The sequence below is a fragment of the Streptomyces sp. NBC_00259 genome (assembly GCF_036181745.1).
GTDB classification, from domain to species: Bacteria; Actinomycetota; Actinomycetes; order Streptomycetales; family Streptomycetaceae; genus Streptomyces; species Streptomyces pratisoli.
On record NZ_CP108080.1, the window covers coordinates 5,837,949 to 5,953,291 of the forward strand.

Below are 115,343 nucleotides of genomic sequence, written 5' to 3' on the forward strand. Positions count from 1 at the left end.
CGGGTCCCCGACGCGATCGGCCATGTCTCGGAAGCACACCGCGCCCACCACCCGGATGCCGATCTCGCCATCCTGCGCAGGGCGTACGTCCTGGCCGAGTGCTCGCACCGCGGACAGTTCCGCAAGAGCGGTGAGCCGTACATCACCCATCCGCTCGCCGTGACGCTGATCCTCGCCGAACTCGGCGCGGAGACCACGACCTTGACCGCCGCCCTGCTCCACGACACCGTCGAGGACACCGAGGTGACGCTCGATCAGGTGCGGGCGGAGTTCGGCGAGGAAGTCTGCTACCTCGTCGACGGCGTCACCAAACTGGAGAAGGTCGACTACGGCGCGGCCGCAGAGCCCGAGACCTTCCGCAAGATGCTCGTCGCCACCGGCAACGACGTCCGGGTCATGTCGATCAAACTCGCCGACCGGCTGCACAACATGCGCACGCTCGGCGTGATGCGCCCCGAGAAGCAGGTCCGGATCGCCAAGGTCACCCGCGACGTGCTGATCCCGCTCGCCGAGCGGCTCGGCGTCCAGGCGCTCAAGACCGAGCTGGAGGACCTGGTCTTCGCGATCCTCCACCCCGAGGAGTACGAGCGCACCCGTGCGCTCATCGCGGACAACGCCGACGCCGTGGACGCACTCGCCGCCGTCGCCGACAGGGTCAGAGCGGTGCTGCGGGAGGCGGGGATCCAGGCCGAAGTCCTCATCCGGCCACGGCACTTCGTCTCCGTCCACCGCGTCCGGATCAAGCGGGGCGAGCTGTCCGGAACGGACTTCGGGCGTCTCCTCGTCCTCGTCGGCGAGGACGCCGACTGCTACGCCGTACTCGGTGAACTGCACACCTGCTTCACCCCGTTGATCTCCGAGTTCAAGGACTTCATCGCCGCCCCCAAGTTCAACCTGTACCAGTCACTGCACACGGCGGTGGCCGGCGCCGACGGGGCCGTGGCCGAGATCCTGATCCGTACGCACCAGATGCACAACGTCGCCGAAGCCGGCGTCATCGCCCTCGGTAATCCCTACACGGCGGTGGACGCACCGGACGGATCCGGCGCGGCCCCGGTCCCGGAAGCGGCGGACGGCGAGCGTCACCGTGACGGCGAACGGGCCGACCCGACCCGGCCCGGCTGGCTCTCCCGGCTGCTCGAATGGCAGGAGTCCGCCCCCGACCCCGACACCTTCTGGACGTCGCTGCGCGCCGATCTCGCCGCGGACCGTGAGATCACCGTCTTCCGCGCCGACGGCACCGCGCTCGGACTCCCGGCGGGAGCGAGCTGTGTGGACGCCGCCTACGCCCAGTACGGGGACGAGGCGCACGCCTGCATCGGCGCGCGGGTCAACGGTCGGCTCGCCGCGCTCGGCACCCGGCTCGGCGACGGCGACACGGTGCAACTGCTGCTCGCCCAGGACGCCGCCTCGGGGCCGTCGCCCGAGTGGCTCGACCACGCCCGTACCCCCGCCGCGCGGATCGCGATCACCAGCTGGCTCGCCGAGCATCCCGAAGGGGTCAAGCCGCCGGCCGCCGCGCCGCGCGCACCCGTCGCCTCGACCGCGGGCCGCCGCGCCGCGGCGAACGCGGTGGCCGAGCTGCCCGGCCTCCCCGGGGCGACCGCCCGCCTCGCCGGCTGTTGCACCCCCGTGCCGCCGGACGCGATCACCGGATTCGCCGTGCGCGGGGGAGTCGTCACCGTGCACCGCGAGGAGTGCCCCGCCGTGTCCCGCATGCGCGCCATGGGACGGGAGCCGGTCGAGGTGCGCTGGGGCCGGGCGGCCGCCTGCCGGGTCACCCTGGTCGCCGAGTCGTTCGGCAGGACCCGTCTCCTCGCCGATCTCACCGAGACCATCGCGACGGCCGGCGCGGCGATCGTCTCCGCCACCGTGGAACCACCGAGCGAGCAGCGCGTACGGCACACGTACACGCTGCAGCTCCCGGACGCCGCCGGACTTCCCGCGCTGATGCGGGCGATGCGCGATGTGGCAGGGGTGTACGACGTGAGCCGGGCCCAGCACCCGGCCGGCACCATCTGATCCGCGACCCGGACACGGCCTCCGCGGCCGCGCCTGGCCCGACCGTCTCGACCGAGCGCGGCATCCCGGACCGCCCGACCGATCCGGCCCCTGCGCCTGATCCGGCCCCTGCGTCCCGGCCCGGTCGCTCCGACCCGGGCCCCGCGTCCGGCTTTGCCCGATCCCCTCTGACGCCGTTCGGGTGTGCGCGGAGCGAGCCGTCACGCTCTGCGATCGTCGCGCTGATAGCGGTGATGCATGCTGCTCACCTCTCGACGCCTCCGGGCCGCACTGCTCGTCGCCGCCTCGGCCACCCTCGTCGCGGCCGTACTCCCCGCTCCCGAACCGCTCGGCATCGGAGACCCGCTCTTCCCTCACCTCGGCAATCCCGGGTACGACGTCCTCACGTACGACATCGCGTTCACCTATCGCGGCCCGAACACCAAGCCGCTGGACGCCGTCACGAAGATCGACGCGCGGGCGACCGAACGCCTGGAACGGATCAACCTCGACTTCACCGACGGCACCGTACGGACGGTCGAGGTGAACGGCAGCAGTGCCGAGTTCGCCGCCGCCGGCGAGGACCTGGTGATCACCCCCCGGCAAGCCGTCGACACGGGTGAGCCGCTGACCATCACCGTCACCCACACCAGCGACCCGAACGGCGAAGCCGGCGGCTGGGTGCGCACCACCGACGGTCTGGCGATGGCCAACCAGGCCGACGCCGCCCACCGTGTCTTCCCCTGCAACGACCACCCGGCCGACAAGGCCCTCTTCACCTTCCGGATCACGGCTCCGGCGGGACTGACGGCGGTGGCCAACGGTCTTCCGGTGGCGACCGCCCGTACCGGCGGGACCACGACCTGGCTGTACCGCACCCGGCACCCCATGGCGACCGAGCTCGCCCAGGTCAGCATCGGCAAGTCGACCGTCGTCCACCGTGAGGGGCCGCACGGGCTGCCGCTGCGTGACGTCGTGCCGACCGCCGACCGTGCGCTGCTCGAACCCTGGCTGAAGAAGACCCCGGCGCAGATGGCCTGGATGGAGAGCAAGGTCGGGCCCTATCCGTTCGAGACCTACGGACTGCTGGTGGCGCAGGCCGACACCGGTTTCGAGCTGGAGACCCAGACCCTCTCGCTGTTCGAGAAGTCGGTCTTCACCCGCGGCGAGTTCCCGCAGTGGTACGTCGACTCGGTCATGGTGCACGAGCTGGCCCACCAGTGGTTCGGGAACAGCGTCTCGCCCCGCGGCTGGGCGGATCTCTGGCTGAACGAGGGACACGCCACCTGGTACGGGTCGCTGTACGCGGAGGAGCACGCGAAGCGGTCCCTGGAGAAGCACATGCGCGAGGCCTACGCACAGTCGGACGGCTGGCGGGCGGCGGGAGGACCCCCGGCAGCCCCGAAGCCCGCCGCCCCCGGCCAGCAGCTCGGCCTGTTCCGGCCCATCGTCTACGACGGCAGCGCCCTCGTCCTGTACGCACTGCGACAGGAGATCGGGAAGGACAAGTTCGAGGCCCTGGAGCGGGCCTGGGTCGCCGAACACCGGGACGGCACGGCGACGACGGCGGACTTCACCGCCCTGGCCTCACGCATCTCGGGCCGCGATCTCTCCGCGTTCCTCAAGGCGTGGCTGTACGGCGAGAAGACGCCGAAGATGCCCGGACACCCGCAGTGGCGCAGTGAAGCTCCGGCGTCGAAGCGGACCCAGGCGCCAGGCGTGAAGCAGCCGCGGAAGCGGTAAAACCAGGGTGACGGCCATGGCGGCGCCGTGCGACCATCGACACGTCGGCGACGCCGCCGGGCCCTGCCCTCCGAGCATCGCCCTCCGGACGCGGGCACCGGGAATCTTCCAGGACCGTGACGCGTTGTAACCAGCGTATGGTGCGTTCCGTACCAGCTTTCCATCGACGTAAGGATCCAATGACCTCCTCTTCATCCCCTTCCCAGGACGCGCAGAGCTTCGCGGACACCACCCGCACCGAGAGCCTTCGGGCCGATGCCCTGATGGAAGAGGACGTCGCCTGGAGCCACGAGATCGACGGAGAGCGGGACGGCGATCAGTTCGACCGCTCCGAGCGCGCCGCCCTGCGGCGTGTGGCGGGCCTCTCCACCGAGCTCGAGGACGTCACCGAGGTCGAGTACCGGCAGCTGCGTCTGGAGCGCGTGGTGCTGGTCGGCGTATGGACCTCCGGGACCGTCCGGGACGCGGAGAATTCCCTCGCTGAACTGGCGGCGCTCGCCGAGACCGCTGGTGCGCTCGTGCTCGACGGTGTCATCCAGCGCCGTGACAAGCCGGATCCGGCCACCTACATCGGCTCGGGCAAGGCCAACGAGCTGCGCGACATCGTGCTCGAGACCGGAGCCGACACCGTCGTGTGCGACGGAGAGCTCAGCCCGGGCCAGCTGATCCACCTCGAGGACGTCGTCAAGGTCAAGGTGGTCGACCGCACCGCCCTGATCCTCGACATCTTCGCGCAGCACGCCAAGTCCCGAGAGGGCAAGGCGCAGGTGGCGCTGGCACAGATGCAGTACATGTTGCCCCGGCTGCGGGGCTGGGGTCAGTCGCTGTCCCGGCAGATGGGTGGCGGCGGCAGTGGTGGCATGGCCACCCGAGGCCCCGGTGAGACCAAGATCGAGACGGACCGGCGCCGGATCCGCGAGAAGATGGCGAAGATGCGCCGGGAGATCGCGGAGATGAAGACCGGCCGCGAGATCAAGCGACAGGAACGCAAGCGGCACAAGGTCCCGTCGGTCGCGATCGCGGGATACACCAACGCGGGCAAGTCCTCGCTGCTCAACCGCCTCACCGGCGCCGGCGTCCTGGTGGAGAACGCGCTGTTCGCCACGCTGGACCCGACCGTGCGCCGGGCCGAGACAACGAGCGGCAGGCTGTACACGCTGGCGGACACCGTCGGATTCGTCCGGCATCTGCCGCACCACCTGGTCGAGGCGTTCCGCTCCACCATGGAGGAGGTCGGCGAATCCGATCTCATCCTGCATGTGGTCGACGGCTCGCATCCGGCTCCGGAGGAGCAGCTCGCCGCCGTGCGTGAGGTGATCCGTGATGTCGGTGCCGTGGACGTGCCCGAGATCGTCGTGATCAACAAGGCGGACGCCGCCGATCCACTGGTGCTGCAGCGCCTGCTGCGCATCGAGCGGCACGCGATCGCCGTGTCGGCCCGTACGGGCGCGGGCATGGACGAACTGCTCGCGCTCATCGACGCCGAACTCCCGCGGCCGCAGGTCGAGATCGAGGCCCTGCTGCCCTACACGCAGGGAGCGCTCGTCTCGCGGGTGCACGCCGACGGTGAGGTGCTCTCCGAGGAGCACACCTCCGAGGGCACGCTGCTCAAGGCACGCGTCCACGAGGAGCTGGCGGCAGCGCTCGGGCCGTATGTCCCCGTGACGCACTGAGCACTCTGAGCCCGCACGTATGACGGACGAAGGCCCGCCCCCTCCTTGAGGGGGCGGGCCTTCGCACAGGTCCGAGGGCTACCGGCTCGCGAACTTCTCGCCCATCGACGTGTAGATCTCCTTCGCACCGTCGCCGAGGCGGGGTCCGGCCAGCCAGCCCGAAGTCACCGGGCCGATGGAGGTGTTGGAGACCAGCGCCGGCTTTCCGTTCGACTGCGTGATGAACCAGCCGCCGCCGGAGGAGCCGCCCGTCATGGTGCAGCCGATGCGCCACATCGTCGGCGTCCCGGGGCTGATGGACAGCCGGCCGGGACGGTCCACGCACTTGTGCATGATCAGGCCGTCGAAGGGCGGCGCCGCCGGGTAACCCCAGGCGCCCATGGCGGAGATGTCCTTCGCCGCGGGAGCGTCGAAGTCGACATCGAGCGCGACTCCGACCGTCTCCTCGAGGGACTTGCCGCCCCGCTCCGGCTTCACATGCATCACGGCGTAGTCGTACGGGGCTCCGCCGCCGCCCGTCGGACCGCCCTCGGAGATCCACTCACCGGACGTCGAGACCCAGTCCGCCCAGTAGACGCCGTACGGGGCGATCTCCTGCGGCTGTGCCTTCTCCAGCTGCGCCGGGGACTTGCCGAGGTCGTTGTACGCCGGGACGAAGGCGATGTTGCGGTACCAGCCGCCGCCCTGACCCGCGTGCACACAATGGCCCGCGGTCCACACGAGGTTGGACCTGCCCGGGTTCTTCGGGTCCTTCACGATGGTGGCCGAGCAGACCATCGTGCCTTCGGGCGCGTCGAAGAACACCTTGCCGACCGGCGCCGCGTTCTTGTGGTACGGCCTGTCCTCGGGCTGGGCCCGCACGGGCCGCGGTTCCGGGTCGGTGACGCCCTGGTCGCCCGAGAAGTCACCGGCGGCCATCGTCTTCTGCGGAGACTTGGCCTCCATCATCCGCTCCGGCTTCCACAGGCCTTCGATCACCGGGTTGACGAAGTCCTTGGCCTCACGGAGCCAGGTGTCCTTGTCCCAGTTCTTCCACTCGCCGTTCTTCCACTTGTCCGGGTCGACACCGTGCTCCTTGAGCTTGTCGGCCAGGTCCGCGGGTATGCCGGCGTTGCCGTTGTCCCCGGCGGCGGCGGACGCGGAGGGCTTGCCGGCGGCGTCGTCCTCGCCCGGACCGCATGCGGTGGCCGAGAGTGCGAGGGCCGCGACGAGGCCGGTGGCGGCCAGCAGCGGACGTACGGATCGCATAGAAACGATTCCCCCTGAAGTGCGTTTGCCATGAACGTGTCACGTGTGCGGGCACGCGAAAGGGCGGTCATCCGGAGGACCGCCCGTGCCGGGCCCCACTTTAGAGCCGCCCGGTCCGACCGAGTCGGCGCCCTGCCCCCACCTGCACGGAGTCTCCACGCGCACCGGCGCTGGACGGCGCGGACGCGACGCCGCGGGCAAGACGCCACAGCTGGATGTGGCGATGGACGGGGCAGCGGGACACGGCAGACCGACGCCGCTGGGGCCTCCGGATCGCTCCGAAGGCCCCAGCGACGGGTGGCGGTTGTCGCGGTTACCGGCCTGCGTACTTCTTGCTGACCGCGTCGTAGATGCTCTTGGCCTCGTCGCCGAGGCGCGGTCCGGCCAGCCAGCCCGCCGTCACCGGACCGATGGAGGTGTTGGAGACCAGCGCCGGCTTGCCGTCCTTGCCCGCCGCGACCCAGCCGCCGCCGGAGGAACCGCCGGTCATGGTGCAGCCGATGCGGTACATCGTGGGCTCGTTCGCCCTGAGCGACAGCCGGCCGGGCTTGTCCTGGCACTGGAACATCCGCTCACCGTCGAACGGCGGCGCCGCCGGGAAGCCGGTCGCCGTCATGCCGCCGATCTTCGGCACGGCCGGCGCGTTGAAGTCCACCGGGAGGGCCGAACCGACCGTCTCCTCCAGGGACTTGCCGTTGCCGCCCTTCTCCGGGGTCACATGGAGCACCGCGAAGTCCCACGGCGCGCCCTGGCCGCCGGTAGCGGCGCCCTGGGAGATCCACTGCTCCGACGTCTGCGCCCAGTCACCCCACCACACGCCGTAAGGAGCTATCTCCTCCTTGGCGTCGCCCTTGGTGGAGGGCTTGGCCTTGTCGTTGTACGACGGGACGAAGGCGATGTTGCGGTACCAGCCGCCCTCCTTGCCCGCGTGCACACAATGGCCCGCGGTCCACACCATGTTGGACTTACCGGGGTTCGCGGGGTCCTTCACGACGGTCGCGGAACACACCATCGAACCCTTGGGGCCGTCGAAGAACACCTTCCCGGCCTCGGGGGCGTTGTCGTGGTACGGCGCGCTCACGCCCTGGGCGTCGACCGGCCGCGGAGTCGGGTCGGTGACACCCTTGTCCCCGGAGATGTCCTCCTCCTCGACCGGCTTGTTGGGCTGCTCGGCGTCCCGCATCCGGTCCGGGTCCCAGAGGTCCTCGATGATCGGGTTGACGTAGTCCTGGGCCTCACGCAGCCACTTGTCCTTGTCCCAGTTCTTCCACTCGCCGTTCCGCCACTTGTCCACGTCGATCCCGTGCTCCTTGAGCCGGTCCTTGAGATCGTCCGGAATCGTGATCTTTCCGTCGGTGGACTGCCCGGTGGCCGACGCGGTGGGCTTGTTGCCCGCGTTGTCCTCGCTCGGACCGCAGGCCGTAGCGGTCAGCGTGAGCGCCGCGGCGACAGCGGCCGCCGCGAACACCGGAGAGCTCTTGCGACGGGCGCTCCTCCCACTGCGCGCAGCGAAGGTCGGGCGATTGAGTCGCATGTGGTGATCCCCCTGGGACTTCATGAGTGACGTGTACGAACGGACCGCTTCCGCGCACCCCGGCGACGCTGCCGGTGCGCAATTGCGGCCCCTCACTATGCCGGTGACGTTGGGGACGGTGTGCGGCAGGGCGGTGGTTCCTCGCCGCAAGGATCTTCCGGAATGACCGTGATCCCCCGCTTCCGGCGTCGTTGGTACGTACGGGGGACGCAGGATCAGCGTTCACCCACGTGGTGCGGCGGTCGACCGCTGTACCGACGCGCGACACAACTGTGACAGCCGGAGGACAAAGAGCCGTGCCCGTGATCGAACCTGCCCCGCTGGCACAGCCCGTCGCCCATGAAGGGATCCTGCGGCGCCAGTCCCTGCGCGAATCGGCGGCCCGGACCTATGCCCGCTCGCTGCCCATCGTTCCCGTACGGGCCAGGGGACTGACGATCGAGGGGGCCGACGGCCGCAGGTACCTCGACTGTCTCTCGGGTGCCGGGACGCTGGCCCTGGGCCACAACCACCCCGTCGTCCTGGAAGCGATCAAGAAGGTCCTCGCCTCGGGTGCTCCGCTGCACGTTCTCGACCTCGCCACTCCGGTCAAGGACGCCTTCACCACCGAACTGTTCGCCACACTGCCGCGCCCGCTCGCCGACAGCGCCCGCATCCAGTTCTGCGGACCGGCCGGTACGGATGCCGTCGAGGCCGCTCTCAAACTCGTCCGCACCGCGACGGGCCGTACCGGACTGCTCGCCTTCACGGGCGCCTACCACGGCATGACGGCGGGAGCCCTCGGCGCCTCCGGTGGCGCCACCGACGTCCGCGTGACACGGCTGCCGTATCCGCAGAACTACCGCTGCCCCTTCGGGATCGGCGGGGAGCGGGGCGCGGAACTCGCCGCCCGCTGGACCGAGAACCTCCTGGACGACCCCAAGGGAGGCGTCCCGGCCCCGGCCGGCATGATCCTCGAACCGGTGCAGGGCGAGGGCGGAGTCATCCCAGCACCCGACGCCTGGCTGCGCCGGATGCGTGAGATCACCGCCGCACGCTCCATCCCGCTCATCGCCGACGAGGTGCAGACCGGCGTGGGCCGCACCGGCGCCTTCTGGGCGGTCGAGCACAGTGGGATCGTCCCCGATGTGATGGTCCTGTCCAAGGCCATCGGCGGCTCCCTTCCTCTTGCCGTGATCGTCTACCGCTCCGACCTGGACACCTGGCAGCCCGGCGCCCACGCCGGTACGTTCCGCGGCAACCAGCTCGCCATGGCGGCCGGCGCGGCCACACTGGCCTTCGTCCGTGAGAACCGCCTCGCCGAACGGGCGGCCACCCTCGGCGCCCGCATGCTCGGCCGGCTCCAGGGCCTCGCCGCGACCCACCGGTGCATCGGGGACGTACGCGGGCGCGGACTGATGATCGGCGTCGAACTCGTCGACCCCGACAGCGACGACCCGAACGCCGCCGCCCCACCGGCCGACCCCTCCCTCGCCGCCGCAGTGCAGCAGGAATGCCTGCGCCGCGGGTTGATCGTCGAACTCGGTGGTCGCCACGCGGGTGTCGTCCGCCTGCTGCCTCCCCTCACGCTCACCGACGAACAGGCCAACGCGGTGCTCGACCGCTTCGCCGACGCCCTGGAAGCGGCCGAGAACTCACCGCGGCGCCGCCACGAAACCGGACCGTCCAGCTGACCCCGGACGACATCACAAGGAAGTCCCCCGTGAACCGCATTCCCGCTCCCGACGCACCCGAGCCCGACGGCAGCCCCACCGCCGACCAGTACACAGGGCAGAACGGGACGGCCGTCCCCCGCACGGTCGAGCCGGCGACGGTACCGCGACAACTGTCGGGGTCCCCGAGTGCAACGGCAGTCGCCCCCCACCCCGCTCCCTCCCTGGCAACAGCCACCGTCCGCGCCGCGGCCCCGGCCGCCGAGGCAGCCGGCCCGGTGGACCACCACGACCTGCTGGACCATCCGGACCCGCTCGTTGCCGCCGACGCAGCCGCCGTCGAGAGCCTGTTGCGCTGCTGGGTGCGGGAGGTCGACCTCGCCAGGCCGGCGGGGAACACCCTGCGTATCCCGCTCGACGCCAGCGGCACCGCCCTGCTCGTCCCCGTCCGTTACTGGTCCATCACAGGCTGGCACCGCTTCGGGGCGCCGGTGCTCGAAGGCGCCCCGGCCGACGCACCACCGGCCGACGCCGTCACCGTCGCGGCCCTCGTCAGCCGAGAGCCGGGCGGGGCCGGCGGCGGGTCCGCAGCGGCCGACGGCCACGACGCCGGCGACACACACGCCGTCGCGCAGGCAGACGGTCAGGCGCACCGGGGCCGGTCGGAAGGAGTCGATCTGACCGGGCGGGTCGCCGACTCGGTCCGCCGCACGGCCGACTTCATCGACGACCGCCGCCGACGTCCTGCCCCGCAACCCGGCACGGACCTGTTCCTGACCGCCGAGCAGTCACTGATCCTCGGTCATCCGCTCCACCCCACTCCCAAGAGCCGCGAAGGGCTCTCCGACGCCGAAGCCCGGCTGTACTCACCCGAGTTGTACGGCTCCTTCCCGCTCCACTGGATGGCCGTCGACCGGACCGTCCTGGCCTGCGAGTCGGCCTGGACGGAAGAGGGGCGCCTCGTCCCGGCCGAGCAGCTCACCCGCCGACTGTCCGGTGATCTCCAACTGCCCGCGAACACCGTGCTGTTGCCGCTGCACCCCTGGCAGGCCCGCGAACTGGGGCACCGCCCCGCGGTCGCCGCCCTGCTCGACGCCGGTCTCCTCCACGATCTCGGCCCCGGCGGCGAACCGTGGCACCCCACCTCATCCGTCCGCACCGTGCACCAGCCCGGTGCTCCCGCCATGCTCAAGCTCTCCCTCGGCGTACGCATCACCAACTCACGTCGTGAGAACCTCCGCAAGGAACTCCACCGCGGCGTGGAGGTCCACCGCCTCCTCCGAACCGGCCTGGCCGAGCAGTGGAGGGCGGCCCACCCCCGCTTCGACATCGTCCGCGACCCCGCATGGCTCGCCGTCGACACCGCCGACGGGGCAGCGCTGCCGGGACTGGACGTCATGATCCGCCACAACCCGTTCGGCGCCGGGGACGACGCCGTCTGCATCGCGGGCCTCACCGCCCCCCGTCCATGGCCCGGCCGTTCCCACACGCACTCACGCCTCGCCGCGATCGTGAACCACCTGGCCACCAGCACCGGCCGGCCCACCGGCGCCGTCGCCGCCGAGTGGTTCCTGCGCTACCTCGACCAGGTCGTACGCCCCGTGCTCTGGCTGGACGCCACAGCCGGAGTTGCCCTGGAGGCCCACCAGCAGAACACCCTGGTGATCCTCGACCCCGCAGGCTGGCCGGTCGGCGGCCGCTACCGCGACAACCAGGGCTACTACTTCCGTGAGTCGCACCGTTCCGCGCTCGAACGCCGGCTCCCCGGGATCGGCAGCGCCAGCGACACCTTCGTCCCGGACGCCGTCACGGACGAGCGCTTCGCCTACTACCTCGGCATCAACAACGTCCTCGGTCTCATCGGCGCCTTCGGAGCCCAGCGCCTCGCCGACGAGCGCCTACTCCTCGCCGCCTTCCGCCGCTTCCTCGCCTCGGTCAGTGCCCTGGGTTCACCCCTGCCGGCACAACTGCTGGAGAAGCCGACCCTGCGCTGCAAGGCCAATCTCCTCACCCGACTCCATGGCCTCGACGAACTGGTCGGCCCGGTGGACACCCAGTCCGTCTACGTCACCATCGCCAACCCCCTCCATTCCTGAAGCACACCACCACTCCGGCCCGGCACCCCGAGACCAACCGTCCGAACTGCTGAGAGGAGAGCGCCACCCATGCCTCCCGCCGACCCGAGCGCCGACAGCGGAACTCCCTCCGCCCCCTCCGCCGACGGGAGCGTGGAGGACACCCTGGAACTGCGGCTGCCCGATGAACTCGTCGCGCTCTTCGGACAGGACCAGCCACTCGAGAGCCCCACCCCGACGGCCATCGAGCCCCATGTCTCACCACCGGGCGGAGGCCTCGTGGCCAACGGTCCTGACCATGGGGCCTTCACCGGCGAGGATCTCCTCGACACTCTCGCCGACTGGGGTGCGGTCGCCACCCCCATCGGCTCCTTCCAGCTCGTACCCGTCCGTATCGAGCGGGACTTGTCGCTGATCAGCCGCTGGATGAACGATCCGGCCGTCGCGGCCTTCTGGGAACTCGCCGGGCCCGAGTCGGTCACCGAGGCCCACCTCGGATCCCAGCTCACCGGCGACGGGCGCAGCATCCCCTGTCTCGGCCTCCTCGACGGAGTGGCGATGAGCTACTTCGAGATCTATCGCGCCGACCTCGACCCGCTCGCCCGCCACTACCCGGCCCGCCCACACGACACCGGCATCCACCTCCTCATCGGAGGCGTCGCCGACCGCGGCCGCGGCGTCGGCACCACGCTGCTCAGAGCCGCGGCCGATCACGTGCTCGACCACCGTCCCCACTGCGCACGCGTCATCGCGGAACCCGACCTGCGCAACACCCCCTCCGTATCCGCCTTCCTGAGCGCCGGCTTCCGCTTCTCCGCGGAGGTCGACCTCCCCGACAAGCGGGCCGCGCTCATGGTCCGCGACCGAACCCTGAGCAAAGTGCTGTGAACGACCCGCTGCTCTAGATACACCGCTCGCCCCGCATCGGTTCCACTCGACCGCATCGGTCCCATTCGAGGAGTCCCCGTGCCGAAGCCCCCAGCCTCTTCCGACTCCGAGGAGCCGCCCGCTCTGCTCGCGCCCCCGGAACTGAACCCGGGCACCTGGCAACGGGCCGCCCACCGTCTCCTCGCCAAGATGATCAGCGAGTTCGCCTACGAGGAGATCATCGAGCCCCTGCCCCAGGGCGGCGACGACCGCTACGCCCTCCGCCTCGACGACGGCGAAACCCTCTCCTTCCGTGCCCGGCGCGGCGCGTACGGAAGCTGGCAGGTCGTCCCCGACTCCGTAGAATGCGACGGAGCCCCCCTCACCGACCCCCTGCGGTTCCTCGTCGGAGCCCGGCGGCTCCTCTCCCTCGACGGCGCCACGCTCGGTCACCTGGTACGCGAACTGAACACCACACTCGCGGCCGACTGCAGGCTGGACCACACCGCCCTCCCCGCCGCTCGGCTCGCCGAACTCGACTACGCCGCGCTGGAAGGCCACCAGACGGGCCACCCCTGGCTCGTCCTCAACAAGGGCCGTCTCGGCTTCTCCGCCCGTGACGCCGCCCGCTGGACCCCCGAGGCGCGCACGCCGGCCCGGCTGCCCTGGATCGCGGTCAGCACCCGCCTCGCCGCCTATCGCGGAGTCCCCGGACTCGCGACCCCCGACCGCCTCTACGTCACGGAGCTCGACCCCGCCGTACGCGACGCCTTCAGCGCCGCACTCCGCTCCCGCGGCGCCGACCCCGCCGGCTACCTCTTCCTGCCCGTGCACCCATGGCAATGGGACCAGGTGCTCCTGCCCCTCTACGCCCCCTCCATCGCCCGCGGCGAGATCATCCCGCTCACCACGGACGGCGACCTCCGGCTGCCCCAGCAGTCCATCCGCACCTTCCTCAACACCAGCCGCCCCGACCGGCACACCGTCAAGCTCCCCCTCTCCGTCCTCAACACCCTCGTCTGGCGCGGGCTGCCCACCGAGCGCACCCTCGCCGCGCCGGCCGTCACCGCCTGGGTCCACGGGCTGCGCGACGCGGACCCTTTCCTGCGGGACGAATGCGAGGTGATCCTGCTCGGCGAGGTCGCCTCCGTCACGGTCGAGCACCCGCACTACGACCGGCTCCCCGAGGTCCCGTACCAGTACAAGGAACTCCTGGGAGCGATCTGGCGCGAACCCCTGCGGCTGCCGCCGGGGGAGCGGGCCCGTACCCTCGCCTCGCTCACGCACACCGACCCCGAGGGGCGCGCCTTCACCGCCGAGCTGGTCGAGCGATCCGGGCTGTCCGCCACCGTATGGCTGCGGCACCTCTTCGCCGCACTGCTGCCGCCCCTGATGCACTTCCTCTACCGCTACGGCACGGTGTTCTCCCCTCACGGGGAGAACGCCATCGTCGTCTTCGACGACCACGACGTGCCCGTGCGGCTCGCGATCAAGGACTTCGTAGACGATGTGAACGTCAGTGCCCAGCCCCTGCCGGAGCACGACACCATGCCCGAGGACGTACGCGAGGTCCTCCTCACCGAGGAGCCCGCCTTCCTCACGCAGTTCATCCACTCCGGACTCTTCGTCGGCGTCTTCCGCTATCTCGCCCCGCTCTGCGAGGACCAACTAGAGGTGACGGAGGACGAGTTCTGGTCCCTCGTACGGGCGGAGATCCTGCGGTACCACGCGCGCTTCCCGGAGCAGAAGGACCGGTACGAGCTGTTCGATCTCCTCACTGCGCGCATCGAGCGCCTCTGCCTGAACCGGAACAGGCTCCACCTCGACGGCTACCGGGACCGCTCCGAGCGCCCGCACGCCGCCGTCCACGGCACGGTCCGCAACCCGCTGAGCACGGGCTGAAGGTCTTGGCCGTCCGGAATGTGATCGCGCTGTCAGTGGCGCCCCTTAGGGTGGACGGTCTATGACGAAGCCATCCCTCCCCGAGCTCCTCCACGCCGCGGTCGACGCCGTCGGCGGGGTCGAGCGGCCCGGCCAGGTCACCATGGCCGAGTCCGTCGCCGCGGCCATCGACGACGGGTCCCATCTGCTCATCCAGGCCGGCACCGGTACCGGAAAGTCCCTCGGCTATCTGGTGCCCGCTCTGGCCCACGGGGAGCGCGTGGTGGTCGCCACGGCGACGCTCGCGCTGCAGCGGCAGCTCGTCGAGCGCGACCTTCCACGCACGGTGGACGCACTGCATCCGCTGCTGCGCCGCCGGCCGGAGTTCGCCATGCTCAAGGGCCGGTCGAACTATCTGTGCCTGCACCGCCTCCATGAGGGCGTTCCGCAGGAAGAAGAGGAAGGGCTCTTCGACCCCTTCGAGGCGGCCGCGCCCACCAGCAAGCTGGGCCAGGACCTGCTCCGGATGCGGGACTGGGCGGACGAGACGGAGACGGGCGACCGCGACGACCTCACCCCTGGCGTCTCCGACCGTGCGTGGTCCCAGGTCTCGGTGTCCTCGCGGGAATGTCTGGGCGCCAGTAAGTGCGCCTATGGAGCGGAGTGCTTCGCCGAGATGGCACGGGAGCGCGCCAAGCTCTCCGAGGTCGTGGTCACGAACCATGCCCTGCTCGCCATCGACGCCATCGAAGGCGCTCCCGTGCTGCCGCAGCACGAGGTGCTGATCGTGGACGAGGCCCATGAGCTGGTCTCCCGGGTCACCGGGGTCGCCACGGGCGAGCTCACCCCCGGCCAGGTCAACCGCGCGGTGCGGCGTGCCGCGAAGCTGGTCAACGAGAAGGCGGCCGACCAGCTCCAGACCGCGGCCGAGGGCTTCGAGCGGCTGATGGAGCTGGCGCTCCCCGGCCGTCTGGAAGAGATCCCGGAGGACCTCGGCTATGCGCTGATGGCGCTGCGCGACGCCGCCCGTACGGTCATCTCGGCGCTCGGCTCCACCCGCGACAAGTCCGTCCAGGACGAGGACGCCGTCCGCAAGCAGGCCCTCGCCTCGGTCGAGTCCGTCCATGACGTCGCCGAGCGCATCACCAACGGATCCGAGTACGACGTCGTCTGGTACGAGCGCCACGACCGCTTCGGGGCATCCCTGCGGGTCGCTCCGCTCTCCGTGTCCGGCCTGCTCCGCGAGAAGCTCTTCGCCGACCGCTCGGTGGTCCTCACCTCCGCGACGCTCAAGCTCGGAGGCGACTTCAACGGTGTCGGCGCGTCGCTCGGGCTGGCCCCGGAGGGCACGGTGGGGGACGAGCTGCCCGTATGGAAGGGCCTCGACGTCGGCTCGCCCTTCGACTACCCGAAGCAGGGCATCCTGTACGTGGCGAAGCATCTGGCCCGCCCGGCTCGGGACGGCGATCGTGATGACATGCTCGACGAACTCACCGAGCTGATCCAGGCGGCGGGCGGCCGCACGCTCGGCCTGTTCTCCTCCATGCGGGCTGCTCAGCTCGCGGCCGAGGAGCTTCGCACCCGCATCCCGGAGTTCCCCATCCTGCTCCAGGGCGAAGAGACCCTCGGCGAGCTGATCAAGAACTTCTCGGCGGACCCCCGGACCTGTCTGTTCGGCACCCTCTCGCTGTGGCAGGGCGTCGACGTTCCAGGCTCCAGCTGCCAGCTGGTGGTGATGGACAAGATTCCCTTCCCGCGACCTGACGACCCGCTGATGAGCGCCCGCCAGAAGGCGGTCGAGGAGGCAGGGGGCAACGGCTTCATGGCAGTCGCGGCGACGCATGCGGCACTGCTGATGGCGCAGGGTGCCGGCCGTCTCGTACGGGCGACGGGGGACCGGGGCGTGGTCGCCGTACTCGATCAGCGGCTGGCCACGGCCCGCTACGGAAGCTATCTGAAGGCCTCACTGCCCGACTTCTGGTACACCACGGACCGTAACCAGGTGCGCCGCTCTCTGGCCGCGATCGATGCCGTGGCGAAGAAGGACGAGACGTAGGGCAAAGGCGCAGGGCAGAGGGCAAAAAGGGTCCCCGGGACCGGCGCAGTGGGTCCCGGGGCCCGGTCAGAGCCGACGGTGTGTGCTCACACCCGCCGAAGCACTGCCACCACCTTGCCGAGGATCGTTGCCTCGTCACCGGGGATCGGCTGATAGGCAGCGTTGTGCGGGAGCAGCCAAACGTGGCCGTCCTCGCGCTTGAAGCGCTTGACCGTGGCCTCTCCGTCCAGCATCGCCGCGACGATGTCACCATTCTCCGCAACCGGCTGACGGCGGACCGTGACCCAGTCGCCGTCGCAGATGGCGGCCTCGATCATCGAGTCGCCGACGACCTTGAGCACGAACAGCTCGCCGTCGCCGACGAGCTGCCGGGGGAGGGGGAAGACGTCCTCGACCGACTCCTCGGCGAGGATGGGGCCACCGGCGGCGATACGGCCGACCAGGGGCACATACGACGCCGCGGGCTTGCCCGTCGTGTCCGTCGCCTGTGTGGCGGGCTGGTCCGAGCCGCGCACCTCATACGCCCGCGGGCGATGCGGGTCGCGGCGGAGGAAGCCCTTGCGCTCCAGCGCCATGAGCTGATGGGCGACCGACGAGGTGCTGGAGAGACCCACCGCCTGGCCGATCTCCCGCATCGACGGCGGGTATCCCCGCCGCTGCACGGAATCGCGGATGACTTCGATGACCCTTCGCTGCCGGTCCGTGAGACCGGAGCTGTCGGCGCGGATCCCTGGAGGTCGGCCGGGCAGCGAACGCCCAGGTCGCGAGGGCTCGGCGCCCTCCGGGGTCGTGACTGCGTCATTCATGGCATGCACCGGCTCGAATCGGTTCTGGGAGCGGTCCTGGGCAGTGATGGTGGCACTGTCTGCGGTGGTGGTCACGTCGGCCCCTCTCGAGATGGTCTCCCTAGCTGGACAACGGTAGTTGCTTTCGAAAGGTTGCGCCAAACACACGTTCGAGTGAAAAAGCGCAGATCCGCTGACATCGATTGGTCACTGGGTGTATAGGCGGGCTGTGATCGCACCGGCGATCGAGGCCACCACGGTAGCCCTCACGGCCGGAGCGTGGAGCCGTGGGATGTAAGCCCAGTGTGTCATCCGCGGCCCGTGAATCGGGCGAGCGCGGCTCAGGAATCCGGCGAGCGTGGCCCCGGAACCGGGCGCGCCGCGCGCCTCCCGTAGGCTCATGGCCGGCCCTGCGGGCCCCGGCCGGTCGTGCGGGGTACGCGCCCGCCGCGCGACACGCGCTGGTGCGGGGATTGGCGGCAAAACCCCAGATCTAGTGGTTGGATTGTCCTGGCCGCCTAGAAGTTGTGGTCCCCGGTCCATCAAGACCGTGGCGATCGCCTATGCTTGTGGCTGCTTCGAGGGGGGCTGAACCGCCCCTGCGAGGCTATTCAGTCGTGCTGTGAAGGAGGGTTGGGAACCATGCACTGCCCCTTCTGCAGGCACCCTGACAGTCGTGTCGTCGACAGCCGGACCACCGACGACGGCACGTCGATCCGCCGTCGCCGCCAGTGCCCCGACTGCTCCCGTCGATTCACGACGGTCGAGACCGCGTCGCTGATGGTGATCAAGCGCAGTGGGGTGACGGAACCCTTCAGTCGCACCAAGGTCATCTCCGGCGTGCGGAAGGCGTGCCAGGGGCGGCCCGTCACGGAGGACGCTCTCGCTCAGCTCGGCCAGCGGGTCGAGGAAGCGGTGCGCGCCACCGGCAGCGCCGAGCTGACCACCCACGACGTGGGGCTGGCCATACTCGGCCCCTTGCAGGAGCTCGACCTCGTCGCGTACCTGCGTTTCGCGTCCGTGTACCGAGCGTTCGACTCGCTCGAAGACTTCGAGGCCGCCATCGCGGAGCTCCGCGTGCGGCGGCCACCCGCAGAGGACGGCGGGCCCGGTGTGACCAGCGAGGTCCCCGAGCCCGTCAAAGCCGTCGACTGATCGACCGGCCCGCGCGAGCGGGCCGGGGGATCGACTTCGGAGCGGCAGGAGACCTGTCACGGGTGCTGCGCGACGCGGCGCGGCTTCCGGGCAACAGACAAAACGTGCCACGGGAAGATCTGGGCACTTCAGGGCGTTTTCGCCCGTATATGGGAGGCGGCATGACAGAGACGACGAGCGGCCCGGCACGAGGGTCCCGAGCCAAGGGATCCAAGGCTGCAGCGGCCCGGCAGGGTCTGCGCATCGAGCGCGTCCACACCACCCCCGGCGTGCATCCGTACGACGAGGTGATCTGGGAGCGCCGTGACGTCGTCATGACCAACTGGCGCGACGGCTCGGTCAACTTCGAGCAGCGTGGCGTCGAGTTCCCCGACTTCTGGTCGGTGAACGCGGTCAACATCGTCACCAGCAAGTACTTCCGCGGGGCGGTCGGCACCCCGCAGCGCGAGACCGGTCTCAAGCAGCTCATCGACCGGATCGTGAAGACGTACCGCAAGGCCGGTGAGGACTACAACTACTTCGCCTCGCCCGCGGACGCGGAGATCTTCGAGCACGAGCTGGCGTACGCCCTCCTGCACCAGATCTTCAGCTTCAACTCTCCGGTGTGGTTCAACGTCGGCACGCCCCAGCCGCAGCAGGTCTCCGCCTGCTTCATCCTGTCCGTCGACGACTCCATGGAGTCGATCCTCGACTGGTACAAGGAAGAGGGCATGATCTTCAAGGGCGGCTCCGGCGCCGGCCTGAACCTCTCCCGTATCCGCTCCTCCAAGGAGCTGCTGTCCTCCGGCGGCAACGCGTCGGGCCCGGTCTCCTTCATGCGCGGCGCCGACGCCTCCGCGGGAACGATCAAGTCCGGTGGTGCCACCCGTCGCGCCGCCAAGATGGTCATCCTCGACGTCGACCACCCCGACATCGAGGACTTCATCGAGACCAAGGTCAAGGAAGAGGAGAAGATCCGCGCCCTTCGCGACGCGGGCTTCGACATGGACCTGGGCGGCGACGACATCACGTCCGTCCAGTACCAGAACGCCAACAACTCGGTCCGTGTGAACGACGAGTTCATGAAGGCCGTGGAGTCCGGCGGCAAGTTCGGGCTGCGCGCCCGGATGACCGGTGACGTCATCGAAGAGGTCGAGGCCAAGTCCCTCTTCCGCAAGATGGCCGAGGCCGCCTGGGCCTGCGCCGACCCGGGCATCCAGTACGACGACACGATCAACCAGTGGCACACCTGCCCCGAGTCCGGCCGGATCAACGGCTCGAACCCGTGCAGCGAGTACATGCACCTGGACAACACGTCGTGCAACCTGGCCTCGCTGAACCTGATGAAGTTCCTCAAGGACGACGGCAAGGGCAACCAGTCCTTCGAGTCCGAGCGCTTCGCCAAGGTCGTCGAGCTGGTCATCACCGCGATGGACATCTCCATCTGCTTCGCCGACTTCCCGACGCAGAAGATCGGCGAGAACACCCGCGCCTTCCGTCAGCTCGGCATCGGCTACGCCAACCTCGGCGCCCTGCTGATGGCGACCGGCCACGCGTACGACTCCGACGGCGGCCGTGCCCTGGCCGGCTCCATCACCTCGCTGATGACCGGCACGTCGTACCGCCGCTCCGCCGAGCTCGCCGCGGTCGTCGGCCCGTACGACGGCTACGCCCGCAACGCCGCGCCGCACAAGCGCGTCATGAAGCAGCACGCCGACGCCAACACCGCGGCCGTCCGCGTCGACGACCTGGACACCCCGATCTGGGCCGCGGCGACCGAGGCCTGGCAGGACGTGATCCGCCTCGGCGAGAAGAACGGTTTCCGCAACTCCCAGGCCTCCGTCATCGCCCCGACCGGCACCATCGGACTCGCGATGTCCTGCGACACCACCGGCCTGGAGCCCGACCTCGCGCTGGTCAAGTTCAAGAAGCTGGTCGGCGGCGGCTCGATGCAGATCGTCAACGGCACCGTGCCCCAGGCGCTGCGCCGCCTCGGCTACCAGCAGGAGCAGATCGAGGCGATCGTCGCCCACATCTCCGAGCACGGCAACGTGATCGACGCCCCGGGCCTGAAGAGCGAGCACTACGAGGTCTTCGACTGCGCCATGGGCGAGCGCTCCATCTCCGCGATGGGCCACGTCCGGATGATGGCGGCCATCCAGCCGTGGATCTCCGGCGCGCTCTCCAAGACCGTCAACCTCCCCGAGACGGCCACCGTCGAGGACGTCGAAGAGGTCTACTTCGAGGCGTGGAAGATGGGCGTCAAGGCGCTCGCGATCTACCGCGACAACTGCAAGGTCGGCCAGCCCCTCTCCGCCAAGAAGAAGGAGGAGGAGAAGGCCGAGATCACCGAGAAGGCCGAGGAGACCATCCGTACCGCGGTCGAGAAGGTCGTCGAGTACCGCCCGGTCCGCAAGCGCCTTCCGAAGGGTCGTCCCGGCATCACCACCTCCTTCACGGTCGGCGGCGCCGAGGGCTACATGACCGCCAACTCCTACCCGGACGACGGTCTGGGCGAGGTCTTCCTGAAGATGTCCAAGCAGGGCTCGACCCTCGCGGGCATGATGGACGCCTTCTCGATCGCCGTCTCGGTCGGTCTGCAGTACGGCGTGCCGCTGGAGACCTACGTCTCGAAGTTCACGAACATGCGCTTCGAGCCGGCCGGTATGACGGACGACCCGGACGTGCGGATGGCGCAGTCGATCGTCGACTACATCTTCCGCCGCCTGGCGCTGGACTTCCTGCCTTTCGAGACCCGCTCGGCGCTCGGTATCCACTCCGCGGAGGAGCGCCAGCGTCACCTGGAGACGGGTTCGTACGAGCAGTCCGTCGACGATGTCGACATGGACGTCGAGGGCCTGGCCCAGTCCGCCCCGCGCCATCAGGAGACCCTGAAGGCGGTCGCCCCGCAGCAGGCCGAGGTCCCGGCCCCGAAGCAGGCGCACACCTCCGCCGAGCTCGTCGAGATGCAGCTCGGCATCAGCGCGGACGCGCCGCTCTGCTTCTCCTGCGGGACGAAGATGCAGCGCGCGGGCTCCTGCTACATCTGCGAGGGCTGCGGCTCGACGAGCGGTTGCAGCTGATCGCATCCGGCGTGGCTGAATCCGCCGCGTGATCGTAGGAAGGGAGGGCATCGGCCGATGGGCCGGCGCCCTCCCTTCCGCGTTGGTGGGCAGTCTCCAGGTCCGGCACGGGGGCCCGGTGCTCAGTGCCTCGGGCGCCTGTTCAGGGGGATTCGAGGCCCATCAGGTCGGCGAACTCCGCAGGACCGGCGTCGAAACCGCGGACGATCGTGCGCAGTTGCCATTCGCCCGCGTCGTCCCGGGTGAACTCGCCGATCGTCGCGGCACTGGCGTCCGGGAGGCGCGAGAGGTCGTCGTTCGCCAGCTCGACGGGGCCTTCGAGTATCCGGACGCCGGTGTTCTTGATGTCGGAGAAGGACTTCTCGCCGGTCCGCTGCTGAATGACGACGCCGACGACGACCCTCGTGCATTCCGCGGCCAGGCGGTCGAGCTCCAGGGTCATCACCTCGTCGGCGCCGAACCCCTGGCCGGTCCGGCTGTCCCTGTTGAGGGTGATGGTCCCGTCGGGCGACCGGCTGCCGAAGTGCACCAGATACGCGGGCTTCCCGTGCGGGGCGTCCGCCGTGTACGTCGCGGCGACGATGTCGAGATCATGGGCGGGTGTTCCGATGGGGCTTGGGTCCCACTTCAGCGTCACCTGGACCTTCCGGAGCCCCTTGCTGAGACTGCTCACCCGACTTCCCCTCCTTGTGAACGGCCTTGTGGGCAGCTGCGGACGTCAACTCCCCGTGCCATGTGCGAACTGCCATGGTGTCACGTGGCAGTTGCGGCCCGGGGTGGGCTGTGGACGGACGGCTCGAACCGCACGGTTGTGTGCTCGAACCCCCACGGTGGGGTGACGGGCGGTATCCCCTTCTGCCGGAGAGTGACCAGGGCCACGTCCTGGGCCGTACGATGGCGCGGTGCTGGTCAAGTGGATTCGCTGCACCGTCGTGGACCGTCGAGGGTTCGAGCGCGGGCAGCGGAAATGGGCGGGGCTGCTGGGTGAGCCGGGATTCCGGGGACAGGGCGGCGGGTGGAGCAGAGGGCGGCCCGATGTCGCGCATGTGTTCGCGTTCTGGGAGACCCGCGCGTTCTACGACTCGTTCATGGCGCGCTCGTACGACCGCCTGGCGACCGCGCAGTCCGGCACGTACAAGGACGCCCAGGCGAAACTCTTCGACCATCGCTTCGACGTGAAGACCGGCTTCGAACCGCGCTTCACCGACGCCGATGTCGTACGGGTCGCGCACTGCAGGGTGCACGAGCACCGGGTGGAGCACTTCTCCCTGATGCAGGAGAAGGTGTGGAACCCGGCGATGGCGGGTTCGCCCGGCATGGTGCGGGGGCTCTTCGGCGAGGCACAGGGGAACGAGTTCCTGGTGCTGTCGATGTGGCAGTCCGCCGCCGAGCACGGAAAGTACCGAGTGGAGCGGGTGGAACGGCTGTCGCTTCGCGCACAGACGGACGCGGACGTCGCCGCCCTCGCCGGGGACGTGGTGGAGCTGGAAGCCTCCTGGACCGTGTGACCGGCCCGGCGGACCCGGACACGCCGCGCGTAGCCCCCGGGGCGCTCCTCGGCCGGCCCCGGCCCGATCTAGGGTTTGTCCTATGGCACGACCACGGCGCATCGTCCTTGTCCGGCACGGAGAGTCCGAAGGGAACGCCGACGACTCCGTGTACGAGCGCGAGCCCGATCATGCGCTGAGACTCACCGAGCGCGGCCGGCGTCAGGCCGGGGAAACCGGCGGGCGGCTGCGTGAGCTGTTCGGCGATGAGCAGGTGAGTGTCTATGTGTCGCCTTATCGACGCACGCACGAGACCCTCCGGGCCTTCCGCCTCGATCCCCGGCTCGTCAGGATCAGAGAGGAGCCCCGGCTGCGCGAGCAGGACTGGGGGAACTGGCAGGAGAGGGACGACGTTCGTCTGCAGAAGACCTATCGCGATGCCTACGGTCACTTCTTCTACCGCTTCGCACAGGGCGAGTCGGGAGCCGACGTGTACGACCGGGTGGGCGCGTTCCTGGAGAGTCTCTACCGGAGCTTCGAGGCCCCCGACCATCCGCCCAACGTTCTGCTCGTCACCCACGGACTGACCATGCGCCTGTTCTGCATGCGCTGGTTCCACTGGTCGGTGGCCGAATTCGAGTCCCTGTCGAATCCGGACAACGGCGAGACGCGGGTGCTGCAGCTGGGCAAGGACGGGCGGTACACGCTGGACAGGCCCTTCGAGCGCTGGTGCACACCTGAGCCTTATGGGATCACCGGATAGAGTGGCCCGTGCGATGACCGCTGATTCCTCTCTCGACCGGCGCTTCGACCGCGCCCTGGCCAGCCTGCGTGGGCTGTCCGTGGGAGACGCTCTGGGCTCCCAGTTCTTCGTACCTTCGAACTATCCGCTGCTGAAGCGGCGCGAGCTGCCGCCAGGACCCTGGCAGTGGACCGACGACACCGAGATGGCCTCTTCGGTGGTGGCCGTGCTGGCCGCTCACGGCCGGGTCGACCAGGATGTGCTGGCCGGTTCCTTCGCCGATCACCATGACTTCGACCGGGGCTACGGGCCCGCGGTGAACCGGATGCTGCGGCTGATCCGTGAAGGCGGTGACTGGCGCGAGCTCGCCTCTTCGTTGTTCAACGGACAGGGCTCGTGGGGCAACGGCGCGGCGATGCGCATCGCCCCGCTCGGGGCCTGGTACGCCGACGACCCCGAGCAGGCCACGCACCAGGCGGAGATCTCCTCGTACGTCACCCACCAGCACCGTGAGGCCGTGGTGGGCACCATGGCCGTCGCGGCGGCCGCGGCGCTCGTGGCCTCCCCGGACGGGCCGCCCTCGCCCACCGAGCTGCTGGACGGCGTGGTCGCGCTCGTACCGCGCAGTGCGGTGGGGGCCGGGCTCCGACGGGCGCGCGACATGCTCGACTACGGCGACGCCGGCACGGTGGCCGCGGTGCTCGGCAGCGGGCGCCGTACGAGCGCGCACGACACCGTGCCGTTCGCGCTCTGGTCCGCTGCGCGGGCCCTCGGCGACTTCGAGCGGACGTTCTGGACGACCGCGCAGGTCGGCGGGGACGTCGACACGACCTGCGCGATCGCCGGTGGAGTGGTCGCGGCGGCCGAGGCCGGGGCTCCTCCCGCGCACTGGCTGGAGCGGACCGAGGACCTGCCCGGCTGGTTGCCGGCCCGGGTCGGCTGAGGCACGGCCGAGTCCGTCCCGACGGGACAGGGCGGGACGAAGCGGGACGGGACGAGGCGGGACGTGACGGGCCGAGGGACAGAAGGCCGGACTGTCACGGTCCTGCCACAACCCCACTCCGACTGTGCCGGCCGGTGTGTACGGGGTTAGCCTTTCGGCCACGCCGCAGCGTTGATCATGAAGGGCGCGGCCGAGGAGACGCCGGGACGTGCGCGTGGCCATGTGGTAACGCGACGGGACCCGGCCGGGAGGGGGTCCCGTGTCAGACGTACCGTCCGCACCGCAACCGCAGGACACCGGGCCGCCCCCGGAGGAGCAGTCCGGTGCCGAACCGCACGCCCAGGACCGGGCCGCCGGTCCGCATCCGTCCTCGGGCCCGGTTCTGGACGAGGTCCAGGGCCAGGGCGAGAGCCTGAGTCAGGACGACAGCCTGAGTCAGGCCAAGGACCAGGGCCAGGACGAGCAGAAGGGCCTGAGCCAGGACGAAAGTCCCGGCCAGGCCGGCGTTCCCGGTCAGGAGCAGCGCCCGAGCGAGGCCGTGGCGGGGACACCGCGCCAGGGCCGGACCGACGGTGGAGCGCGGTCGCACGACGCACCCGGCCATGGGGCGTGGGGTGCGCCTCATTCGGTGCCCGGTCAGGGCCAGCGGGCCGGGCACGGCCCCGGGCGGGCGCGAGCACAGCACCCGCAGTACGCGCAGATTCCGCAGCACTCGCAACCGTGGAAGCCGACTCCACCACCCGAGCCCTGGCTCGCCTCCATCCGGCCGACCCGACGGCACCCCGTCGGTGTCGGCACCCTCTGGTGCGCTCTCGCCACCGCGCTGCTCAGCGCCCTGCTGCTCGGCGACGGCCTCGGCGTGAATCTGCTGATCGTGGCCGTGCCCGCCGCGCTCGCCGCCTTCTTCGCCGCTCGCACGGCCGGCCGGCGGCTCCGTCCCTGGACCGCGGTCTGGGCGGTGGGCGTTCTCGCGCTGCTCGTCGTTCCGGCCGTCCGTGACGCGGGCTGGCCCACGTTCCTCGCCGTCGTCTCGGCGCTGGCTCTCGGCTCGCTCGCCCTCCACGGCGGGCGTACCTGGCCGGGTGCCGTCCTCGGTTCGGTCGGCGTGCTCGATTCACTGGTCACCGGCCTGGTCTGGGGCTGGCTCGGAGTACGTGAGCGCGCCGCGGGTTCACGCGGCCGGTGGGGGCCCGCGGTCCGCGCGACCGTGGTGGCAGCGGTCCTGCTATTCGTGTTCGGCGCGCTGTTCGCGGGCGCCGACGCGGCCTTCGCCGATCTGCTGGGCGACCTGATGCCCGATGTCTCCGGCACCGACGCGCCCTGGCGTACCCTCCTGTTCCTCGTCGGGCTCGCGGGGACACTCGCCGCCGCCCACACCGCCGCGGCTCCGCTGCGCTGGGACCGACTGGCCATGCGCCCCGGCACGGCACGGGGGCGTGTGGAGTGGGCGCTTCCCCTGATCGTCCTCGATCTGCTCTTCGCCGCCTTCATCGCCGTCCAGCTCGCCGTCCTCTTCGGCGGTTACGACAAGGTGCTGAGCGAGACGGGACTGACCTACGCCGAGTACGCACGGCAGGGGTTCTGGCAGCTCCTCTGGGCCACGCTGCTCACGCTCCTCGTCATCGGCCTCGCCCTGCGCTGGGCCCCGCGCGAAGGCGCGAACGACCGCACCCTCGTCCGTGCGGTGCTCGGCACGCTCTGCGTGCTCACGCTGGTCGTGGTGGCCTCCGCCCTGCGCAGGTTGGACCTGTACGTCGACGCGTACGGTCTGACCCGGCTGCGGATATCCGTGGCCGCGATGGAACTGTGGCTCGGGGTGGTGCTCGTCCTGATCATCGCGGCGGGGCTCTTCGGGAGCCGCTGGCTGCCGCGTACCGTCGTGGGCAGCGCCGCGGCCGCCGTCCTCGCCTTCGGTCTCGTATCGCCCGACGCCCTGGTGGCCGAGCGCAACGTTCAGCGCTACGAGCGAACGGACAAGATCGACATCAGCTATCTCCAGGATCTGTCGGCGGACGCCGTTCCCGCCCTCGACGCACTGCCCGAGCCGCTGCGCTCCTGTGCGCTGAAGGAGATCGACCGCGATCTCCGGGAGACGGAGCAGCCCTGGTACGCGACCAGTTGGGGCGAGACACGGGCCAGGGACCTTCTGGAGAAGCGGCCTGTCGTGATCCGCGAGTCGTCGTGCGCGGAGGGCGACAGGTACGGCGAGTTCGGCGACGGCCGTGAGGAGTACGACGGGGACGCCGAGTTCGACGACTACGGCGACTTCGATCCGGGCACCGGCATGGACTGAGCGTGCCTCGAGGTGCGGTCCGTACCCCCGTGAACGGACCGCACCTCGCTCACTCCCCGACTCCGGAACTCCCGGACTTTCGGCGGCTGTCGCTAGGCGACCGGCCCGCCGGCTCCCGCGTTGCCGCTGAGCGCGTCCAGGTCGCTCTTGCGGACCCGGATCACCAGCACCGCCGTGGCCAGTGCCAGGAGCACCATGGCCACCGCGGCGACGAACGAGCTCGATATGCCCTCGGTGAGCACTTCATGGCCCCAGGGGGCCGGCAGTTCCTGCGTCCTGGCGAACTCCGCCTGCTGCTCCGGCGTCGCCTGTGCCATGAACGACGGAATCTGCTTCTCCGCTTCGTCGCGGCTCGCCGTGCCGAACACGGTGACCAGGATGGACAGCCCGAGCGAACCACCGACCTGCTGTGTCGCGTTGAGCAGCCCGGAGGCCGCGCCCGCCTCGTGCTGCGCGACGCCCGAGACGGCGGTCAGCGTCAGCGTCACGAAGTTGAGGCCCATGCCGAAGCCGAAGAGCACCATCGGACCGAGGACCCCGCTCGGATACGAGCCGTCCGGGCCGATGAGAGTCAGCCAGAAGAGACCCACTCCGGTGATGGCGGAACCGGTGACCATGAAGGGCTTGGGGCCGAGCACGGGAAGCAGCCGCTGCGAGAGGCCCGCGCCGGTGATGATCGCGACCGTGACCGGGAGGAAGGCCAGACCGGCCTGGATCGGGCTGTAGCCGAGCACGTTCTGCACGAACAGCACGATGAAGAAGAACATGCCGAACATCGCCGCGGCCAGACTCAGCATGATCAGGTACGTACCCGACCGGTTCCGGTCGGCGAACATCCTCAGCGGTGTGATCGGCTCCCGCGCTCGTGACTCGACGACCGCGAAGGCGCCGAGCAGGACGACCGCCGCACCGAACGACCCCAGGGTGAGCGCGTCCCGCCAGCCCTCCTCGGAGGCCCGGATGAATCCGTAGACCAGCGAGGCCATGCCGGCGGTGGAGGTCAGCGCCCCCGCCACGTCGAAGCGTCCGGGGTGCCGCTCCGACTCGTTGATGTACAGCGGCGCGAGGAAGGCGATCAGGATGCCGATCGGGACGTTGACGAAGAGGACCCAGCGCCAGTCGAGCCACTCCGTGAGCATGCCGCCGGTCAGCAGTCCGATGGCGCCTCCTCCGGCCGAGACGGCGGCGAAGACGCCGAACGCCCGGTTCCGCTCGGGCCCTTCGGGGAAGGTCGTCGTGATCAGTGCCAGTGACGTAGGTGACGCGATCGCGCCGCCGACGCCCTGGAGCGCGCGGGCCGCCAGCAGCTGCCACGGCTCCTGGGCGAGTCCGCCGAGCAGCGAGGCGAGGGTGAAGACGAGGATGCCGGTCATGAACACGCGCCGGCGGCCGAGTATGTCGCCGGCCCGGCCGCCGAGGAGCAGCAACCCGCCGAACGTCAGTGTGTAGGCGCTGAGCACCCAGGAGAGATCGGTGGTCGAGAAACTGAGCGCGTCCTGGATATGCGGAAGCGCGATGTTCACAATCGTCGCGTCGAGTACCACCATGAGTTGGCAGGCGGCGATTACGGTGAGGGCGATTCCGGGTCGCCCCTCCCGGCGGGCGGAGCCCGGCTTGCGCAGTGCTTCGAGCTGAGAGGTGGTCACTATGGTCCCCCCACACATGAGTTAGTGAACGGGTCCGTTCACTGCGTTGTTCACGGTAGTGAGTCCCCAACAGTGAACGCAAGCGTTCACTGCACTGCCGCATTACCGCACTGCGATGGAGAGTTGTTGATGGTTACTTCGCGATCTGCGGCCGCCGCTCGGCCGCAGTCGGTGTCGTTGCGCCGCCGTGGGCCCGTCCTTGAGCGGGCGATCCTCGACGCCGCGCTCGAGCAGCTGAGTACGGTCGGCTGGGGCGGCCTCACCATGGAGGGCGTAGCCGCCGGTGCCCAGACCGGCAAGGCCGCCGTCTACCGTCGCTGGCCCTCCAAAGAGGACCTGGTCGAGGACGCCCTGCGGGCGGGGCTTCCCTCGCTCGAGGACGCACCCGATCACGGGAGCGTCCGGGAGGACCTCTATCAGCTCTGCCGGCGGATGCGGACGGCGATGTACTCGAAGCCCGGGTTCGCGCTGCGCGCAGTCCTTCACGAATGCGACGCGTCCACGGCCGAGCGCTTCCACGCGCTGATCGTCAGCGGTGTGATCGAGCCCTCGGTCCGTCTCTTCCGGCAGGTTGTGGACCGCGGTGTCGAAAGGGGTGACGTGCGTCCCGACGCCCTGGACGACATGGTCTTCGACGTCATCCCCGCGATGATGATGTACCGCTCCAAGGTGTGTGGGAGCGAATGGGGAGATGCGGACATCGCCGAGATGATCGATCGGGTCATGGTCCCTCTGCTGTGCCCGCGCAAGGGCTGACGGAGGGAAGGCGCCGGAGACGGGATCCCGGGGTTTTGCGGCCGGGCGCGGCGGCGTAACCTGTCTGGCGCCATGCCGTACGAACCACCCACCCACACCGTTGAGCGCTCGCTCCGGGCCACCACCGGTGCCAGGATCATCGCCGGAGTCGATGAGGTCGGGCGAGGGGCGTGGGCCGGGCCGGTCACGGTGTGCGCCGCCGTCACCGGGCTGCGCAGACCGCCCCAGGGACTCACCGACTCCAAACTGATCAGCCCCAAGCGCCGTACGGAACTGGCGGCCGAGCTGGAGAAGTGGGTCACCTCGCACGCCCTCGGGCACGCCTCTCCGGAGGAGATCGACGAGCTGGGAATGACCGCGGCTCTACGGCTGGCCGCCGTGCGCGCCCTGGACGCCCTGCCGGTACGCCCCGACGCGGTGATCCTCGACGGCAAGCACGACTACCTTGGCACGCCATGGCGGGTGCGGACGGTCATCAAAGGTGACCAGTCGTGTGTCGCGGTCGCGGCCGCGTCCGTCATCGCCAAGGTGCGCAGGGACACGATGATGGCCGAGCTGGGGCTGGAGTCGGGGGCGTACGAACGGTTCGCGTTCGCCGACAACGCCGGCTACCCCTCGCCCGTGCACAAGGCGGCACTGGAGGAGCTCGGACCCACGCCGTACCACCGCCTCTCCTGGGCCTATCTCGACGCGATGCCCCGGTGGCGGCATCTCAAGAAGATCCGGATCTCCGTGGAGGCGGCCGCCCTGGAAAGCGGAGGACAACTCGGCTTCGACTTCTGAACCGGGCGGCGCCTGACCGCTGTGCGAATGGACCGAAGGGTCCGGTCGCACTTATGTGCCCACCCGCCGATGCCGCTCGCACCGGCGTTTGATAGATATCCACCCATGCCTCTCATCCCCGAGGAGCCTCAGATTCACGAGAGTGCCCAGGGTCCCCGCGCCACTCCGGCCGCAGGCCGCACCGCGCCGACCCCTCGTCCCGTACCCGGTCCGCGCAGCGCGGCCGCTCCCCGTCCCGGTCGCCCAGGCCCCGGGCCGGCGAGGTCCATGCAGTCCGCGCAGCGCATACACACCTCCGCCGCGTCGACCCAGTCGCCACGGCCGGAGAGTCCTTCCATGCCGCAGATCCAGATCATCCCCGCGTCCGCCGAGGGCGCGCTCGACGCCGCCGGTGAGGCCGTCGACCTGCTGCTCGACACCGGACGTGCTCCGGGCGACATCCTCGTGCTGACCACGGGGGAGCAGCATCCCTGGGCGGCGCATGAACTGTCCTTCGGTGAGAGCGCCTACTGGGCCCAGCACGACGCCGGTGACGACGTCTTCTACGCGGACGTCGCCTCGGCGCAGCGTGCGTCGGCCCGTCCCGTGGTCGTCGTGGCCGTCAACGGCGGCAGCGACGACGGCACCGCAGGGATGCTGCCCGTCGCCAGGGGCCGCGCCGGCGCGCTGCTCATCGTGTGCGGCGACCCGCAGCGGATCAACGCGGCACTCGGCGCGGGCGTCTGAGCCGACAGGCACAGCGCGCCGACCCGGCTGGGGCCGGCCCGGCACCGGGCACGTCCGGTGCTACGCCTGCCCTGCCGCGAGGCGCCGTCCCCGGCGCGTGGTGTGGCAGCAGCCGTGCCGTTGCCGCGCCACCTTGCACGGAGGCCGGTGCGGCGTACCCGCAGTCCCAGAGCTGCCGACCGGTGTCGCGCGCATGCGCCGCAGCTCCGTCAGGGGCTGCCCCAGGGGTGGTCTCAGCGTGCCGCCGTACGGCGGAGCGCTTCGGCTGCGCCGCTCGCGGTACGCAACGGCACCGGACCGGGACCGGCCACGATGTCCGCGAAACCACTCGGCGGGGACTCGGAGTTGGGCCGGCGTCCGCCGCGCCCTTCACCCAGCACCTGCCAACCGCCGCTCGTCAGCGTGATGTACGCACCACAGCGCAGGCCGTGCAACGTGCACGCGTCCCGTAGCCCCCACATCCAGGCACCGTCCTCCTCCGTCCATCGCTCGTCGCCGTCACGGCAGTAGAGGAGCACGGCCGTACGCACCGGAGCCCGGCGGCGCAGGTCGTGCGGGATGACCCGACGCAGCTGTGCGAGCAGTGCGTTACGCAGCTCCCAGCCGTCCGCCAGGACGGAGCGACGGGCGAACGAGGCGCTGGCGATGAGCCGTTCCTCATGGTCGAGCACGGCGACGACGGCGGTCGACGGTATCGGCTGATGACGGATGTGCAGGCCGCTCACTACCTCGCGTGGGTTGCGCAGGAGAGGGATCCCGGCTTCCGCCCACTCGGCGGGCTCCAGCATCCTGGCCAGACGGCTGGCGGAATCGGCGGATCCACCGAGTGTGGTGGCTGCGGACGAAGCGAATCCGAAGGTCACGGTCCTCCCTTCGCATTCGCGCCCACAGTGCGGGCAGAGTCGGGTGAGGGCGCACCGCGGCACAGCACTTCCGGTCCGCGATGGCACCGTGCGGGGGCGGTGCCTCCAATTCTTGCGGGCCCAGGGGCAAGCGGCAACGAGCAATTGAGACCGCTGACTGGAATGGGCAGAAATGGTGGTCATATCCCTGCCCATCGGGACTCCTTGTCACGCGTCATTCACGCTTGAACCGCCAGGACCAGCGGAAACACCCCCTCCGCTCCGGCCCGGCGCAGCAGCCGTGCCGCGACCGCGATGGTCCAGCCGCTGTCCGAAAGATCATCGATGAGCAGTACGGGACCCTGTGCCGCGGCCACTGCCCGGGCCAGAGCGGGCGGAACGACCAGGGCTTCGTGCAGCCCCCGCACCCGCTGGGCGCTGTTCGTCCGCGAGATGTGTGCGTCCTCCGCCCCGGGCACGTACTCGACGGTGCCGAGGAACGGCATCCGGCCGACCTCGGCGATCCGGGACCCGAGGGACCCGACGAGTGTGGGCTTGGCGCGCGAGGCGACGGTGACCACCCCGGCGGGGCGGGCGGGCGCGTCGGCGGCTCCCGACGACCAGCCACCCGGCCCCTTGGCCCAGTCGGCCAGCACACTCACGACGGCATGGGCCACGTCGTCCGGAACCGGCCCGTCGGGGGCATGAGGGGCGAGCATGGGGCGCAGCCGGTTGGCCCCATCCGATGTCGGAGAGCCGCCCCAGCGCCCGGCCCGCGAAGGCCTGTTCGCCGGCCGGGATGCGTCCCTTGAGGTCGACGCCGACGGCCGGGAGCCCGGTCGGCCACATCTTTCGCGGTTCGACCGGAAGTTATGTCCCCAGTCCGAGATGTAATGGGCCTCGTCCACCACGAGAAGCCCCGTGGCGGCGGCGAGCTTCGGCAGCACCTGGTCCCGGAAATCGGGATTGTTGAGCCGCTCGGGGGCTACAGAACCGGGAGGGCATTCAAGTTCCAGGTGGTACTGGAACCCTGACCTGCGTAGACGCGTGGATCGAGGATGGTCGTGGCCGAGCGCTCTGCCCTCGCCTTCCTCGATCACGCGTGACAAGGCGCACCCTTCGTGAGCCCCTTGTCGCGCTGGGTGGATTCGCCGATTGTCAGTGCCATCGGGTTGCATGGGGGCATGGACAACCTGGAGCTCCGTGCTGAAGCCGATGCCATCCTTGCCGAGCTCGTCGGCGCCCCTGGGGGTTCGGCGCGGCTGCGGGAGGATCAGTGGCAGGCGGTGGCGGCTCTGGTGGAGGCGCGTCGTCGTGCGCTGGTGGTGCAGCGGACCGGGTGGGGGAAGTCGGCTGTGTATTTCGTGGCCACTGCTCTGCTGCGTCGGCGTGGGGCCGGCCCGACGGTGATCATTTCGCCGCTGTTGGCATTGATGCGTAACCAGGTGGAGGCGGCGGCGCGGGCGGGTATTCAGGCGCGCACCATTAACTCTGCCAATCCGGAGGAGTGGGAGACGATCTACGGGGAGGTGGAGCGCGGCGAGACCGACGTTCTCCTCGTGAGCCCGGAACGTCTCAATTCCGTGGACTTTCGTGATCAGGTGCTGCCGAAGCTCGCGGCGACGACTGGTCTGCTGGTGGTCGATGAGGCGCACTGTATTTCCGACTGGGGACACGACTTCCGGCCTGACTACCGTCGGTTGCGCACGATGCTGGCGGAGTTGCCTGCGGGAGTGCCAGTGCTGGCCACGACGGCGACCGCGAACGCGCGGGTGACCGCGGACGTGGCGGAGCAACTGGGCACGGGGAGCGGGGACGCCCTTGTTTTGCGGGGCCCGCTGGACCGGGAGAGCCTTCGGCTGGGGGTGCTGGAGTTGCCGAATGCGGCGCATCGGCTGGCGTGGTTGGGGGAGCGGCTGGGGGATCTGCGGGGGTCGGGGATCATCTACACGCTGACGGTGGCGGCGGCGGAGGAGGTCGCGGCGTTTTTGCGGCAGCGCGGATATCCGGTGGCTTCCTATACGGGGAAGACGGAGAACGCGGATCGGTTGCAGGCGGAGGAGGATCTGCTGGCGAACCGGGTAAAGGCCCTCGTGGCGACCTCTGCGCTCGGGATGGGTTTCGACAAGCCGGACCTCGGGTTTGTGGTGCACCTGGGGTCGCCCTCGTCTCCGATTGCCTATTACCAGCAGGTGGGGCGCGCGGGGCGTGGTGTGGATCATGCGGATGTGCTGCTGCTGCCGGGTAAGGAGGACGAGGCGATCTGGGCGTATTTCGCTTCGGTGGGTTTCCCGCCCGAGGAGCAGGTGCGGCGCACGCTGTCGGTGCTGGAGGAGGCGGGCCGTCCGTTGTCGCTGCCGGCTTTGGAGCCGTTGGTGGATCTTCGGCGCTCGCGTCTGGAGACGATGCTGAAGGTTTTGGATGTGGACGGGGCGGTCCAGCGTGTGAAGGGCGGCTGGACTGCTACTGGGCAGCCGTGGGCGTACGACGCGGAGCGGTATGCGTGGGTCGCGAAGCAGCGGGAGGCGGAACAGCAGGCCATGCGGGACTACGTGGCAACCACGGGTTGCCGGATGGAGTTCTTGCAGCGGCAGCTCGATGACGAGAAGGCGGTCCCTTGCGGTCGCTGCGACACCTGCGCCGGCCCCTGGCTCGATCCCGCTGTCTCTTCCGAGGCCCTTGCGGCGGCGACGGGCGAGCTGGACCGGCCGGGGGTCGAGGTCGAGCCCCGCAAGATGTGGCCGACCGGCCTTGCCGCGGTCGGCATGGACCTCAAGGGCCGAATCCCCGCGGGGCAGCAGGCGGTTACCGGACGTGCGCTGGGGAGGCTGTCGGACATTGGCTGGGGCAACCGTCTGCGGCCGATCCTTTCGGCGCAGGCGGCAGATGGGCAGGTCCCGGACGACGTGCTGAACGCCGTCGTGACGGTGTTGGCGGACTGGGCCCGCTCGCCGGGAGGCTGGGCCAGCGGCTCTCCTGACGCGCTGGCGCGGCCCGTGGGGATCGTGGCCATGCCGTCCCGCACCCGCCCCCATCTGGTCACCTCGCTGGCCGAGGGCGTGGCCAGGGTCGGCCGGCTCCCGCTGCTGGGCAGCCTGGCCTACACCTCGCACGCCGACGATTACGCCGCGCACCGCAGTAACTCCGCCCAGCGGCTGCGCGCCTTGGCCGACTCGTTCACCGTGCCCGACGAGCTCGCCGCCGCCTTGGCCGACACCTCCGGTCCGGTCCTGCTCGTCGACGACTACACCGACTCCGGTTGGACCCTCGCGGTGGGTGCACGCCTGCTGCGCCAGGCCGACGCCGCCCAGGTGCTACCGCTCGTCCTCGCGCTGGCCGGGTAGGGAGCCTCGTTGACCGAACGTGTCGTACGTGGCTCTCGGACTGTTCAAACAGGGGCGTTCGAGGTTCTCAACCGACCGTTGTAGGGCGCATATTGACGCCATCCCACCGGTCAAAGGCGGGGTAGCACACCCACGACGGCATCCGGACTCACTATGCCGACTGCGTATCCCACCGTGGCAACGACCGCGACCAGGTCCGACAACGCCCCATCGTGCCGGCCATACCTTCCAAGAGCGGTCTGGGGGCCTGTCCCGGCCTACAGGGTAGGGGCGGGCCCGGGCTCCCGGACAGCCTCGTTGAGAGTGACCTCCATCGTTCATGGACTCGCTGTCGAATTAGTACGGCGGCCAATCCAGGATCTCGCCCGATGGAGGCTCGACATCGAGCACACCCTTCCGTTGGTTCAAACAGACCCTGGGCTGGACCCGCCCGAAGATCCGCACTCCCGAGGCCGCCGACCGCTGGACGTGGCTGATCCTCGCGGTCTTCACCCAACTCCGGCTCGCCCGCCCGCTCGTGGCTGACCTGCGCCGGCCGTGGGAGAAACCGACCCCGGCCGGCAAGCTCACCCCCGCCCGGGTCCGCCGCGACTCATGCAGGCCGACGGGTCGAACGGCTTCTTCATGGACACGCACCTCGACAACCCCGACCACGCGGCGCAGCAATCACGGCGCCGCAGAGGAGTCCAATGACCGACCTCGCGTCACTGACCCGGCTCTGTCCGCCTCCCAGCCCGACCATGACCATCCGCTGGGACTTGGTCGAAGCCGAGCTGGGCATGGCACTGCCACGGGACTACAAGGAACTCGCCGAACGCTACGGACCGGGGAGGTTCTACGACTACCTCAGCGTCTTCCATCCGCACGGCGTGACCGAGTTCGTCCACCTCACCGGCCCCGTTCCCAGCCGTGTCCGGGCACACCTGCGCAAGGACTACGACGAGGGCACCTTCCCCGTCCCCTGCGACCCCGACCAGCTCTTCGCCATCGGCTCCACTGACAACGGCGAGTACATCTTCTGGATCACCACCCCAGCCGACGACCCCGACGGATGGCGCATCGCCGTCAACGAGGCCCGCGGACCCCGCTGGTTCACCTACGACGGGAACCTGACCGCATTCCTCGTCTCCGTCCTCAGCGGGCAGACCCAGGTCCCCCAGTTCCCAGACGACCTCCTCGACGAGCCTCGCGACTTCATCCCCTCGCACCCCACTCTGTGGAAGCCCGAACCGATCACCTCACAGGGGCCGGTCGACACCGCAGCGATCCGCACATGGGCCCGGGCGCATGGCTACGACGTACCATCGCGCGGACGGATTCCCCTGGAAGTCAGGGAAGCCTGGGATGAAGCCAACCGATCCTGAACGAAGCCAGCCGGACCTGGATCGAGCGTGGTGGACGTCTCCCGTCCTGGCCCCTCCGATCCCGCGACAGGAAGAGGTTCTCTTCGAGATCCAGCGGGCGGCCGACGGTGTTCATGCTTGGCTGCACCCCCGGCGGATCTGCGGGAGCAGCCCACCGCCATCGGCTCTACTCCGCCCGGCGGCGGCATCGGTTTGTGAGGCGTCGTCGGGCCGGTCAAGCTCGCACGTAGCGCTCGAATGCGGGCTGCGGGGCGACACCCGACAGACTGCGGTGGCTGTTTTCGTGGTGGTCGGGGCGGTGCCCGTGTGGCGTTGTCCCCAGCTGTCGTGGTTCCGAAGTTCCTTCCGCCCGTGAGCATGCAACCCGATGGCACGGACAAAGCGCGAACGAGGCGGCCGACCTGTGGATAACGTTATCCACAGGGGTCGCGGAGTCGTGGCGGTCGCGGGACCGTCGTGCCATGAACAAGCACCACGAACCCACTGGGCCGGCCGACGACGACCAGCAGCAGATCACCCTGCGCGGACCTGCCGAACTGGCCGATGCCCTGCCGTACATGCTGGGCTTCCATCCGACCGACTCGATCGTGCTCGTCGCGCTCCACGGCGACCGCGGCCGCTTCGGCGGCCGTCTGAGGCTGGGTATTCCCGACTCACCGCACGAGTGGCTGCCCGTCGCTCAGCACCTCGCCGAATGTCTCATCGAAGGGAGCGAGCGCCGCGGTACCCGGCCCGACGGCATCGTCGTCTTCCTCTGCCGGGACCCGGCGGATGGGGAGACGGGCCGGGCGGTGATGGAGCGGTTGCGGCCCCTCGCGCAGTGGCTGCGGACGTCCTGCGGCGCCTTGGACGTTCCCGTCCAAGAGGCGCTCTGCATCTCCGGCGGCCGATTCTGGAGCTACTCGTGCCCGGACTCCCGTTGCTGTCCGGCGGAGGGGACGGCCATGGCGATGCCGGGCACATCGGTGATGGCCGCCGCCGCGGCCTATGCAGGCATCCAGGTCCGGGGATCGCTCCGGGAGATGGAGGCGCGCCTGGAGCCCCTGCGGACCCCGGCCGCGGCCGATCAGGAGCGGGCCCTCGACTCCGCCGGCGCCAGCCTCGTGCCGAGAATCCTGCACGGTGGGAGCAAGGAGGAGGTCGGGGCGGAGACACTGCGGCTCGCTCGCAGGCTGATGAAACGTCTGGGAGACAGGGCGACGTTGGGGGTCGGCCCGTCGACGGCGGACGCTGGCGACGACAAGCTCATCTCCCACGACGAGGCGGCCGCCGTGATCCTCGGCCTCCAGGACCGGGAGACCCGGGATCTGGCCGCGGCCTGGATGGAAGGGCCGCAGGCGCACCGCGCGCTGAGGCTGTGGCGGGCGCTGGCCCGCCGCTGCGTCGGTCCCTACGGGGAGCACGCGGCGGCCCCGCTCTCGCTGGCAGGCTGGGTGTCCTGGTCGACCGGGGACGAACCAGGTGCGCGGGTCGCGCTCAGCCTCGCCCTGCGCGTCGACCCCGAGTACGTCTTCGCGCGACTGCTCCACCAGGCGTGCAACGAAGGGCTGGACCCCGAGGACCTGCGCCGCTGTCTGCGCACGCAGAACGTGGACGGCGCCGCGGACGCCGGCGGACCCCGGGCGGCCACGCCGGAGGCGCCGGCACAGACGCCTGCGGGGTCCGGGGCTTCCGGAGCGGCGGGGCCACCGGAATGCACGGCGACCCGCGCCGGGAGTCGGCGGCCCCGGTCACGCCCCCGGACAGCGCGTCCGGCCGACGGCAGGAAGAGCCCTGCGTCGGATCCCGGTGTCCCGCGGGCACGGAGCAGGGCGCGCTCCACCAGGCGATCCGGCGAGCGCGATGCGGGCTCCCGGTGATGACCGGCGTGACCCCGCAGTATGCGGGGCCGTTCACCTGGGTGGCGATGTCCTACGCCCCGTGCCGCCGCCCCCGACGCGGCTGCCCGGAGCCCACAGAAGGCACAGCAGACCCCACATGGCTCTCAGCGACCCACCTCAGGCCTCGGTACCGGGCCCGCATCTCGGCACGGCCTGGCTCACCGCCCCGTCAACGGTTCCGCCGGCCCGTGCGGCGCCCGCCGGCAGCGCACGGTCGAGCCCGGGCCGAAGCACCCACCCCGGTGCTGCTTCGACCGGCGGCCCGGGACGGCCGGCGGGAGACCCGCCACCGCTGCACCACACCCTCATGTGCGTCGCGCTGCCGAGCCTGGCGGTGTCCGCGGAGCACGGCCAGCTCACCGGAGCAGGTCTGGAAGGGGTCTATCGCGCGGGCCGGAGGCTGCTGTCGCGCAGCCGGCTGCGGATCGCCGGACGTGAACCGGTCGTGGTCCAGGGACGACTCGTCTCCGCGGACCGGGCAACGTTCTTCGGCGTGGCACGCACCCATGGCGACGCAGGGCCCGATCCCGAGATCGGTGTGGAGCGATCGCGGGATGCCGACGGCAGCGAACGCATCGTCCTGCGCAGCTGGTCCGCCCGGACCGTCAGGCTCCCGGTCGAGCTCGCACTCGGCACCGATCTCGCGGAGCTGGCCGCGGTGGCGACGGGCCGTGCCGGGCCCGAGCTGCCCGCCAGCGTCCATGACGGAGGACTGCGCTGGACCGCGAACGGCTGTCGCGTCGCCGTCACCGCGTACCCGCCTCCCAGGGACGCGCTCGCCTCGGCGGGACTGTTGCGATGGGAGCTCGAGCTGGCACCCGGTGGGACGCACACCATCGAAGTCCGCGTCCGCTCGGAGGCGATGGTGCGGCGTCCCCGGTGCCACGGAGCCGGTCCACCGGCGGACGCGGAGGTGGAGGGCGACGATCCGCGTGTCCGGAGCCTGCTCCGGACATGCCTGGCCGACCTGGAGGCGCTGCTCCTGCGCGACCAGGACCATCCCCTTGACGTGTATCCCGCGGCGGGTGTGCCGTGGCGCTGCGGTCTCGCGCCCGCCGAAGCCCTCTGGGCGGTGCGCATGGCGCTCCCGGTCGGCACGCGTCTGGCCACGGGCACGCTGCGCACGCTCGCCAGGACCCAGCTCGGTGGAACGGGCCGGGACGCCGGCCGGATCCCCGGACCGCTCCGGGACGCGGGCCCGCATCTCCCGCCCAACTGCACCGGAGTCGAAGCGACGCTCGCGTTTCCAGCCGTTCTCGCCGAAGCATGGCGCTGGGGGCTCCCCGAGCAGGAGCTGCACGAGCTGCTGCCCGCGGCCGAGCGTTGCCTGCGCTGGCTGCGTACAGCCGCGGGTGAGGACGGGCTGCTGTCCGAGCCGGGCTCCGCCGGGGCGCAGCGTGCCGAGACACAGGCCCATGCGCACCGGGCCGCCGTGCTGGGCGCCGATCTGCTGGAGGCGTCCGGACGGCCGGGGGCGGGCTGGTGGCGGGAGCGGGCCGGTGCCATGCGCCGTGCGTTCCGGGAGGGGTTCTGGATCGACGACCGCACGGGTGGCAGGCCCGCGGCCGCGCGCGCCCGCGACGGCCGGCCGGTGCCTCATCTCGGCGGCGGCGCGGCGCACCTCCTGGACACGGGGCTCACCAGCGGCGGCCGTCCCGCACCCGGGCTGCTCGACAAGGTGCAGACGGAACAGCTGGCACGACTCCTCGGCGCCCCCGACCTCGACACCGGATGGGGACTGCGCAGCCTCGGCGCCAAGGAGCCCGGCCACAATCCGTACGGGCACCGGTCCGGGGCGGTGCGGGTGCACGAGACGGCCGTGGCGGTCGCCGGCCTGGCAGCGGCCGGATACGAGAAGGAAGCGAGTTCCCTGCTCCGCGGGGTGCTCGATGCCGCGCAGGCCTTCGGCCATCGGCTCCCGGACATGTACGCGGGGGAGCAGCGCACGACAGGCGCCGTGCCGCTTCCGCACCCTGCCGCGTGCCGCCCGGCGGCCGTGTCCGCCGCAGCCGGCATCCACCTCCTCGGCGCGCTCGCGGGTATCGGGCCGGACGCCCCGGCGGGCACGGTCGCTCTGCGTCCGCTGCGCTCTGCGCCCCTCGGGGCCGTGCGGTTGTCCGGGCTCCGGGTCGCCGGGGAGCCGTTCGCGGTGCGCGTCAGCAGGCTCGGACTCGGGATGGTCGAGGAAGCTGCCGACGGACTCCAGTTGGGCGTGTGACCGGATGGGGCCGGCGCATGAAGAAGTCGTCATTCCCGATCACGAAGGGAGTGTTTATCGTCAGGGAGACGACTATGATCGCGGCATGCCCTACGACCCGTCGGCCTTTCCGCCCTTTGCTGTCACCGTCGACCTGGTCGTGCTCACCGTGCGGCGCCATGCGCTGTGTGCCCTGGTCGTCCGTCGCGGAGAGCCGCCGTACCAGGGGCGCTGGGCACTGCCCGGGGGGTTCGTCAGGGCCGACGAGGACCTTGCGGGCGCGGCGGCGCGCGAGCTCGTCGAGGAGACGGGGCTGTGCGTGCACGACCCCGGTTCGCCCGCGCCCGACAACGGGGCCCATCTGGAACAGCTCGCCACCTACGGCGACCCGAAGCGGGACCCACGCATGCGGGTGGTGAGCGTCGCGCATCTCGCTCTCTCCCCGGATCTGCCGGCGCCGCGCGCCGGCGGTGACGCGAACAGCGCGCGCTGGGCACCCGTCGAGAGCTTGCTGAACCAGGAGAACGGCGCCCGGGACGACGAGCAGGCCGCGCCGCTCGCCTTCGACCATGCCCGGATCCTGGCCGACGGCGTGGAGCGGGCCCGCTCCAAGATCGAGTACTCGTCGCTGGCCACGGCGTTCTGCCCGCCGGAGTTCACCGTCGGCGAGTTGCGGCGGGTGTACGAGGCGGTGTGGGGCGTCGCGCTGGATCCCCGGAACTTCCATCGCAAGGTGACCGGCACGCCGGGCTTCCTCGTACCGTCGGGAGGCACCACGACTCGCCAGGGCGGGCGCCCTGCACAGTTGTTCAGGGCCGGGGGCGCGACCCTCCTGAATCCGCCCATGCTGCGCCCCGAGGTCTAGGGGGTGTCCGGCGGGTCTTACTGGGCTCGCGACGCCCTGCGACTCCGTCTCCCCTAGGCCCCCTCCGTCCCGCGCTCGTCAGCGCGTTCCGACGATCTGACACCCACCCCGCCTCCGACGCTGCGTCCAAAGTCTGAAATGTCGCGTTATCGTGCTGCGGTATCCGCACTTGCCGCGTACCGCCCTGCCGCCGAGCGGTCACACCTCCGCGAGGGAAGCGATGCTCCAGGCCATCGGACTCACCAGCACGCCCCGCCGACACCTCCCGCCCATGGTGGACGATCTGACCTTCGAGGCACGGCCCGGCGACGTCACCGCGCTGCTCGGGGCTCCGGGTTCGGGCAAGACGACGGCCCTGCGTCTGATGCTCGAACTCGAGACGGGGCGTGGCGTCACGTACTTCCGCGGCCGCCCGCTGCACACCATCGCGGGTCCCGCCCGGGAAGTGGGTGCGCTGCTGGGTGTGGTTCCCGGCCATCCTGCCCGCACGGCACGCGGTCAGCTCCGGATGCTCTGTGCCGCCGCCGGAGTGCCCGTCTCACGCGCCGACGACATGCTCGACGTCGTGGGCATCGCCGCTCTGCGCGACACGCGTCTCGGCACGCTCTCGCTCGGCATGGACCGCAGACTGGGCCTCGCCGCCGCCCTGTTGGGGGACCCTCACACCCTGCTGCTCGACGACCCCGCCCGCGGCCTCTCACCGCGTGAGAACAGCTGGCTGTTCGGACTGCTGCGTGCTCATGCCGCGCATGGCGGGACCGTTCTCTACACGACCGCGGACCCCAAGGAGGCCGCCCGGACCGCCGATCGCGTCGTCACCATCGACGGGGGCCGGCTCGTCGCCGACCAGGACGTGGCCGAGTTCGCCCGCACCCGGCTGCGGCCACGTGTCGCGGTCCGCACCCCGCACGCTGCGCGGCTCGCCACGGTGGTCGGCCGCGAGGCCCGGGCCGCACGCCGCTCCGTCGAAGTCGTCACCGAGGGCGGCGGCCGGCTCTCCGTGTACGGCAGCAGCTGCGCCGAGATCGGCGAGACCGCCTTCCGGCACGGCATCCTCGTCCACCAACTCGCCCAGGAGATCGGCGACGCAGGCCCCGCCGCCACTCCGCACGCCACAGCGACCACGCGCACGCCGACCACGCGCACGCCGACCCCCCGCACACCAACCACGCCCGTACCGGGCGTTCCCGCCACCGCGTCCGCACCACCCGCCCCCGCCGATACCGGCCTGCGCGGCCCAGGGGAGCCTTCCCGTGCGACGCGAGGGGCACCGGGGCCAAGCCTCCCCTCCCGCCCCCGGCGTGCGCCCCTGCAGCCGCTTCAGCCGCTGAGGTACGAACTGCGGCGCCTGCTCGGTGTCCGGACGACCCATGTGATCGTGGCGGCGGTGCTCGTCGTCTCCGCCACGCTCTCCGCGCTCCTCGCGCAGACCGGCCGCACGCCGCTGCCGAACCTTCTGGCCGCATGGCCAGGACCGCTGCCGCTGCCGCCCGCCGCGCTGGCCGCGGGTCTGCTGGGTGCGCTCTCCTTCGGAGAGGAGTTCCGCTATCCGGCGCTGGCGGCCGCCGGTGGAACGGTCCCCCGCCGCCTCGGTCTGCTGCTCGCCAAGCTCATGGTGTCGGCCGTCACCGCGCTGCTGATCGGCTGCGCCGTCGTCGTGCTCGACGCGCAGGTGCTGTGGCTTCTCTACGGTGCCGAGCCCTTGCCTCTGCCGGAGAACTGGGTCTCGTTGTCGACGAGTTGGACGGGCCTTCTGATCGGTTGCGCCTGGTCCGGGCTGCTCGCCGCGGGGATCTTCCGGCGCACCGACGCGGGAGTGGCGGCCGTGCTGGCCGTACCGATGGTCGTGGTTCCGCTGGTACAGAAGGCGTTCGCGGATGCGTCCGGGCGTTCGGTCGCCGGACTCCCGATCCGTCTGCGTGAGCTGATGTGGGTGCAGTGGCCCTACGAGGTGGACCGCTGGCTGCTGGCGGGGCTGCGCATGCTCGTCCAACCCGTGGGCACGGCCCTGGCATTGTCGTTCTCGGTTCTGCTCTGCACGTATCTGTTCATCGGCCTTCGCGGCAGGGCGCGTTGGTGACCACTTCGGTTCGCAGTGCGATGAGCTGCCCGTAACTCCCAGGGGAATGACCGTTTCTTCCCTATAAGGCGTCAATTGAGAGGCGGGCGCCGATCACCCTTTCGTGTGCTTTTCACCAAAGACCTCAAGGGTGGCAGGGGGCGCGCCGACAAAGGATGCGTGAGTACCCTTGCGCACACCATGATGACCGCCGCCCGCCCCGCCGAGTCCGGCCTCGCCGGCCCGGGCGATCTCGACCGCTACCCCTACCCGGAGGTGCCCGGCGTCGACCGCGTCGGACCCCCGGCCTGGGACGCCACGGAAACCGAGTTGGGCCGGGCCGGACGCCGTACGGCGGGCAGCCGGGGGCGCGGGCTGCACGGTCAACTCGTCCAGCAGCTGGGCCAGATGATCGTCTCCGGCGACCTCGGGGCCGACCGTCCGCTCGTACCGGAGGAGATCGGCCAGCGCTTCGAGGTCTCCCGCACCGTGGTCCGGGAGTCGCTGCGCGTCCTCGAGGCCAAGGGTCTGGTCAGTGCCCGCCCGAACGTCGGCACCCGGGTCCGCCCGGTCAGCGACTGGAACCTGCTCGACGCCGACATCATCGAATGGCGCGCCTTCGGCCCGCAGCGTGACGACCAGCGCCGTGAGCTGAGCGAGCTCCGCTGGACGATCGAGCCGCTCGCGGCCCGGCTCGCCGCGGGCCACGGCCGGGAGGATGTGCAGCAGCGGCTCGGCGACATGGTCGAGATCATGAGCCACTCGCTCACGCAGGGTGACGGAATCACCTTCACGCGCGCCGACGCCGAGTTCCACTCCCTCCTCATCCAGGTCGCGGGCAACCGCATGCTGGAGCACCTGTCCGGCATCGTCGCCGCCGCTCTCCAGGTCTCCGGAGGGCCGGTCGCCGGCTGTGACCGCCCTTACGAGGCGTCCCTGGCGCACCACGCCAGGATCGTCGACGCCCTCGCCGCCGGCGACGCGCACGGCGCCGAGTCGGCCATGCGCCAACTGCTCACCGTCCACCCGGAGGTGGAGCGCGTCGTGCCCGCCCCGCGCGAGCACTGAACCGCGGCCGCGGCCGGGGCGTTCCGAGGCGTACCCATCGTGTGTCGCCGGACCCTCGGGTCCGGCGACACGATTGTGGAGGCGAATATGGAGCGAACTCCCCATTTGGTCGTTTAGTCGCAAATGAGGTGTGACTCGGGCCACGCGGATTGGGCGTAACACTCCTCGAAACAGTGCGATGACCTAAGAGGTGACAGCCGAGGAGGGAATACAGACGTCGTTCACGACGCTGTTCAGCTCTGAGGTCCAGCCCGCGCCGTCGGTACATCCCCAACCGGCGGTCGTCGGCTCCGGCCCGATCATGGGCGGGGCCGGAAGCCGTTTTCCATCGTTCCGAGAGGTTGTTCGTGTCGGCCAGCACATCCCGTACGCTCCCGCCGGAGATCGCCGAGTCCGAGTCTGTGATGGCGCTCATCGAGCGGGGAAAGGCTGATGGGCAGATCGCCGGCGATGACGTGCGTCGGGCCTTCGAGGCTGACCAGATTCCGCCAACCCAGTGGAAGAATGTTCTGCGCAGCCTCAACCAGATCCTCGAGGAAGAGGGTGTGACGCTGATGGTCAGTGCCGCGGAGTCGCCCAAGCGCACCCGCAAGAGCGTCGCAGCGAAGAGCCCGGCGAAGCGCACCGCCACCAAGACCGTCGCGGCCAAGACGGCCACGGCCAAGACCGTCGCGGCCACCGCCGCACCGGCGGCCACGGCCGACGAGACCGTCGGTGACACGGTCGACGAGACCGCTACGCCCGCGAAGAAGGCCGCGGCGAAGAAGACCGCGGCGAAGAAGACGACGGCGGCCAAGAAGACCGCCGCCAAGAAGACGACGGCCGCGAAGAAGACGACCGCCGCCAAGAAGGACACCGACGAGCTGGCCGAGGGCGAGGAAGCACTCGAGGAGGCGCAGCCCGGCAAGGCGGGCGCCGACGAGCCCGAGGGCACCGAGAGCGCCGGCTTCGTCCTCTCCGACGAGGACGAGGACGACGCCCCCGCGCAGCAGGTCGCGGCGGCCGGTGCCACCGCCGACCCGGTGAAGGACTACCTCAAGCAGATCGGCAAGGTCCCCCTGCTCAACGCCGAGCAGGAGGTCGAGCTGGCCAAGCGCATCGAGGCGGGCCTGTTCGCCGAGGACAAGCTGGCGAACTCCGACAAGCTCGCCCCGAAGCTCAAGCGCGAGCTGGAGATCATCGCCGAGGACGGGCGCCGCGCCAAGAACCACCTGCTGGAGGCCAACCTCCGGCTGGTCGTCTCGCTCGCCAAGCGCTACACCGGTCGCGGCATGCTCTTCCTGGACCTGATCCAGGAGGGCAACCTCGGTCTGATCCGCGCCGTCGAGAAGTTCGACTACACCAAGGGCTACAAGTTCTCCACGTACGCCACCTGGTGGATCCGTCAGGCGATCACCCGCGCCATGGCCGACCAGGCCCGCACCATCCGTATCCCGGTGCACATGGTCGAGGTCATCAACAAGCTCGCGCGTGTGCAGCGCCAGATGCTCCAGGACCTGGGCCGCGAGCCCACCCCGGAGGAGCTGGCCAAGGAGCTCGACATGACCCCGGAGAAGGTCATCGAGGTCCAGAAGTACGGTCGTGAGCCGATCTCCCTGCACACCCCGCTGGGTGAGGACGGAGACAGCGAGTTCGGTGACCTGATCGAGGACTCCGAAGCGGTCGTCCCGGCCGACGCGGTCAGCTTCACGCTCCTCCAGGAGCAGCTGCACTCGGTGCTCGACACCCTGTCGGAGCGCGAGGCGGGTGTCGTCTCCATGCGCTTCGGTCTCACCGACGGTCAGCCGAAGACTCTCGATGAGATCGGCAAGGTCTACGGCGTGACGCGTGAGCGCATCCGTCAGATCGAGTCCAAGACGATGTCGAAGCTGCGCCACCCGTCGCGGTCCCAGGTGCTGCGCGACTACCTGGACTAGGAAGAACGAGGGCGGCATCGCCCGTACGAGGGCCCGGCTCCCGCGAGGGAACCGGGCCCTCGGCCTTTTCGGCGAGGGGCGGCGACCGCGTCGCGGCCAGGACCGGTTGCTCACCGATGTCGCGCGGGTGCGGACCGTGGCGGTCTGATCGACCCTGAGTGGACGCAGATCACCGGAGAGTCAGGAGACCGCCCATGCGACGCCCCATCACCCGAGCCCTGACGGGCGCCTTGGCCCTGGCCTCCGCGGCCGCCTTGGCGCCGCTCGCCTCCCCGGCTCCGGCGGCTGCCGACAGCGTGATCATCGGAGGTGCTCCGGTGCGGTCCGCCGACACGCCTTGGGTCGTCGCCCTGTCAAGCCGTGACCGGTTCGGGGGTATCCGGGCCGGTCAGTTCTGCGGCGGTGTCGTGGTGGCGCCGACGAAGGTGCTCACGGCGGCCCACTGTCTCGGCAGGGAGGTGCTCGGGACGGCCGTGAGCGAGGTGCGGGATCTGCGGGTGATCGCCGGGCGCGAGGATCTGCGGGCGCCGGGCGGCCAGGAGGTCCCGGTACAGCATGTGCTCATCGCGCCCGCGTACGACCCGCGGACGAGCTCGTCGGACCTGGCCGTGCTCACCCTGGCGAGCGCGCTGCCCGTCGGCCACGTCATCAAGACGGCGGCTCGTGGTGATGCCGCGAACACGCCGGGTACCGCCGCGGCGGTCTACGGCTGGGGTGACACGACAGGGGCCGGTACGTACGCCTCCGCGCTACGCGCCGCGCCCGTACAGGTACAGCCGGACACGGTGTGCGCGCGGGCGTATCCCGGCACCGCACTGGGAGGCCGCTACACGCCCGCCACGATGCTGTGCGCCGGGGACGCGAAGGGCGGGCACGATGCCTGCCAGGGGGACAGCGGTGGCCCGTTGGTGGCGCAGGGGCGGCTGATCGGGATCGTGTCCTGGGGCAGCGGATGTGGCCGCGCGGACAGTCCTGGGGTCTACACCCGGGTCTCCGAGGTGCTGCCCACGGTGGCCGACAAGCTGTGAGGCCAGGAGCAGTTGGTCACATATCGAACGCTTACGGTGACCGGGCTCAAGGGGGAAATGACGGGTTCCCGGATATGCCCGACGATGCATGGCCCACGTGCGGTGGCGCACCGTAAAGCGCTGTGCGGCTCAGAGTTACGAGAATGGGCGGCCACCTCTGCGAGGAGGTGGCCGCCCATTGGCCGGTCCCGGACCGGCCCTTTGGCTCGTCGGTGGGAGGGGCGGGGTCAGCGCTCGTCTTCTCCGGCGCCGGCCGGTACGGCCGTCAGTCGGTCCGTCTCGTCCTGTATCTCAGCGGCGATCTTCTTGAGTTCCGGCTCGAACTTGCGCCCGTGGTGGGCACAGAAGAGCAGCTCACCGCCGCTTGTCAGGACGACTCGCAGGTACGCCTGGGCACCGCAGCGGTCGCAGCGGTCAGCGGCCGTCAGGGGGCTCGCGGGGGTCAGAACAGTAGTCACGTCGCCTCTTCTCTAGCTCGACGAGCTGTCGTACCAGGGTCAACATCCAACCAGGCCGAAAACGTTCCCGCTCGTGCCTTTTCCTTGAAACTTCTTCTCAAGGTGGCTGTCTGCTGCCGGTTGGCGGCGAATGTGCCGTATTGCTTCGCACTACGGTTTCGCTTGCTTGTCTCGGTCGTTCAGTCCTCCCGGCGGGGTTGCCGGTTGTTCATGAGGACGTGCCCGGAGCCTAAATGGTTCATGCCCGGAAGGGAACGTGATGTGCGCGTCACTCCATCGAGGGATCGAACGTGTATGCGACTCTGCACTAGCATGTTGAATCATGAGGGTGGCGTTACATCGGCTCTACCAGGCCTCGGTACCCTCTGACCGGCGACCGATGCCGGGCCCTTACCCCCACAGGGCCAGATTCAAATTCAGCGAGGAGCGAACCGCGTGACCGCCGAAACGTCCGTGCCGTCGAGTGCGCTGCTGACCGCAGACCGTGACGGTTCCAACTACACCGCGCGGCATCTGCTCGTCCTCGAGGGGCTCGAGGCGGTTCGCAAGCGACCGGGTATGTACATCGGATCCACCGACAGCCGTGGCCTCATGCACTGCCTGTGGGAGATCATCGACAACTCGGTGGACGAGGCCCTCGGGGGGTACTGCGACCACATCGAGGTGATCCTCCACGAGGACGGCTCGGTGGAGGTCCGGGACAACGGCCGGGGCATTCCCGTCGACGTGGAGCCCAAGACCGGTCTGTCCGGCGTCGAGGTCGTCATGACCAAGCTGCACGCCGGCGGAAAGTTCGGCGGCGGCTCGTACGCGGCCTCCGGCGGTCTGCACGGCGTGGGCGCCTCCGTCGTCAACGCCCTCTCCGCCCGCCTCGACGTCGAGGTGGACCGCGGCAGTGCGACGCACTCGATCAGCTTCCGCCGCGGTGTGCCCGGCATGTTCACCGAGTCGGGCCCCGACGCGCCCTTCGATCCGGCCAACGGGCTGATCAAGGGCAAGCGGGTGCCCAAGACCCGTACCGGCACGCGCGTCCGCTACTGGGCGGATCGGCAGATCTTCCTCAAGGACGCCAAGCTCTCCCTGGACACGCTCCACCAGCGTGCCCGTCAGACCGCCTTCCTCGTGCCGGGTCTCACCATCGTCGTCCGTGACGAGCGCGACCTGGAGGGCGAGGGCAAGTCGCAGGAGATCTTCCGTTTCGACGGCGGCATCAGCGAGTTCTGCGAGTACCTCGCCCAGGACAAGGGCGTATGTGACGTTCTGCGGCTGACCGGTAACGGTACGTTCAAGGAGACCGTGCCGGTCCTCGACGACCGCGGCCACATGACACCCACTGAGGTCACCCGGGACCTCACCGTCGACATCGCCCTGCGCTGGGGCACCGGTTACGACACCGCGGTCAAGTCGTTCGTCAACATCATCGCCACCCCCAAGGGCGGCACCCACGTCACCGGCTTCGAGCGCTCCGTCACCAAGACGGTCAACGAGGTGCTGCGCTCCGCGAAGCTGCTGCGCGTCGCCGAGGACGACATCGTCAAGGACGACGCACTCGAAGGCATGACCGCCGTCGTGACCGTGCGGCTCGCCGAGCCGCAGTTCGAGGGCCAGACCAAGGAGGTCCTCGGCACCTCCGCGGCCAACCGCATCGTCGCCAATGTCGTGGCCAAGGAGCTCAAGGCGTTCCTGACCTCCACCAAGCGCGATGCGAAGGCGCAGGCCCGCGCGGTCCTGGAGAAGGCCGTCGCCGCCGCGCGTACGCGTATCGCGGCACGCCAGCACAAGGAGGCGCAGCGCCGGAAGACGGCCCTGGAGTCGTCCTCGCTGCCGGCCAAGCTCGCCGACTGCCGCAGCGACGACGTCGAGCGGAGCGAACTCTTCATCGTCGAGGGCGACTCGGCGCTCGGTACGGCCAAGCTCGCCCGGAACTCCGAGTTCCAGGCCCTGCTCCCGATCCGCGGCAAGATCCTCAACGTCCAGAAGTCGTCCGTCTCCGACATGCTCAAGAACACCGAGTGCGGAGCGATCATCCAGGTCATAGGGGCGGGCTCCGGCCGGACCTTCGACATCGACGCAGCCCGGTACGGCAAGATCGTCCTGCTGGTCGACGCCGACGTCGACGGCGCGCACATCCGCTGTCTGCTGCTCACGCTCTTCCAGCGGTACATGCGGCCGATGGTCGAGGCGGGCCGGGTCTTCGCCGCCGTGCCGCCGCTGCACCGGATCGAGCTGATCCAGCCCAAGCGGGGCCAGGACAAGTACGTGTACACCTACTCGGACAACGAACTGCGCTCCACGCTGCTGGAGTTCCAGCGCAAGGGCATCCGCTTCAAGGACTCCATCCAGCGCTACAAGGGCCTCGGCGAGATGGACGCCGACCAGCTCGCGGAGACCACGATGGATCCGCGTCACCGCACGCTGCGCCGGATCAACATCGGCGATCTGGAGTCGGCGGAGCACGTCTTCGACCTGCTGATGGGCAACGAGGTCGCGCCGCGCAAGGAGTTCATCACCAGCTCCGCGGCCACGCTGGACCGCTCACGCATCGACGCCTGACAGCACGTTCAGGGGCGGAGTGACAACGTCCGTCACCTGATGGGGTGAAGAGAAGGAGAGAAGAGTCCGGGATCTCCCCGTTCTGTCCATCCTTGGGCACGCGGCCGAAATGGTTCGCTGACAAGGAGAAGAGCAGAGCGTGGAGAAGCAGCAAGGCCGGGGCGCCGAGGCGGTGCGCATCGACGACCCGTGGTACGACGCGCTGGCCTCCGGCTGGGGTGAACTGGACGGAGCGGGCGGGCCGGCCGTGCCCCAAGCCACCGGAGCCGGGGAGCACCGCCATCGGGCGAGCGACATCTACCTGGAAGTGCACCGCAGTGCGGCCTTCCAGGAGGTGCGCAGCCGCTATCGGCGGTTCGTCGTCCCGGCCACTCTCGCCTTCTTCGCCTGGTACGTGGCGTACGTCGTCGCGGCCACCGCCGCACCGGGGCTGATGGCGAGGCCGGTCGCCGGGGCGGTGAACGTGGCCCTGGTGGCAGGGCTCGGGCAGTTCCTCAGCACCTTCCTGCTGACCTGGGCGTACGCCCGGCACGCCCGGCTGCGCCGGGACCGTGCGGCACTGGATCTGCGGTGGACGGTCTTCGACCGGACACGGGACACGGAACCGGCACGGGGTACGGGCTCGGCCTACGACGCGGAGCCGGCCCACGGCGCGGAGCCGGCCCACGGCGCGGAGCCGGCTCACGGTGCCATGACGGAACGTGACGCAGGGCCGGCACGTGGGACCGAGGCGACGTGGGAGAGCGAGCGTTGACCGGCGACCACCAGACCCTGGCGCTGCTGCTGTTCAGCGCCTTCATCGTGGTGACCCTGGCGATCACCACCTGGGTGAGCCGCAACCGTCGTGGCTCGGCTGAGGAGTTCTACGCGGGCGGGCGGTTGTTCTCGCCCATGGAGAACGGGTTCGCCATCGCCGGCGACTACATGTCGGCCGCCTCCTTCCTCGGGATCTCCGGACTCATCGCGCTCTACGGCTACGACGGAATGCTCTACTCCGTGGGCTTCCTCGTCGCCTGGCTGGTCGTTCTGCTGCTCGTCGCCGAACTCGTGCGCAACTGCGGGCGGTTCACGCTCGCCGATGTCGTCGCCGCCCGGATGAGCGAGCGACCGGTCCGTATCGCGGCGGGAACTTCCTCGGTCACCGTCTCCGTTCTCTATCTGCTGGCGCAGATGGTGGGGGCGGGAAGTCTGGTGGCTCTGCTCCTCGGCGGGACGAGCGAGGCCGCACGCTCATGGACCGTCATCGGTGTCGGCGCCCTGATGGTCGTCTATGTGTCGTTGGGAGGGATGCGGGCCACCACGTGGATCCAGATCGTGAAGGCCGTGCTGCTGATGGCGGGCGCGATCGTGCTCACCGTGCTCGTACTGACGCGCTTCCACGGCGACTTCAACCAGCTGCTCAACACCGCCGCCGAACAGAGCGGTCACGGCAAGGACTTCCTCTCGCCGGGACTGCGGTACGGCGGAGACTGGACCGCGCGCCTGGACTTCATCAGCCTCGGGCTCGCACTCGTGCTCGGCACCGCCGGACTGCCGCACATCCTGTCCCGCTTCTACACCGTCCCGACCGCGCGGGCCGCCCGCCGCTCGGTCGTCTGGTCCATCGCTCTCATCGGCAGCTTCTACCTGATGACGATCGTGCTCGGTTTCGGCGCGGCGGCCATCCTCGGCACGGACGACGTGCGCGCGTCGAACGCCGCGGGGAACACGGCGGTTCCGCTGCTCGCCCTCGATCTCGGCGGAGGCGCGGGCTCCACCGGCGGCACGGTGCTGTTCGCCGTCGTCGCCGCGGTCGCCTTCGCGACGATCCTCGCGGTCGTCGCGGGGATCACGCTCGCGTCCTCGGCGTCGGTCGCGCACGATCTGTACGCGTCCCTGAAGCGCCGCCACGCGAAGCAGCACAGCGAGGTCGCGGTGGCGAGGTTCGCCGCGGCCGGCATCGGCGCGGCCGCGATCGCGCTCGGCCTGCTCGCCCGCGACCTGAATGTGGCCTTCCTGGTGGGTCTCGCCTTCGCGGTCGCCGCCTCGGCCAATCTGCCGGTGCTGCTCTACTCGCTGTTCTGGCGGAACTTCACCACCCGCGGCGCGGTGTGGTCGGTGTACGGCGGACTGATCCCGGCGGTACTGCTGGTGCTGCTCTCACCCGTGGTCTCCGGCACCCCGGAGGCGCTGTTCCCGGGGCTGGACTTCCATCTCTTCCCCCTGCAGAACCCCGGACTGGTCTCCATCCCCCTGGGCTTCCTGGCCGGCTGGATCGGCACCATCACCTCGGCGGACGAGCCGGACGAGGCGAAGCACGCCGAGACGGAGGTACGGGCGCTCACGGGGGCGGGCGCGGTGTGACCGGACCAGAGCCCCGGCCGAGAACGGGCTCCGAGGTCAGGACTGGTTCCGAGGTCATGACTGGTTCCGGCCGCTCGCCGTCCAGGCGTAGCGGTGCTCGGGGCGGCCCGTTTCGCCGTAGCGCAGGGAGAGCCGGACACGGCCCGAGCGTTCCAGGAGCTTGAGATAGCGCTGGGCCGTCTGGCGGCTGACGCCGGCGCTTTCGGCGATCTCCTGGGCCGAGAGAGGGTCATCGGCGGCCAGGAGCACTTTGCGGACGAGCCCTGCGGTGGTGGGGGAGTGGCCCTTGGGGAGGTCCGGGGAGGCCGTGGCGGAGAGGGCGCCGAAGATGCGGTCCACCTCCGCCTGTTCGGCCTCCCCGCCGCCCTCCAGGGTGCGGCGCAGGGCCGCATACGCCTCCAGCTTGGTGCGCAGGCCGGCGAAGGTGAACGGCTTCACCAGATACTGGAGGGCGCCGTGCCGCATGGCCGCCTGGACGGTGGCCACATCACGGGCCGCCGTCACCATGATCACGTCCGTCTGCAGTCCGAGGCGGCGCAGTTCCCGGACGACCGCGAGCCCGTTCTCGTCCGGGAGGTAGTGGTCCAGCAGGATCAGGTCCACGGGCACCTCGGCGATACGGGCGAGCGCCTCGGCGGCCGAGTGGGCAAGGGCCGCGACCCGGAAGCCGGGCACCTTGGCCACGTACGCCGCGTTGATCTTTGCGACCCGGACGTCGTCGTCCACGACCAGGACGTTGATCGGCGCATCGGGCACCGCGGTCATCGTGTCTCTCCCACCGTCGCGAGTCCCGGCTCCAGCCCCGGTTCCGCCAGGGCTTCGGGCAGTACGACGGTGAACTCCGCGCCGCCGCCCAGGTCCGGGCCCGCCCCGGTGACCCGGGCGCTGCCGCCCTGCCGTTCCGCGAAGCGCCGGACCAGGGCCAGCCCGAGCCCTCTCTTGCCGTGAGCCGGCAGTTCCTTGGTGGACCAGCCCTCGGTGAAGATCAGATCGCGCTGCTCCGCAGGCACCCCCGGCCCGCTGTCGGAGACCCGCAGGACGACCGTGCGGCCCTCGCCGAGCAGCTCGATCTCGATGCGCGGGTCCTCGGACCCGGCCGCCGCGTCCAGCGCGTTGTCGACGAGATTGCCGACGACGGTCACCAGCCCGCGCGGGTCCACCAGACGGTCGGGCAGCATCGTCGCGGGCGCGATCCGCAGCGAGACGCCCCGCTCGGCCGCCACCGTCGCCTTGCCGACCAGCAGCGAGGCCAGCAGGGGATCGTGGACCTTCTCGGTGACCTGCTCCGCGGTGGCGCGGTGCACGCCCACGACCTCGGTCACGAACTCCACGGCCTCCTCGTGCATCTCCAGCTCCAGCAGCCCGAGCAGCGTGTGCATACGGTTCGCGTGCTCATGGTCCTGGGCGCGGAGCGCGTCGATCAGACCGCGGGTGGAGTCCAGCTCACGGCCGAGCTGCTCCAGTTCGGTGCGGTCGCGGAGCGTGGCGACCGCGCCTCCGTCGTCCGTCGGCATCCGGTTGGCGATGAGCACCCGATGGCCCCTCACGGTCACCAGGTCCTCGCCGGTGACCCGGCCGGCCAGCACATCCGTCGTGCGGCCCTCACCGAGGACCTCGTCCAGCGGCCGGCCGGTGTCCTCGGGGCCGAGACCGAGGAGACGCTGTGCCTCGTCGTTCATGAGCCGGATACGGCCCGACCGGTCGAGGGCGACCACGCCCTCGCGGATGCCGTGCAGCATCGCCTCCCGCTCGGCGAGCAGCGCCGAGATGTCGGAGAAGGCGAGGTCGTGGGTCTGCCGCTGGAGCCGTCGGGAGATCATGTACGCGGCGAGGGCGCCGACGGCCAGTGCGCCGCCCGCGTAGGCGAGCAGCCCCGGGATCGCGGCGAGCAGCCGGTCGCGGACGCTGTCGTACTCGATGCCGACCGAGACGGCGCCGATGATCCGGCCTTCGTCGTCACGGAGCGGGACCTTGCCGCGGGCGGAGCGGCCGAGCGTACCGCTGTCGATCTCCATCACATGTCCGCCCGCGAGCGGCCGGCTGGGGTCGGTCGAGACGACCTCGCCGATCTCTTCCGGGTCGGTGTGCGACCAGCGCACCCCGCGTGCGTCCATGATCACGACGTACTCGGCGCCGGTGCTGTGCCGGATGCGCTCCGCCTCGCGCTGGACCGGGCCGCGTACGGACGGTTGCGAGGTGAGGAGCCCCTCGGCGACCTTCGGTGACGCCGTGGTCTCGGCGATGGCGAGCGCACGGCGCATCGCCTCGTCGTCCAGCTGGGCGCTGAGCGGCGCCAGGAAGAGACCGGTGGCGAGGACGGTGACACCGGTGGCGATGGCCAGCTGCATCAGCAGGACCTGCGCGAAGACCCGCCGCGGCCAGCCGAACCGCCACCGTCTCGGGGGTGCGCCTGGGGGGCCGGTCGGTGCGGGGCTCATACAGATGCACGGTAAAGGGCCCGGACACCCTTCGGAAAATCCCTCGCTGCTCCCGAGACGCAGGTCACGCACCACCGGGTTTGCGCGATGGGCAAACCGCTTGCCGCTGAGCATGACGAGGGACGCAAGCCGTTTGCATGACTTGCGCTAGTCTTGCGTTCATGACGCGACGACTTGCTCAGGTGGCGAACAAGGTGGGAGTCAGCGAGGCCACGGTCAGCCGGGTCCTCAACGGCAAGCCGGGTGTCTCGGACGCCACCCGCCAGGCCGTGCTGACCGCGCTGGACGTCCTCGGCTACGAGCGGCCCACCCAGCTGCGCGGCGAGCGCGCCCGGCTCGTCGGGCTGGTGCTGCCGGAGCTGCAGAACCCCATCTTCCCCGCGTTCGCCGAGGTCATCGGTGGTGCGCTGGCTCAGCAGGGGCTCACCCCGGTGCTCTGCACCCAGACCAAGGGCGGCGTCTCCGAGGAGGACTACGTCGACCTGCTGCTGCAGCAGCAGGTGTCCGGGGTGGTCTTCGCCGGCGGGCTGTTCGCCCAGGCGGACGCCCCGCACGACCACTACCGCAGGCTCGCCGACCGGAAGATCCCGGTCGTCCTCGTCAACGCGTCCATCGACAACCTCCACTTCCCCTGCATCGCCTGTGACGACGCCGTCGCCGTCGAGCAGGCCTGGCGCCACCTGTCGTCGCTCGGGCACGAGCGGATCGGTCTCGTCCTCGGCCCGCCCGACCATATGCCGTCCCGGCGCAAGCGTGCCGCCGCGCAGGCGGCCGCACGGGCCGCCGGGCGGGAGCTGCCCGAGGAGTTCCTGGAGTGCTCGATGTTCTCCCTGGAGGGCGGTCAGGCCGCGGCCACGCGCCTCATCGACCGTGGGGTCACCGGCATCATCTGCGCGAGCGACCCGCTGGCGCTGGGCGCCGTGCGGGCCACCCGCCGGCGCGGACTCACCGTCCCCGGTGACGTGTCGGTCGTCGGCTACGACGACTCCGCCTTCATGAGCTGCACCGAGCCGCCGCTGACCACCGTCCGCCAGCCCATCGAGGCCATGGGCCGTGCCGCCGTCGAGCTGCTCTGCGCCCAGATCCAGGGCGGCGTCGTACCCCCCGACGAGCTGCTTTTCGAGCCGGAACTGGTGGTACGCGGCTCCACGGCACAGGTGCCTCGCTGATCTGCGTATCCCTGTCGATGTTTTACAAAGCCTGCGCGACATATTGCGGCCATCTGTTGTCGGTGGTTGAGTGAGCGACGCCTCCAGCAGTGCGTCTGCTGAAGGCCTTCCACGCTCATGCCCGAAGGGGACCACCGATGAGAAGTGCCCGGTTCCGTCGTTCGCGTAGCACGTGTCGTACCCGCCGCACCTCCGCGGCCGCCCTCCTGACCGCCCTCGCGCTGACCGCGTCGCTCGCCGCCTGCGGCACGAGCAGCAGCGACAACGGCGGCGGGGACTCGGAGGGAGGCGGCTCCTCCGATCCGTCGGCGCCCCTGGACCCCAAGGCCAAGGTGACGCTGACCATCGACTGCATGCCGCCGCCCGCCAAGGCCGCCGAACTCAAGGAGTGGAACGAGGACGTCAGGACGTTCAACAAGACGTACCCGAACGTCAGGATCGAGGGGAAGTCGACGCCCGGGCAGTGCCTGGAGCCGCCCCGCTTCACCGCGATGCTCAAGGCCAAGTCACAGCCGGACGTGTTCTACACCTACTTCACGGACCTGGAGCAGGTGCTCGACAACGACGGCGCCGCCGACATCTCCGCGTATGTCACCGACAGGACGGTCCCGGCGCTGGGGGACATCGACCCGGACGTCATGAGCTCGCTCACCAAGGAGGGCAAGCTCTACGGCCTCCCGACCAGCAACTACACCATGGGTCTGCTGATCAACCGGAGCCTCTTCGAGCAGGCCGGCCTCGATCCGGACAACCCGCCCCGCACCTGGGCCGAGGTCCGCACCGCCGCCAAGGCCATCGCCGGCCTCGGCAAGGGCGTCGCCGGTTTCGGCGAGTACAGCGCCGGGAACACCGGCGGCTGGCACTTCACCGCCACCACCTACGGCCTCGGCGGTGACATCGTCGACACGAGCGGCGCGAAGGCCGCGTTCAACAACGAGCTGGGCAGGCAGATCGCCCAGAACCTCCACGCGATGCGCTGGGACGACGACAGCATGGGCCAGACCCAGCTGCTCAAGTGGGGTGACCTGCAGAAGCAGATCGCCTCCGACAAGCTCGGCATGTTCCTGGCCGCGCCCGACGACATCACGTACATGGTCCAGCAACTCGGCGCGAAGTACGAGAACTTCGGCATGGGCCCGATCCCCGGTGAGAAGAGCACGCTCTTCGGCGGCAACAACTACATGATCAAGAAGGGGAGTTCTCCGGACAAGATCAAGGCCGCGATCGCCTGGCTGAACTTCAAGAACCTCACCGTCGGCAAGGGCCAGTTCGCGTGGTCACGCACCAAGGCCGACGGCCTGCCCGTCGGACTCCCGCAGCCGAACTTCTGGCTGAACGACAGCAAGACCAAGGACGACGCCCAGCGTGCCCAGCACGCCACCATGCCGGTCGCCAACTTCAAGGCGTTCATGGACAACCCGGTCAAGGGCAAGGCCGAACCGCCCAAGGCCCAGGAGATCTACAAGGTCCTCGACAACGTGATGTCCGGCATCCTGACCAACAAGGACGCCGACATCGACAAGCTGCTCTCCACCGCCGAGCAGCAGGTGAACCAGATCCTGGCGAACCAGTAGCCCATGTCGGCCCCCACCCTCTCCACGAGCGAGCAGCCGGAGGCGCGCATCCGCCGTGCCTCCGGCTCCCGCCCGCGTGCGACGTCCCGTGAGGCGTTCCTGCGAGCCCTGCGCCACCACCTCTCCGCGCACTCCTTCCTGATCGGCGCCGTCCTCTGCTTCTCCTTCTTCTCCTGGTACCCGATGGTCAGGGAGTTCCTGCTGGCCTTCCAGAAGACCGAGGACGGACGCACCACCTGGGCCGGCTGGGACAATCTCCGGACGGTCTTCGCCGACCCCGCCTTCTGGCAGGCGTGGCGGGGCACTCTCCTCTTCACCGGCCTCGCCCTCGTCCTCGGCTTCGCCGTCCCGTTCGTCGTCGCGCTCGTCATCAACGAGTTCCGGCACGCCCAGGCGTATCTGCGGCTGCTGGTCTATCTGCCGGTGATGCTGCCGCCGGTCGCGTCCGTCCTGCTCTTCAAGTACCTCTACGACCCCGGGTACGGCCTGTTCAACAGCATCCTCGACACCCTCCACCTGCCGCAGCAGCAGTGGCTCCAGGACCCGGACACCGCGATGCTCTCCGTCGTCATCGCCGCCACCTGGATGAACATGGGCGGTGCGACGCTCATCTACCTGGCCGCCCTCCAGGCCGTCCCGGGCGAGCTCTACGAAGCGGCCGAACTGGACGGTGCGGGACTGCTGCGCAAGATCTGGCACGTCACCGTCCCGCAGACGCGGCTCATCCTCTCGCTGATGCTGCTGATGCAGATCATCGCGACCATGCAGGTCTTCACGGAGCCGTTCCTGCTGACGAACGGCGCGGGCCCCGAGGGGTCCACGACGACCGTCGTCTATCTCATCTACCAGTACGCCTTCAACTTCAACGACTACGGGGCCGCGGCGGCGCTCGGCCTGGTGCTGCTCGTCCTGCTCGCCGGCTTCTCGGCGGCCTACGTACGGCTGAGCCGCACCGCCGACGACGCATGAACGGGGGAGCGCGACGCACATGACCACCCGGACGCTCATCTCACCCGCACAACTGGGCCGGCCGCACGCGCGGTACGTCTACTGGACCGTCCTCGCGCTGGTCCTCGTCCTCTTCACGGTCGTCTTCCTCGGGCCGCTGTACTGGATGGTCACCGGCGGGCTGAAGTCCACCCAGGAGGTGGTGCAGTCGCCGCCGACCCTGGTCCCCGGCTCGCTGCACCCGGAGACGTACAGCAGGGCATGGGAGGTGATGGACCTGGCCAGGCTGCTGTTCAACACGCTGTACTACGCCTTCGGGGCACTCGCGTTCCAGCTCGTGCTCGATGTCGCGGCCGCGTACTCGCTCTCCAGGCTCCGGCCCGTGTTCGGCAGGGCGATCCTCGGGATGATGCTCGCCACCCTGATGATCCCGGCGACCGTCCTCGTCGTCCCGCAGTACCTGACCGTGCTGGACGTGCCGATCGTGGAGCGGAACCTGCTGAACTCCCCCTGGGCGATCTGGCTTCCGTCCGTGACCAACGCCTTCAACATCTTCCTGCTCAAACGGTTCTTCGACTCGATCCCGCGAGAGCTGCTCGACGCCGCTTCCATCGACGGGGCATCGCGGGTGCGCACCCTGTGGTCCGTGGTGCTGCCCATCTCCCGGCCCGTCCTCGGCGTCGTCTCCATCTTCGCGGTCGTCGGCGTCTGGAAGGACTTCCTCTGGCCGATGCTCACCCTCCCCGACCCGACGAAGCAGACCCTCAACGTCGGGATCTACTCCCTCGCCAGCGGAGTACCGGAGAACGTCCTCATCGCGGCCCTCACCATCGCGTCCGTGCCCACGCTGCTGATCTTCCTGGTCTTCCAGCGGAACATCATGAGCGGACTGACGGCAGGCGGACTCAAGGGCTGACGCCCCTCGCACCCCGAAAGGATCAACGTGTCCGCATCGGAACCGGACTGGTGGCGCTCCGCCGCCATCTACCAGGTGTACGTACGCAGCTTCGCCGACGGAGACGGGGACGGCACGGGTGACCTCTCCGGAGTCCGGACCAGACTGCCCTACCTCGCCGAACTGGGCGTCGACGCGCTCTGGTTCACCCCCTGGTACGTGTCCCCGCTCGCGGACGGCGGGTACGACGTCGCCGACTACCGCGCCATCGACCCGGCCTTCGGCACCCTCAGTGAGGCCGAGAAGCTCATCGCCGAAGCCCGGCAGCTGGGCATCCGCACGATCGTCGACATCGTCCCCAACCACGTCTCGGACCAGCACGTGTGGTTCCGGGCGGCCCTGGCGGCCCGTCCAGGCGGTCCCGAGCGCGCGCTGTTCCACTTCCGCCGCGGGCGGGGCACGGACGGCGAACGTCCGCCCAACGACTGGGAGTCGGAGTTCGGCGGCCCGGCCTGGACCCGGGTGCCCGACGGCGAGTGGTACCTGCATCTCTTCGCTCCCGAGCAGCCCGACCTGAACTGGGCGCATCCGGCGGTGCGGCGTGAGCACGAGGAGATCCTGCGCTTCTGGTTCGAGCGCGGCGTCGCGGGCGTACGGATCGACTCGGCGGCGCTGCTCGCCAAGGACGCGTACATGCCCGACTTCGCCCCGGGCCGCGACCCGCACCCCTACGTCGACCGGGACGAGCTGCACGACATCTACCGCTCGTGGCGCGCGGTGGCCGACGAGTACGACGGCATCTTCGTCGGGGAGGTCTGGCTGCCGGACTCCGAGCGCTTTGCCCGCTATCTGCGGCCCGACGAGCTGCACACCGCGTTCAACCTGAGCTTCCTGGCCTGCCCCTGGGACGCGGAGCGGCTGCGCCGCACCATCGACGAGACCCTCGCCGAGCACGCGCCCGTCGGAGCCCCGGCCACCTGGGTGCTGTGCAACCACGACGTGACGCGCACGGTCACGCGCTACGGACGCGAGGACACCGGCTTCGACTTCGCGACCAAGGCCTTCGGCACCCCGACGGACCTCGGCCTCGGCACCCGGCGGGCGCGCGCCGCCGCGCTGCTGTCGCTGGCGCTGCCCGGGTCCGTCTACGTGTACCAGGGCGAGGAGCTCGGCCTCCCGGAGGCGGAGATCCCGAGGGACCGCATCCAGGACCCGATGCACTTCCGCTCCGGCGGCACGGACCCCGGCCGCGACGGCTGCCGGGTGCCGCTGCCGTGGACCGGCGCGCCCCCGGCCGCCGAGCCGTGGCTGCCGCCGCCGGCGGACTGGGACGCGTACGCCGCCGACCGCCAGGCCGCGGACCCGGACTCGATGCTCACGTTCTACCGGCGCGCCCTGCGGCTGCGCCGCACCGAACCGGGCTTCGGCGACGGCCCGTTGACATGGCTGCCCCACCCGTCCGGAGTGCTGGCCTTCGCCCGGCAGGACGGGCTGGTGTGCGTGGTGAACCTGGGCGCGGACCAGGTCGCCCTGCCGGCGCACGACTCCGTTCTGCTGACGAGCGGTCCGTTGGAGGGGGGAGGGCTTCCCCGGGACACCGCCGCGTGGCTACGGGCCTGAGACGGCGCCGGGCGGCGCGGGGCCGATGCCCGGGGCCGGGGGCCGCTACGGGTGCTGCGGCGGGCCGGCGGGAGGGCGGTCGCTACGGCGGTCGGCCCGTCGCCCGTCGGCGTGACGGCCTGACGGCCCTGGCCCGTGCGTCCTGCCCGTCCGTCGGTCCGGTAGCCGTCGCCTGACGGGCCGGTAGCCCGTCGGCCTGACGGCTCATCGGTGCGGCCGGGCCCCGGCGTCCCGCCCGCTCAGGGCAGGGGCCTCGGGGGCCGTGGTCCGGTGTACTGGCCGCTGGGACGCATGCGCAGGGGACGCTCCTCGTACTCCTCCAGTGCGTGGGCGATCCAGCCCGCCGTGCGTGCCACGGCGAAGACGGTCTCGCCCGCCTCGGCGGGCATGCCGGACGACACCGACAGGACCGCGAGCGCCAGGTCCACATTGGCGTGCAGTTCCATCTGGCGGGCGGTCGTCGCCTCGACCTCGCGGGCGGCGGCCAGCGCGGGACGGGCCGCGGGGAGCGTGGCGAGCACGTCGAACAGGGCCTCGGCGCGCGGGTCCTGGGCCGGGTAGAGCCGGTGGCCGAGGCCCGGCACCCGGCGGCCCGCGCGCAGATGATCGGCGACGACGGGGGCCGCGCTCCCGCGCTCCAGGACCTCGGCGAGCATCCGGTGGGCCAGCCCGCTGGCGGCACCGTGCAGCGGGCCGTCGAGCGCGCCGAGCCCCGCCGACACGACGGCGTACGGATGGGCGCGGGCCGAGGCCGCGACCCGCACCGCGAGGGTCGAGGCGGCGAGGTCGTGGTCGATCAGCAGCGAGAGGGCCATGTCGAGGGCGTGCAGCGCTGTCTCGTCGGGCCGTTCTGCGGTGAGCCGTGCCCACAGGCGCCAGGCGAGGCGGCCCTCGCCGCGATGCTCCCGGCCGGCCACGGGCAACGCGTCGACGAGGGTGGGGATCAGCGAGCGGGCGCAGCCGAGCACCGCTTCCCGGCCGAGGTCGAAACGCAGCGGATCCGCGGCCGCCGCGGCGATCGCGGCAACGCGGAGCCGGTCGGTCGAGCCGCTGTGCCCGGGCAGCGCCGCCACCGCACTCCGGGCGGCGGCGAGCGGCTCGGGCGGTGCGGTGAACCGGACGCCCGCCCGCAGGGTGCCGGTCCAGAGCCAGTCGGCGATCTCCTCGTAGTGGTACCGACGGGCCAGCTCGGTCGCGTCCACCCCGCGGTAGTAGTACCGGTCCTTGTCGATCAGCGTGATGCCGGTACGGATGCGCTGGGTGACATCGCCGCCCGCGGCGGGCTCACGGCGCCCCCTGCGGACGAGCGCGTCGACCTCCTTGGCGTCGAACGTGCTGCCGCGCCCGCCGGGGTCGCGGCGACTGGTGAGCTGCCCGCGGCTGACGTACGCGTACACCGTCTCGGGCTTCACACCGAGCCGTTCGGCCGCCTCGCGGGTGGTGAGCCGCTCCCGGTCCGCCGGTTGATCCGTCATGAGGACACCGTACATGTATTGATTCAATCAATATTGACAGTGATCTAGTCAAGCATGGACAGTCGAATCAATCCGAGGGAGGACCACACCATGCACAGCACCAACGGGGCCGCCGCACCTCTCGACGTACCGCGCGGACTCGCGGGCGTCGTCGTCACCGACACCGCGCTCGGGGACGTACGGGGACGCGAGGGCTTCTACCACTACCGCCAGTACTCGGCCGTGGAACTCGCGGAGAGCAGCGGATTCGAGGACGTCTGGCACCTGATGTTCCACGGCCGGCTGCCGGACCCGGAAGCGCGCGCCGACTTCCTGGCGCGGACCGTGTCACTGCGCCGGCTGCCCGATGACGTACGCGCGGCCCTGCCGGCGATCGCCCGCGCCGGCGGGCCCTCCGGCCCGCTCGCCGGACTGCGCACCGCGCTCTCGCTCCTGGGGGCGTCCGCCGGTCTGCGGCCCGTATATGACCTCGATGCCGAGCACCGGCGCACGGACGCGCTCGCGGCCTGTGCCGCCGTGCCGACGCTGCTCACCGCGCTGTACCGGCTCGGCCAGGGCCTGGAGCCCGTCGAACCGCGCGAGGACCTGTCGTACGCCGCCAACTACCTTTACATGCTGACCGGTTCGCAGCCGGACCCCGCCCGTGCGAGGGCGGTCGAGCAATACCTCGTCTCGACCGTCGACCACGGTTTCAACGCCTCCACCTTCACCGCCCGGGTGATCGCCTCCACCGGCGCCGATGTCGCGGCCTGCCTGGTAGGCGCGATCGGCGCGCTGTCCGGACCGCTGCACGGCGGAGCCCCGAGCCGGGCCCTGGACACGCTCGATGCGATCGGCACGCCGGACCGTATCGACCCGTGGATCAGGCAACGGGTCCTCGCGGGCGAACGCATCATGGGCTTCGGCCACCCCGTCTACCGCACCGAGGACCCGCGCTCACGCATGCTGCGTTCCCTCGCCGAGAGCTTCGGCGGCCCGCTCGTGGACCTCGCGGTCGAGGTGGAGACGCGCGTCGAGGCGATCCTCGCGGAGCTCAAGCCGGGCCGGGAGCTGCACACCAACGTGGAGTTCTACGCCGGCGTCGTCATGGAGCTGTGCGGGCTGCCGCGCGAGATGTTCACCCCGACGTTCTGCGCGGCCCGGGTCGTCGGCTGGAGCGCCAACATCCTGGAGCAGGCCGAAGACTCCAAGATCATCCGACCGGCCGCCCGGTACGTGGGACCGCCCCCGCCGCAGCCGCTCCCGATGGCCTCCTGACCCGCCCTATCCTGGAGGTCCGACGCCTACCCCCAGCACCGCAGGAGCCGTCTTGAGCAGTCCGCAGATCCCCGTCATCGTCCTCGCGGGCTTTCTGGGATCCGGCAAGACGACCTTGCTCAACCATCTGCTGCGCGCGAGCCGCGGGACCAGGATCGGCGCGATCGTCAATGACTTCGGGTCCATCGAGATCGACGCCATGACCGTGGCCGGCCAGCTCGGCGACTCCACGGTGTCCCTCGGCAACGGCTGTCTGTGCTGTGCCGTCGACGCGAGCGAGCTGGACGTCTTCCTGGACAAGCTCACCCGGCCCGCCGCCCGCCTCGATGTGATCGTCATCGAGGCGAGCGGTCTCGCCGAGCCGCAGGAACTCGTCCGGATGCTCCTGGCCAGCGAGAACGAGCGGATCGTGTACGGCGGGCTCGTCGAGGTCGTCGACGCGGCCGAGTTCGACGCGACACGGGAACGGCACCCCGAGATCGAGCGGCACCTCGGCATCGCCGATCTGATCGTGCTCAACAAGACGGACCGCGTCGGCGATCCGGCGCGGGAGCGGCTCAGGGAGCGGATCACGGGCCTCGCCGACGGCGCCGCCGTGATCCCGGCGGCGTACGGGCGTATCGATCCCGAGGTGCTCTTCGAATGCCGTCCGCGCGGCGAGCGCGTGGGCCAGCTGTCCTTCGAGGACCTCCACGAGGAGGACGGCGAGGACTGCGAGGCCGGCGAGGACTGCGGAAGCGGTGACGACTGCGGGGGCGGTCACCACGATCATCTGCACGCCGCCTACGAGACCGTCTCGTTCACGGCCGCCGAGCCCCTCCACCCGCGCAGGCTGCTCGACTTCCTCGACTCACGGCCCGAAGGGCTCTACCGGATCAAGGGGTTCGCCGACTTCGGGGACGCCGACCCCGTCCATCGCTATGCGGTGCACGCCGTCGGCCGGTTCCTGCGCTTCTACCCGGAACCGTGGCCGGCGGACAGCACCGAGCGGCAGTCCCAACTCGTGCTGATCGGCTCGGGCACCGACTCCGGAGCCCTGCTGAAGCAACTGGACGCCGCAAGGGTCACCGGCCCGCAGGACGCCCCGGAAGAGCACAGCATGTGGGGCATCCTGCGGTTCGTACCCGAGCGGCCGGACGCCCCGACGGAGCAGCCCTGGGAGTGAACCCGGGCCGCCCCGCGGCGTCACGGCACTCGCCGTCCCTACGACGCCGGGCCCGCCAGCGCCGCGACCGGCTTCGTCAGCGGCGCGCCGGAACCGTCCCGTCGGGGATCGATCTCCGGCAGCTCGGTCGGTGAGCCGTTCTTCTGCGCCGCACGCGCCGGAGCCGCACCGGCCCAGGCCAGCACCAGCACGTCCTCGCCCTTGAGGAACCGCTGGCAGCGCACGCCGCCGGTCGCCCGGCCCTTGCGCGGGTACTGGTCGAACGGCGTCAGCTTCGCCGTCGTCACCGAGTCGTCGAGGGCACCGGTCGAGCCCGCGGCCGTGAAGACCACCGCGTCCGCCGCCGGGTCCACCGCCGAGAACGCGACCACCTCGACGCCCTCCGCGAGCTTGATGCCCGCCATGCCGCCGGCCGCCCGGCCCTGCGGCCTGACCTGGGAGGCCTGGAAGCGCAGCAGCTGGGCGTCGGAGGAGATGAAGACCAGGTCCTCCTCGCCCGTGCGCAGCTCGGCGCCGCCGACGATCCTGTCGCCCTCGCGGAGCGCGATGACCTCCAGCTCCTCCTTGTTGGCCGGATAGTCCGGCACGACCCGCTTGACCACGCCCTGGAGCGTGCCGAGCGCGAGCCCGGGGGAGGCCTCGTCGAGCGTGGTGAGACAGACGACCGTCTCCTCGCCCTCCAGCGACAGGAACTCGGAGACCTGCGCCCCGCCCGACAGACTCGGCGCGTGGGCACTCTCCGGAAGCTGCGGAAGGTCGATCACCGCCAGCCGCAGCAGCCGGCCGGCCGAGGTGACCACACCCACGTCGCCACGCGCCGTCGCCGGCACGGCGGACACGATCACATCGTGCTTGGCGCGCCGGTCGCCGTCGTCCGGCAGCGGCTCACCGGTGACCGTACGGGCCAGCAGCCCCGTGGAGGACAGCAGCACCCGGCACGGGTCGTCCGCCACCTGCAGGGACGCGGCGGGTGCCGGGGTGCCCGCGGACTCCAGCAGGACCGTGCGCCGCTCGGTGCCGAACTTCTTGGCCACCGCGGCCAGTTCGGCGGAGACGAGCTTGCGCAGCTCCGTGTCGGACTCCAGGATCCGGGTCAGCTCCGCGATCTCGGCGGTCAGCCTGTCCCGCTCGCTCTCCAGCTCGATCCGGTCGAACTTGGTGAGCCGGCGCAGCGGGGTGTCCAGGATGTACTGCGTCTGGACCTCGCTGAGCGAGAAGTGCGCGATGAGGCGCTCCTTGGCCTGCGCCGAATTCTCGCTGGAGCGGATGAGGCGGATGACCTCGTCGATGTCGAGCAGCGCGACGAGCAGGCCCTCGACCAGATGCAGCCGGTCGCGCTTCTTCCCGCGCCGGAACTCGCTGCGGCGCCGCACGACCTCGAAGCGGTGGTCGAGATAGACCTCCAGCAGCTCCTTGAGGCCCAGCGTCAGGGGCTGGCCGTCGACCAGCGCCACGTTGTTGATGCCGAAGGACTCCTCCATCGGCGTCAGCTTGTAGAGCTGCTCCAGCACGGCCTCGGGGATGAAGCCGTTCTTGATCTCGATGACCAGGCGCAGACCGTGCGCACGGTCGGTGAGGTCCTTGACGTCGGCGATGCCCTGGAGCTTCTTCTGGCCGACCAGGTCCTTGATCTTCGCGATCACCTTCTCCGGGCCGACGGTGAAGGGCAGTTCGGTGACGACGAGGCCCTTGCGGCGGGCCGTCACGTCCTCCACCGTCACCGTCGCGCGGATCTTGAACGTGCCGCGGCCGGTCTCGTAGGCGTCCTTGATCCCGGCGAGGCCGACGATCCGGCCGCCGGTCGGCAGATCGGGACCGGGAACGAAGCGCATCAGCGTCTCGAGATCGGCACCCGGGTGCTTGATCAGATGGCGGGCTGCGGCGACGACCTCGCCCAGGTTGTGCGGCGGCATGTTGGTCGCCATGCCGACGGCGATCCCCGAGGCGCCGTTGACGAGCAGATTCGGGAAGGCCGCGGGCAGCGCGACGGGCTCCCGCTCCTGACCGTCGTAGTTCGGCGAGAAGTCGACCGTGTCCTCGTCGATGGACTCGGTCATCAGGCTCGTCGCGTCGGCCATCCGGCACTCGGTGTAACGCATCGCGGCCGGAGGGTCGTCATTGCCGAGCGAACCGAAGTTGCCATGGCCGTCGACCAGCGGCAGCCGCATGGAGAAGGGCTGGGCCATGCGCACCAGCGCGTCGTAGATCGACGCGTCGCCGTGCGGGTGGAGCTTGCCCATGACCTCGCCGACGACCCGGGCGCACTTCACATAGCCGCGGTCGGGGCGCAGCCCCATCTCGTTCATCTGGTACACGATCCGGCGGTGCACCGGCTTCATGCCGTCCCGGGCGTCCGGCAGGGCCCGGGAGTAGATCACCGAGTACGCGTACTCGAGGAAGGAGCCCTGCATTTCGTCCACGACGTCGATGTCGAGGATCTTCTCCTCGAAGTCGTCGGGCGGCGGCGTCTTCGTGCTGCGGCGGGCCATCGCTGCTGCGGCTCCTTCACCAACATGAACCATGAACGGGATCTGACGCCGACCATTGTGGACCGTCCCACTGACAAGACCGACCGCGACCCGGAACAGCGGGTGGAACCGCCGGGAACCTCGCCGGGTCCCCGCACGCTTTGCATACAGTGGCAGGACATCCTGCAACGCGATCGAAGGGACTACATGCCCATGGGTCACACGGCCACAGCCCAGGCCGGCTCCGGCGGCCTGACAGCGACCGAGCACCGGCTGGCCAACGGCCTCCGTGTGGTGCTGTCCGAGGACCACCTGACCCCGGTCGCCGCGGTCTGCCTCTGGTACGACGTCGGCTCACGCCACGAGGTCAAGGGCCGTACCGGCCTGGCTCACCTTTTCGAGCACCTCATGTTCCAGGGCTCCGCGCAGGTACCGGGCAACGGCCATTTCGAGCTGGTGCAGGGCGCGGGCGGCTCGCTCAACGGCACCACCAGTTTCGAGCGCACCAACTACTTCGAGACCATGCCCGCGCACCAGCTGGAGCTCGCGCTCTGGCTGGAGGCCGACCGCATGGGCTCGCTGCTGACCGCGCTGGACGACGAGTCCATGGAGAACCAGCGGGACGTCGTCAAGAACGAGCGCCGCCAGCGCTACGACAACGTTCCCTACGGCACGGCCTTCGAGAAGCTGACCGCCCTCGCCTACCCGGAGGGCCACCCCTACCACCACACCCCGATCGGCTCGATGTCCGATCTGGACGCGGCGACCCTGGAGGACGCGCGGAACTTCTTCCGCACGTACTACGCGCCGAACAACGCGGTGCTGTCGGTCGTCGGCGACATCGACCCGCAGCAGACCCTCGCCTGGATCGAGAAGTATTTCGGATCCATCCCCATGCACGACGGCAAGCAGCCCCCGCGCGACGGGTCCCTGCCCGACGTCATCGGGGAGCAGCTGCGCGAGGTCGTGGAGGAGGAGGTCCCGGCCCGCGCGCTGATGGCCGCCTACCGGCTGCCGCACGACGGAAGCCGCGAATGCGACGCGGCCGACCTGGCGCTGACCGTCCTCGGCGGCGGCGAGTCGTCCCGGCTGCACAACCGTCTGGTGCGCCACGACCGTACGGCCGTCGCCGCGGGCTTCGGATTGCTGCGCCTCGCCGGCGCGCCCTCGCTCGGCTGGCTGGACGTGAAGACGTCCGCGGGTGTCGAGGTGCCGGACATCGAGGCCGCCGTCGACGACGAGCTGGCCCGGTTCGCCGCCGAGGGTCCCACGGCCGAGGAGATGGAGCGGGCGCAGGCTCAGCTGGAGCGCGAATGGCTGGACCGGCTCGGCACGGTCGCGGGCCGCGCCGACGAACTGTGCCGGTACGCCGTGCTGTTCGGCGACCCCCAGCTGGCGCTCAGCGCCGTCGGGCGGGTGCTCGACATCACCGCCGAGGAGGTGCAGGCGGTCGCCAAGGCCCGGCTGCGCCCGGACAACAGGGCGGTGCTGGTCTACGAGCCCGTCGCGGCCGAGGACGCCGAGGACGCCGAGGACAACGACGACGCAGAGGGGGCGGACCAGTGACCGACGCTGCCGTGACCATGGACTTCCATCCGCAGCCGCAGGCCGGCGAGGCCAAGCCGTGGGCCTTCCCCGCCCCCGAGCGCGGCACGCTCGACAACGGGCTGACCGTGCTGCGCTGCCACCGCCCCGGCCAGCAGGTCGTGGCCGTCGAGATCTTCCTCGACGCCCCGCTGGACGCCGAGCCCGAGGGCCTGGACGGCGTCGCCACGATCATGGCGCGGGCGCTGTCCGAGGGCACCGACAAGCACACGGCGGAGGAGTTCGCGGCCGAGCTGGAGCGCTGCGGCGCCACGCTCGACGCGCACGCCGACCACCCGGGCGTCCGGATCTCCCTGGAGGTGCCGGTCTCCCGGCTCACGAAGGCCCTCGGTCTGCTCGCCGAGGCGCTGCGCGCCCCGCTGTTCGCCGACAGCGAGGTCGAGCGGCTCGTACGGAACCGGCTGGACGAGATCCCGCACGAGACGGCCAATCCGGCCCGCCGCGCCGCCAAGGAACTCTCCAGGCAGCTGTTCCCCGCCTCCTCCCGGATGTCCCGGCCCCGCCAGGGCTCGGAGGAGACCGTGGAGCGCATCGACTCCGCGGCCGTACGGGCCTTCTACGAGGCGCACGTCCGGCCCGCCACGGCCACCGCCGTGATCGTCGGCGACCTCGCGGGTGTCGATGTGGACGCCGTGCTGGCCGACACGCTCGGCGGCTGGACCGGTGACACGGCCGAGAGCCGTCCGATGCCGCCGATCACCGCCGACGACAGGGGCCGGGTCGTCATCGTCGACCGCCCCGGCGCGGTCCAGACGCAACTGCTGATCGGCCGGATCGGCCCCGACCGGCACGACCGGGTCTGGGCGGCCCAGGTCCTCGGCACGTACTGCCTCGGCGGCACGCTCACCTCCCGTCTGGACCGCGTCCTGCGCGAGGAGAAGGGCTACACGTACGGTGTGCGGGCCTTCGGGCAGGTGCTGCGCTCCGCCGCGCCCTCGTCCCCGGGCGGGGCCACCGGTGCGTCGATGCTCGCGATCAGCGGCTCGGTCGACACCCCGAACACCGGCCCCGCGCTCGACGACCTCTGGAAGGTGCTGCGCACCCTCGCCGCGGAGGGTCTGACCGACGCGGAGCGCGATGTGGCCGTGCAGAACCTGGTGGGTGTGGCCCCGCTGAAGTACGAGACGGCGGCGTCCGTGGCGGGCACGCTGGCCGACCAGGTCGAGCAGGACCTCCCGGACGACTTCCAGGCCCAGATGTACGCGCGGCTGGCCGAGACCGGCACGGTCGAGGCGACCGCCGCGGCCGTCAACGCCTTCCCGGTGGACCGGCTCGTCACCGTCCTCGTCGGGGACGCCGCGCTGATCGAGGAGCCCGTCCGGGCCCTCGGCATCGGTGAAGTGACCGTTGTCACTGGCTGATTGACCGTTCCGGACGCCGACCGGACATCCACCGGGCCTCGCCCGGCGTCCGGCCGGACATCCCCCGGACGCCGGGTTGGACCGCAGAAGGCCCCGTTGGCCCCGCCAACGGGGCCTTCTCGTATGTCCGTTTTGTTGGGGAGGAGATGTGTCTGCCCTGTGGCGTGCACTACAAATACCGGTGTCTGTTTGGTGATTGCGCGAAGATCGGCTTAGCGTCTTCTGCGCTGTCCGCAAGTTGCACTCGCCGCACCCGCGGCATCGGACAGCCATCGCCGAGTCCCCGTCGGGCGTGAGCCTGGGGAGCCGGGGACCCACATGTCCCCCTGGGGTGAATCGGACGCCTTCGCACCCGTGCGGAGGGGCCCGTAGGAGACCTTCCTGCTCCGAACCCGTCAGCTAACCCGGTAGGCGAGAAGGAAGGAAAGGATCAGCCACTACATGGCGTTCACCCGTGCCACCGGGAAGCATCGTGGTCCGAGCCGTCTGTCGCGCAGGAGCGCGGGCGTCGCCTCCGTCGCCGCCATCGCGACCACCGGCGTCATCGGCACCCTCGCCTCCCCGGCGCTCGCCGCCGAGGCGGACATCCGCCCCGTGGAGGACACCGGCCTGACCCAGGCCATCGTCGCCAGTGACTCGCTCGCCGACCAGATCGGCGCCCAGGCCGACGCCCAGCAGCAGGAGGCCGCCCTGGCCGCCGAGCAGGCGCGGGCCGAGGCCGAGGCCAAGCGCAAGGCGGAGGTCCGCGTCAAGGAGGCCCGCGAGGCCCGTGAGCGCGCCGCCCGCGAGGCCGAGCGCAAGCGCCTGCTGACCTACACGCTCCCGGTCGCCGGCTCCTACGTCAGCACCAGCTACCACGCCGGCGGCGGACAGTGGTCCTCCGGCAGCCACACCGGGATCGACTTCCACGCCGCCTCCGGCACCAAGGTCGTCGCCGTCGGCATGGGCACGGTCGTCGAGGCCGGCTGGGGTGGCGCGTACGGCAACAACGTCGTCATCCGGATGCACGACGGCACGTACACCCAGTACGGTCACCTCTCCTCGATCAGCGTCTCGGTCGGCCAGAGCGTCACCCCGGGTCAGCAGATCGGCCGCTCCGGGTCGACCGGCAACTCGTCCGGCCCGCACCTCCACTTCGAGGCCAGGACCGGCGCCGACTACGGCTCGGACATCGACCCGATCGCCTATCTGCGTGCGCACGGCGTCGCGGTCTGACCTTCCGCTTCCGTCAAGGCCCCGGTTCGGTTCCTCCGAGCCGGGGCCTTCGGCGTATTCCGGCCAAAAGATATCCGCGGATTCCTCCGGGCCTTCGGAAAATCACGCCACCTGGAATAGAGTCACGGAACAGGCGTCGCTCGACTGGGTTTCGCGGCGATTAAAGCGGAGGTTCGGTATGCGCATTCCCGCCCGCTCGGTGTGCACGGCGATCCGCGACGACATCGTCTCCGGTGCCTTCGAGCGCGGCAGCCGGCTCACCGAGGAGCAGTTGGCGCGCCGCTACGGCGTCTCGCGCGTCCCGGTCCGCGAGGCACTGCGCACCCTGGAGTCGGAGGGCTTCGTCGTCACCCGCAGGCACGCCGGCGCGTGTGTCGCCGAGCCCACCGAGCAGGAGGCCGCCGATCTGCTGGAGATCAGGCTGCTGCTGGAGCCGCTCGGCGCCGCGCGGGCCGCCCAGCGGCGTTCGGAGGCCCATCTCAAGGTGCTGCGTGGCCTGGTCAGGCTCGGCCAGGACCGGGCGCGGCGGGGGCAGGGCGATGATCTCCGCTCGCTCGGCGCATGGTTCCACGAGACGCTCGCGCAGGCCTGCGGAAGCCCGGGGCTCACCGCCCTGCTCACGCAGCTCCGCCACAAGATCGCCTGGATGTACGCGGTCGAGCTGCCCGCCCGGCCCGTGGAGGCCTGGGCCGAGCACGGCGCGATCGTCGACGCGGTGGCGCGCGGTGACGCGGAGCGGGCGCGGGCCCTCACCGCCCTGCACGCCGAACGGACGACCGGTGCGCACCGGCTGCGGATTCCCGCCGGTGTGAGGTCCTCGCAACATTCCGTAAACACGGCGGGCGGCCGCCTTTAACGATGACGCCGTATACAAAGAGCGAGAGCAATTCCAGGGGCTGGTTTCGTGCTGCCCCCGAAAAGGCGCGCGTAAGGCGCGCGTATAAACGGCGGAGCCGCGGCACCCGGAATTTCAGGTGCCGCGGCTCCGCCGTGAATTCAGTGGGCTCAGACGGTCTCGGGAAGCTCCTCGAGACCCTCGGCGACGAGCTTCGCCAGACGGTCGAGGGCGACGTCCGCACCCTCGGCGTCCGACGCGAGCACGATCTCCTCGCCACCCTGGGCGCCCAGGCCGAGCACCGCGAGCATGGAGGCGGCGTTGACCGGGGTACCGTCGGCCTTGGCGATCGTCACGGGAACGCCGGAGGCCGTGGCGGCACGAACGAAGATGGACGCGGGGCGGGCGTGCAGGCCCTCGGCCCAGCCGACATTGACGCGGCGCTCAGCCATGGTGGTGCCCTTCAAGTCTTAGCGGTTGTCTAGACCAGTCTCTCATGTGTCGCGGAGTGCACTCCTACCGGCCTCCGGCCCGGGCGCGGGCGTCGATCGGCCCTCTCAGCCTGCCCCCGCCGACCGGGCTCCGCTACCGGTGTCCGAGCCGTACTCTTGCCCCATGCAGACCCCGTCGGACCACGCGTACCCCGACCACTGGGAAGCCGACGTGGTGCTGCGTGACGGTGGCACCGCGCGCATCAGGCCCATCACCACCGAGGACGCCGAGCGGCTCGTCAGCTTCTACGAGCAGGTGTCGGACGAGTCCAAGTACTACCGCTTCTTCGCGCCGTACCCGCGGCTCTCCGCCAAGGACGTGCACCGGTTCACGCACCACGACTACGTGGACCGGGTGGGGCTGGCGGTGACGATCGGCGGGGAGTTCATCGCGACCGTCCGCTACGACCGCATCAACGCCGACGGAAGGCCGGCGTCCGCGCCCGCCGACGAGGCCGAGGTCGCGTTTCTCGTACAGGACGCGCACCAGGGGCGGGGTGTCGCCTCCACCCTGCTGGAGCACATCGCGGCGGTCGCGCGGGAGAGAGGCATCAGGCGGTTCGCGGCGGAGGTGCTGCCCGCCAACAACAAGATGATCAAGGTCTTCAGGGACGCCGGCTACACCCAGAAGCGCAGCTTCGAGGACGGCTCCGTCCATCTCACGCTCGACCTCGAACCGACCGCCGAGTCGCTGGCGGTCCAGCGCGCCCGGGAGCAGCGGGCCGAGGCGCGCTCGGTCCAGCGGCTGCTCGCGCCCCGGTCCGTGGCCGTCATCGGCGCCGGGCGCGCGCCCGGCGGAGTCGGGCGCACGGTGCTGCGCAACCTCCTCGACGCCGGGTACACCGGGCGGACGTACGCGGTGAACCGCGCCCTCGTCCTGGACATGCACGAGCTGGACGGGGTGCCCGCTTACCGCTCGGTCGCGGAGATCGTGGCGGAGACGGGCGAGCCGGTCGACCTCGCGATCGTCGCCGTACCGGCGGAGCGGGTGCCGGACGTCGTCGCGGACTGCGGCGAGCACGGGGTCCAAGGGCTGGTCGTGCTGGCCGCCGGCTACGCGGAGAGCGGCGGGGAGGGGCGGGAGCGGCAGCGTGAACTGGTGCGGCAGGCGCGTTCGTACGGGATGCGGATCATCGGGCCGAACGCGTTCGGGATCATCAACACCGCGGACGGGGTCCGGCTGAACGCGTCCCTCGCGCCACAGGCGCCGGCGCCCGGGCGCATCGGGCTCTTCACCCAGTCCGGCGCCATCGGCATAGCGCTGCTGAGCGGCCTGCACCGACGGGGCGCCGGGCTGTCGTCCTTCATCTCCTCGGGCAACCGGGCGGACGTCTCCGGCAACGACTTCCTGCAGTACTGGTACGACGACCCGGACACCGACGTCGTCCTGCTCTACCTCGAATCCATCGGCAACCCGCGGAAGTTCACCCGGCTCGCGCGGCGTACGGCGGCGGTCAAGCCCGTGGTGGTGGTGCGGGGCGCCCGGCACAGCGGGAGCGCACCGCCCGGGCACGCGGTGCCGACGACGCGCGTGCCGTACGCGACCGTCTCGGAGCTGCTGCGGCAGGCCGGCGTGATCCGGGTCGACACGGTCACCGAACTCGTCGACGCGGGACTGCTGCTGGCGGGCCAGCCGCTGCCGGCCGGGCCACGCGTGGCGATCCTGGGCAACTCCGAGTCGCTCGGGCTGCTGACGTACGACGCCTGCCTCACGGAGGGACTGCGGCCGCAGCGGCCGCGCGACCTGACGACGGCGGCGACGCCGCAGGACTTCTGCGACGCGCTCGCGGGGGCGCTGCGGGACGACGCGTGCGACGCGGTGATCGTCAACGCGATCCCCTGGGTCGGCGAGAACGGTGTCACCGAGTCCGGCGACGGCGAGGTCCTCGCCGCGGCCCTCCGCGCGGCCACGGCGTCCGCCCCGGCCAAGCCCGTGCTCGTCGTGCACGTCGAACTCGGGGGCCTCGCCGACGCCCTCGCCGCGGCGACGAGCTCGGCCCCGCAGGCTACCGGGCAGGACCGGGCCGGCCGGCCCGCGGCCGGTGCCCGGCGGGACGTTCCCCCCACCGGGCCGGGTACGGCGGGCCCGCTCGTGGCGGGCGCGGGGCAGGACCCGCCCGCCACCCCGGCGGAGATCCCCGCCACCGCCGGGCGGATCCCCGCCTACCCCGCCGCCGAGCGGGCCGTACGGGCGCTGGCGGAGGCCGTGCGGTACGCGCAGTGGCGGCGGGCGGCAGCGGAGCCGGGCAAGGTGCCCCAGTACGAGGACATCGACGAGAGCGGGGCCGCCGCGTTCATCGAGGGGCTGCTCGACACGGCACCCGGGGAGCGGGGCGTCACCCTGCGCGAGGACGACGCGCGGCGGCTGCTCCAGCGGTACGGCATTCCCGTACGTCCCACCCTCCCGGCCCCGGACGCCGACGCAGCCGTCCTCGCCGCGGCCCGCCTCGGCTACCCGGTCGCCCTCAAGACCACCGCCCCGCACCTGCGTCACCGCCCCGATCTCGGCGGTGTGCGACTCGACCTCGCCGACGAGCACCAAGTGCGCCAGGCCTACACCGAGTTGACGGACACGCTCGGCAAGCCGGCGGAGCTGCAGCCCGTCGTGCAGGCGATGGTCCCGCGCGGCGTGGACACCGTCGTGCGCGCCGCCATCGATCCGGCCGTCGGTGCCGTGCTGTCCTTCGGGCTCGCCGGCCCCGCCACGGAGCTGCTCGGCGACACGGCCCACCGTCTCGTCCCGGCCACCGACCGTGACGCCGCCGAGCTCCTCCGGTCCGTCCGGACCGCACCGCTCCTCTTCGGCTGGCGGGGCTCCGCGCCCGTCGACACGGCCGCCCTGGAAGAACTCCTCCTGCGCGTCTCCCGGCTGGTCGACGACCACCCGGAGGTCGTCGCGATCAGCCTCGAACCGGTCGTCGTCGCCCAGCACGGCCTCTGCGTGCTCGGGGCCGCCGTACGGCTCGCCCCGCCGCCGCCCCGCACCGACCTGGGGCCGCGCACCCTCCCCAGTTACTGAAGCGGCCGTCACCGAGCGCACTCCGGGGTCCCGCGGCCCCGTAGGATGGAGCCCATGGCGAAGACCGGTACGACGACCCAGGGGCTGCGCGCGGCGATCGAGCGCAGCGGCTACTACCCGGCTCTCGTGGCCGAAGCGGTGGAGGCCGCTGTCGGCGGTGAGCCGATCGCGTCGTACCTGGTGCACCAGGAGACCACGTTCGACGCCAACGAGGTCCGCCGCCATGTCACCGTCCTCGTCCTGACCGGCGCGCGTTTCATCGTCAGCCACACCGACGAGCAGACCGCGGACAGCAGCTCCCCGACGCCGTACGCGACCACCTCCACCGAGTCGGTGAAGCTCCCCAGGATCTCGTCCGTCGTCGTCAGCCGCGTCGTCGCCAACCCCGAGTCGTACACCCCGGGCACACTGCCCCGCGAGGTCGTCCTCACCATCGGCTGGGGCGCGGTCTCCCGTATCGACCTGGAGCCCGCCGCCTGCGGCGACCCCAACTGCGACGCCGACCACGGCTACACCGGAAGCTCCACCGCGGACGACCTCAGCCTGCGGGTCAGCGAGGCGGGGGACGGACCGGAGACGGTCCGGCAGACGCTCGCCTTCGCCCAGGCGCTCTCCGAGGCCACGGCCGCCACGGCGGCCACGCGCTGATGGTCCAGCCCGACTGGCCCGAGGACCTCGTCCCGCTCGCCCTCGACACCGCGCCCGTCCCCGCGTACGGCTCGGCCTCGCTCGCCGATCTGCTGCCGACGATCGCCTCCGGACAGGGCGTCCCGGGGCTGCACCCCACCATCGCGGAGCTCGGCCCCGCCGACCGGGTCTGCGTCTTCCTGATCGACGGCCTCGGCTGGGAGCAGCTCAGGGCCCATCCCGAGGACGCCCCGTACCTCACCTCGCTCCTCGCCGGTTCGCTCGGCGGCACCGGCCGTCCTCTGACCGTCGGCTTCCCCGCCACCACCGCCACCTCACTGGCCTCCTTCGGCACCGGTCTGCCGCCCGGCGCGCACGGCCTGCCCGGATACACCGCGCGCAACCCGGAGACCGGTGAGCTGATGAACCAGCTGCGCTGGAAGCCGTGGACCTCGCCGCGCGTCTGGCAGCCGTACCCGACCGTGTTCCAGCTCGCCGACGAGGCCGGAGTGCACACCGCCCAGGTGTCCTCCCCGGCCTTCCAGGACACCCCGCTCACCAAGATCGCGCTGAGTGGCGGAACGTTTCACGGCCGGCTCACCGGCGAGGAGCGGATGGACTTCGCCGCGCAGCAGCTCGCCGCCGGGGACCGGTCCCTCGTCTACACCTACTACAGCGAGCTCGACGGCAAGGGGCACCGCTTCGGCGTCGACTCCGACGCCTGGCGCGGCCAGCTGATGTACGTCGACCGCCTCGTCCAGCGGCTCGCGGAGCAGCTGCCGCCGCGCAGCGCGCTGTACGTCACCGCCGACCACGGCATGATCGACATCCCGTTCGACGAGGAGTCGCGGATCGACTTCGACGAGGACTGGGAGCTGCGGGCCGGTGTCGCCCTGCTCGGCGGCGAGGGCCGCGCCCGCCACGTCTACGCGGTCCCGGGAGCCGAGGCCGATGTGCTGGCCGTCTGGCGCGAGGTGCTCGGCGACCGGTTCTGGGTGGCGAGCCGGGACGAGGCGATCGCGGCGGGCTGGTTCGGCCCGGGGACCGACGAGCGGGTCTACCGGCGCATCGGCGACGTCGTCGCCGCGGCCCACGACGACGTCGTGATCACCGCGTCCGTGAACGAGCCGAACGAGTCCGCGATGGTCGGCATGCACGGCTCGATGACCCCCGTCGAACAGCTCGTCCCGCTCCTCGAAGTGCGCTCCTGACCTTCGCCCGAACCGTCCCCGATCGCAGCGACAACTGAAAGGCAGTCACGTCCTCATGCCCGAGCTGGTGTTCTTCTCCGGAACGATGGACTGCGGAAAGAGCACCCTGGCGCTCCAGATCGGCCACAACCGTTCGGCCCGAGGGCTCCAGGGCGTGATCTTCACACGCGACGACCGGGCCGGTGAGGGGAAGCTGTCCTCGCGGCTGGGCCTGGTCACCGAGGCGGTCGAGGCCACCGAGGGAATGGACCTGTACGCCTACCTCGTGGATCAGCTGTCCAAGGGCGGCAGGGCCGACTACGTGATCGTGGACGAGGCGCAGTTCCTCGCCCCCGTACAGATCGATCAGCTCGCCCGGATCGTGGACGACCTGGGCCTGGACGTGTTCTCCTTCGGGATCACAACGGACTTCCGTACCAAGCTGTTCCCGGGGTCGCAGCGGCTGATGGAGCTCGCCGACCGGATCGAACAGCTCCAGGTGGAGGCCCTGTGCTGGTGCGGCGCCCGCGCCACGCACAACGCACGCACCGTCGACGGGCACATGGTCGTCGAGGGCGAACAGGTCGTCGTCGGCGACGTCAACCGCCCGGCCGAGAAGGTCGGTTACGAAGTCCTGTGCCGCCGCCACCACCGCCGCCGCATGACGAGCAGCGTGGCCCAAGCGGGAGTGCTCTCGCCCGACGTGCTGCCCGTCACCCCTGCCTGACCGTGTTCTTGCGGGCCGACTCCGCTCCCCACGACGGGGACGAGCCGCGGGCTTTCCCGGTGGCGTCGCGGAGCCGGGTCACAGTTGGACGGGCAGGTGGCGGGGGCCGCGGAGCATGGCGTTCTGGCGGTAGGGGGGCGGGTCCTGGATCAGGCGTGCCGTGCTCAGGTGGGGGAGCAGGGCGCCGAGTGCGGCCTCGGCCTCGATACGGGCGAGTGGCGCGCCGTAGCACAGGTGGATACCGCTGCCGAAGCCGAAGTGCTGGTTGTCCGGGCGGGTGGGGTCGAATCGGTCGGGTTCGCGGAACCGCTTGGGGTCGCGGCTGCCCGAGGCCAGCGCCAGGATGACGGACGTGCCTGCGGCGATCGTGGTGCCGGCCACGTCGATGTCGGCGAGGGGGATCCTCTCGCGCATGTGGACCGGGGGTTCGTAGCGCAGCAGTTCCTCCACCGCCTGCGGCAGCAGGCCGGGTTCGCGGCGCAGCTGGTCCAACTGCTCGGGCTGACGGAGCAGGGTGAGGACGCCGTTGGTGATCAGGTTGACCGTGGTCTCGTGCCCGGCGATGAACAACAGCATGGTGGTTTCGGCCAGTTCCTCGCCGGTGAGCCGCAGGGCGGGGTCCGGTTCGTTGATGAAGTCGGAGAGCATGTCGCCGGTGGGACTTCCGCGGCGCTGTTCGGCGAGGTTGATCAGGTACAGGCCCATCTCCTGCCGGGCCTGGCGAGCCGCCCGGTCCTGTTCGGCGGTGTCTCCTTCGGGCCCGATGTCCGCGGACGCGACGAGTACCTCGGTCCACGCCTGGAACAGCTGCTCGTCCTCTTGCGGGACGCCGAGCAGACGGCAGATCACGGTGACGGGCAGCGGGTAGGCGAAATCGTCGACGACGTCGATCTGCCGGCCCGGCTGGAAGCTCTCCGCCAGGTGCTTGGTGATCTCGACGATCTCGCCGCGCATGGCGTTGACCCGGCCCGGGCTGTGCGGCGGGCCGAACGGCCGCATGGCCGAGTTGCGCAGCCTGTGGTGCTCGGGGTCGTCGAGCCGCAGGAAGGGCAGATGGGCCGGCTCCTCGGAAGGGGGCGAGGCGGTGCCGGAGCGCGGATCGGCACTCATCCGGGGGTCGTGGAGCAGAGCCGCGATCTCGTGGTACGTGCCGATCAGACAGCTGCCGTCCGCCTGCCGCACCACGGGACCGGCCTCGCGCAGTTCCGCGTACAGCGGGAAGGGGTCCGGGCGGTTCGCGTAGTCGGTGATCCGTGCCAGCAAGGTGTCGGAGTCCATGGTGGCTCCTCGTGGTCGGGCGGGTCGGGGGTCAGCCGTCGGGCTGCACCAGCCTCAGCCGTAGGGCTGCACCAGCGTCAGCCGGCGATCGGGCAGATGGCCGGTGAGCGCCACGGTGGGGCCGTGGGAGAGCCCCTTCGGATCCGGCACGTCGGACGGGATCGGGATGTCGGCCGCGATCGCACGGTCCGCCGCGCCGGGCGGGGGCGGGAACGGAGCGGCCGTCTCGATCAGATGCTTGTAGTAGTCGAGCGACTTGGCCATGTCGACGGTGACCGCTGCCGTGACCCGCCCCTGGTATCCGTAGACCATCGCCAGCCGGCGTGCCTCCAGGGATCCCTGGGCGATGACCACCTGGTCGGAGAAGGTGGGCACGCCCACCGACTTGAGGTTGAGCCCGAACTGGGTCGACCAGAACGTGGGGAGGGCGAGATGCGGGCGCCGCAGCGGCCCCGGACTGACCATGTTGTGGGCCGCCACCTCGGCCTGCGCGACGGCGTTGCCCCAGTGCTCCAGGGAGAGCAGCTGGTACCCGAACAGCGGGTGCGGGAACCGGGAGACGTCACCGGCCACGAACACGTCGTCGGTGACGATCCCGTACATGTCGAAGGCCCGGCACCCGGCGTCGCACGTGATCCCGCGGGGGCCGGCCGCCAGCCCGGACTCCGCCAGCCACTCGACGTTGCGGACCGCCCCGAGCGCCACGACGCACACGTCCGCGTCGACCCGGCTGCCGTCGGACAGGTCCGCACCGGTGAACCGGCCGCTCCCGTCCCCGCGCAGTGCGGTGACCGTCACCCCGCAGCGCAGATCCACGCCGTGGTTGCGCTGCATGACGGCCGCCAGCTTCGACAGCGTCCCGCCGAGGGCGCCCACCAGGGGTGCGGGGCCGCGTTCGGCGACCGTGACGTCCAGTCCTCGTTCCCGGCAGGCCGAGGCGATCTCCGAGCCGGTGAAGCCGGCGCCGATCACCAGCACCCGTTTCGGACCGGCGGCCAGCCGCTCGGCCAGCCCCCCGGCCTCGTCGCGGGTGCGCAGGGTGAACACCCCGTCCAGGGCGGCCTCCTCCTGGTTGGGCCAGGACCGTGCCCGGGTCCCGGTGGTGATCAGCAGCCGGTCGTACGGCAGCGACTCGCCGTCGGCCAGCATCACCCGCTTCTCGAGCGGGTCCACGCCGGTGGCGCGTACTCCCAGCCGCCAGTCGGCGTCCGGGTCCCGGCGCATCGGAAGCGCCGTGGTGTCCGCCGGCGCCTTGCCGAGCAGCACCTGCTTGGACAGCGGCGGCCGGTCGTAGGGCGGGTAGGGCTCGTCGCCCACCACGGTCAGCGACCCCCTGAAGCCCTTCTCGCGCAGCGTCTCCGCGGCCCTCAGCCCGGCCAGGGACGCGCCGACGACGACGATGCGTCCGTCCAGCAGATCACCGGCCACCGGCGCTCACCGCCTCGCCGACGAGGATGGCCTGGACGGGGCACGCCGCCGCGGCCTGGCGCACGTGATCGGCCTCGCCGTCCGGGACCGCCGGCGCGTACAGCAGCCCCTCTTCACCGTGCAGCTCGAACACGTCCGGCGCGAGGAAGACGCACTGCGCATAGCCCTGGCAGCGCGTGAGGTCCACAACGATCTGCATGGCCGTTCACTCCCTGGGTCGTAGCGGCGTCCCTTCCCTTTCTACGCCGGTGCCGCAGCGGGCGCTCGTTACCCCGTGTCGCACCGGGCGCCCGACCCGCTGCGGGTCGGGCCGTGGGCGCTGTCCATGTCCGATCGGCCAATGCCGGGGGGCATGTGTGCTCGCCCACGCCGTAGCCACCGCCGACGACCTCGTCGGACTCTTCCCACCTGGCTCCTGCCAGGCGGAAGACGGTGAACTCACGATCGGCGGATGCCGTGTCACCGAGCTGGCCGACCGCTTCGGCACCCCGGCGGTCGTGGTGGACGAGAACGCCCTGCGCCGTCAGGCCCGGGCGTACACGCAGGCCCTCGCCCGCTATTGGCCGAACAGCCAAGCGGTCTTCGCCTCGAAGTCCTTCCCCTGCACCGCTGTCGTCCGCGTCATGGTCGAGGAGGGACTCGGAGTGGACGTGGCCGGCGGCGGCGAACTGGTCACCGCGCTGGCCGCCGGAGCCGACCCCGCGAAGATCGTGGTCCATGGGAACGCCAAGACCGACGAGGAACTGGCGATGGCCGTGAAGGCCGGGGCCGGCACGATCGTCGTGGACAACTTCGACGACATCGACCGACTGGAACGGATCGTCACCACGGGGCACCAGCGCGTCCTGCTGCGGGTGATCCCGGAGGTCGACGCCGACACGCACGAGGCGATGGTCACGGGCCGGCGCGACTCCAAGTTCGGCCTCGCCATCCCGCAGGCCGTCGAGGCCGTGGCGCGGCTGAGGACGAGCAGCAGGCTGCGGCTGGAGGGACTCCATGTCCACGTGGGCTCCCAACTCCTCGCCACCGAGCCGTTCCGGCGGTCGGTGGAGGCGGTGGGCGGCATCGCGGAACTCGGAGAGCACGCCGTGTACGACCTCGGGGGCGGCCTCGGCGTCCGCTACACCTACGAGGACCGCCCGCCGACGATCGACGCGTACGTACGTACCCTCACCGACGCGGCCCGCGAGCACCTTCCCGCCGGGGCCCGGCTGATCCTGGAGCCCGGCCGGTCGCTGGTGGCCGGGGCGGCAGCGACCCTGTACCGCGTGGTCACGGTCAAGCCCGGTCCGCGCACCCTCGTGGCCGTCGACGGCGGCATGGCGGACAACCTCGAACCCATGCTGTACGGCCAGCGGTTCGAGGCGACGCTCGCGTCCCGGATCGGCGGCTGGGAGCCCTGCGACCTCGTGGGCCGCCACTGCGAGAGCGGCGACACCCTCATCCGCGACGTGCCCCTGCGCGACCCGCGCGTCGGTGACGTCGTGGCCGTCCCGGTGACGGGTGCCTACTGCTACTCGCTCTCGAACAACTACAACGGCGCCCGCCGCCCTCCGGTGGTCTTCTGCCGCGACGGCGAGGCCCGCGCGGTGGTCCGCAGGGAGTCCTACGAGGACCTGCTGCGCCGCGACGTACCGCCGGCCGGGAACGGCGGATCCGCCCGCTGACGGCCGGTCCGCCGGGGCGCGGCGCACGGCCCGCCGGGTCCACCACCCGCAGCAAGAGCCGTCGCCCCGGGCGACCCGGTCCCGGGGCGACGGCAGAGCGGCTCTGGATGATCCGGGATGATCCTCAACTCATGCTTTATGCGCGGTAGTTGAGACTTTCGTTCGAGTGGGGAAAAAGTCTGCACCTTTGCTGCCGAAGGTCTTGGCGCGGCAGCGCAACGCCTCTACTTTTGCGGCAGAACAGGCCCCATCGGCACGGCCGTACGTCCCGCTCACCCATGGCATCAGGCGCGACGGCGCGCGCCCTGCCTGGCTTCCCCACAGTCAGGAGATAGGGGACAACCCATGTCCGCATCCCGTAGCCCCCGCATGCGCGCGCACCGCCTCAGGGCCCTCTGGCCGGCCCTGGTGCTCCTGGCGGCCGCAGTCGTGACCGTCCTGCCGCAGAGCACCGCACAGGCCCACGAGCCCGTCGGCCCCGCCGACTTCCAGCAGATACAGATGGCCCGCGGCGAGGCGTCCATGGGCGAGCCCATGTCGCTCGCGGTGCTGCCCGACAACTCGGTGCTGCACACCTCGCGTGACGGCAGACTGCGCCGCACCGACCCCTCGGGCACCACCACGGTGATCGGCACGCTGCCCGTGTACTCCCACGACGAGGAGGGCTTGCAGGGCGTAGGCGTCGACCCGGGCTTCGCCACGAACCGGGCGGTCTACCTCTACTACGCCCCGCCGCTCTCCACCCCGGCGGGCGACGCGCCCTCCGACGGCACCAACTGGTCGGCCTGGCAGGGCGAGAGCCGGCTCTCCCGGTTCACTCTCAACGCCGACTGGACGCTCAACACCGCCGGCGAGAAGATCGTGCTGAGGGTCCCGGCCGACCGCGGCATCTGCTGCCACGTGGGCGGGGACATCGACTTCGACGCGGCGGGCAACCTGTACCTCTCCACCGGCGACGACTCCAACCCGTTCCAGTCCGACGGGTTCGCGCCCCTGGACGAACGCACGGGCCGCAACCCGGCCTTCGACGCGCAGCGCACCTCGGCGAACACCAATGACCTGCGCGGCAAGATCCTGCGGATCAAGGTGAACGCGGACGGCACGTACTCCACACCCTCGGGCAACCTCTTCGCGCCCGGCACCGCCGGTACGAAGCCCGAGATCTACGCGATGGGCTTCCGCAATCCGTTCCGGATGAGCGTGGACAAGGGCAACGGCACCGTCTACGTCGGCGACTACGGCCCCGACGCCGGCGGCGCCTCGGCCACCCGCGGCCCCGGCGGCCAGGTCGAGTTCAACCGGATCACCGCTCCCGGCAACTACGGCTGGCCCTACTGCACCGGCACCAACACGACGGCCGAGACGTACACCGAGTACACCTTCCCGTCCGGCCCGGCGGGCGCGAAGTACAACTGCGCCGGCGGGCCCGCGAACAACTCGCCCCGCAACACCGGCCTGACCACACTGCCCGCCGCCAAGGCCTCGTGGATCCGCTACGGCGGTGAGGCGGGCAGTCCGCCGGAGTTCGGGTCGGGTTCGGAGTCCCCGATGGGCGGCCCGGTCTACCGGTACGACGCCGCCAGCACCTCGGACGTCAAGTTCCCGGAGGACCTCGACGGCCACTTCTTCGCCGGAGAGTTCGGCCGCCGCTGGATCAAGACGATCGACGTCAACGCGAACGGCACGCCCGGCACCATCGGAGCCTTCCCCTGGTCCGGCACCCAGGTGATGGACATGGCCTTCGGGCCCAACGGCGCGCTCTACGTGCTCGACTACGGCACGGGCTACTTCAGCGGCGACGCCAACTCGGCGCTCTACCGCATCGAGTACGTCGGCGGCGGCAACCGCTCGCCCGTCGCCAAGGCCGCGGCCGACCGGACCTCCGGCCAGGCCCCCCTCACCGTGGCGTTCTCGTCGACGGGTTCCAGCGACCCCGAAGGCGGGGCCCTCAGCTACTCCTGGAACTTCGGCGACGGCTCCACCTCGACCTCCGCCGCCCCCAGCCACACCTACACCGCCAACGGCCAGTACACCGCGGTCCTCACCGTCCGCGACCCCGACGGAGACACCGGCACCGCGAGCCTGCCGATCACGGTCGGCAACACCGCCCCCACGGTCACCGTGAAGCTGCCCGTCGACGGGACGCTCTTCTCCTTCGGCGACAGCGTGCCGTACGAGATCACCGTCACCGACCCCGAGGACGGAACGATCGACTGCGCGAAGGTCAAGATGACCTACGTACTGGGGCACGACAACCACGGCCACGCCGTCACTTCGAAGAACGGCTGCACCGGCTCCATCACCGTGCCGGTCGACGGCGAGCACGACGACGCGGCGAACATCTTCGGGGTGTGGGACGCCGAGTACACCGACGCGGGCGCGGGCGGCCGGCCCCCGCTCACCACGCACGCGCAGAGCATCACCCAGCCCCGCCACCGCCAGGCGGAGCACTTCTCCACCTCCACCGGAGTCACCGTCATGAACAAACCGGCGGCCCAGGGCGGCAAGACCGTCGGTGACATCCACAACGGCGACTGGATCGCCTTCACTCCCTACGCTCTGGGCGACGCGAGGAGACTCAGCGCACGGGTCTCCTCCGCGGGCTCCGGCGGCACCCTGGAGGTACGGGCGGGTTCCGCCACCGGCACACTGCTGGGCTCGGTCGCCGTTCCGGTGACGGGAGGCTGGGACACGTTCACCACGGTCAACGCCACGCTGAGCGGCGCGCCGGCCGGCACGACCACGCTGTACCTGGTCTTCAAGGGCGCCGGCTCGGGGGCCCTGTACGACGTGGACAGCTTCGACCTCGGGCAGCCGGGCCGGATCACCGGTCTCGCCGGGAAGTGCGCGGACGTCCGTGGGGCGGCCACGGCGGACGGCACTCCTGTGCAGCTCTACGGCTGCAACGGCACCGACGCGCAGAAGTGGAGCCGGGTCGGCCAGACCTTCCAGGCCCTGGGCAAGTGCATGGACGTGGCCGGCGGTGCCACGGCGAACGGGACGCCGGTCCAGTTGTACGGCTGCAACGGGACGGGCGCCCAGCGGTGGGACACCCACACCAACGGGACGCTGCGCAACCCGCAGTCGGGCCGCTGCCTCGATGTGCCGGGCGGCAACTCCGCCGACGGTACGCAACTGGCCCTCTACGACTGCGTCCCCACCTCCCCCAACGAGCAGTGGGTGATGTCATGAGAATCCCCGGACGGTCCGTACGGACCGCGCTCGCGGTCGCCGCGGCCGCGCTGACGGCCCTCGCCCCGCCCGCGGCGACCGAGGCGGATGCCGCCGACACCGCCTACGACGTGCTGGTCTTCACCAGGACGGCCGGCTTCCGGCACGACTCCATCCCCGCCGGCGTCCAGGCCGTCAAGGACCTGGGCGCGGGCAACGACTTCACCGTCAACGCCACCGAGGACCCGGCCGCCTTCACCGCCTCGAACCTCGCGGGCTACGAGGCGGTCGTGTTCCTCAACACCACCGGTGACGTGCTCAACGACAACCAGCAGGGCGCGTTCGAGTCGTACGTCCGGGGCGGTGGCGGCTTCGTGGGTGTGCACGCCGCGGCCGACACCGAGTACTCCTGGCCGTTCTACGGGCAGCTCATGGGCGCCTGGTTCGACTCCCACCCGGCGATCCAGCAGGCCACCGCCAGGGTCGAGGACCGGGCACACCCGGCCACCTCACACCTCGGCCAGAGCTGGGCGCGCACCGACGAGTGGTACAACTACCGCACCAATCCCCGCTCCACGGCCCATGTCCTCGCCACGCTCGACGAGACCTCGTACAACGGCGGCACCATGGGCGCGGACCATCCGCACACCTGGTGCAAGACGTACGAGGGCGGCCGGTCCTTCTACACCGGCGGCGGACACACCCAGGAGTCGTACGCCGACGGCGCGTTCCGCGCCCAGCTGCTCGGCGGGATCCGGTACGCCGCCGGGCAGGCCGCCGCCGACTGCCGCCCCGAGAGCGGCTACACCACGCTCTTCAACGGCTCCACGACCGGCTGGTCGCAGGCCGGGCCCGGCTCCTTCACCAACTCCGACGCCACGCTCACCACGACCGGCGGGCTCGGCCTCCTCTGGTACAGCGCCCAGGAGTACACCTCGTACTCGCTGAAGCTGGACTGGATGATGCCCGGGGACGACAACTCCGGCGTCTTCATCGGCTTCCCGCCCAGCTCCGACCCCTGGTCGGCGGTGGACAACGGCTACGAGATCCAGATCGACGCGACCGACACGGCCGACAGGACCACCGGCGCGGTCTACGGATTCGCGTCGGCGGACATCGCCGCCAGGGACGGGGCGCTGAACCCGCCGGGCGAGTGGAACACCTACGAACTGCTCGTGGAGGGCGAGCACCTCCAGGTGTTCCTGAACGGGGTGAAGATCAACGACTTCACCAACACCGATCCGGCGCGCTCCCTCCAGCAGGGCCACATCGGTCTGCAGAACCACGGCACCGGTGACGACGTCCGCTTCCGCAACGTGCGGATCAAAGGCCTGAGCGGCAGGATCACCGGCCTGGCGGGCAAGTGCGTGGACGTCCGTGCCGCGGCCACCGCCGACGGGACCCCCGTCCAGCTCTACACGTGCAACGGGACCGACGCCCAGAAGTGGAGCCGGGTGGGCCAGACCATCCGCGCGTTCGGCAAGTGCCTGGACATCGCGGGCGGCGCCACCGCCAACCGGTCTCCGGTGCAGCTCCACACCTGCAACGGCAGCGGTGCACAGAAGTGGGAGGTCCACACCAACAGCACGCTGCGCAATCCGCAGTCCGGCCGCTGCCTGGACGTGCCGGGCGGTAACTCCGCCGACGGTACGCAACTCGCCCTCTACGACTGCGTGCCCACCTCCCCGAACGAGCAGTGGAAGCTGCCCTTCTGAACGGCGCCGCGGCACACCCATCACCCTCGGTCACGCCGGCCGCACTCCGGGACGCGCTCCGGGAGTGCGGCCGGCCCGCCCCAGGTGGCCGACCGTGCACGCCGGAGCACAATAGGAAATGTCTCCGGCAGCCTCCGCGGAACTCGCACGCGTGACCGCGGGCCGAGGAAAGGCGCCGACGGAAGGTGCACGGCATGGGCCGCATGCGCAGGATCGCAGTGGTCGGGGGCGGCGGGGGAGCGGTGTGTCTGCTCGACGCACTGTCCCGGACGTCCGCGCCGCCGGCCGCCGTCACCGTCTTCGAGCCGTCCGACCGCCTGTGGCGCGGCCGCCCCTACCAGCGGGACGCCGACTGCATTCTGGTGAACCTCCCCTCGCGCGCCATGTCGGTCCGCTCCGGGGACCGCGATCACTTCGACCGCTGGCTCTCCCGTGGCCACCGGTGGCAGCCCGAAGCAACGGAGGACGCCGATCCCTTCAACGCCGCGGCCTTCCCCCCTCGAACACTCTTCGGCGACTACCTGGAGTCGGTGGCGCACGACGGCGTGGACCGGCTCAGGGACCGTGGCTGGAGCGTCCACGTCGTACGCGAACGGGTGGTCCACGCCGCCCCGTCGGCCGCAGGCGCCACGCTGACCACGGAGCGCGGCACGGAGCACCGGGCCGACCGCGTCGTCCTCTGTCTGGGAGCGGGCACGCCGTACGACGGATTCCGTCTGGACGGACCGGAACCCGGATTCGTCCCCGACCCGTACCCGGTGTCCAAGGCCCTGGCCGGCATCGACCCGCAGGCCACCGTCGCCGTCCTCGGCACGGGGCTGACCGCCGTGGACGTGAGTCTCGCCCTGCGGGCCGGCGGACATGAAGGACCGGTCTTCCTGCTCTCCCGCAACGGGGTGCTGCCCGCGGTGCGCCAGCGGCCGGTCGCCCACACCATGCGGCACTTCACTCCCGACCGCTTCCACACCCTGAGCCGTCGCGGGCAGGTCGGCCTCACCCAGGTCGTTCAGGTACTGCACGACGAACTCGCCGCCGCAGGACAGCACCCGGCCGAGCTCGAGACCGAGTTCGCCCTGCTGCGCGAGGACCCCACCCGCCGGCTACGACGTCAACTGGACCTGTACGACGCGCAGACCCTCGGACTGCGCATCCTGCAACACACCCTGCCCGTCGCCGTCGACGTCTGGCCGCTGATGCCGGACCGGGACCGCGCCGGACTCCTGCGCGACCACTACCGCGCCCTCCATTCCCTGTGCTGCCCGATGCCGCCCTCCAGCGCCGCCCGGCTGCTGGCCATGAGCGAAGCGGGCCAACTGCGCATCATGGACGGGCTGCAGGAGGTCGGCCGTACACGCCAGGGATTCGGCGTCGCCACGCAGGACCGACGGCTCCACGCCGACGTGGTGGTCAACGCCACCTCCGTCGCTCCGCACCGGGTGCCCACGGCCGCGGCGCCCCTCGTGCAGTCCTTGGTCACGGCGTCCGCGGCCTCGGTGCATCCGCACGGCGGCCTTCACGTGGCACGCGAGACCAGCCAGTTCGTCGTCGACGGCAGGACACAGGAGTGCTTCTACGCGCTCGGCGACGTGACCTTCGGGTCCTTGTTCATCACCGCCGCGATGCCCGTCATCGTGAAGCTGGCCCAGGAGATCACCCGCGAGCTGGTCAAGCCGTGACCGCCGTCCTGACGCCGGGCGCGCTGACTGCCGTCCTGACGCCGGGCGCGCTGCGTCCCGTCTGGCTGAGGGTCACGCGCTCCGACGGCCGCACGGGCTCCCGTCAGCCGGGTGACGCGGTGCGCACGATCGTGAAGACCGCGCCCTCCGGGTCCGCGACCGTCGCCAGCCGTCCGCTGGTGCCCTCGCGCGGCGCGCGGAGCACATGGCCGCCGAGGTCCACCACCCGGGCCGTGCTCTCGTCGGTGTCCTCGACCTCGAAGTACGTCATCCAGTGCGAGCCCTTGTCACGGGGCAGCGCATGCCCCACACCGTGGATCGAGGCCACCGGCCGGGCCTCCAGATGCAGGGTCAGATAGTCGAAGTCGGCGGAGACCACCGGCTCCAGGTCGTAGCCGAACACCGACTGGTAGAACTTGGCGACCGCCGAAGTCTCCCTGGTCACCAGCTCGTTCCAGACCGGCGTGCCATGGGTGCCGAAAAGGGCGGTGCCGGTGTGGGCGGCGGCCTGCCAGACGCCGAAGACCGCGCCCTCCGGGTCGGATGCGATGACGAGGCGTCCCGCGTCGGCCGCGTCGAGCGGCCCGACGCCGATCGTGCCGCCGCACATCCTGATCTGCTCGGCGCTCTCGTCGACGTCCTCCGAAGCCATGTACGTCGTCCAGGCGATCGGCAGATGGCGGTCCGGCGGAAGCTGCCCGATGCCCGCCACCTCCTTGCCGTCGATCAGCGCGCGGACGTACGGACCGAGCTGCTGCGGACCGGGGACGAACTCCCAGCCGAACAGTGACCCGTAGAAATCCTGAGTCGCGTCAAGTCCGTGCACCATGAGGCTCACCCAGCAGGGTGTGCCGGGTCTGCGCCGAGTCGCCTCGGTCGTCATCGTCACTCTCTCCTCGGACCATCGTCGTCGTGGCCGTGCGGGGGACCGGACGGGGCCGCGGTACGGACCCCGTACGAGAAGCCGTACGGGGAAGCCGTACGGGACGGTCGTACACCCCGTGCCGATGCTTGCACCACCGGGCACGCGGCGCGCCACGGCCGCGCCGCCCTCTCCCCGGGATCCCACGGGGAGGATGCCCGTTCTGGCATGCCCCACCCTTCCTCGTCCGCCGCTGTCACGGGCCGGCCGCGTCTGCGCGAAGATGGCGTGATGAACCCCATCCTCACCGCAACCGAACTCGCGAGCGAGTCGGCTGGTCCACGGCCTCCGGTGCTGCTCGACGTCCGCTGGCAGCTGAGCACGGCCAAGGCGGCCGGTGCCCCTCCCTTCGACGGACGGGCCGCGTACGAGGCCGGGCACATCCCCGGCGCCGTGTACGTCGACCTCGACTCCGAGCTGGCGGGCCCGCCCGGGGCGGGTGGCCGGCATCCGCTGCCGGACGCGGCGGCCTTCGGCGCGGCGATGCGCCGCGCGGGCGTGTCGAACGGCGTGCCGGTCGTCGTCTACGACGGCGGCCAGGGCTGGGCCGCGGCGCGGGCGTGGTGGCTGCTGCGGTGGACCGGGCACGCCGACGTACGGGTCCTGGACGGCGGCCTCGAGGCGTGGGACGGCCCCCTGACGACGGAGGACTCCGCTCCGGAGCCCGGTGACTTCACACCGGTGCCGGGTGCCCTCCCGCTGCTCGACGCGGACGGTGCGGCGGCGCTGGCCCGTTCCGGGCTGCTGCTGGACGCACGGGCCGCCGAGCGCTACCGGGGCGACGTCGAGCCGATCGACCGCGTCGGCGGGCACATCCCCGGCGCGGTCTCGGCCCCGACGACCGAGAACGTCATGGCCGGCGCCGCCACCTTCCTGTCGGCGGAGGACCTGGCGGACCGCTTCAAGCGTCTCGGCGCCATGGACGCCCCCGAGGTCGGCGTCTACTGCGGCTCGGGCGTCTCCGGCGCCCACGAGGTCCTCGCCCTCGCCGTTGCCGGCATCCCCGCCGCTCTGTACGCGGGCTCGTGGTCGGAATGGTCCTCCGACCCGGCCCGCCCGGTGGCCACGGGTCCTGACCCGCAATAGCCGGATCGCCGGCCGGGCTCCCGAGGAGCCCGGCCGGCGACCGACGAGGAGGTCGGGGCGGAGCCCCGTACTCCCTACTCCTGCTTCTTCCGCCGCGTACCGAACACGATCTCGTCCCAGCTCGGCACCGCGGCCCGCCGCCCCGGGCGGACGCCGTCCGCCTCGGCCTGCCGGTCCGTGGTGCCGGTGAGGCGGTCGCGGTGGCCGGTGACCGAGCGGGGCATCAGGACGTCCGCGTACGCCGAGCCGGCACCCGCCGATGCCGCAGGGGCGGGCGGCTCCTCGGTCCCGGGCTCCTGGACGGGCTCGCCGGCGGGCGCCTCCGTGGCGGGCCGGTCGGGAACGACCAGGTCCCCGCGGAAGCTCGGCACCGCCTCCAGCAGGCTGGTCAGCGAGTCCCGCTCGCTCTCCTCCGGCTCCGGTGCCGGGGCGGCCGGCAGGGGCGCCGGACGGTCCAGTGCACGATCGAGCGCGCGGTCCAGCGGCCGGTCACGGGGCAGCCGGGCGATGCGCGGCACGAACGGGAAGCTCGGCTCCTGCGAGACGGCGATCGCGTCGTCGGTCTCACCGATCAGCGCCCGCGCCTCGTCGTCGACGGCCTGGACGAGCCGCCGCGGCGGGTCGTACGTCCAGCTCGCCGAGTGCGGCTCGCCCGCGACCCGGTAGACCAGCAGCACTTCCCAGGTGCCGTCGTCACGGCGCCAGGAGTCCCACTGCACGGTGTCCTTCTCGGCGCCGCGCAGCAGCAGGCGCTCCTGCACCGCCTCGCCGAGCTGCGGGCCGGTGTTCTCGCCGGGACGCCGTACGGGTGTCTTGCGCGCACGCTCCGCCATGAACGCGCGCTCCGCGAGCACCGGGCCCTCGAAGCGGCGCACCCGCTCGACGGGAATGCCGGCGAGCTGGGCGACCTCTTCCGCGGAGGCACCCGCGCGTATACGCGCCTGGATGTCGCGGGGGCGGAGATGGCTCTCCACCTCGATCTCGATCTGGCCGAGGCGGGCGCGGTCGTTGCGGACGGCGGCGCGCAGCCGCTCATCAATCGGAAGCGTGTACTCCGTGCTGTCCGCAGCCTTCAGCACCAGTCGTGTGCCGTCGTTGGAGACGGCCACGACACGCAGTTCGGGCATGGGGACCTCCCGGGTGGTGCCTGCCGACGTCACGTGCGTCGCTGCTTCCGCTAGTCGAGTGTGGCCTGCCCGGGTGCAGCCTGCCACAACCTTGCCGAGTTACCCGGCGTGTCGGGCATGGGCCCTGGATCGCCGTTATGGCACGGTTACCTATTTCGCAACGCAGTGTGACGGACTTCGTCACGCTGTGCAGCAGGCGACCATGCGATGCCGCGGCGTCGCCGGTTCGAGTGCCGCATTCGGCCCCCTTCCCTGAGGCCGTGCACCCGTGAGAGAGACCGGACCCAGGGCTCGCCACAGTACTCCATTCGGGCCATCGGGGTGGACCGGCGCGCCGCCGAACTTGTCGTGGGGGAGGGAAGTTGGGTCGCCCTACCCCGAATTCGAGGGTGGCAAGCTTCACAGAATTTCCCGAATCGGAACTATTCGATTCGCCCATATGTCCCTTCTTGTTGCACGGTGGGGTAGATGGGTAAGCAGAGGCTGGAGATGCATCAGAAGCGGGACAACGGCACGGCACAACAGAAGGAACGGCGGCTCGAACTGAACGTTCCGCAGGTCGCGGGCAGTGCGATCGCGGCGGTCGCGGCGGCGGTGCTCGCCTCCCAACTCGGCGTCTACGGAACGATCCTCGGCGCCGGGGTGGTGAGCGTCGTGGCCACGTGCGGCGGCTCCGTCTTCCAGCACCTGTTCAGGCGAACCGGCGAACAGATCCGCGAAGTCACCCATCAGGTGCGCCCCAAGGGCGGTGAGCTGCCGCCCCGTTCGAACGCCTGGCAGGAGCAGGGTTCCGCGCACGGGGAGTTCGGGGAGGCGGCCACCCACGGCACCCGCGTCCGCGGCTGGAAGAGGTCCCTGCTCGCCGCCGCCGTGGTCTTCGCCGTGGCGATGATCGGCATCACCGGATACGAACTCGCCTCCGGTCAGGACCTGAGCGGTGGCCGGGGCACCACCGTCGGCACGGCCGTACGCGGTGGCGGAGGCGGCAACTCCGCTCCGGAGGAGTCCCCTTCGCCCGCCGGCCCCGAGGAGAACGGGGGCGGGGGCGGGGAGAGGCGTACGACCCCGGACGGTGGCTCCGGCGACCCGGACGGCAACGGCAACGGCTCCGGGAGCGGCACCGGAAGCGGCGGCGGCAGCAGCACCGAACAGGGCGCGGGTACGGACGGTGGTGCCGACCCGGGCGGCAGCAGTGGCGGTTCCGGTTCCGCCCCGGGCACGGAGGGCGGCCGGGGCGACGGGGGCGAGGACGAACCCACCCCGACCCCCACCCCCTCCGCGTCCACCGACGGCGGGACTCCCTCGGAGCCCCCGGCCCCGAAGCCCACGCCCTCCCCGCCCACAGGAGCGGACACGCCTTAGGCGCCCAGCACCCGCCGCAGATAGTCGTTGCCGAACACGCGCTCCGGGTCCAACCGGTCACGCAGCGCCGTGAATTCGCCGAATCGCGGATAGACGCTCTCGAAGTACTCCGCGTCCCGCGTGTGGATCTTGCCCCAGTGGGGACGGCCGCCGTGCTGGGTCATGATGCGCTCCACCGCGGTGAAGTACGAGCGGTACGGGGTGCCCTTGTACATGTGCACGGCGATGTACGCGCTCTCGCGGCCCGAGGCCGTGGAGAGCGCGATGTCGTCGGCCGGCGCCGTTCGCACCTCCACCGGGAAGCTGATCCGCAGCGGGGAGCGGTCGATCATCGCCTTCACCTCGCGCAGTGCCCCGACCGCCGCCTCCCGTGGAAGCGCGTACTCCATCTCGACGAAGCGCACCCGGCGGGGACTTGTGAAGACCTTGTAGGGAATGTCCGTGTACGTGCGGGCGGACAGGGCACGGCTGGACAGCTTCGCGATCGCGGGGATCGTCGCCGGTACCGCGCGGCCGACCGAATTGACCACCTGGAACAGCCCGTTGGAGAGCAGCTCGTCCTCGATCCAGCCACTGACCGCTCCGGGCGGGGCGGCGGGTCCCGCGCTGCGGTTGTTGCGCTTGGTGTTGCAGTTGCCGGTGTGCGGGAACCAGTAGAACTCGAAGTGCTCGTTCTCCGCGTGCAGCTCGTCGAACTCCGCCGTGACCCGGTCGAAGGTCATCGGCTCCTCGCGGGCCGCCAGCAGGAACAGCGGCTCCACGGCGAAGGTGATCGCGCTGACCACCCCCAGCGCACCGAGGCCGATCCGGGCCGCGGCGAAGACCTCCGGATTCTCCTTCTCGGAGCAGGTCAGCACCGAACCGTCGGCCGTGATCAGCTCGAGGCCCCTGATCTGCGCCGCGATCGAGGCCGAGTCGCGGCCCGTGCCGTGCGTCCCCGTGCTCGTCGCGCCCGCGACGGTCTGCTCCATGATGTCGCCCATGTTCGTGAGCGACAGGTCCTCACGGGCGAGCGCGGTGTTCAGCCGCTTCAGCGGCGTACCGGCCTCGACGGTCACCGTCATCGCCGTACGGTCGATCTCCCGTATGCCGGTGAGCAGATCGGGCCTGACCAGTACGCCGTCGGTCGCGGCGATCGCGGTGAACGAGTGGCCCGTACCGACCGTCTTCACCCGCAGACCGTCCTCGGCGGCCCGGCGCACGGCCTCGGCCAGTTCGGCCGCCGAGGCGGGGGTGACCTCCCGCACCGGGTGCGACGTCACCGTACCCGCCCAGTTACGCCACGCGTTCTCCGTCGTGGTCCTGGATGTGCTCGTCATCCCGCCCCTCCCGCGTCGGCACCGGCTCGCGCAGCCGGCGATACCCCAGGACCGCGACCACGACCGCGAGCGCTCCCGCCACCGCGGGCACCGCGTACGCGGCACCGGCCCCGTACTCGTCCACCATCCATCCTGAGGCCGACAGGCCGAGCGAGACGCCGACCGCGAGTCCGGTACCGGTCCAGGTCATGCCCTCGGTCAGTCTGGTGCGTGGTACGTGTGCCTCGACGAGGGCCATCGTCGTCACCATCGTCGGCGCGATGGCCAGGCCCGCGACAAAGAGCGCCACGGCCAGGACCACGAGATTCCCGGCCAGTTGGAGGGGGATCATACTCACGGCCATCGCGCAGACACCCACTACCCACCTGCGGGCCGGCTCACCCTTGAGGTGGAGCAGCCCGAAGACCGCTCCGGCCAGGCAGGAGCCCAGCGCGTACACCGCGAGCACCAGGCTCGCCGCCGCCTTGCTGCCCTGCTCCTCGGCGAAGGCCACCGTCACCACGTCCACCGAGCCGAAGATCGCGCCGGTCGCGACGAAGGTGCCCACGAGGACCTGCAGACCGGGGGAGCGGAGCGCGGAACCGCCGCTGTCCTGTGCGCGCGGATGCGGCACGGGTTCGGTGGCGCGCTGGGCCGTCAGCCACAGGACGCCGATCACGAGGAACGCGGTGGCCAGCAGCGGCCCCGCCTCCGGGAACCACACCGTGGACAGCCCGATGGAGATGATCGGGCCGACGATGAAGCACACCTCGTCGGCGATCGACTCGAAGGCGTACGCCGTGTGCAGTTCGCGCCGCGAGCCCTGGTAGATCTCCGCCCAGCGGGCCCGGGTCATCGCGCCGACGGCGGGGATACAGCCGGCGCAGGCGGTGAACACGAAGAGCAGCCAGCTGGGTGCGCCCTGCTGGGCGCACACGAGCAGTCCCGTGACCGCTGCCACCGAGACCAGCAGGGCGGGGCGGAGCACCCGGCGCTGCCCGTGCCGGTCGACCAGCCGGGACACCTGGGGGCCGAGGACGGCCGCCGAGAGCGCGAGCGTCGCGGAGAGCCAGCCGGCGAGGCTGTAGCGCCCGGTCAGCTGGGACACCATGGCCACGATGCCGACGCCCATCATGGACAGCGGCATGCGGCCGAAGAAGCCGGCGGCGGAGAACGCCACGGTGCCGGGGGCCGCGAATATCGCGCGGTAGGGACTGGGCAAGAGGGCGCTCCGTAAGGAATGTGATCGGCCGGAACAGCTTACGGGTTAGGTAAGCCTTACTCCAACGCGGTTGCCCGGTTGTCGGACGCTGGTGGGAGGATCGCACCATGGCCGAACAGCACGACCCCGCTCCCCGCGACCCCGCTCCCTATGACGCCCTGCTGCTCCTCTCGTTCGGCGGGCCCGAGGGCCCGGACGACGTGGTCCCCTTCCTGGAGAACGTGACGCGCGGCCGGGGCATCCCCAAGGAGCGCCTCAAGGAAGTCGGTCAGCACTACTTCCGGTTCGGCGGGATCAGCCCGATCAACGACCAGAACCGGGCGTTGCTCGACGCGCTCCGCAAGGACTTCGCGGGCGCCGGCCTCGACCTGCCGGTCTACTGGGGCAACCGGAACTGGGCGCCCTATCTGACCGACACCCTGCGGGAGATGGTCATGGACGGGCGGCGGCGGGTGGCGGTGCTCGCGACCAGTGCCTACGCCTCGTACTCGGGCTGCCGGCAGTACCGCGAGAACCTCGCGGACGCGCTCTCCGCGCTGGAGGCCGAGCGACTGCCGCTGCCGAGGGTCGACAAGCTGCGGCACTACTTCAACCACCCGGGCTTCGTCGGCCCCATGGTCGACGGTGTGCTCGCCTCGCTCGCCGACCTGCCGGAGGACGTGCGGGCGGGGGCGCGGCTGGCCTTCACCACCCACTCCATCCCGGACGCGGCGGCGGACGCCTCGGGGCCGGTCGCCGAGCACGGCGGCGGCGGAGCGTATGTGAAGCAGCACCTCGACGTGGCACAGGTGATCGTCGACGCCGTACGGGAGGAGACGGGCGTCTCGTACCCGTGGCGGCTCGTCTACCAGTCGCGCAGCGGCGCACCGCACATCCCGTGGCTGGAGCCCGACATCTGCGACCACCTGGAGGAGCTGCACGGCGACGGGGTGCCCGCGGTCGTGATGGTGCCGATCGGCTTCGTCTCGGACCATATGGAGGTCCTCTACGACCTGGACACCGAGGCCACCGCCAAAGCCGCGGAGCTGGGGCTTGAGGTGCGGCGCTCGGCGACCGTCGGCGCGGACCCGCGGTTCGCGGCCGCCGTCCGTGATCTGCTGCTGGAGCGTGCGGCGACCGAGCGGGGGAAGGTGGTGGAGCGGTGTGCGCTCGGGGCACTCGGGCCCTCTCACGACCTCTGTCCGATCGGATGCTGCCCGGCACGGTCCGAGCGTCCGGCGGCGGCCGGCGCGGACAGTCCCTACGCGTAGCTCCGCAGGTACAGATCCCTACGCGCCGATCCGAACACGGGAGCCCCGGTGACCGACCCCCTGCTCGACGAACTCCTGTCCCTGGCCCTCGAAGCCGCACACAGGGCAGGTGCGCTGCTGCGTGACGGCAGGCCCGACGATCTCGCCGTCGCCTCGACCAAGTCCAGTCCGATCGACGTGGTCACCGAGATGGACATCGCCGCGGAGAAGCTGATCACCGGCTTTCTGTCCGACGCCCGGCCGGACGACGGCTTCCTCGGCGAGGAGGGCGCGTCGGCGGAGGGCACGAGCGGCGTCCGCTGGGTCATCGACCCCCTCGACGGCACGGTGAACTACCTCTACGGCCTGCCGACATGGGCCGTGTCCATCGCGGCCGAGCGGGACGGCGAGAGGGTCGTCGGCGTCGTCGAGGTGCCCATGCGGGGCGAGACGTACCGGGCCGTGCTCGGGCGCGGGGCCCACTGCGGCGACCGGCGGCTGCGGGTCCGGCCCGCGCCGCCGCTGGACCAGGCGCTGGTGTCGACGGGCTTCAACTACGTCCAGTCGGTACGCAGCCACCAGGCCGACGTCGCCCAGCGGCTCATCCCGCGCCTGCGTGACATCCGGCGCGGCGGCTCCGCCGCAGTCGACCTGTGCGATGTGGCCGCCGGCCGGCTGGACGGCTACTACGAGCGCGGCCTCCATCCCTGGGACCTCGCCGCCGGCGACCTCATCGCCCGCGAGGCCGGAGCCCTCACCGGCTCCCGCCCCGGCGAGCCCGCCTCGGGTGACCTGACCGTCGCCGCCTCACCGGGTGTCTTCGCCCCTCTCCAGCGCCTCCTCGACGACCTGGGCGCCTGGCACGACTGATGCCCGCGGGGGCCCCGGGCGGGCTCGGCCCGCGCTGTCGTCGGCGGGAGGAACGGCCCGGGCATGCGGAAGGGCCCGGCGCCGTCCCATGGCGCCGGGCCCTTCCCGGGGTGGTCAGGCGCTGACGGCGCCGACCTCCACGCCGTGCTCCGCGGCGAGGCGATGCAGGTCGTCCAGCTCTTCCTGCTCGACGTCCACCAGGAAGTCGTCGCCCGTCTCGCGGGCCCGCGTGAGGTCGGTCTCCGTGGCCTTGATGCGCTGCAGTAGTCCTGCGGTGAATGCGTCCATGGTTGCGCCCCCTCGTCAGTGGGTCGGTGGCGGGTCGATCACGCCGACCTCTGGGGGACAGAGAGCGGGGTGTGGCAAGCCACATACATGGCGTGATCGCGGGTGTGCAGTCGTCCTCCCCAGGCCCCTCCTCAGAGAAACCTCAACTCGGCCGTGAATCCCGTGAATTCCTGATGCGCCCGGGGACCGCTCTCCGTCTTACGGCCGGTTTACGCGCGTAAGGGGCAGGATGGAGGCACACAGTCAGTGCCACAGAAATCGCCACTGACCTTTTCACCTGCCCTGATCACGGAGTCGGGGCAGCCCCAGAGGAAGGACCAGCCACGTGCGCGTACTCGTCGTCGAGGACGAGCAGCTGCTCGCCGATGCGGTGGCCACCGGACTGCGCCGGGAGGCCATGGCGGTCGACGTCGTGTACGACGGCGCCGCGGCTCTCGAACGGATCGGGGTCAACGACTACGACGTGGTCGTCCTCGACCGCGATCTCCCCTTCGTCCACGGCGACGACGTCTGCCGCAAGATCGTCGAACTGGGCATGCCCACCCGCGTCCTGATGCTGACCGCGTCCGGCGACGTCAGCGACCGCGTCGAGGGCCTGGAGCTGGGCGCGGACGACTACCTCCCCAAGCCGTTCGCGTTCACCGAGCTCACCGCCCGCGTCCGGGCCCTGGGCCGGCGTACGACCGTGCCGCTGCCCCCGGTCCTGGAGCGCGCCGGCATCAAGCTCGACCCGAACCGTCGCGAGGTGTTCCGCGACGGCAAGGAGATCCAGCTGGCCCCGAAGGAGTTCGCCGTGCTGGAGGTCCTCATGCGCAGCGAGGGCGCGGTCGTCTCGGCCGAGCAGCTCCTGGAGAAGGCCTGGGACGAGAACACGGACCCGTTCACCAACGTCGTGCGGGTCACCGTCATGACCCTGCGCCGCAAGCTCGGCGAGCCCCCGGTGATCGTCACCGTCCCGGGCTCCGGCTACCGGATCTGACCCCGTGGCAACGGCACCCGCGCCCCCCACGGCGCCCCCGAAACCCACCTGGGACCCGCGCGAGCCCGTCGGGCCCCTGCTGCGCCCGACGATCCGCATAAGGCTCACCCTGCTGTACGGCGGGATGTTCCTGATCGCCGGCATCCTGCTGCTGTCGATCATCTATCTGCTGGCGGCCCAAGCGCTGCACGACGGGATCCAGCAGTCCATCCAGGTCCGCACCGCGCCCGGCGCGGACGTCGCGATCACCAGTCCCACCTGTCCGCGACTGAACGGCCTGGTCGACAACGAGGAGCGGAACGAGGCGCTGAAGCTGTGCTTCGCCGAGCAGCGCCAGCACGCTCTCGACGAGCTCCTCACGCGTTCCCTCTTCGCGCTCCTCGGCCTCAGCGTCATCGCGTTCGCCTTCGGCTACGCCATGGCGGGCCGCGTCCTCTCCCCGCTCGGCAAGATCACCCGCACCGCGCGTCGCGTGGTCGGCTCCGACCTCACGCGGCGGATCGAGCTGGACGGGCCGGACGACGAGCTGAAAGAGCTGGCGGACACGTTCGACGAGATGCTGGACCGCCTGGAGCGGGCCTTCTCCGCCCAGCAGCGGTTCGTCGCCAACGCCTCGCACGAGCTGCGCACGCCCCTGGCGATCAACCGCACGCTGCTGGAGGTGCAGCTCTCCGATCCGGACGCCCCTCCCGAACTCCAGCAACTCGGCAAGACCCTCCTCGCCACCAACGAGCGCAGCGAGCAGCTGGTGGAGGGCCTGCTGCTGCTCGCCCGCAGCGAGAACCAGATCGTCGAACGCAAACCGGTCGATCTCGCCGAGGTCGCGGGCCGCGCCGTCGACCAGACCAGGACGGAGGCCGACGCGAAGGGCGTGGAGATCCGCGGAGAGCGCGCGCTCGCCGTCGTCCAGGGCAACGGTGTGCTCCTGGAGCGGATCGCCCTGAACCTCGTGCAGAACGCCGTGCGGTACAACATCGCGGAGGGCGGCTGGGTGGACGTCACCACGGGAATCCAGCACGGCCAGGCGGTGCTGGTGGTGGCGAACACCGGCCCCGTGGTGCCGGCGTACGAGATCGACAATCTCTTCGAGCCCTTCCGGCGGCTTCGACAGGAGCGCACCGGAAGCGACAAGGGCGTGGGCCTCGGCCTGTCGATCGCGCGATCCGTCGCGCGTGCCCACGGTGGCCGTATCATCGCGGAGCCGCGCGAGGGCGGCGGCCTCGTCATGCGTGTCACCCTGCCGGTCTGAGACGTGTTTCCGAGACCGTCTCCGGAATCGCCCCCTGTTCGCTTTACGCGGAATTTTCGGGACCCGTACCCGAAGGTTCGATGTGTGATCGATCACAGGGACGATTTTCCAGCCATGTACTCTCCGTCATCAAAGATCCTTGAGAACGCCGGGAACGTCCGGGTTTCCGGGGGTCCGAATGACGGGAAGTACACGGGGTGGCGCCCGTGAAGTGCGACATTAGGACCGTGTACGGTCCTGATCGCCATCCAAGCTGATCACTCTTGAGGGGTCGGATTGGGTGTCGATTGAGTAACAGACCTTGATGTGAGGCAAAATCTCCGCCTCAGGTCGGGCACAAGTCCGGCCTCTCACGCGTTACGTGCGCTGAGACACCGCAAACACCCAGAGGGGGAGAGCGACATGGCTACGGATTACGACACCCCACGCAAGACCGACGACGACATCGATTCCGACAGCCTCGAAGAGCTGAAGGCCAGGCGGAACGACAAGACGACCTCCACGGTCGACGTCGACGAGTTCGAGGCCGCAGAAGGCCTCGAGCTGCCGGGAGCCGACCTCTCGAACGAGGAGCTCGCGGTCCGGGTACTTCCCAAGCAGGCCGACGAGTTCACCTGCATGAGCTGCTTCCTGGTGCACCACCGCAGCCAGCTGGCCCGCGAGAAGAACGGTCAGCCGATCTGCCGCGACTGCGACTGAGGTCCGGTCGGCATGGCAGGCGACGGACCGGCGGACCGGCCGGCGAAGTGGCGATTCCGGCGGAAGGGCTCCCCGGAGGCACATCCGGGCGGTCCTGGCCCGTGGGACGGCGCTGAGCCGTCTGACGGGCAGGACGGCGATGTCGACCTGCCCTCTCCCGGTGTGCGTGACGACGAGCGAGGCCGATCGGCCTCGCTCGAGGCCGCGCCCCAGGCAGAGCCCTCGACCAGGGCTCGGCGCCTGGACGCGGTCAGGCACGGAGTGCGCAGGAGCGGCGAGGTCGCCAGGACCGGCGTTCGCAAGAGCGGCGAGGCCGCCAAGGCCACGCTCGGTTTCATCGCCGACCGGCTCATCGAGTCCGCGCCGCGCATCCCGGTCCGCGATCTCGCCACCCTGCGGGCACAGTTCCCGGGCCTCGGCCCGGAGCAGCTCGCCGACAAGCTGATCGCGGGCGCGGCCAACGGGACCTCGACCGTGGGCGCCGGCATCGGCGCCGCGGCCATGATGCCGGTGCCGCCCGCACTGCCGGCCGAGCTGGCCACGGAGATCATCGGCGTCGCGGCGATCGAGCTGAAGCTCATCGCCGAGCTGCACGAGGTCTACGGCCTGCGTGCGCCCGGCAATCTCAAGGAGCGCTCCGTCGCGTATCTGAACAGCTGGTCGGAGGAGCGCGGCGTCGACGTGACCAAACCGTCGACGATCAACGCCGCCCTCGGCGGCCATATGAAGCGCGAACTGCGCCAGCAGATCATGAAGCGCATGGTCCGGAATCTGCCGAACCTGATGCCCTTCATGATCGGTGCCGCGGTCGGTGCCGTGATGAACCGGCGCGACACCAGGAAGCTCGCGGAGCGGATCAGGAAGGATCTGCGCAAGCGCCAGGTCTCCTGGGACGCCCTGCCCCCGCAGCCCCGGCTGGAACAGCCGGAGGAGCTGCCGCACGGCATCCCGCCCGAGCTGCGCAGGGAACTCGGCAACTGACGCGCCTCGGTGACGGCCGGACCCGCCGGCTTCGGCGCGTCGCCCCGACCACCCGCCTCCGGCGTCTGCCCGACCACCCGCTCGGGCATCGTCCCGAGCACCTGCCTCTGGCGCCGCCCCGACCACCCGCCTCGGCGCCGTTTCCTCAGTCGGTCCGTACAGCGTCCAGAGCGGCCACCAGGCCCCGCGGATCCCGGGTCGAGACGTACACGTAGGGAGTCGGGTCCTGCGGGTCCGTGACGGGCACCCGCACCGCCGTCGGCACATAGCTGCGCAGCAGCATGAAGGCACGCGGATCCGCCTTGTACGAACGCCAGGCACGAGCCTCCTCCGCGTCCAGCACCTCGGCCTCGCCGAGCGCCGACACGGGAATCCGGGCGTCGCCCGCGACCAGCGAGTCCGCCACCACCCGGATCCGGGCGGAGCCGTACGAACTCACCGCCGCCGCAGCCAGCGCGCCCGCCGCGATCAGCCCGCCCAGCATCGGCACCGGACCCAGCGGAAGCAGCACGAGCCCGCCCGAGAGCGCCACCATGACGGTGATCAGCCACCAGGAGCGGGGGGCGGTCAGGCGCTCGTCGTAACGGGGTGCGACAGGGGAGCCGGCGGGTGTGGCGGAGGGCTGCATGAAACCAAGCTTGGCACGGCGCGACCTGCGGGTAGCCGCGCGGGTAAGGTCTGCGCCTGTGAGCACTGCACTGACCCCTCCGGCCGACGCCATAGCGCCGGTACGGCACCCCGACGCGCCCGCTCCCGGTGAGCTTCTCGGCGCGCACTACGAGTACTGCTTCGGCTGCGGCGGCGGGCAGCCCCACGGGCTGCACCTGGAGGCGCGGGCCGGCGAGGGTGTCAGTCTCACCGCCGAGTTCACCGTGGCCCCCGCCCATCAGGGCGCGCCCGGTCTCGCCCACGGCGGCGTCCTGACCACCGCGCTCGACGAGACGCTCGGCTCGCTGAACTGGCTGCTGCGGGTGATCGCGGTGACCGGACGGCTGGAGACCGACTTCGTGCGTCCCGTACCCGTGGACACGGTGCTGTTCCTGGAGGCCGAGGTCACCGCGGTCAGCGGCCGCAAGATCTACTCCCGGGCCACCGGCCGGATCGGCGGCCCCGACGGGCCCGTGGCCGTCCGCGCCGAGGCCCTCTTCATCGAAGTCAAGGTCGACCACTTCATCGACAACGGCCGCCCGGAGGAGATCCAGGCGGCGATGGCCGACCCCGACCAGGTCAGGCGCACCCGCGCCTTCGAGGTGAACCCCTGATGCGCGATCCCGTCGACGTACTGATCCGGCGCGTGGACCCGGAGGTACCGATTCCGCAATACGGACACCCGGGCGATGCCGGTGTCGATCTGGTGACCACCCAGGCCGCCGAGCTCGCACCCGGCGAACGCGCGGTTCTGCCCACGGGAGTGTCTGTCGCGCTCCCGGACGGGTACGCGGCCTTCGTGCATCCGCGTTCGGGGCTGGCGGCCCGGTGCGGCCTGGCCCTCGTGAATGCCCCAGGGACGGTGGATGCCGGGTACCGTGGGGAGATCAAGGTGATCGTGGTCAATCTGGACCCGCGTGAGAGCGTGCGGTTCGAGCGGTTCGACCGGATCGCCCAACTGGTCGTCCAGCAGGTCGAGAAGGTGCGCTTCCACGAGGTGGCGGAGCTTCCCGGCTCGGCGCGGGCCGAGGGGGGCTTCGGGTCCACCGGCGGTCACGCCGCCGTTGACGGCTCGGGCGGCTCACAGGGTGGGAATCGATACGCTTCGGTCGTATCCGACCGGGAAGGACAGTGACGTGTTCGGACGTCGCAAGAAGAGCGGTGCCGCCGAGGATGTGGCGGGCGAGGCCGAGCAGGTCGTCGACGAGCTCGACACGGACGAGGCGGCGGAGCAGGACGCGCCGCGCCGGGTGAACCTTCCGCCCGAGCCCCGGCCCGACGGGCCCTGGGACGTCTCCGAGGTCTCCAAGCCCGAAGAGGGCCGTGTGGACCTGGGTGGTCTCTTCGTGCCCGGTGTCGAGGGCATGGAGCTGCGCGTGGAGGTCGCGGGCGACGCGATCGTGGCGGCGACGGTCGTGCTGCGGGACAGCGCGGTCCAGCTGCAAGGGTTCGCCGCGCCCAAGAAGGAGGGCATCTGGGGCGAGGTCCGCGAGGAGATCGCCTCCGGCATCACCCAGCAGGGCGGCATCATCGACGAGGTCGAGGGTCCCCTCGGCTGGGAGCTGCGGGCCCAGGTCCCCGTCCAGCTGCCCGACGGCACCGGTGGCGTACAGCTGGTGCGCTTCGTCGGCGTCGACGGGCCGCGCTGGTTCCTGCGCGGAGTGATCTCCGGGCAGGGTGCGGTGCAGCCGCAGGCCGCCGGCCTGCTGGAGCAGATCTTCCGGGACACGGTCGTGGTCCGCGGCGAGGGCCCGATGGCGCCCCGCGACCCGATCGTCCTGAAGCTGCCGAATGATGCGCAGATGGTGCCCGAGGGCGTCCAGCAGGAGGACCAGGAGACGTCCCGTTTCTCCGGCGGCATGGGACAACTGCAGCGCGGCCCGGAGATCACCGAGGTGCGCTGAGTCGGATGCCCGCCCGAAGGGCGGGCCGGTCTGTCGCGGTGGGCCGCACCCCGGAATCCGGGGTGCGGCCCACCGTCGTTCCACCGAATCCGCGCTCCCACCAGGCGCGTCAGAATCGCGTCAATAGGCCCCTGAGCACCGCAACCTGTCCCATTTGCCCGATTTCATGGATGTAACTTCAACAAAGCGTCCGTGACGGGCGCAGCAGCCGACGCGCGGTTGCCGGTGAAGGACAATGAGGGCCATGGGACGCGGCAAGCTACGGATCTACCTGGGAGCGGCGCCGGGCGTCGGCAAGACGTACGCGATGCTCTCCGAGGCACACCGTCGCATCGAGCGGGGCACGGACTGCGTCGTGGGCTTCGTCGAGCATCACAACCGGCCGCGTACCGAGGTCATGCTGCACGGGCTGGAGCAGGTCCCGCGCCGTGAGATCGAGTACCGGGACACGGTGTTCACGGAGATGGACGTGGACGCGGTCCTGGAGCGGCGTCCGGCGGTCGCCCTGGTGGACGAGATGGCCCACACGAACGTGCCGGGTTCGCGCAACGCGAAGCGGTGGCAGGACGTCGAGGAGCTGCTCGCGGCCGGCATCGATGTCGTCTCGACGGTGAACATCCAGCATCTGGAGTCGCTGGGTGACGTGGTCGAGTCGATAACCGGGGTGCGGCAGCGGGAGACGGTGCCGGACGAGGTCGTGCGCCGTGCGGATCAGATCGAGTTGGTCGACATGTCGCCGCAGGCGCTGCGGCGGCGGATGGCGCACGGCAACATCTACAAGTCGGACAAGGTCGATGCGGCGTTGTCCAACTACTTCCGGCCGGGGAACCTGACCGCGTTGCGGGAACTGGCCCTGCTGTGGGTCGCCGACCGCGTGGATGAGTACCTCCAGCAGTACCGGGGCGAACACAACATCCGCTCGACCTGGCAGGCCCGGGAGCGGATCGTGGTCGGTCTGACCGGTGGTCCCGAGGGGCGTACGCTCATCCGCCGTGCCGCGCGGCTGGCGGAGAAGGGCGCGGGCGGTGAAGTGCTGGCCGTCTACATCGCGCGTAGTGACGGGCTGACGGCGGCGTCGCCGAAGGAGCTGGCGGTCCAGCGCACGCTGGTCGAGGATCTCGGCGGTACGTTCCACCATGTGATCGGGGACGACGTCCCGTCCGCGCTGCTGGAGTTCGCGCGCGGAGTCAACGCCACCCAGATCGTGCTCGGCTCCTCGCGCCGCAAGACCTGGCAGTACGTCTTCGGACCCGGCGTCGGCGCGACCGTCGCCCGTGAGTCCGGGCCCGACCTGGACGTCCACATCGTCACCCACGAAGCGGTCGCCAAGGGCCGGGGGCTCCCCGTCGCCCGGGGCGCCCGCCTCGGCCGGTCCCGCATCATCTGGGGCTGGCTCGTGGGCGTGGCCGGGCCCGTCCTGCTGGCGCTGCTGCTCACGCACGCCGACGCGGACCTCGGCCTCGCCAACGACATGCTGCTGTTCCTGGCGCTGACCGTGGCCGCTGCGCTCCTCGGCGGGCTGCTCCCGGCCCTCGCCTCCGCCGCGGTCGGATCGCTGCTGCTGAACTACTACTTCACCCCGCCGCTCCACCGGTTCACGATCGCCGATCCGAAGAACATCGTCGCCATCGTCGTCTTCGTGGCCGTCGCCGTCTCGGTCGCCTCCGTCGTCGATCTCGCGGCCCGCCGCACCCACCAGGCCGCCCGGCTGCGCGCCGAGTCCGAGATCCTGTCGTTCCTCGCCGGCAGCGTGCTGCGCGGCGAGACGAGCCTGGAGGCGCTGCTGGAGCGGGTCCGCGAGACCTTCGGCATGGAGTCCGTGGCGCTGCTGGAGCGGGAGAGCGACGTCGAGCCGTGGACCTGTGCGGGCAGCGTCGGACCCAGCCCCGCCCGCCGCCCCGAGGACGCCGAGGTCGACATGCCGGTCGGCGACGACATGGCGCTGGCGCTGTCCGGGCGGGTCCTGCCCGCAGAGGACCGGCGGGTCCTCGGCGCCTTCGCCGCGCAGGCCGCGGTCGTCCTGGACCGCCAGCGCCTCGTCGGCGCCGCGGAGGAGGCCCGCAAGCTCGCCGAGGGGAACAAGATCCGTACCGCGCTCCTCGCCGCCGTCAGCCACGATCTGCGCACCCCGCTCGCCGGGATCAAGGCCGCCGTCTCCTCGCTCCGCTCCGACGACGTCCAATGGTCCGAGGACGACCAGGCCGAACTCCTCGAAGGCATCGAGGCGGGCGCCGACCGGCTCGACCACCTCGTCGGCAACCTGCTCGACATGTCCCGCCTGCAGACCGGCACCGTCACCGCGCTCATCCGCGACATCGACCTCGACGAGGTCGTCCCCATGGCGCTCGTCGGCGTCCCCGAGGGAAGTGTCGAACTGGAGATCCCCGAAACACTGCCGATGGTGCGCGTCGACAAGGGGCTGCTGGAACGGGCCGTCGCCAACATCGTCGAGAACGCCGTCAAGTACAGTCCCGACGCGACACCCGTCGTGGTGTCCGCGAGCGCGCTCGGCAACCGCGTCGAGGTACGGGTCGTGGATCGCGGCCGAGGCGTACCGGACGACGCGAAGGAACGAATCTTCGAGCCCTTCCAGCGCTACGGCGACGCCCCGCGCGGCTCCGGCGTCGGGCTCGGCCTCGCCGTGGCCCGCGGCTTCACCGAGGCGATGGACGGCACACTGTCCGCCGAGGACACTCCCGGCGGCGGTCTGACGATGGTCCTCACCCTCCGGGCGGAGTCCGGCACCGCTCCGGTCAGCTCCGAACTCCCCGCCCAGGTCATCGGCTGACCCGGCGCACCCACCATCCCGACGCACGGACCCACCCCCGGCGCATGGACGAAAGACGGAAGGAAGGCACTCATGACCCGAGTGCTCGTGGTCGACGACGAGCCGCAGATCGTACGCGCCCTCGTGATCAACCTGAAGGCGCGCAAGTACGACGTGGACGCGGCCCCCGACGGGGCGACGGCGCTGCAGCTCGCCGCGGCACGCCATCCCGACGTCGTCGTCCTCGACCTCGGACTGCCGGACATGGACGGCGTCGAGGTGATCAAGGGGCTCCGCGGCTGGACCCGGGTCCCGATCCTGGTCCTCTCCGCCCGGCACACCTCCGACGAGAAGGTCGAGGCGCTCGACGCCGGTGCCGACGACTACGTCACCAAGCCCTTCGGCATGGACGAGCTGCTGGCCAGGCTGCGAGCGGCGGTCCGCCGCGCCGAGCCGGCCGGTGGTGACGACGAGATCGTCATCGTCGAGACCGAGGACTTCACCGTCGACCTCGCCGCGAAGAAGGTCAACCGGGACGGCCGCGACGTCCGGCTCACCCCGACCGAGTGGCACCTGCTGGAGGTCCTGGTCCGCAACACCGGCCGGCTGGTCAGCCAGAAGCAGCTGCTCCAGGAGGTGTGGGGACCCTCGTACGGCACGGAGACCAACTATCTCCGGGTGTACATGGCCCAGCTGCGCCGCAAGCTGGAGGTCGACCCCTCGCACCCGAGACACTTCGTCACCGAGCCGGGCATGGGCTACCGCTTCGAGCGCTGATCCACCGCGGGCCCCGGCGGCCGGACCTCGGCGACCGGCACCCCGGAGACCGGACCCTGCGGCCCGTCCTGCGCGGCCTGTCCTGCGCGGAGGACCGGCCGCAGACCGGCACCGATCGGCTCTTGACGATGTCCTGGGACCACCCCGGTAGGCTTTCGGTATGAGTGTTGTACCTCGATCCGGTAACGCGGAGAAGCCGGCCGGCCGCTTCCGCCGGATGCTCGACCGTCTGTCCAGCTCCCAGGAGGAACTCGAGTCCGAGGAGCTTCAGGAGGACGCGCAGGCATCGGGCTGCACCCCCATCTGTGACTGCGGGGACCGGCAGATCGTGAAGGTGACTGGTACCTTGCGCACGGTCACCCTGCGACCGCGGGCCGGCGTCCCGGCCCTGGAGGCGGAGCTGTTCGACGGCTCCGCCGCACTGGACGTGGTGTGGCTGGGCCGGCGCTCCATCGTGGGCATAGAACCGGGCCGCAAGATGATCGCGTCGGGCCGGATCGCCATGAGCCACGGCCGGCGGGTGCTGTTCAATCCCAAATACGAGCTCCGACCGCTCGGACAGGAGTAGCCGGTGACGTCCCTCGACAAGCCGACCAAGCAGGAGCAGGACCACGACGGCCACGGCCACCAGTCCAGGGCCGTGACCGAAGCGGCCCTCTTCGAGGCCTTCGGCGGGATCCGGGGCACGGTGGAGACGGTCCTGCCCGGGCTGCTCTTCGTCACGATCTTCACGATCAACAAGGACCTGCACCTCTCGGCGATCGCGGCCCTCGGACTGTCGCTGCTCCTCGTCGCCGTGCGGCTGATCCGCAGGGACACCGTGAAGCACGCGTTCAGCGGGGTCTTCGGGGTGGCCTTCGGCGTCGTCTTCGCGATGATGACCGGCAACGCGAAGGACTTCTATCTGCCGGGCATGCTGTACACGCTGGGCCTGGCCCTCGCGTACATCATCACGACGCTGGCCGGAGTGCCGCTGATCGGCCTGATCCTCGGCCCGGTCTTCAAGGAGAACCTCTCCTGGCGCACCCGCAACCCGGGCCGCAAGAAGGCCTACGCCAAGGCCAGCTGGGCCTGGGGTCTGATCCTGCTCGCCAAGTGCGCGATCCTCTTCCCGCTCTACTGGTGGGCCGACACGACACAGCTCGGCTGGGTGCTGGTCACCCTGAAGATCCCGCCGTTCCTGCTGGCGGTGTATCTGACCTGGGTCTTCCTGGCCAAGGCCCCGCCGCCGATCGACGTCTTCGCCGAGATGGAGGCGCAGGAGCGCGAGGAGGAGGCCCGTAAGGCGGCCGCCGCGCGCGACGGCGAGGCATAGGCAGTACGCGCACGAGGCTCAGGCAGTACGCGCACGAGGCACAGGCCCGTACGCGCAAGGGCCCGGGACACATGGTCCCGGGCCCTTCTGCCTGCCTGCGGCCACCTCGTCCGCGGTTCGTGACCGAGGCGGTCCCGGCCTGCCGCGTCAGCCCGTCGTCGTCGGGTTCTCGCGGCGGACCGAGAGGAGGTCCTCCAGCTGCTCCTCACGCGCCTGGGCGGCCACGAAGAGAAGCTCGTCACCCGGCTCCAGGGTCTCCTCGTTGTGCGGGGTGAGGACCCGGGGGCCGCGGATGATCGTCACCAGCGAGGTGTCCTCGGGCCAGGCCACATCGCCGACCTGGGTGCCGGCCAGCGCCGACTCCGGCGGCAGGGTCAGCTCGACCAGGTTGGCGTCGCCGTGGCTGAAGCGCAGCAGCCGCACCAGGTCGCCGACGCTCACCGCCTCCTCGACCAGCGCCGACATCAGGCGCGGTGTGGACACCGCGACATCCACGCCCCACGACTCGTTGAACAGCCACTCGTTCTTGGGGTTGTTCACCCGGGCGACGACCCGCGGCACGCCGTACTCGGTCTTCGCCAGCAGCGACACGACCAGGTTCACCTTGTCGTCACCCGTCGCCGCGATCACGACGTTGCAGCGCTGCAGCGCCGCCTCGTCCAGCGACGTGATCTCACAGGCGTCGGCCAGCAGCCACTCCGCCTGCGGCACCCGCTCCACCGAGATGGCCGTGGGCGCCTTGTCGATCAGGAGCACCTCGTGCCCGTTCTCCAGCAGCTCTCCCGCGATGGAACGACCCACCGCGCCGGCCCCGGCAATCGCGACCCGCATCAGTGACCGCCCTCCTCAGGACCCTGGGCGAACGCCGCCTCGACCTTCTCGACCTCGTCCGTCCGCATCATCACATGGACCAGATCGCCTTCCTGGAGCACGGTCTGGGACGTCGGCAGGACCGCCTCGCCCAGCCGGGTCAGGAACGCGACCCGCACACCCGTCTCCTCCTGCAGCCGGCTCACCTTGTGCCCGATCCAGGCCGGTGACGTGTGCACCTCGGCGAGCTGGACGCCCCCGCTGGGGTCGCGCCACAGCGGCTCCGCGCCCGACGGCAGCAGCCGGCGCAGCATCTGGTCCGCCGTCCAGCGGACCGTGGCCACGGTCGGGATGCCCAGGCGCTGGTACACCTCGGCCCGACGCGGGTCGTAGATCCGCGCCGCGACGTTCTCGATCCCGAACATCTCGCGGGCGACGCGCGCGGCGATGATGTTCGAGTTGTCGCCGCTGCTCACCGCGGCGAAGGCACCGGCCTCCTCGATGCCCGCCTCGCGGAGCGTGTCCTGGTCGAAGCCGACACCGGTGACACGGCGGCCGCCGAAACCGGCGCCGAGGCGGCGGAAGGCCGTGGGGTCCTGGTCGACGACGGCGACCGTGTGCCCCTGTTGCTCCAGGGTCTGCGCGAGCGCCGCTCCCACGCGCCCACAGCCCATGATGACGATGTGCACCTGACTACCCCGCAGTCCTGGTCATCCCGGTCAACCCGCTGACCTGCGCAAACACCCTGTTCACTCTTCTCTCTCGGCTCTGCCGGGCAACGACGGGGCATCAGTGTGCGGTGGTTGCCCTTGACGAGCTTATGACGCGGCACCGACGTTGCCCTCATCCGCGGTGCCGAAGGCGGGGGCGCCGTCCCTGACGTAGCGCTGAGTGCACACGTCATCGGCGGAGCGTCGCGGCGGACGGCTGATTCGGTGGCAGTGCCAGCCTCGGCTGGGCGCTGTCAAGAGAAACCCTTACGATCCTCAGCGTGTCCAAACTGACCGACGTGCCCAAACGGATCCTGATCGGCCGGGCGCTGCGCAGCGACAGGCTCGGAGAAACGCTCCTGCCGAAGCGCATCGCACTGCCGGTCTTCGCCTCCGACCCGCTTTCCTCGGTGGCGTACGCCCCGGGAGAGGTCCTGCTGGTCCTCTCCATCGCGGGTGTGTCGGCGTACCACTTCAGCCCCTGGATCGCGCTGGCCGTCGTGGTCCTGATGTTCACCGTCGTCGCGTCGTACCGGCAGAACGTCCACGCGTACCCGAGCGGCGGCGGCGACTACGAGGTGGCGAACACCAACCTCGGCCCCAAGGCCGGTCTCACCGTCGCCAGCGCGCTCCTCGTCGACTACGTCCTCACCGTCGCCGTGTCGATCTCCTCCGGCGTGGAGAACCTCGGTTCCGCGATCCCGTTCGTCGTCGAGCACAAGGTGCTCTGCGCCATCGTCATCATCGTGCTGCTGACCCTGATGAACCTGCGCGGCGTGAAGGAGTCGGGCAAGCTCTTCGCGATCCCGACGTATGTCTTCGTCTGCGGCGTCTTCATCATGATCATGTGGGGCGCGTACCGCGGCTTCGTCCTCGACGACACCATGCGGGCCCCGACCGCCGACCTGGAGATCAAGCCGGAGCACCAGGGCCTGGCCGGCTTCGCCCTGGTCTTCCTGCTGCTGCGTGCCTTCTCCTCCGGCTGTGCCGCGCTCACCGGCGTCGAGGCCATCAGCAACGGCGTCCCCGCCTTCCGCAAGCCCAAGAGCAAGAACGCCGCGACCACGCTGCTGCTCATGGGAGCACTGGCCGTCACCATGTTCTGCGGCATCATCGGCCTCGCCATGGCCACCGACGTCAGGATGGCCGAGAACCCCGCGCACGATTTGTTCCGCAACGGGGAGCCGGTCGGCTCGGGCTATGTCCAGAACCCGGTGATCTCCCAGGTCGCGGCCGCCGTCTTCGGCGACGACACGTTCTTCTTCGTCGTCCTCGCCGCGGCCACCGCGCTCGTCCTCTTCCTGGCGGCGAACACCGCGTACAACGGCTTCCCGCTGCTCGGCTCGATCCTCGCCCAGGACCGCTACCTGCCGCGCCAGCTGCACACCCGCGGCGACCGGCTCGCCTTCTCCAACGGCATCGTGCTGCTGGCCGGCGCGGCCATCCTGCTGGTCTGGGTGTACGGAGCCGACTCCACCAAGCTGATCCAGCTGTACATCGTCGGCGTCTTCGTCTCCTTCACGCTCAGCCAGACCGGCATGGTCCGGCACTGGAACCGCCATCTGAAGACCGAGCGCGACCCGGCCAAGCGGCGCCACATGATCCGCTCGCGGGCGATCAACACCTTCGGTGCCTTCTTCACCGGGCTGGTGCTGGTCGTCGTTCTCGTCACCAAGTTCACGCACGGTGCCTGGGTGGCGCTGCTGGGCATGGTGATCTTCTACGTGACGATGAGCGCGATCCGCAGGCACTACGACCGGGTCGCGGAGGAGATCGCCGCACCCGACGAGCCCAGCGACGACAGTGTGCGGCCCTCCAGGGTCCACTCCATCGTCCTGGTGTCCAAGGTCCACCGGCCCACCCTGCGTGCCCTCGCCTACGCCAAGCTGATGCGCTCCGACCGGCTGGAGGCGCTCAGCATCGACGTCGACCCGGCCGAGACGAAGGCGCTCAAGGACGAGTGGGAGCGGCGCGGCATCAACGTCCCGCTGAAGATCCTCCACTCGCCCTACCGCGAGATCACCCGGCCGATCGTCGACTACGTGAAGGGCCTGCGGCGCGAGAGCCCGCGGGACGCGGTCAGCGTGATCATCCCCGAGTACGTGGTCGGCCACTGGTGGGAGCACCTGCTGCACAACCAGAGCGCGCTGCGCCTGAAGGGCCGGCTGCTGTTCACCCCCGGCATCATGGTCACCTCCGTCCCGTACCAGCTGGAGTCCTCCGAACTCGCGAAGAAGCGGGCCAAGAAGCGCCAGGACTGGAACGCGCCGGGCTCGGTCCGCCGCGGGCCGGTGAACGAGCGCCCCAAGGAGCCCAGCAGCAAGGGCTGAGGCGCCCTCGCACCCACGTAGACTGGGGGGCTGTCGTCCGCGCACGGACGACAGCCCCTCTCGTATCCCTGGAGTCACCCCGTCATGCCGAACGCTTCCGATGCCTCGCTCGTCGGGCAGGAGTACGAGGTCGAGATCGGGCCCGTCGCGCACGGCGGCCACTGCATCGCCCGCACCGACGCCGGGCAGGTCCTCTTCGTCCGGCACGCGCTGCCCGGCGAGACGGTCGTCGCCCGCGTCACCGAGGGCGAGGAGGGCTCCCGCTATCTGCGCGCCGACGCCGTACGCGTCCTGGAGGCGTCCAAGGACCGCGTCGAGGCGCCGTGCCCGTTCGCGGGACCCGGCAGGTGCGGCGGCTGCGACTGGCAGCACGCCAAGCCGGGCGCGCAGCGCCGCTTCAAGGGCGAGGTCGTCACGGAGCAGCTGAAGCGGCTCGCGGGCCTCACCCCCGAGGAGGCCGGCTGGGACGGCACGGTCATGCCGGCGGAGGGCGACAAGCTGCCCGCCGGCGAGGTGCCCGCGTGGCGCACGCGCGTCCAGTACGCCGTCGACGCCGAGGGCCGCGCGGGACTGCGCCGCCACCGCTCCCACGAGGTCGAGCCCGTCGACCACTGCATGATCGCGGCGCCGGGAGTCACCGAACTCGGCATCGAGAAGCGCACCTGGGAGGGCATGGCGTCGATCGAGGCCATCGCCGCCACCGGCTCCGGCGACCGCCAGGTGATCCTCAC

Annotated in this window: 88 protein-coding genes, 2 pseudogenes and 1 riboswitch (2 of these 91 cut by a window edge); of the genes and pseudogenes, 66 read left to right on the forward strand and 24 right to left on the reverse strand. The window is 70.8% G+C overall.

Translation table 11 applies throughout. The features are described from left to right. From OG766_RS26495 to hflX, 3 genes are all read left to right on the forward strand, one after another. Positions 1 to 2,022, forward strand: the 3' portion of a protein-coding gene (locus OG766_RS26495; RefSeq protein WP_266388449.1) for a RelA/SpoT family protein. The gene continues 111 nt to the left of window position 1, outside the view; the window shows 2,022 of its 2,133 coding nt (coding positions 112-2,133); its start codon lies off the left edge, out of view; the stop codon is at positions 2,020 to 2,022. Positions 2,023 to 2,259: 237 nt separating this feature from the next. Next, a complete protein-coding gene (locus OG766_RS26500) occupies positions 2,260 to 3,744 on the forward strand; it encodes a M1 family metallopeptidase (RefSeq protein WP_328726334.1) in 1,485 nt (494 codons plus the stop codon). 179 nt (positions 3,745 to 3,923) lie between these two features. Next, positions 3,924 to 5,417 carry a GTPase HflX gene (gene hflX / locus OG766_RS26505; protein WP_328726335.1) on the forward strand — a complete coding sequence of 498 codons (1,494 nt, stop codon included), beginning with the start codon at positions 3,924 to 3,926 and terminating at the stop codon, positions 5,415 to 5,417. Between the two features lie 78 nt (positions 5,418 to 5,495). On the opposite strand, the gene OG766_RS26510 is transcribed toward hflX, so the two are convergent. Both OG766_RS26510 and OG766_RS26515 read right to left on the reverse strand, forming a co-directional pair. Then, positions 5,496 to 6,665, reverse strand: coding sequence for a trypsin-like serine peptidase (locus OG766_RS26510; RefSeq protein ID WP_266388441.1), 1,170 nt, complete (start codon positions 6,663 to 6,665; stop codon positions 5,496 to 5,498). 313 nt (positions 6,666 to 6,978) lie between these two features. After that, a complete protein-coding gene (locus tag OG766_RS26515; protein ID WP_266388438.1) occupies positions 6,979 to 8,199 on the reverse strand; it encodes a trypsin-like serine peptidase in 1,221 nt (406 codons plus the stop codon). Positions 8,200 to 8,495: 296 nt separating this feature from the next. Between OG766_RS26515 and OG766_RS26520 the strand changes: the two genes are divergently transcribed. The 5 genes from OG766_RS26520 (at position 8,496) to OG766_RS26540 (ending at position 16,730) form a co-directional block, all read left to right on the forward strand. After that, positions 8,496 to 9,872, forward strand: a complete 1,377-nt coding sequence (locus OG766_RS26520) for a diaminobutyrate--2-oxoglutarate transaminase family protein (RefSeq protein ID WP_266388436.1) — start codon at positions 8,496 to 8,498, stop codon at positions 9,870 to 9,872. A 29-nt stretch (positions 9,873 to 9,901) separates the two neighbouring features. Continuing rightward, entirely contained in the window at positions 9,902 to 11,947 is a 2,046-nt protein-coding gene (locus tag OG766_RS26525) for an IucA/IucC family protein (RefSeq protein ID WP_266388433.1), read from the forward strand. 69 nt (positions 11,948 to 12,016) lie between these two features. After that, complete coding sequence (locus OG766_RS26530; RefSeq protein WP_266388430.1) at positions 12,017 to 12,814, forward strand: GNAT family N-acetyltransferase; 798 nt, start codon at positions 12,017 to 12,019, stop codon at positions 12,812 to 12,814. A 78-nt stretch (positions 12,815 to 12,892) separates the two neighbouring features. After that, on the forward strand, positions 12,893 to 14,695 hold the full coding sequence (locus OG766_RS26535) for an IucA/IucC family protein (RefSeq protein WP_266388427.1): 1,803 nt from the start codon (positions 12,893 to 12,895) through the stop codon (positions 14,693 to 14,695). Between the two features lie 61 nt (positions 14,696 to 14,756). Further along, positions 14,757 to 16,730 carry an ATP-dependent DNA helicase gene (locus tag OG766_RS26540; protein ID WP_266388424.1) on the forward strand — a complete coding sequence of 658 codons (1,974 nt, stop codon included), beginning with the start codon at positions 14,757 to 14,759 and terminating at the stop codon, positions 16,728 to 16,730. Positions 16,731 to 16,816: 86 nt separating this feature from the next. Here OG766_RS26540 and lexA read toward each other — a convergent pair whose 3' ends face one another. Then, a complete protein-coding gene (lexA, locus tag OG766_RS26545; protein WP_328726336.1) occupies positions 16,817 to 17,611 on the reverse strand; it encodes a transcriptional repressor LexA in 795 nt (264 codons plus the stop codon). 546 nt (positions 17,612 to 18,157) lie between these two features. Here lexA and nrdR point away from each other — a divergent pair. Then, positions 18,158 to 18,670, forward strand: coding sequence for a transcriptional regulator NrdR (gene nrdR, locus OG766_RS26550; RefSeq protein ID WP_328726337.1), 513 nt, complete (start codon positions 18,158 to 18,160; stop codon positions 18,668 to 18,670). Positions 18,671 to 18,831: 161 nt separating this feature from the next. Continuing rightward, positions 18,832 to 21,732, forward strand: a complete 2,901-nt coding sequence (locus OG766_RS26555) for a vitamin B12-dependent ribonucleotide reductase (protein ID WP_328726338.1) — start codon at positions 18,832 to 18,834, stop codon at positions 21,730 to 21,732. Between the two features lie 142 nt (positions 21,733 to 21,874). On the opposite strand, the gene OG766_RS26560 is transcribed toward OG766_RS26555, so the two are convergent. Further along, positions 21,875 to 22,405, reverse strand: a complete 531-nt coding sequence (locus tag OG766_RS26560; protein WP_266388412.1) for a TerD family protein — start codon at positions 22,403 to 22,405, stop codon at positions 21,875 to 21,877. 229 nt (positions 22,406 to 22,634) lie between these two features. Here OG766_RS26560 and OG766_RS26565 point away from each other — a divergent pair, with 229 nt between their 5' ends. The 4 genes from OG766_RS26565 to OG766_RS26580 all read left to right on the forward strand — a co-directional run bounded on the left by OG766_RS26565 (position 22,635) and on the right by OG766_RS26580 (position 27,197). Continuing rightward, a complete protein-coding gene (locus OG766_RS26565; RefSeq protein WP_328726339.1) occupies positions 22,635 to 23,240 on the forward strand; it encodes a YdbC family protein in 606 nt (201 codons plus the stop codon). Between the two features lie 82 nt (positions 23,241 to 23,322). Then, a complete protein-coding gene (locus OG766_RS26570; protein ID WP_266388408.1) occupies positions 23,323 to 23,982 on the forward strand; it encodes a histidine phosphatase family protein in 660 nt (219 codons plus the stop codon). Between the two features lie 13 nt (positions 23,983 to 23,995). Further along, positions 23,996 to 24,904, forward strand: a complete 909-nt coding sequence (locus OG766_RS26575) for an ADP-ribosylglycohydrolase family protein (protein ID WP_328726340.1) — start codon at positions 23,996 to 23,998, stop codon at positions 24,902 to 24,904. Between the two features lie 259 nt (positions 24,905 to 25,163). Continuing rightward, entirely contained in the window at positions 25,164 to 27,197 is a 2,034-nt protein-coding gene (locus OG766_RS26580; RefSeq protein ID WP_328726341.1) for a DUF4153 domain-containing protein, read from the forward strand. A gap of 92 nt (positions 27,198 to 27,289) precedes the next feature. Here the strand turns inward: OG766_RS26580 and OG766_RS26585 are convergent, their stop codons facing one another. Beyond that, positions 27,290 to 28,843 carry an MFS transporter gene (locus OG766_RS26585; protein ID WP_328726342.1) on the reverse strand — a complete coding sequence of 518 codons (1,554 nt, stop codon included), beginning with the start codon at positions 28,841 to 28,843 and terminating at the stop codon, positions 27,290 to 27,292. A 129-nt stretch (positions 28,844 to 28,972) separates the two neighbouring features. On the opposite strand from OG766_RS26585, the gene OG766_RS26590 reads away from it, so the two are divergent. The 3 genes from OG766_RS26590 to OG766_RS26600 all read left to right on the forward strand — a co-directional run bounded on the left by OG766_RS26590 (position 28,973) and on the right by OG766_RS26600 (position 31,108). Then, positions 28,973 to 29,599, forward strand: a complete 627-nt coding sequence (locus tag OG766_RS26590; RefSeq protein ID WP_266388396.1) for a TetR/AcrR family transcriptional regulator — start codon at positions 28,973 to 28,975, stop codon at positions 29,597 to 29,599. A gap of 72 nt (positions 29,600 to 29,671) precedes the next feature. Further along, positions 29,672 to 30,382 carry a ribonuclease HII gene (locus OG766_RS26595; RefSeq protein ID WP_328726343.1) on the forward strand — a complete coding sequence of 237 codons (711 nt, stop codon included), beginning with the start codon at positions 29,672 to 29,674 and terminating at the stop codon, positions 30,380 to 30,382. 105 nt (positions 30,383 to 30,487) lie between these two features. Further along, positions 30,488 to 31,108 carry a hypothetical protein gene (locus tag OG766_RS26600; RefSeq protein WP_328726344.1) on the forward strand — a complete coding sequence of 207 codons (621 nt, stop codon included), beginning with the start codon at positions 30,488 to 30,490 and terminating at the stop codon, positions 31,106 to 31,108. Positions 31,109 to 31,341: 233 nt separating this feature from the next. On the opposite strand, the gene OG766_RS26605 is transcribed toward OG766_RS26600, so the two are convergent. Then, positions 31,342 to 31,971: a hypothetical protein gene (locus OG766_RS26605; RefSeq protein ID WP_266388387.1), complete on the reverse strand. Its 630-nt coding sequence runs from the start codon at positions 31,969 to 31,971 to the stop codon at positions 31,342 to 31,344. 218 nt (positions 31,972 to 32,189) lie between these two features. After that, positions 32,190 to 32,814, reverse strand: a pseudogene (locus OG766_RS26610) (recombinase RecQ); the annotation flags it as partial. Between the two features lie 320 nt (positions 32,815 to 33,134). Here OG766_RS26610 and OG766_RS26615 point away from each other — a divergent pair. The 10 genes and pseudogenes from OG766_RS26615 (at position 33,135) to OG766_RS26660 (ending at position 47,671) form a co-directional block, all read left to right on the forward strand. Continuing rightward, positions 33,135 to 35,294 (forward strand): RecQ family ATP-dependent DNA helicase, encoded by a 2,160-nt coding sequence (locus OG766_RS26615; protein WP_328726345.1) that lies wholly within the window; start codon positions 33,135 to 33,137, stop codon positions 35,292 to 35,294. 372 nt (positions 35,295 to 35,666) lie between these two features. Continuing rightward, positions 35,667 to 35,883: pseudogene (locus OG766_RS26620) on the forward strand (NF041680 family putative transposase); the annotation flags it as partial. A 100-nt stretch (positions 35,884 to 35,983) separates the two neighbouring features. Then, entirely contained in the window at positions 35,984 to 36,658 is a 675-nt protein-coding gene (locus tag OG766_RS26625; RefSeq protein WP_328726346.1) for an Lsr2 family DNA-binding protein, read from the forward strand. 461 nt (positions 36,659 to 37,119) lie between these two features. After that, positions 37,120 to 38,517, forward strand: coding sequence for a DUF4192 domain-containing protein (locus OG766_RS26630; RefSeq protein WP_266388378.1), 1,398 nt, complete (start codon positions 37,120 to 37,122; stop codon positions 38,515 to 38,517). Between the two features lie 328 nt (positions 38,518 to 38,845). After that, a complete protein-coding gene (locus OG766_RS26635; protein WP_328726347.1) occupies positions 38,846 to 40,756 on the forward strand; it encodes a glycogen debranching N-terminal domain-containing protein in 1,911 nt (636 codons plus the stop codon). Positions 40,757 to 40,841: 85 nt separating this feature from the next. Further along, positions 40,842 to 41,600 (forward strand): NUDIX hydrolase, encoded by a 759-nt coding sequence (locus tag OG766_RS26640; protein WP_266388372.1) that lies wholly within the window; start codon positions 40,842 to 40,844, stop codon positions 41,598 to 41,600. A gap of 220 nt (positions 41,601 to 41,820) precedes the next feature. Then, positions 41,821 to 43,680, forward strand: coding sequence for an ATP-binding cassette domain-containing protein (locus OG766_RS26645; RefSeq protein ID WP_328727531.1), 1,860 nt, complete (start codon positions 41,821 to 41,823; stop codon positions 43,678 to 43,680). Positions 43,681 to 43,839: 159 nt separating this feature from the next. Then, positions 43,840 to 44,727 (forward strand): FadR/GntR family transcriptional regulator, encoded by an 888-nt coding sequence (locus OG766_RS26650; protein WP_266388368.1) that lies wholly within the window; start codon positions 43,840 to 43,842, stop codon positions 44,725 to 44,727. 347 nt (positions 44,728 to 45,074) lie between these two features. Next, on the forward strand, positions 45,075 to 46,643 hold the full coding sequence (locus OG766_RS26655) for an RNA polymerase sigma factor (protein WP_266388365.1): 1,569 nt from the start codon (positions 45,075 to 45,077) through the stop codon (positions 46,641 to 46,643). Between the two features lie 194 nt (positions 46,644 to 46,837). After that, entirely contained in the window at positions 46,838 to 47,671 is an 834-nt protein-coding gene (locus OG766_RS26660) for a S1 family serine peptidase (protein ID WP_266388362.1), read from the forward strand. Between the two features lie 227 nt (positions 47,672 to 47,898). On the opposite strand, the gene OG766_RS26665 is transcribed toward OG766_RS26660, so the two are convergent. Continuing rightward, positions 47,899 to 48,129 carry a DUF7455 domain-containing protein gene (locus OG766_RS26665; protein WP_266388359.1) on the reverse strand — a complete coding sequence of 77 codons (231 nt, stop codon included), beginning with the start codon at positions 48,127 to 48,129 and terminating at the stop codon, positions 47,899 to 47,901. A gap of 435 nt (positions 48,130 to 48,564) precedes the next feature. On the opposite strand from OG766_RS26665, the gene OG766_RS26670 reads away from it, so the two are divergent. The 3 genes from OG766_RS26670 (at position 48,565) to OG766_RS26680 (ending at position 53,025) form a co-directional block, all read left to right on the forward strand. Beyond that, entirely contained in the window at positions 48,565 to 50,682 is a 2,118-nt protein-coding gene (locus tag OG766_RS26670) for a DNA gyrase/topoisomerase IV subunit B (protein ID WP_266388356.1), read from the forward strand. 139 nt (positions 50,683 to 50,821) lie between these two features. Next, positions 50,822 to 51,436 (forward strand): DUF485 domain-containing protein, encoded by a 615-nt coding sequence (locus tag OG766_RS26675; RefSeq protein ID WP_328726348.1) that lies wholly within the window; start codon positions 50,822 to 50,824, stop codon positions 51,434 to 51,436. Beyond that, positions 51,433 to 53,025, forward strand: a complete 1,593-nt coding sequence (locus OG766_RS26680; protein WP_328726349.1) for a solute symporter family protein — start codon at positions 51,433 to 51,435, stop codon at positions 53,023 to 53,025. Before OG766_RS26675 ends, OG766_RS26680 begins: the two co-directional genes overlap by 4 nt. 54 nt (positions 53,026 to 53,079) lie before the next feature. On the opposite strand, the gene OG766_RS26685 is transcribed toward OG766_RS26680, so the two are convergent. After that, positions 53,080 to 53,790, reverse strand: a complete 711-nt coding sequence (locus tag OG766_RS26685) for a DUF7342 family protein (protein WP_266388350.1) — start codon at positions 53,788 to 53,790, stop codon at positions 53,080 to 53,082. Beyond that, entirely contained in the window at positions 53,787 to 55,463 is a 1,677-nt protein-coding gene (locus OG766_RS26690; protein ID WP_266388349.1) for a sensor histidine kinase, read from the reverse strand. The genes OG766_RS26685 and OG766_RS26690 overlap by 4 nt, the downstream gene beginning before the upstream one ends. Positions 55,464 to 55,624: 161 nt before the next feature. Here OG766_RS26690 and OG766_RS26695 point away from each other — a divergent pair, with 161 nt between their 5' ends. The 5 genes from OG766_RS26695 (at position 55,625) to OG766_RS26715 (ending at position 61,669) form a co-directional block, all read left to right on the forward strand. Further along, positions 55,625 to 56,632, forward strand: a complete 1,008-nt coding sequence (locus OG766_RS26695; RefSeq protein WP_328726350.1) for a LacI family DNA-binding transcriptional regulator — start codon at positions 55,625 to 55,627, stop codon at positions 56,630 to 56,632. A gap of 137 nt (positions 56,633 to 56,769) precedes the next feature. Next, complete coding sequence (locus OG766_RS26700) at positions 56,770 to 58,206, forward strand: extracellular solute-binding protein (protein ID WP_328726351.1); 1,437 nt, start codon at positions 56,770 to 56,772, stop codon at positions 58,204 to 58,206. A gap of 3 nt (positions 58,207 to 58,209) precedes the next feature. After that, positions 58,210 to 59,175, forward strand: a complete 966-nt coding sequence (locus tag OG766_RS26705) for a carbohydrate ABC transporter permease (RefSeq protein ID WP_266388341.1) — start codon at positions 58,210 to 58,212, stop codon at positions 59,173 to 59,175. A gap of 19 nt (positions 59,176 to 59,194) precedes the next feature. Continuing rightward, positions 59,195 to 60,070 carry a carbohydrate ABC transporter permease gene (locus OG766_RS26710; RefSeq protein ID WP_266388339.1) on the forward strand — a complete coding sequence of 292 codons (876 nt, stop codon included), beginning with the start codon at positions 59,195 to 59,197 and terminating at the stop codon, positions 60,068 to 60,070. A 27-nt stretch (positions 60,071 to 60,097) separates the two neighbouring features. Continuing rightward, positions 60,098 to 61,669, forward strand: a complete 1,572-nt coding sequence (locus OG766_RS26715; protein ID WP_328726352.1) for a glycoside hydrolase family 13 protein — start codon at positions 60,098 to 60,100, stop codon at positions 61,667 to 61,669. A gap of 239 nt (positions 61,670 to 61,908) precedes the next feature. Here OG766_RS26715 and OG766_RS26720 read toward each other — a convergent pair whose 3' ends face one another. Beyond that, positions 61,909 to 63,144 (reverse strand): citrate synthase, encoded by a 1,236-nt coding sequence (locus OG766_RS26720; protein ID WP_266388333.1) that lies wholly within the window; start codon positions 63,142 to 63,144, stop codon positions 61,909 to 61,911. A 90-nt stretch (positions 63,145 to 63,234) separates the two neighbouring features. Between OG766_RS26720 and OG766_RS26725 the strand changes: the two genes are divergently transcribed. Next, positions 63,235 to 64,401: a citrate synthase/methylcitrate synthase gene (locus tag OG766_RS26725; protein ID WP_266388330.1), complete on the forward strand. Its 1,167-nt coding sequence runs from the start codon at positions 63,235 to 63,237 to the stop codon at positions 64,399 to 64,401. 52 nt (positions 64,402 to 64,453) lie between these two features. Beyond that, a complete protein-coding gene (locus OG766_RS26730) occupies positions 64,454 to 65,566 on the forward strand; it encodes a CobW family GTP-binding protein (RefSeq protein WP_266388328.1) in 1,113 nt (370 codons plus the stop codon). Positions 65,567 to 65,604: 38 nt separating this feature from the next. On the opposite strand, the gene OG766_RS26735 is transcribed toward OG766_RS26730, so the two are convergent. Next, positions 65,605 to 68,055, reverse strand: a complete 2,451-nt coding sequence (locus tag OG766_RS26735) for a DNA gyrase/topoisomerase IV subunit A (RefSeq protein ID WP_266388326.1) — start codon at positions 68,053 to 68,055, stop codon at positions 65,605 to 65,607. A gap of 192 nt (positions 68,056 to 68,247) precedes the next feature. On the opposite strand from OG766_RS26735, the gene OG766_RS26740 reads away from it, so the two are divergent. The 4 genes from OG766_RS26740 to OG766_RS26755 all read left to right on the forward strand — a co-directional run bounded on the left by OG766_RS26740 (position 68,248) and on the right by OG766_RS26755 (position 73,071). Continuing rightward, positions 68,248 to 69,600 carry a M16 family metallopeptidase gene (locus tag OG766_RS26740; protein WP_266388323.1) on the forward strand — a complete coding sequence of 451 codons (1,353 nt, stop codon included), beginning with the start codon at positions 68,248 to 68,250 and terminating at the stop codon, positions 69,598 to 69,600. Between the two features lie 17 nt (positions 69,601 to 69,617). Next, entirely contained in the window at positions 69,618 to 71,000 is a 1,383-nt protein-coding gene (locus OG766_RS26745) for a M16 family metallopeptidase (protein WP_266388870.1), read from the forward strand. Between the two features lie 263 nt (positions 71,001 to 71,263). Next, a riboswitch (cyclic di-AMP (ydaO/yuaA leader) is annotated at positions 71,264 to 71,428 on the forward strand. Between the two features lie 13 nt (positions 71,429 to 71,441). After that, positions 71,442 to 72,215 (forward strand): M23 family metallopeptidase, encoded by a 774-nt coding sequence (locus OG766_RS26750; RefSeq protein ID WP_266388320.1) that lies wholly within the window; start codon positions 71,442 to 71,444, stop codon positions 72,213 to 72,215. A gap of 178 nt (positions 72,216 to 72,393) precedes the next feature. Then, positions 72,394 to 73,071 (forward strand): GntR family transcriptional regulator, encoded by a 678-nt coding sequence (locus OG766_RS26755; protein ID WP_266388317.1) that lies wholly within the window; start codon positions 72,394 to 72,396, stop codon positions 73,069 to 73,071. A gap of 149 nt (positions 73,072 to 73,220) precedes the next feature. Here the strand turns inward: OG766_RS26755 and OG766_RS26760 are convergent, their stop codons facing one another. Beyond that, complete coding sequence (locus OG766_RS26760) at positions 73,221 to 73,502, reverse strand: HPr family phosphocarrier protein (RefSeq protein ID WP_266388314.1); 282 nt, start codon at positions 73,500 to 73,502, stop codon at positions 73,221 to 73,223. A gap of 163 nt (positions 73,503 to 73,665) precedes the next feature. Between OG766_RS26760 and OG766_RS26765 the strand changes: the two genes are divergently transcribed. The 4 genes from OG766_RS26765 to OG766_RS26780 are packed head-to-tail and all read left to right on the forward strand — an operon-like array spanning position 73,666 to position 79,104. Further along, a complete protein-coding gene (locus tag OG766_RS26765; RefSeq protein ID WP_266388311.1) occupies positions 73,666 to 76,560 on the forward strand; it encodes a bifunctional acetate--CoA ligase family protein/GNAT family N-acetyltransferase in 2,895 nt (964 codons plus the stop codon). A gap of 54 nt (positions 76,561 to 76,614) precedes the next feature. Continuing rightward, a complete protein-coding gene (locus tag OG766_RS26770; protein ID WP_266388308.1) occupies positions 76,615 to 77,208 on the forward strand; it encodes a DUF5998 family protein in 594 nt (197 codons plus the stop codon). Next, positions 77,208 to 78,398, forward strand: a complete 1,191-nt coding sequence (locus OG766_RS26775) for an alkaline phosphatase family protein (RefSeq protein ID WP_266388305.1) — start codon at positions 77,208 to 77,210, stop codon at positions 78,396 to 78,398. The genes OG766_RS26770 and OG766_RS26775 overlap by 1 nt, the downstream gene beginning before the upstream one ends. Before the next feature lie 55 nt (positions 78,399 to 78,453). After that, a complete protein-coding gene (locus OG766_RS26780; RefSeq protein WP_266388302.1) occupies positions 78,454 to 79,104 on the forward strand; it encodes a thymidine kinase in 651 nt (216 codons plus the stop codon). A 78-nt stretch (positions 79,105 to 79,182) separates the two neighbouring features. On the opposite strand, the gene OG766_RS26785 is transcribed toward OG766_RS26780, so the two are convergent. Genes OG766_RS26785 through OG766_RS26795 form a run of 3 tightly spaced genes read right to left on the reverse strand, consistent with a single transcriptional unit; the run spans position 79,183 to position 82,009 of the window. After that, positions 79,183 to 80,382: a cytochrome P450 gene (locus OG766_RS26785; protein ID WP_266388299.1), complete on the reverse strand. Its 1,200-nt coding sequence runs from the start codon at positions 80,380 to 80,382 to the stop codon at positions 79,183 to 79,185. A gap of 54 nt (positions 80,383 to 80,436) precedes the next feature. Then, positions 80,437 to 81,810, reverse strand: coding sequence for an NAD(P)/FAD-dependent oxidoreductase (locus OG766_RS26790; RefSeq protein WP_266388296.1), 1,374 nt, complete (start codon positions 81,808 to 81,810; stop codon positions 80,437 to 80,439). Beyond that, positions 81,800 to 82,009: a ferredoxin gene (locus OG766_RS26795; RefSeq protein ID WP_266388293.1), complete on the reverse strand. Its 210-nt coding sequence runs from the start codon at positions 82,007 to 82,009 to the stop codon at positions 81,800 to 81,802. The genes OG766_RS26790 and OG766_RS26795 overlap by 11 nt, the downstream gene beginning before the upstream one ends. Positions 82,010 to 82,166: 157 nt before the next feature. On the opposite strand from OG766_RS26795, the gene lysA reads away from it, so the two are divergent. The 4 genes from lysA to OG766_RS26815 all read left to right on the forward strand — a co-directional run bounded on the left by lysA (position 82,167) and on the right by OG766_RS26815 (position 90,039). Then, on the forward strand, positions 82,167 to 83,477 hold the full coding sequence (gene lysA / locus OG766_RS26800; protein WP_266388291.1) for a diaminopimelate decarboxylase: 1,311 nt from the start codon (positions 82,167 to 82,169) through the stop codon (positions 83,475 to 83,477). 345 nt (positions 83,478 to 83,822) lie between these two features. Then, entirely contained in the window at positions 83,823 to 86,669 is a 2,847-nt protein-coding gene (locus tag OG766_RS26805; RefSeq protein WP_328726353.1) for a PQQ-dependent sugar dehydrogenase, read from the forward strand. Further along, a complete protein-coding gene (locus tag OG766_RS26810; protein ID WP_266388286.1) occupies positions 86,666 to 88,363 on the forward strand; it encodes a ThuA domain-containing protein in 1,698 nt (565 codons plus the stop codon). Before OG766_RS26805 ends, OG766_RS26810 begins: the two co-directional genes overlap by 4 nt. 194 nt (positions 88,364 to 88,557) lie before the next feature. Then, positions 88,558 to 90,039 (forward strand): FAD/NAD(P)-binding protein, encoded by a 1,482-nt coding sequence (locus OG766_RS26815; protein ID WP_266388283.1) that lies wholly within the window; start codon positions 88,558 to 88,560, stop codon positions 90,037 to 90,039. 103 nt (positions 90,040 to 90,142) lie between these two features. On the opposite strand, the gene OG766_RS26820 is transcribed toward OG766_RS26815, so the two are convergent. After that, on the reverse strand, positions 90,143 to 90,922 hold the full coding sequence (locus tag OG766_RS26820) for a VOC family protein (RefSeq protein WP_328726354.1): 780 nt from the start codon (positions 90,920 to 90,922) through the stop codon (positions 90,143 to 90,145). Between the two features lie 270 nt (positions 90,923 to 91,192). Between OG766_RS26820 and OG766_RS26825 the strand changes: the two genes are divergently transcribed. After that, positions 91,193 to 92,047 (forward strand): sulfurtransferase, encoded by an 855-nt coding sequence (locus OG766_RS26825; protein WP_328726355.1) that lies wholly within the window; start codon positions 91,193 to 91,195, stop codon positions 92,045 to 92,047. Between the two features lie 74 nt (positions 92,048 to 92,121). Here the strand turns inward: OG766_RS26825 and sepH are convergent, their stop codons facing one another. Further along, on the reverse strand, positions 92,122 to 93,207 hold the full coding sequence (gene sepH / locus OG766_RS26830) for a septation protein SepH (RefSeq protein ID WP_266388274.1): 1,086 nt from the start codon (positions 93,205 to 93,207) through the stop codon (positions 92,122 to 92,124). Positions 93,208 to 93,642: 435 nt separating this feature from the next. Here sepH and OG766_RS26835 point away from each other — a divergent pair, with 435 nt between their 5' ends. Next, complete coding sequence (locus OG766_RS26835) at positions 93,643 to 94,536, forward strand: hypothetical protein (protein WP_328726356.1); 894 nt, start codon at positions 93,643 to 93,645, stop codon at positions 94,534 to 94,536. On the opposite strand, the gene OG766_RS26840 is transcribed toward OG766_RS26835, so the two are convergent. Both OG766_RS26840 and OG766_RS26845 read right to left on the reverse strand, forming a co-directional pair. Beyond that, the gene (locus OG766_RS26840; protein WP_328726357.1) at positions 94,533 to 95,855 is read right to left on the reverse strand and encodes a D-arabinono-1,4-lactone oxidase; all 1,323 of its coding nucleotides are present in this window, start codon (positions 95,853 to 95,855) and stop codon (positions 94,533 to 94,535) included. The genes OG766_RS26835 and OG766_RS26840 overlap by 4 nt on opposite strands. Next, positions 95,812 to 97,056 (reverse strand): MFS transporter, encoded by a 1,245-nt coding sequence (locus OG766_RS26845; protein WP_266388266.1) that lies wholly within the window; start codon positions 97,054 to 97,056, stop codon positions 95,812 to 95,814. The genes OG766_RS26840 and OG766_RS26845 overlap by 44 nt, the downstream gene beginning before the upstream one ends. 107 nt (positions 97,057 to 97,163) lie before the next feature. Between OG766_RS26845 and OG766_RS26850 the strand changes: the two genes are divergently transcribed. After that, complete coding sequence (locus OG766_RS26850; protein WP_266388263.1) at positions 97,164 to 98,306, forward strand: ferrochelatase; 1,143 nt, start codon at positions 97,164 to 97,166, stop codon at positions 98,304 to 98,306. 48 nt (positions 98,307 to 98,354) lie between these two features. Further along, positions 98,355 to 99,155, forward strand: a complete 801-nt coding sequence (locus OG766_RS26855) for an inositol monophosphatase family protein (RefSeq protein ID WP_266388260.1) — start codon at positions 98,355 to 98,357, stop codon at positions 99,153 to 99,155. Positions 99,156 to 99,269: 114 nt separating this feature from the next. On the opposite strand, the gene OG766_RS26860 is transcribed toward OG766_RS26855, so the two are convergent. Beyond that, the gene (locus tag OG766_RS26860) at positions 99,270 to 99,443 is read right to left on the reverse strand and encodes a hypothetical protein (protein WP_266388259.1); all 174 of its coding nucleotides are present in this window, start codon (positions 99,441 to 99,443) and stop codon (positions 99,270 to 99,272) included. Between the two features lie 325 nt (positions 99,444 to 99,768). On the opposite strand from OG766_RS26860, the gene OG766_RS26865 reads away from it, so the two are divergent. The 4 genes from OG766_RS26865 to OG766_RS26880 all read left to right on the forward strand — a co-directional run bounded on the left by OG766_RS26865 (position 99,769) and on the right by OG766_RS26880 (position 103,351). Next, on the forward strand, positions 99,769 to 100,422 hold the full coding sequence (locus OG766_RS26865; RefSeq protein WP_266388256.1) for a response regulator transcription factor: 654 nt from the start codon (positions 99,769 to 99,771) through the stop codon (positions 100,420 to 100,422). A 4-nt stretch (positions 100,423 to 100,426) separates the two neighbouring features. Next, positions 100,427 to 101,671: a sensor histidine kinase gene (locus OG766_RS26870; RefSeq protein ID WP_266388254.1), complete on the forward strand. Its 1,245-nt coding sequence runs from the start codon at positions 100,427 to 100,429 to the stop codon at positions 101,669 to 101,671. 402 nt (positions 101,672 to 102,073) lie between these two features. Further along, a complete protein-coding gene (locus OG766_RS26875; protein WP_017946571.1) occupies positions 102,074 to 102,370 on the forward strand; it encodes a DUF4193 domain-containing protein in 297 nt (98 codons plus the stop codon). Between the two features lie 12 nt (positions 102,371 to 102,382). Continuing rightward, a complete protein-coding gene (locus OG766_RS26880; RefSeq protein ID WP_328726358.1) occupies positions 102,383 to 103,351 on the forward strand; it encodes a hypothetical protein in 969 nt (322 codons plus the stop codon). Between the two features lie 145 nt (positions 103,352 to 103,496). Here OG766_RS26880 and OG766_RS26885 read toward each other — a convergent pair whose 3' ends face one another. Next, on the reverse strand, positions 103,497 to 103,979 hold the full coding sequence (locus OG766_RS26885) for a DUF3093 domain-containing protein (protein WP_328726359.1): 483 nt from the start codon (positions 103,977 to 103,979) through the stop codon (positions 103,497 to 103,499). 91 nt (positions 103,980 to 104,070) lie between these two features. On the opposite strand from OG766_RS26885, the gene OG766_RS26890 reads away from it, so the two are divergent. From OG766_RS26890 to OG766_RS26920, 7 genes are all read left to right on the forward strand, one after another. Next, a complete protein-coding gene (locus tag OG766_RS26890) occupies positions 104,071 to 104,613 on the forward strand; it encodes a PaaI family thioesterase (RefSeq protein ID WP_328727532.1) in 543 nt (180 codons plus the stop codon). After that, positions 104,613 to 105,134: a dUTP diphosphatase gene (gene dut, locus OG766_RS26895; protein ID WP_266388242.1), complete on the forward strand. Its 522-nt coding sequence runs from the start codon at positions 104,613 to 104,615 to the stop codon at positions 105,132 to 105,134. Before OG766_RS26890 ends, dut begins: the two co-directional genes overlap by 1 nt. A gap of 1 nt (position 105,135) precedes the next feature. After that, the gene (locus OG766_RS26900; protein ID WP_266388239.1) at positions 105,136 to 105,903 is read left to right on the forward strand and encodes a DUF3710 domain-containing protein; all 768 of its coding nucleotides are present in this window, start codon (positions 105,136 to 105,138) and stop codon (positions 105,901 to 105,903) included. 244 nt (positions 105,904 to 106,147) lie between these two features. Beyond that, the gene (locus OG766_RS26905) at positions 106,148 to 108,691 is read left to right on the forward strand and encodes a sensor histidine kinase (RefSeq protein WP_328726360.1); all 2,544 of its coding nucleotides are present in this window, start codon (positions 106,148 to 106,150) and stop codon (positions 108,689 to 108,691) included. A gap of 72 nt (positions 108,692 to 108,763) precedes the next feature. Further along, complete coding sequence (locus tag OG766_RS26910) at positions 108,764 to 109,447, forward strand: response regulator (protein WP_266388233.1); 684 nt, start codon at positions 108,764 to 108,766, stop codon at positions 109,445 to 109,447. Positions 109,448 to 109,607: 160 nt separating this feature from the next. Further along, positions 109,608 to 110,015 (forward strand): OB-fold nucleic acid binding domain-containing protein, encoded by a 408-nt coding sequence (locus OG766_RS26915; RefSeq protein WP_266388230.1) that lies wholly within the window; start codon positions 109,608 to 109,610, stop codon positions 110,013 to 110,015. A 3-nt stretch (positions 110,016 to 110,018) separates the two neighbouring features. Next, positions 110,019 to 110,762, forward strand: a complete 744-nt coding sequence (locus tag OG766_RS26920) for a DUF3159 domain-containing protein (RefSeq protein WP_266388228.1) — start codon at positions 110,019 to 110,021, stop codon at positions 110,760 to 110,762. A 147-nt stretch (positions 110,763 to 110,909) separates the two neighbouring features. Here the strand turns inward: OG766_RS26920 and OG766_RS26925 are convergent, their stop codons facing one another. Both OG766_RS26925 and OG766_RS26930 read right to left on the reverse strand, forming a co-directional pair. After that, the gene (locus tag OG766_RS26925; RefSeq protein ID WP_266388226.1) at positions 110,910 to 111,593 is read right to left on the reverse strand and encodes a potassium channel family protein; all 684 of its coding nucleotides are present in this window, start codon (positions 111,591 to 111,593) and stop codon (positions 110,910 to 110,912) included. After that, positions 111,593 to 112,261 carry a potassium channel family protein gene (locus OG766_RS26930; protein WP_266388223.1) on the reverse strand — a complete coding sequence of 223 codons (669 nt, stop codon included), beginning with the start codon at positions 112,259 to 112,261 and terminating at the stop codon, positions 111,593 to 111,595. The genes OG766_RS26925 and OG766_RS26930 overlap by 1 nt, the downstream gene beginning before the upstream one ends. 302 nt (positions 112,262 to 112,563) lie before the next feature. Between OG766_RS26930 and OG766_RS26935 the strand changes: the two genes are divergently transcribed. Together OG766_RS26935 and OG766_RS26940 are read left to right on the forward strand one after the other, a co-directional pair. Continuing rightward, positions 112,564 to 114,612, forward strand: coding sequence for an APC family permease (locus OG766_RS26935; RefSeq protein ID WP_266388220.1), 2,049 nt, complete (start codon positions 112,564 to 112,566; stop codon positions 114,610 to 114,612). A gap of 84 nt (positions 114,613 to 114,696) precedes the next feature. Beyond that, positions 114,697 to 115,343 carry the beginning of a class I SAM-dependent RNA methyltransferase gene (locus tag OG766_RS26940; protein WP_328726361.1) on the forward strand. Its footprint extends 682 nt past the window's final position, so 647 of the gene's 1,329 nt are visible here — the first part of the coding sequence; its start codon is at positions 114,697 to 114,699; the stop codon falls past the right edge of the window.

Coding starts and splice junctions, on each gene's coding strand:
- OG766_RS26500 (WP_328726334.1), top strand. CDS start 2,260: ATGCTGCTCACCTCTCGACGCCTCCGGGCCGCACTGCTCGTCGCCGCC.
- hflX (WP_328726335.1), top strand. CDS start 3,924: ATGACCTCCTCTTCATCCCCTTCCCAGGACGCGCAGAGCTTCGCGGAC.
- OG766_RS26510 (WP_266388441.1), bottom strand. CDS start 6,665: ATGCGATCCGTACGTCCGCTGCTGGCCGCCACCGGCCTCGTCGCGGCC.
- OG766_RS26515 (WP_266388438.1), bottom strand. CDS start 8,199: ATGCGACTCAATCGCCCGACCTTCGCTGCGCGCAGTGGGAGGAGCGCC.
- OG766_RS26530 (WP_266388430.1), top strand. CDS start 12,017: ATGCCTCCCGCCGACCCGAGCGCCGACAGCGGAACTCCCTCCGCCCCC.
- OG766_RS26540 (WP_266388424.1), top strand. CDS start 14,757: ATGACGAAGCCATCCCTCCCCGAGCTCCTCCACGCCGCGGTCGACGCC.
- nrdR (WP_328726337.1), top strand. CDS start 18,158: ATGCACTGCCCCTTCTGCAGGCACCCTGACAGTCGTGTCGTCGACAGC.
- OG766_RS26555 (WP_328726338.1), top strand. CDS start 18,832: ATGACAGAGACGACGAGCGGCCCGGCACGAGGGTCCCGAGCCAAGGGA.
- OG766_RS26570 (WP_266388408.1), top strand. CDS start 23,323: ATGGCACGACCACGGCGCATCGTCCTTGTCCGGCACGGAGAGTCCGAA.
- OG766_RS26575 (WP_328726340.1), top strand. CDS start 23,996: ATGACCGCTGATTCCTCTCTCGACCGGCGCTTCGACCGCGCCCTGGCC.
- OG766_RS26590 (WP_266388396.1), top strand. CDS start 28,973: ATGGTTACTTCGCGATCTGCGGCCGCCGCTCGGCCGCAGTCGGTGTCG.
- OG766_RS26595 (WP_328726343.1), top strand. CDS start 29,672: ATGCCGTACGAACCACCCACCCACACCGTTGAGCGCTCGCTCCGGGCC.
- OG766_RS26600 (WP_328726344.1), top strand. CDS start 30,488: ATGCCTCTCATCCCCGAGGAGCCTCAGATTCACGAGAGTGCCCAGGGT.
- OG766_RS26615 (WP_328726345.1), top strand. CDS start 33,135: ATGGACAACCTGGAGCTCCGTGCTGAAGCCGATGCCATCCTTGCCGAG.
- OG766_RS26625 (WP_328726346.1), top strand. CDS start 35,984: ATGACCGACCTCGCGTCACTGACCCGGCTCTGTCCGCCTCCCAGCCCG.
- OG766_RS26630 (WP_266388378.1), top strand. CDS start 37,120: ATGAACAAGCACCACGAACCCACTGGGCCGGCCGACGACGACCAGCAG.
- OG766_RS26635 (WP_328726347.1), top strand. CDS start 38,846: ATGTGCGTCGCGCTGCCGAGCCTGGCGGTGTCCGCGGAGCACGGCCAG.
- OG766_RS26640 (WP_266388372.1), top strand. CDS start 40,842: ATGCCCTACGACCCGTCGGCCTTTCCGCCCTTTGCTGTCACCGTCGAC.
- OG766_RS26645 (WP_328727531.1), top strand. CDS start 41,821: ATGCTCCAGGCCATCGGACTCACCAGCACGCCCCGCCGACACCTCCCG.
- OG766_RS26660 (WP_266388362.1), top strand. CDS start 46,838: ATGCGACGCCCCATCACCCGAGCCCTGACGGGCGCCTTGGCCCTGGCC.
- OG766_RS26685 (WP_266388350.1), bottom strand. CDS start 53,790: ATGACCGCGGTGCCCGATGCGCCGATCAACGTCCTGGTCGTGGACGAC.
- OG766_RS26690 (WP_266388349.1), bottom strand. CDS start 55,463: ATGAGCCCCGCACCGACCGGCCCCCCAGGCGCACCCCCGAGACGGTGG.
- OG766_RS26695 (WP_328726350.1), top strand. CDS start 55,625: ATGACGCGACGACTTGCTCAGGTGGCGAACAAGGTGGGAGTCAGCGAG.
- OG766_RS26700 (WP_328726351.1), top strand. CDS start 56,770: ATGAGAAGTGCCCGGTTCCGTCGTTCGCGTAGCACGTGTCGTACCCGC.
- OG766_RS26705 (WP_266388341.1), top strand. CDS start 58,210: ATGTCGGCCCCCACCCTCTCCACGAGCGAGCAGCCGGAGGCGCGCATC.
- OG766_RS26710 (WP_266388339.1), top strand. CDS start 59,195: ATGACCACCCGGACGCTCATCTCACCCGCACAACTGGGCCGGCCGCAC.
- OG766_RS26720 (WP_266388333.1), bottom strand. CDS start 63,144: ATGACGGATCAACCGGCGGACCGGGAGCGGCTCACCACCCGCGAGGCG.
- OG766_RS26725 (WP_266388330.1), top strand. CDS start 63,235: ATGCACAGCACCAACGGGGCCGCCGCACCTCTCGACGTACCGCGCGGA.
- OG766_RS26735 (WP_266388326.1), bottom strand. CDS start 68,055: ATGGCCCGCCGCAGCACGAAGACGCCGCCGCCCGACGACTTCGAGGAG.
- OG766_RS26740 (WP_266388323.1), top strand. CDS start 68,248: ATGGGTCACACGGCCACAGCCCAGGCCGGCTCCGGCGGCCTGACAGCG.
- OG766_RS26745 (WP_266388870.1), top strand. CDS start 69,618: ATGGACTTCCATCCGCAGCCGCAGGCCGGCGAGGCCAAGCCGTGGGCC.
- OG766_RS26750 (WP_266388320.1), top strand. CDS start 71,442: ATGGCGTTCACCCGTGCCACCGGGAAGCATCGTGGTCCGAGCCGTCTG.
- OG766_RS26755 (WP_266388317.1), top strand. CDS start 72,394: ATGCGCATTCCCGCCCGCTCGGTGTGCACGGCGATCCGCGACGACATC.
- OG766_RS26760 (WP_266388314.1), bottom strand. CDS start 73,502: ATGGCTGAGCGCCGCGTCAATGTCGGCTGGGCCGAGGGCCTGCACGCC.
- OG766_RS26765 (WP_266388311.1), top strand. CDS start 73,666: ATGCAGACCCCGTCGGACCACGCGTACCCCGACCACTGGGAAGCCGAC.
- OG766_RS26770 (WP_266388308.1), top strand. CDS start 76,615: ATGGCGAAGACCGGTACGACGACCCAGGGGCTGCGCGCGGCGATCGAG.
- OG766_RS26775 (WP_266388305.1), top strand. CDS start 77,208: ATGGTCCAGCCCGACTGGCCCGAGGACCTCGTCCCGCTCGCCCTCGAC.
- OG766_RS26780 (WP_266388302.1), top strand. CDS start 78,454: ATGCCCGAGCTGGTGTTCTTCTCCGGAACGATGGACTGCGGAAAGAGC.
- OG766_RS26785 (WP_266388299.1), bottom strand. CDS start 80,382: ATGGACTCCGACACCTTGCTGGCACGGATCACCGACTACGCGAACCGC.
- OG766_RS26795 (WP_266388293.1), bottom strand. CDS start 82,009: ATGCAGATCGTTGTGGACCTCACGCGCTGCCAGGGCTATGCGCAGTGC.
- OG766_RS26805 (WP_328726353.1), top strand. CDS start 83,823: ATGTCCGCATCCCGTAGCCCCCGCATGCGCGCGCACCGCCTCAGGGCC.
- OG766_RS26810 (WP_266388286.1), top strand. CDS start 86,666: ATGAGAATCCCCGGACGGTCCGTACGGACCGCGCTCGCGGTCGCCGCG.
- OG766_RS26815 (WP_266388283.1), top strand. CDS start 88,558: ATGGGCCGCATGCGCAGGATCGCAGTGGTCGGGGGCGGCGGGGGAGCG.
- OG766_RS26820 (WP_328726354.1), bottom strand. CDS start 90,922: ATGACGACCGAGGCGACTCGGCGCAGACCCGGCACACCCTGCTGGGTG.
- OG766_RS26825 (WP_328726355.1), top strand. CDS start 91,193: ATGAACCCCATCCTCACCGCAACCGAACTCGCGAGCGAGTCGGCTGGT.
- OG766_RS26835 (WP_328726356.1), top strand. CDS start 93,643: ATGGGTAAGCAGAGGCTGGAGATGCATCAGAAGCGGGACAACGGCACG.
- OG766_RS26840 (WP_328726357.1), bottom strand. CDS start 95,855: ATGACGAGCACATCCAGGACCACGACGGAGAACGCGTGGCGTAACTGG.
- OG766_RS26850 (WP_266388263.1), top strand. CDS start 97,164: ATGGCCGAACAGCACGACCCCGCTCCCCGCGACCCCGCTCCCTATGAC.
- OG766_RS26860 (WP_266388259.1), bottom strand. CDS start 99,443: ATGGACGCATTCACCGCAGGACTACTGCAGCGCATCAAGGCCACGGAG.
- OG766_RS26875 (WP_017946571.1), top strand. CDS start 102,074: ATGGCTACGGATTACGACACCCCACGCAAGACCGACGACGACATCGAT.
- OG766_RS26880 (WP_328726358.1), top strand. CDS start 102,383: ATGGCAGGCGACGGACCGGCGGACCGGCCGGCGAAGTGGCGATTCCGG.
- OG766_RS26885 (WP_328726359.1), bottom strand. CDS start 103,979: ATGCAGCCCTCCGCCACACCCGCCGGCTCCCCTGTCGCACCCCGTTAC.
- dut (WP_266388242.1), top strand. CDS start 104,613: ATGCGCGATCCCGTCGACGTACTGATCCGGCGCGTGGACCCGGAGGTA.
- OG766_RS26905 (WP_328726360.1), top strand. CDS start 106,148: ATGGGACGCGGCAAGCTACGGATCTACCTGGGAGCGGCGCCGGGCGTC.
- OG766_RS26910 (WP_266388233.1), top strand. CDS start 108,764: ATGACCCGAGTGCTCGTGGTCGACGACGAGCCGCAGATCGTACGCGCC.
- OG766_RS26915 (WP_266388230.1), top strand. CDS start 109,608: ATGAGTGTTGTACCTCGATCCGGTAACGCGGAGAAGCCGGCCGGCCGC.
- OG766_RS26925 (WP_266388226.1), bottom strand. CDS start 111,593: ATGCGGGTCGCGATTGCCGGGGCCGGCGCGGTGGGTCGTTCCATCGCG.